The organism is Brevibacterium renqingii, assembly GCF_017808105.1.
Taxonomy (GTDB): domain Bacteria; phylum Actinomycetota; class Actinomycetes; order Actinomycetales; family Brevibacteriaceae; genus Brevibacterium; species Brevibacterium renqingii.
Genome location: NZ_JADBHF010000003.1, coordinates 1 through 115,343, shown reverse-complemented (window position 1 = coordinate 115,343; position 115,343 = coordinate 1). Strand labels below are relative to the sequence as shown.

At 66.1% G+C, this 115,343-nt stretch carries 102 protein-coding genes (1 of these 102 running past the window's edge); 83 read left to right on the top strand and 19 right to left on the bottom strand.

What is annotated here, in order from left to right:
* Positions 1 to 1,014, bottom strand: partial view of a D-alanyl-D-alanine carboxypeptidase family protein gene (locus IHE57_RS04510; protein WP_253719906.1) — the 5' portion only. The gene continues 75 nt to the left of window position 1, outside the view; the window shows 1,014 of its 1,089 coding nt (coding positions 1–1,014); its start codon is at positions 1,012 to 1,014; the stop codon falls past the left edge of the window.
* A gap of 566 nt (positions 1,015 to 1,580) precedes the next feature.
* On the opposite strand from IHE57_RS04510, the gene rpsB reads away from it, so the two are divergent.
* The 9 genes from rpsB (at position 1,581) to IHE57_RS04465 (ending at position 9,887) form a co-directional block, all read left to right on the top strand.
* Complete coding sequence (gene rpsB, locus IHE57_RS04505) at positions 1,581 to 2,486, top strand: 30S ribosomal protein S2 (RefSeq protein WP_209371136.1); 906 nt, start codon at positions 1,581 to 1,583, stop codon at positions 2,484 to 2,486.
* A gap of 33 nt (positions 2,487 to 2,519) precedes the next feature.
* The gene (gene tsf / locus IHE57_RS04500) at positions 2,520 to 3,347 is read left to right on the top strand and encodes a translation elongation factor Ts (RefSeq protein ID WP_209371135.1); all 828 of its coding nucleotides are present in this window, start codon (positions 2,520 to 2,522) and stop codon (positions 3,345 to 3,347) included.
* A gap of 183 nt (positions 3,348 to 3,530) precedes the next feature.
* Entirely contained in the window at positions 3,531 to 4,283 is a 753-nt protein-coding gene (pyrH, locus tag IHE57_RS04495) for a UMP kinase (RefSeq protein ID WP_209323291.1), read from the top strand.
* Between the two features lie 166 nt (positions 4,284 to 4,449).
* Entirely contained in the window at positions 4,450 to 5,007 is a 558-nt protein-coding gene (gene frr, locus IHE57_RS04490) for a ribosome recycling factor (protein WP_209323290.1), read from the top strand.
* On the top strand, positions 5,007 to 6,029 hold the full coding sequence (locus tag IHE57_RS04485) for a phosphatidate cytidylyltransferase (RefSeq protein ID WP_209371134.1): 1,023 nt from the start codon (positions 5,007 to 5,009) through the stop codon (positions 6,027 to 6,029). Before frr ends, IHE57_RS04485 begins: the two co-directional genes overlap by 1 nt.
* A gap of 190 nt (positions 6,030 to 6,219) precedes the next feature.
* Positions 6,220 to 7,521 (top strand): 23S rRNA (adenine(2503)-C(2))-methyltransferase RlmN, encoded by a 1,302-nt coding sequence (gene rlmN / locus IHE57_RS04480; protein WP_209371133.1) that lies wholly within the window; start codon positions 6,220 to 6,222, stop codon positions 7,519 to 7,521.
* 150 nt (positions 7,522 to 7,671) lie between these two features.
* Complete coding sequence (locus IHE57_RS04475) at positions 7,672 to 8,232, top strand: DivIVA domain-containing protein (RefSeq protein ID WP_209323287.1); 561 nt, start codon at positions 7,672 to 7,674, stop codon at positions 8,230 to 8,232.
* On the top strand, positions 8,225 to 8,893 hold the full coding sequence (locus IHE57_RS04470; RefSeq protein WP_209371132.1) for a hypothetical protein: 669 nt from the start codon (positions 8,225 to 8,227) through the stop codon (positions 8,891 to 8,893). Before IHE57_RS04475 ends, IHE57_RS04470 begins: the two co-directional genes overlap by 8 nt.
* A 133-nt stretch (positions 8,894 to 9,026) precedes the next feature.
* Complete coding sequence (locus IHE57_RS04465) at positions 9,027 to 9,887, top strand: N5-glutamine methyltransferase family protein (protein WP_366933851.1); 861 nt, start codon at positions 9,027 to 9,029, stop codon at positions 9,885 to 9,887.
* A 99-nt stretch (positions 9,888 to 9,986) separates the two neighbouring features.
* On the opposite strand, the gene IHE57_RS04460 is transcribed toward IHE57_RS04465, so the two are convergent.
* Entirely contained in the window at positions 9,987 to 11,186 is a 1,200-nt protein-coding gene (locus IHE57_RS04460; RefSeq protein ID WP_209371324.1) for an acyl-CoA dehydrogenase family protein, read from the bottom strand.
* A gap of 147 nt (positions 11,187 to 11,333) precedes the next feature.
* On the opposite strand from IHE57_RS04460, the gene dxr reads away from it, so the two are divergent.
* Both dxr and IHE57_RS04450 read left to right on the top strand, forming a co-directional pair.
* A complete protein-coding gene (gene dxr / locus IHE57_RS04455; protein WP_209371128.1) occupies positions 11,334 to 12,605 on the top strand; it encodes a 1-deoxy-D-xylulose-5-phosphate reductoisomerase in 1,272 nt (423 codons plus the stop codon).
* On the top strand, positions 12,602 to 14,107 hold the full coding sequence (locus IHE57_RS04450) for a M50 family metallopeptidase (protein ID WP_216629898.1): 1,506 nt from the start codon (positions 12,602 to 12,604) through the stop codon (positions 14,105 to 14,107). Before dxr ends, IHE57_RS04450 begins: the two co-directional genes overlap by 4 nt.
* Before the next feature lie 65 nt (positions 14,108 to 14,172).
* Here the strand turns inward: IHE57_RS04450 and IHE57_RS04445 are convergent, their stop codons facing one another.
* Positions 14,173 to 15,582, bottom strand: a complete 1,410-nt coding sequence (locus tag IHE57_RS04445; protein WP_209371126.1) for a serine hydrolase domain-containing protein — start codon at positions 15,580 to 15,582, stop codon at positions 14,173 to 14,175.
* 189 nt (positions 15,583 to 15,771) lie between these two features.
* Here IHE57_RS04445 and ispG point away from each other — a divergent pair, with 189 nt between their 5' ends.
* Together ispG and IHE57_RS04435 are read left to right on the top strand one after the other, a co-directional pair.
* A complete protein-coding gene (gene ispG / locus IHE57_RS04440) occupies positions 15,772 to 16,932 on the top strand; it encodes a flavodoxin-dependent (E)-4-hydroxy-3-methylbut-2-enyl-diphosphate synthase (RefSeq protein WP_209323281.1) in 1,161 nt (386 codons plus the stop codon).
* 54 nt (positions 16,933 to 16,986) lie between these two features.
* Positions 16,987 to 17,865 (top strand): GNAT family N-acetyltransferase, encoded by an 879-nt coding sequence (locus IHE57_RS04435; RefSeq protein WP_209323280.1) that lies wholly within the window; start codon positions 16,987 to 16,989, stop codon positions 17,863 to 17,865.
* 10 nt (positions 17,866 to 17,875) lie between these two features.
* Here IHE57_RS04435 and IHE57_RS04430 read toward each other — a convergent pair whose 3' ends face one another.
* Both IHE57_RS04430 and IHE57_RS04425 read right to left on the bottom strand, forming a co-directional pair.
* Positions 17,876 to 18,295: an RNA-binding S4 domain-containing protein gene (locus IHE57_RS04430; protein ID WP_209371124.1), complete on the bottom strand. Its 420-nt coding sequence runs from the start codon at positions 18,293 to 18,295 to the stop codon at positions 17,876 to 17,878.
* Positions 18,292 to 19,065 carry an NUDIX hydrolase gene (locus IHE57_RS04425; RefSeq protein WP_209371122.1) on the bottom strand — a complete coding sequence of 258 codons (774 nt, stop codon included), beginning with the start codon at positions 19,063 to 19,065 and terminating at the stop codon, positions 18,292 to 18,294. The genes IHE57_RS04430 and IHE57_RS04425 overlap by 4 nt, the downstream gene beginning before the upstream one ends.
* A 245-nt stretch (positions 19,066 to 19,310) precedes the next feature.
* On the opposite strand from IHE57_RS04425, the gene IHE57_RS04420 reads away from it, so the two are divergent.
* Positions 19,311 to 21,167 (top strand): proline--tRNA ligase, encoded by a 1,857-nt coding sequence (locus tag IHE57_RS04420; RefSeq protein ID WP_209371120.1) that lies wholly within the window; start codon positions 19,311 to 19,313, stop codon positions 21,165 to 21,167.
* An 8-nt stretch (positions 21,168 to 21,175) separates the two neighbouring features.
* Positions 21,176 to 21,985 carry a TSUP family transporter gene (locus tag IHE57_RS04415; RefSeq protein ID WP_436627480.1) on the top strand — a complete coding sequence of 270 codons (810 nt, stop codon included), beginning with the start codon at positions 21,176 to 21,178 and terminating at the stop codon, positions 21,983 to 21,985.
* Between the two features lie 42 nt (positions 21,986 to 22,027).
* On the opposite strand, the gene IHE57_RS04410 is transcribed toward IHE57_RS04415, so the two are convergent.
* A complete protein-coding gene (locus tag IHE57_RS04410; protein WP_209371118.1) occupies positions 22,028 to 23,047 on the bottom strand; it encodes an aminoglycoside phosphotransferase family protein in 1,020 nt (339 codons plus the stop codon).
* Positions 23,044 to 24,042, bottom strand: coding sequence for a hypothetical protein (locus tag IHE57_RS04405; protein ID WP_209371116.1), 999 nt, complete (start codon positions 24,040 to 24,042; stop codon positions 23,044 to 23,046). Before IHE57_RS04405 ends, IHE57_RS04410 begins: the two co-directional genes overlap by 4 nt.
* Positions 24,043 to 24,184: 142 nt before the next feature.
* On the opposite strand from IHE57_RS04405, the gene rimP reads away from it, so the two are divergent.
* The 22 genes from rimP (at position 24,185) to IHE57_RS04295 (ending at position 47,944) form a co-directional block, all read left to right on the top strand.
* Positions 24,185 to 24,649: a ribosome maturation factor RimP gene (rimP, locus tag IHE57_RS04400; RefSeq protein ID WP_209371114.1), complete on the top strand. Its 465-nt coding sequence runs from the start codon at positions 24,185 to 24,187 to the stop codon at positions 24,647 to 24,649.
* Positions 24,650 to 24,828: 179 nt separating this feature from the next.
* Entirely contained in the window at positions 24,829 to 25,791 is a 963-nt protein-coding gene (gene nusA, locus IHE57_RS04395; protein WP_209323273.1) for a transcription termination factor NusA, read from the top strand.
* Positions 25,792 to 25,955: 164 nt separating this feature from the next.
* On the top strand, positions 25,956 to 26,231 hold the full coding sequence (locus IHE57_RS16655) for a YlxR family protein (RefSeq protein WP_209371112.1): 276 nt from the start codon (positions 25,956 to 25,958) through the stop codon (positions 26,229 to 26,231).
* A gap of 132 nt (positions 26,232 to 26,363) precedes the next feature.
* Positions 26,364 to 29,282: a translation initiation factor IF-2 gene (infB, locus tag IHE57_RS04385; protein ID WP_209371111.1), complete on the top strand. Its 2,919-nt coding sequence runs from the start codon at positions 26,364 to 26,366 to the stop codon at positions 29,280 to 29,282.
* Between the two features lie 185 nt (positions 29,283 to 29,467).
* Positions 29,468 to 29,905, top strand: coding sequence for a 30S ribosome-binding factor RbfA (rbfA, locus tag IHE57_RS04380; protein ID WP_209371102.1), 438 nt, complete (start codon positions 29,468 to 29,470; stop codon positions 29,903 to 29,905).
* Between the two features lie 214 nt (positions 29,906 to 30,119).
* A complete protein-coding gene (locus tag IHE57_RS04375) occupies positions 30,120 to 30,908 on the top strand; it encodes a VldE C-terminal domain-containing protein (RefSeq protein ID WP_343071746.1) in 789 nt (262 codons plus the stop codon).
* Between the two features lie 11 nt (positions 30,909 to 30,919).
* Entirely contained in the window at positions 30,920 to 31,837 is a 918-nt protein-coding gene (gene truB / locus IHE57_RS04370) for a tRNA pseudouridine(55) synthase TruB (RefSeq protein ID WP_209371100.1), read from the top strand.
* A gap of 75 nt (positions 31,838 to 31,912) precedes the next feature.
* Complete coding sequence (locus tag IHE57_RS04365) at positions 31,913 to 32,527, top strand: MarR family transcriptional regulator (RefSeq protein ID WP_209371098.1); 615 nt, start codon at positions 31,913 to 31,915, stop codon at positions 32,525 to 32,527.
* Positions 32,517 to 32,888 (top strand): hypothetical protein, encoded by a 372-nt coding sequence (locus tag IHE57_RS04360; protein WP_209323266.1) that lies wholly within the window; start codon positions 32,517 to 32,519, stop codon positions 32,886 to 32,888. Before IHE57_RS04365 ends, IHE57_RS04360 begins: the two co-directional genes overlap by 11 nt.
* Positions 32,889 to 32,980: 92 nt before the next feature.
* Positions 32,981 to 33,919: a bifunctional riboflavin kinase/FAD synthetase gene (locus tag IHE57_RS04355; protein WP_209371096.1), complete on the top strand. Its 939-nt coding sequence runs from the start codon at positions 32,981 to 32,983 to the stop codon at positions 33,917 to 33,919.
* 92 nt (positions 33,920 to 34,011) lie between these two features.
* On the top strand, positions 34,012 to 34,281 hold the full coding sequence (rpsO, locus tag IHE57_RS04350; protein WP_209323264.1) for a 30S ribosomal protein S15: 270 nt from the start codon (positions 34,012 to 34,014) through the stop codon (positions 34,279 to 34,281).
* Between the two features lie 402 nt (positions 34,282 to 34,683).
* Positions 34,684 to 36,903, top strand: coding sequence for a polyribonucleotide nucleotidyltransferase (locus IHE57_RS04345; protein WP_209371093.1), 2,220 nt, complete (start codon positions 34,684 to 34,686; stop codon positions 36,901 to 36,903).
* 62 nt (positions 36,904 to 36,965) lie between these two features.
* Positions 36,966 to 38,219 carry a M16 family metallopeptidase gene (locus IHE57_RS04340; RefSeq protein ID WP_253719905.1) on the top strand — a complete coding sequence of 418 codons (1,254 nt, stop codon included), beginning with the start codon at positions 36,966 to 36,968 and terminating at the stop codon, positions 38,217 to 38,219.
* A 55-nt stretch (positions 38,220 to 38,274) separates the two neighbouring features.
* Positions 38,275 to 38,889, top strand: a complete 615-nt coding sequence (locus IHE57_RS04335) for a TetR/AcrR family transcriptional regulator (protein WP_209323262.1) — start codon at positions 38,275 to 38,277, stop codon at positions 38,887 to 38,889.
* A gap of 278 nt (positions 38,890 to 39,167) precedes the next feature.
* Positions 39,168 to 40,358, top strand: coding sequence for a Glu/Leu/Phe/Val dehydrogenase dimerization domain-containing protein (locus IHE57_RS04330; protein WP_253719904.1), 1,191 nt, complete (start codon positions 39,168 to 39,170; stop codon positions 40,356 to 40,358).
* Between the two features lie 4 nt (positions 40,359 to 40,362).
* Entirely contained in the window at positions 40,363 to 42,402 is a 2,040-nt protein-coding gene (locus IHE57_RS04325) for an acetate--CoA ligase family protein (RefSeq protein WP_209371089.1), read from the top strand.
* Between the two features lie 2 nt (positions 42,403 to 42,404).
* On the top strand, positions 42,405 to 44,042 hold the full coding sequence (locus IHE57_RS04320; protein WP_209371087.1) for a thiamine pyrophosphate-binding protein: 1,638 nt from the start codon (positions 42,405 to 42,407) through the stop codon (positions 44,040 to 44,042).
* A 67-nt stretch (positions 44,043 to 44,109) separates the two neighbouring features.
* Positions 44,110 to 45,276 (top strand): acyl-CoA dehydrogenase family protein, encoded by a 1,167-nt coding sequence (locus IHE57_RS04315; protein ID WP_209323258.1) that lies wholly within the window; start codon positions 44,110 to 44,112, stop codon positions 45,274 to 45,276.
* Between the two features lie 122 nt (positions 45,277 to 45,398).
* On the top strand, positions 45,399 to 46,025 hold the full coding sequence (locus IHE57_RS04310) for a superoxide dismutase (RefSeq protein WP_152348256.1): 627 nt from the start codon (positions 45,399 to 45,401) through the stop codon (positions 46,023 to 46,025).
* Between the two features lie 100 nt (positions 46,026 to 46,125).
* On the top strand, positions 46,126 to 46,743 hold the full coding sequence (locus IHE57_RS04305) for a GNAT family N-acetyltransferase (RefSeq protein WP_209371085.1): 618 nt from the start codon (positions 46,126 to 46,128) through the stop codon (positions 46,741 to 46,743).
* On the top strand, positions 46,740 to 47,486 hold the full coding sequence (gene dapB / locus IHE57_RS04300; RefSeq protein WP_209371083.1) for a 4-hydroxy-tetrahydrodipicolinate reductase: 747 nt from the start codon (positions 46,740 to 46,742) through the stop codon (positions 47,484 to 47,486). Before IHE57_RS04305 ends, dapB begins: the two co-directional genes overlap by 4 nt.
* Positions 47,486 to 47,944 (top strand): tetratricopeptide repeat protein, encoded by a 459-nt coding sequence (locus IHE57_RS04295; protein WP_209371081.1) that lies wholly within the window; start codon positions 47,486 to 47,488, stop codon positions 47,942 to 47,944. Before dapB ends, IHE57_RS04295 begins: the two co-directional genes overlap by 1 nt.
* On the opposite strand, the gene IHE57_RS04290 is transcribed toward IHE57_RS04295, so the two are convergent.
* Positions 47,941 to 49,230: a heparan-alpha-glucosaminide N-acetyltransferase domain-containing protein gene (locus IHE57_RS04290; RefSeq protein ID WP_209371080.1), complete on the bottom strand. Its 1,290-nt coding sequence runs from the start codon at positions 49,228 to 49,230 to the stop codon at positions 47,941 to 47,943. The genes IHE57_RS04295 and IHE57_RS04290 overlap by 4 nt on opposite strands.
* A 135-nt stretch (positions 49,231 to 49,365) precedes the next feature.
* Between IHE57_RS04290 and IHE57_RS04285 the strand changes: the two genes are divergently transcribed.
* The 4 genes from IHE57_RS04285 (at position 49,366) to IHE57_RS04270 (ending at position 54,755) form a co-directional block, all read left to right on the top strand.
* Entirely contained in the window at positions 49,366 to 51,372 is a 2,007-nt protein-coding gene (locus IHE57_RS04285) for an oxidoreductase (protein WP_209371077.1), read from the top strand.
* On the top strand, positions 51,369 to 51,992 hold the full coding sequence (locus tag IHE57_RS04280) for a TetR/AcrR family transcriptional regulator (protein ID WP_209323251.1): 624 nt from the start codon (positions 51,369 to 51,371) through the stop codon (positions 51,990 to 51,992). The genes IHE57_RS04285 and IHE57_RS04280 overlap by 4 nt, the downstream gene beginning before the upstream one ends.
* A 158-nt stretch (positions 51,993 to 52,150) precedes the next feature.
* Complete coding sequence (dapA, locus tag IHE57_RS04275; RefSeq protein WP_209323250.1) at positions 52,151 to 53,074, top strand: 4-hydroxy-tetrahydrodipicolinate synthase; 924 nt, start codon at positions 52,151 to 52,153, stop codon at positions 53,072 to 53,074.
* A gap of 34 nt (positions 53,075 to 53,108) precedes the next feature.
* The gene (locus IHE57_RS04270) at positions 53,109 to 54,755 is read left to right on the top strand and encodes a ribonuclease J (RefSeq protein WP_209324076.1); all 1,647 of its coding nucleotides are present in this window, start codon (positions 53,109 to 53,111) and stop codon (positions 54,753 to 54,755) included.
* A 414-nt stretch (positions 54,756 to 55,169) separates the two neighbouring features.
* Here the strand turns inward: IHE57_RS04270 and IHE57_RS04265 are convergent, their stop codons facing one another.
* On the bottom strand, positions 55,170 to 57,080 hold the full coding sequence (locus IHE57_RS04265) for an L-lactate permease (RefSeq protein WP_366933850.1): 1,911 nt from the start codon (positions 57,078 to 57,080) through the stop codon (positions 55,170 to 55,172).
* Between the two features lie 285 nt (positions 57,081 to 57,365).
* On the opposite strand from IHE57_RS04265, the gene aceB reads away from it, so the two are divergent.
* Positions 57,366 to 58,970, top strand: coding sequence for a malate synthase A (gene aceB / locus IHE57_RS04260; protein ID WP_209371076.1), 1,605 nt, complete (start codon positions 57,366 to 57,368; stop codon positions 58,968 to 58,970).
* Positions 58,971 to 59,230: 260 nt separating this feature from the next.
* Complete coding sequence (locus IHE57_RS04255) at positions 59,231 to 60,388, top strand: FAD-binding oxidoreductase (protein WP_209371074.1); 1,158 nt, start codon at positions 59,231 to 59,233, stop codon at positions 60,386 to 60,388.
* 3 nt (positions 60,389 to 60,391) lie between these two features.
* On the opposite strand, the gene IHE57_RS04250 is transcribed toward IHE57_RS04255, so the two are convergent.
* Both IHE57_RS04250 and IHE57_RS04245 read right to left on the bottom strand, forming a co-directional pair.
* Positions 60,392 to 60,853: a universal stress protein gene (locus IHE57_RS04250; RefSeq protein WP_209371072.1), complete on the bottom strand. Its 462-nt coding sequence runs from the start codon at positions 60,851 to 60,853 to the stop codon at positions 60,392 to 60,394.
* A 6-nt stretch (positions 60,854 to 60,859) separates the two neighbouring features.
* Positions 60,860 to 62,392, bottom strand: a complete 1,533-nt coding sequence (locus tag IHE57_RS04245; RefSeq protein WP_209371070.1) for a CitMHS family transporter — start codon at positions 62,390 to 62,392, stop codon at positions 60,860 to 60,862.
* Positions 62,393 to 62,535: 143 nt separating this feature from the next.
* Between IHE57_RS04245 and IHE57_RS04240 the strand changes: the two genes are divergently transcribed.
* Both IHE57_RS04240 and IHE57_RS04235 read left to right on the top strand, forming a co-directional pair.
* Positions 62,536 to 64,239, top strand: a complete 1,704-nt coding sequence (locus tag IHE57_RS04240) for an ATP-binding protein (protein ID WP_209371069.1) — start codon at positions 62,536 to 62,538, stop codon at positions 64,237 to 64,239.
* Positions 64,239 to 64,895: a response regulator gene (locus IHE57_RS04235; protein WP_209371064.1), complete on the top strand. Its 657-nt coding sequence runs from the start codon at positions 64,239 to 64,241 to the stop codon at positions 64,893 to 64,895. Before IHE57_RS04240 ends, IHE57_RS04235 begins: the two co-directional genes overlap by 1 nt.
* Positions 64,896 to 65,412: 517 nt before the next feature.
* On the opposite strand, the gene IHE57_RS04230 is transcribed toward IHE57_RS04235, so the two are convergent.
* Positions 65,413 to 66,246, bottom strand: a complete 834-nt coding sequence (locus IHE57_RS04230; RefSeq protein WP_209371062.1) for a hypothetical protein — start codon at positions 66,244 to 66,246, stop codon at positions 65,413 to 65,415.
* 733 nt (positions 66,247 to 66,979) lie between these two features.
* On the opposite strand from IHE57_RS04230, the gene IHE57_RS04225 reads away from it, so the two are divergent.
* The 10 genes from IHE57_RS04225 (at position 66,980) to miaA (ending at position 77,170) form a co-directional block, all read left to right on the top strand.
* Positions 66,980 to 69,739, top strand: coding sequence for a DNA translocase FtsK (locus IHE57_RS04225; RefSeq protein ID WP_209371061.1), 2,760 nt, complete (start codon positions 66,980 to 66,982; stop codon positions 69,737 to 69,739).
* A gap of 147 nt (positions 69,740 to 69,886) precedes the next feature.
* Positions 69,887 to 70,546, top strand: a complete 660-nt coding sequence (pgsA, locus tag IHE57_RS04220) for a CDP-diacylglycerol--glycerol-3-phosphate 3-phosphatidyltransferase (protein ID WP_209371060.1) — start codon at positions 69,887 to 69,889, stop codon at positions 70,544 to 70,546.
* Positions 70,539 to 71,105 carry a CinA family protein gene (locus tag IHE57_RS04215; protein ID WP_209371059.1) on the top strand — a complete coding sequence of 189 codons (567 nt, stop codon included), beginning with the start codon at positions 70,539 to 70,541 and terminating at the stop codon, positions 71,103 to 71,105. Before pgsA ends, IHE57_RS04215 begins: the two co-directional genes overlap by 8 nt.
* A 184-nt stretch (positions 71,106 to 71,289) precedes the next feature.
* Positions 71,290 to 71,619, top strand: a complete 330-nt coding sequence (locus IHE57_RS04210) for a helix-turn-helix domain-containing protein (RefSeq protein ID WP_209323240.1) — start codon at positions 71,290 to 71,292, stop codon at positions 71,617 to 71,619.
* Positions 71,619 to 71,846, top strand: a complete 228-nt coding sequence (locus IHE57_RS04205) for a DUF3046 domain-containing protein (RefSeq protein WP_209323239.1) — start codon at positions 71,619 to 71,621, stop codon at positions 71,844 to 71,846. The genes IHE57_RS04210 and IHE57_RS04205 overlap by 1 nt, the downstream gene beginning before the upstream one ends.
* Positions 71,847 to 72,071: 225 nt before the next feature.
* Positions 72,072 to 73,175 (top strand): recombinase RecA, encoded by a 1,104-nt coding sequence (gene recA, locus IHE57_RS04200; RefSeq protein WP_209371058.1) that lies wholly within the window; start codon positions 72,072 to 72,074, stop codon positions 73,173 to 73,175.
* Positions 73,129 to 73,968 carry a regulatory protein RecX gene (locus IHE57_RS04195; RefSeq protein WP_253719902.1) on the top strand — a complete coding sequence of 280 codons (840 nt, stop codon included), beginning with the start codon at positions 73,129 to 73,131 and terminating at the stop codon, positions 73,966 to 73,968. The genes recA and IHE57_RS04195 overlap by 47 nt, the downstream gene beginning before the upstream one ends.
* A gap of 71 nt (positions 73,969 to 74,039) precedes the next feature.
* Positions 74,040 to 75,536, top strand: a complete 1,497-nt coding sequence (gene miaB, locus IHE57_RS04190; protein WP_209371057.1) for a tRNA (N6-isopentenyl adenosine(37)-C2)-methylthiotransferase MiaB — start codon at positions 74,040 to 74,042, stop codon at positions 75,534 to 75,536.
* Positions 75,537 to 75,609: 73 nt separating this feature from the next.
* On the top strand, positions 75,610 to 76,203 hold the full coding sequence (locus IHE57_RS04185; protein ID WP_209371056.1) for a hypothetical protein: 594 nt from the start codon (positions 75,610 to 75,612) through the stop codon (positions 76,201 to 76,203).
* A 28-nt stretch (positions 76,204 to 76,231) separates the two neighbouring features.
* Positions 76,232 to 77,170, top strand: a complete 939-nt coding sequence (miaA, locus tag IHE57_RS04180; RefSeq protein WP_209371055.1) for a tRNA (adenosine(37)-N6)-dimethylallyltransferase MiaA — start codon at positions 76,232 to 76,234, stop codon at positions 77,168 to 77,170.
* 38 nt (positions 77,171 to 77,208) lie between these two features.
* Here miaA and IHE57_RS04175 read toward each other — a convergent pair whose 3' ends face one another.
* Positions 77,209 to 78,567, bottom strand: coding sequence for an MFS transporter (locus IHE57_RS04175; protein WP_209371053.1), 1,359 nt, complete (start codon positions 78,565 to 78,567; stop codon positions 77,209 to 77,211).
* 293 nt (positions 78,568 to 78,860) lie between these two features.
* Here IHE57_RS04175 and IHE57_RS04170 point away from each other — a divergent pair, with 293 nt between their 5' ends.
* From IHE57_RS04170 to dapF, 4 genes are all read left to right on the top strand, one after another.
* Complete coding sequence (locus tag IHE57_RS04170) at positions 78,861 to 79,712, top strand: methylenetetrahydrofolate reductase (protein ID WP_366933849.1); 852 nt, start codon at positions 78,861 to 78,863, stop codon at positions 79,710 to 79,712.
* 72 nt (positions 79,713 to 79,784) lie between these two features.
* A complete protein-coding gene (gene ligM / locus IHE57_RS04165; RefSeq protein ID WP_209371050.1) occupies positions 79,785 to 81,188 on the top strand; it encodes a vanillate/3-O-methylgallate O-demethylase in 1,404 nt (467 codons plus the stop codon).
* Between the two features lie 75 nt (positions 81,189 to 81,263).
* Positions 81,264 to 81,845: a PadR family transcriptional regulator gene (locus IHE57_RS04160; RefSeq protein ID WP_209371048.1), complete on the top strand. Its 582-nt coding sequence runs from the start codon at positions 81,264 to 81,266 to the stop codon at positions 81,843 to 81,845.
* A 77-nt stretch (positions 81,846 to 81,922) separates the two neighbouring features.
* Positions 81,923 to 82,912, top strand: coding sequence for a diaminopimelate epimerase (dapF, locus tag IHE57_RS04155; protein WP_209371046.1), 990 nt, complete (start codon positions 81,923 to 81,925; stop codon positions 82,910 to 82,912).
* 83 nt (positions 82,913 to 82,995) lie between these two features.
* Here dapF and IHE57_RS04150 read toward each other — a convergent pair whose 3' ends face one another.
* Complete coding sequence (locus IHE57_RS04150; RefSeq protein ID WP_209371045.1) at positions 82,996 to 83,610, bottom strand: class I SAM-dependent methyltransferase; 615 nt, start codon at positions 83,608 to 83,610, stop codon at positions 82,996 to 82,998.
* Positions 83,611 to 83,720: 110 nt separating this feature from the next.
* Between IHE57_RS04150 and hflX the strand changes: the two genes are divergently transcribed.
* Together hflX and IHE57_RS04140 are read left to right on the top strand one after the other, a co-directional pair.
* Positions 83,721 to 85,193, top strand: a complete 1,473-nt coding sequence (gene hflX, locus IHE57_RS04145; protein ID WP_209371044.1) for a GTPase HflX — start codon at positions 83,721 to 83,723, stop codon at positions 85,191 to 85,193.
* The gene (locus IHE57_RS04140; RefSeq protein WP_366933848.1) at positions 85,190 to 87,157 is read left to right on the top strand and encodes an ATP-dependent DNA helicase; all 1,968 of its coding nucleotides are present in this window, start codon (positions 85,190 to 85,192) and stop codon (positions 87,155 to 87,157) included. Before hflX ends, IHE57_RS04140 begins: the two co-directional genes overlap by 4 nt.
* A 146-nt stretch (positions 87,158 to 87,303) precedes the next feature.
* Here IHE57_RS04140 and lexA read toward each other — a convergent pair whose 3' ends face one another.
* Positions 87,304 to 88,059, bottom strand: a complete 756-nt coding sequence (lexA, locus tag IHE57_RS04135; protein WP_209323231.1) for a transcriptional repressor LexA — start codon at positions 88,057 to 88,059, stop codon at positions 87,304 to 87,306.
* A gap of 234 nt (positions 88,060 to 88,293) precedes the next feature.
* On the opposite strand from lexA, the gene IHE57_RS04130 reads away from it, so the two are divergent.
* From IHE57_RS04130 to IHE57_RS04095, 8 genes are all read left to right on the top strand, one after another.
* Entirely contained in the window at positions 88,294 to 88,632 is a 339-nt protein-coding gene (locus IHE57_RS04130) for a LysM peptidoglycan-binding domain-containing protein (protein ID WP_209371043.1), read from the top strand.
* 123 nt (positions 88,633 to 88,755) lie between these two features.
* Positions 88,756 to 89,985 carry a histidinol-phosphate transaminase gene (locus IHE57_RS04125; RefSeq protein WP_209371042.1) on the top strand — a complete coding sequence of 410 codons (1,230 nt, stop codon included), beginning with the start codon at positions 88,756 to 88,758 and terminating at the stop codon, positions 89,983 to 89,985.
* A complete protein-coding gene (gene hisB, locus IHE57_RS04120; RefSeq protein ID WP_209371041.1) occupies positions 89,982 to 90,578 on the top strand; it encodes an imidazoleglycerol-phosphate dehydratase HisB in 597 nt (198 codons plus the stop codon). The genes IHE57_RS04125 and hisB overlap by 4 nt, the downstream gene beginning before the upstream one ends.
* Positions 90,575 to 91,177 carry a hypothetical protein gene (locus tag IHE57_RS04115; protein ID WP_209323227.1) on the top strand — a complete coding sequence of 201 codons (603 nt, stop codon included), beginning with the start codon at positions 90,575 to 90,577 and terminating at the stop codon, positions 91,175 to 91,177. Before hisB ends, IHE57_RS04115 begins: the two co-directional genes overlap by 4 nt.
* Positions 91,174 to 91,800 carry an imidazole glycerol phosphate synthase subunit HisH gene (hisH, locus tag IHE57_RS04110; RefSeq protein ID WP_209371040.1) on the top strand — a complete coding sequence of 209 codons (627 nt, stop codon included), beginning with the start codon at positions 91,174 to 91,176 and terminating at the stop codon, positions 91,798 to 91,800. The genes IHE57_RS04115 and hisH overlap by 4 nt, the downstream gene beginning before the upstream one ends.
* Before the next feature lie 58 nt (positions 91,801 to 91,858).
* Positions 91,859 to 92,596, top strand: coding sequence for a bifunctional 1-(5-phosphoribosyl)-5-((5-phosphoribosylamino)methylideneamino)imidazole-4-carboxamide isomerase/phosphoribosylanthranilate isomerase PriA (priA, locus tag IHE57_RS04105; RefSeq protein WP_209371037.1), 738 nt, complete (start codon positions 91,859 to 91,861; stop codon positions 92,594 to 92,596).
* A gap of 4 nt (positions 92,597 to 92,600) precedes the next feature.
* On the top strand, positions 92,601 to 93,437 hold the full coding sequence (locus tag IHE57_RS04100) for an SseB family protein (protein WP_209371036.1): 837 nt from the start codon (positions 92,601 to 92,603) through the stop codon (positions 93,435 to 93,437).
* A gap of 226 nt (positions 93,438 to 93,663) precedes the next feature.
* On the top strand, positions 93,664 to 94,989 hold the full coding sequence (locus IHE57_RS04095) for a dicarboxylate/amino acid:cation symporter (protein ID WP_209371035.1): 1,326 nt from the start codon (positions 93,664 to 93,666) through the stop codon (positions 94,987 to 94,989).
* Between the two features lie 19 nt (positions 94,990 to 95,008).
* Here the strand turns inward: IHE57_RS04095 and IHE57_RS04090 are convergent, their stop codons facing one another.
* Complete coding sequence (locus tag IHE57_RS04090; RefSeq protein WP_209371034.1) at positions 95,009 to 95,980, bottom strand: Rossmann-fold NAD(P)-binding domain-containing protein; 972 nt, start codon at positions 95,978 to 95,980, stop codon at positions 95,009 to 95,011.
* A 157-nt stretch (positions 95,981 to 96,137) separates the two neighbouring features.
* On the opposite strand from IHE57_RS04090, the gene IHE57_RS04085 reads away from it, so the two are divergent.
* Complete coding sequence (locus IHE57_RS04085; protein WP_209371033.1) at positions 96,138 to 96,797, top strand: TetR/AcrR family transcriptional regulator; 660 nt, start codon at positions 96,138 to 96,140, stop codon at positions 96,795 to 96,797.
* 93 nt (positions 96,798 to 96,890) lie between these two features.
* Here IHE57_RS04085 and IHE57_RS04080 read toward each other — a convergent pair whose 3' ends face one another.
* Positions 96,891 to 97,262, bottom strand: a complete 372-nt coding sequence (locus IHE57_RS04080; protein ID WP_209371032.1) for a DUF1844 domain-containing protein — start codon at positions 97,260 to 97,262, stop codon at positions 96,891 to 96,893.
* Between the two features lie 355 nt (positions 97,263 to 97,617).
* Between IHE57_RS04080 and infC the strand changes: the two genes are divergently transcribed.
* The 6 genes from infC (at position 97,618) to IHE57_RS04050 (ending at position 101,220) form a co-directional block, all read left to right on the top strand.
* On the top strand, positions 97,618 to 98,199 hold the full coding sequence (infC, locus tag IHE57_RS04075) for a translation initiation factor IF-3 (protein WP_216629483.1): 582 nt from the start codon (positions 97,618 to 97,620) through the stop codon (positions 98,197 to 98,199).
* Positions 98,200 to 98,299: 100 nt separating this feature from the next.
* A complete protein-coding gene (rpmI, locus tag IHE57_RS04070) occupies positions 98,300 to 98,506 on the top strand; it encodes a 50S ribosomal protein L35 (protein WP_209323219.1) in 207 nt (68 codons plus the stop codon).
* Positions 98,507 to 98,635: 129 nt separating this feature from the next.
* On the top strand, positions 98,636 to 99,025 hold the full coding sequence (gene rplT, locus IHE57_RS04065) for a 50S ribosomal protein L20 (protein WP_025779787.1): 390 nt from the start codon (positions 98,636 to 98,638) through the stop codon (positions 99,023 to 99,025).
* Between the two features lie 140 nt (positions 99,026 to 99,165).
* Entirely contained in the window at positions 99,166 to 99,987 is an 822-nt protein-coding gene (locus tag IHE57_RS04060; protein ID WP_209371031.1) for a TrmH family RNA methyltransferase, read from the top strand.
* A 157-nt stretch (positions 99,988 to 100,144) separates the two neighbouring features.
* Positions 100,145 to 100,414 (top strand): hypothetical protein, encoded by a 270-nt coding sequence (locus tag IHE57_RS04055; protein ID WP_209371029.1) that lies wholly within the window; start codon positions 100,145 to 100,147, stop codon positions 100,412 to 100,414.
* A 146-nt stretch (positions 100,415 to 100,560) separates the two neighbouring features.
* Positions 100,561 to 101,220 (top strand): pentapeptide repeat-containing protein, encoded by a 660-nt coding sequence (locus IHE57_RS04050; protein ID WP_209371027.1) that lies wholly within the window; start codon positions 100,561 to 100,563, stop codon positions 101,218 to 101,220.
* A gap of 28 nt (positions 101,221 to 101,248) precedes the next feature.
* Here IHE57_RS04050 and IHE57_RS16535 read toward each other — a convergent pair whose 3' ends face one another.
* Positions 101,249 to 102,163: a LysR family transcriptional regulator gene (locus tag IHE57_RS16535; RefSeq protein WP_209371025.1), complete on the bottom strand. Its 915-nt coding sequence runs from the start codon at positions 102,161 to 102,163 to the stop codon at positions 101,249 to 101,251.
* Positions 102,164 to 102,291: 128 nt separating this feature from the next.
* Here IHE57_RS16535 and IHE57_RS16285 point away from each other — a divergent pair, with 128 nt between their 5' ends.
* From IHE57_RS16285 to IHE57_RS04035, 3 genes are all read left to right on the top strand, one after another.
* Positions 102,292 to 103,686 carry a cytochrome P450 gene (locus tag IHE57_RS16285; protein WP_253719901.1) on the top strand — a complete coding sequence of 465 codons (1,395 nt, stop codon included), beginning with the start codon at positions 102,292 to 102,294 and terminating at the stop codon, positions 103,684 to 103,686.
* Positions 103,586 to 105,379 (top strand): flavodoxin domain-containing protein, encoded by a 1,794-nt coding sequence (locus IHE57_RS16280; RefSeq protein WP_253719900.1) that lies wholly within the window; start codon positions 103,586 to 103,588, stop codon positions 105,377 to 105,379. Before IHE57_RS16285 ends, IHE57_RS16280 begins: the two co-directional genes overlap by 101 nt.
* A 79-nt stretch (positions 105,380 to 105,458) precedes the next feature.
* Entirely contained in the window at positions 105,459 to 106,817 is a 1,359-nt protein-coding gene (locus IHE57_RS04035; protein WP_209371017.1) for an MFS transporter, read from the top strand.
* Positions 106,818 to 106,897: 80 nt separating this feature from the next.
* On the opposite strand, the gene IHE57_RS04030 is transcribed toward IHE57_RS04035, so the two are convergent.
* Positions 106,898 to 108,529, bottom strand: a complete 1,632-nt coding sequence (locus IHE57_RS04030) for an acetolactate synthase large subunit (RefSeq protein WP_209371015.1) — start codon at positions 108,527 to 108,529, stop codon at positions 106,898 to 106,900.
* 223 nt (positions 108,530 to 108,752) lie between these two features.
* Here IHE57_RS04030 and pheS point away from each other — a divergent pair, with 223 nt between their 5' ends.
* The 4 genes from pheS (at position 108,753) to IHE57_RS04010 (ending at position 114,758) form a co-directional block, all read left to right on the top strand.
* On the top strand, positions 108,753 to 109,796 hold the full coding sequence (gene pheS, locus IHE57_RS04025) for a phenylalanine--tRNA ligase subunit alpha (protein WP_209371012.1): 1,044 nt from the start codon (positions 108,753 to 108,755) through the stop codon (positions 109,794 to 109,796).
* Position 109,797: 1 nt separating this feature from the next.
* Positions 109,798 to 112,371: a phenylalanine--tRNA ligase subunit beta gene (gene pheT, locus IHE57_RS04020; RefSeq protein WP_209371010.1), complete on the top strand. Its 2,574-nt coding sequence runs from the start codon at positions 109,798 to 109,800 to the stop codon at positions 112,369 to 112,371.
* Between the two features lie 148 nt (positions 112,372 to 112,519).
* Entirely contained in the window at positions 112,520 to 113,398 is an 879-nt protein-coding gene (locus tag IHE57_RS04015) for an SDR family NAD(P)-dependent oxidoreductase (RefSeq protein WP_209371008.1), read from the top strand.
* A 97-nt stretch (positions 113,399 to 113,495) separates the two neighbouring features.
* Positions 113,496 to 114,758 carry a hypothetical protein gene (locus IHE57_RS04010; protein WP_209371006.1) on the top strand — a complete coding sequence of 421 codons (1,263 nt, stop codon included), beginning with the start codon at positions 113,496 to 113,498 and terminating at the stop codon, positions 114,756 to 114,758.
* Positions 114,759 to 115,343 lie beyond the last annotated feature (585 nt).

The window sequence follows — 115,343 nt, the reverse complement described above, 5'->3', positions numbered from 1 at the left end:
GAACCTCGGCGCATTGGCCCGCATCCACCGATGCTGGGCGCTGCCGAAGGAATTGATGCCGCTGCCGAGATCGACGGCCAGAGCCCACCCATGGTTCGACGTCCCCGGCGTCGCGGCCATCCGGCCCTTGCGGCGTTTGAGGATCACCTGCGTGGCATAGTCACGGTAGGCATCGGTGACGGAGATCGGGGAACCGAACCGCGCCTCGAAAGCACGGGAGAGCCGGTCGAACGCGGCCTGCGCGTCGCAGCGCAGCATCTGACCGGCAGCACTGGCAAGCTCACACATGGCGGATGCGGGAATCCGTCCGTTGCTGTGTCCGCCCCAGGCCCCGGCCCCCGACGTCGTGGCATCGCCGCCGCCAGTGGGTTCCTCGGCTGGTTTGCGAGAGAGTGGGAGCAGAACGGACTGCTCCTGTCCGAAGAGCTTGCCGGGATCGACGTAGCGCTGATCGGTCTCGGCCGGCCAGGCTCCGATGTGCAGGCATGAACGTTCGCAGTGGCCCCCGGCGCCGACCGTGCCGATCCGCTCTCCGGCCGAGAACTCCTCGCCCTTCCTCATCGACGTCGAAGCCGGTTGGAAGGACAGCACATGCCCGGACTCGGTGAGGATGCTCAGCGTGTCCATACCCGCGACGCTCCCGGCGAAGCGGATGGTGCCCGCCGTCGGCGCCCGCAGCGGTTCGTCCTCGACCGCGAGCACATCGATTCCCCGATGGCCTTTCAGCCACGGTTCGTCCGGCAGATCGAAGGCCCCGATGATCTCCATCGCCGGAATCGGAGTGGTCCAATTCCGTGCGCCGGAACCCGTCGAGGCCTGCGATGTCTGGGACGACTCTCCAGCTGGCGGTGTTGCGCCCGGGGCCGGGGGAGCGATCGTCAGCATGAGCGCCGAGGTGAGAAGCGAGGCCAGGACGGCGAGGATGAGGGACCGACCGGGCCCGTTGTCGTCAGCTCGCCGGTGCCTGCGATGTCGCTGCCGGCGCGGAGGCGGGTCGTGTGCGAAGGGGTTCATACGAGACATGGAAGTCGGCGGCTGTCCGGATGTCATCCCCGCAGCAGCGGTCTGTGGACAGGGCAGAACGATCCACAGGGCGGGGGCGGCCGAGTCGGCCCGCTGTCCGCAGACAGTGACGCACGAGTCGGCAGGCGACGATGCGCAAGCCGCCGAGGTGAGACGGACGGATGCGGCGAGCCGGCCGACCGGAATCGGCGCAGCGCGCGGCCCGTTGCACCGGGGCCGACCCGACTGTCCACACGCTCTGACGCGCAAGTCGATGCGTCCACGGTGACCGGTGGGCCGCCTCGGCGAGGGAGCTGTCGATTGGAAATGGATTGGCCGACCGGGATAGACTGAACCCAGCAGAAGCGTGTCTTCTGACTACGCGTATTCGAATTCTTCTCCGTCCCGTGGTGCAGGCCACTGCCAGGTGTGTCTGTGGGGCGGATGAACCGGATACCAGGCATCAACCGAAAACAGTCATCGACGCTTCAGTCGCTCGCCTCGATCCGAGATCGCAGCGACTGACGCGCGCGTGACGCAAAGGCACCTCAAGGGTGCACAGAAAGGAGGGCGTCGGCATGGCCGTCGTCACCATCCGCCAGCTGCTCGACAGCGGCGTTCACTTCGGACACCAGACCCGTCGTTGGAACCCGAAGATGAAGCGCTTCATCTTCACCGAGCGCAACGGCATCTACATCATCGACCTGCAGAAGTCGCTGGGCTACATCGACAACGCCTTCGAGTTCGTCAAGGAGACCGTGGCCCACGGCGGCTCGATCCTTTTCGTCGGCACCAAGAAGCAGGCCCAGGAATCCATCGCCGAACAGGCCAAGCGCGTGGGCCAGCCCTACGTCAACCAGCGTTGGCTCGGCGGTATGCTCACGAACTTCCAGACCATCTCGATGCGTCTGCGCCGCCTCAAGGAACTCGAAGAGATCGACTTCGACGACGTTGCAGGTTCCTCGCACACCAAGAAGGAACTGCTCATCCTGCGTCGCGAGAAGGACAAGCTCGAGAAGACCCTCGGCGGAATCCGCGACATGCAGCGCACCCCGTCGGCCGTCTGGATCGTCGACACCAAGAAGGAACACCTCGCCGTCGACGAAGCCAAGAAGCTCGGGATCCCGGTCATCGGCATCCTCGACACCAACTGCGATCCCGACGACGTCACCTACCCGATCCCGGGCAACGACGACGCCATCCGCTCGGTCTCGCTGCTCACCCGCGTGGTCGCCGATGCCGTGGCCGAGGGCCTCATCGCCCGTCACTCCTCGGACGAGCAGGCCGGTGAGAAGAACGTCTCAGCCGTCGAGCCCATGCCCGAATGGGAACGCGAACTGCTCGAAGGCAAGACGGACGAGGAGACGCCTGCCGAAGCTGCCGCTCAGGCCGCCGAAGACACTCCGGCTGCTGAAGCTGAGGCCGCCGCAGCTGCTCCGGCCGCTGAAGCCGCTGCCGACTCCACCGAGTCGACAGAGTCCTGATTTCCTTTAACTCCACCATCCTGAGGAGAGAGAATGGCAAACTACACTGCCGCTGACATCAAGGCACTGCGCGAGAAGACCGGCGCGGGAATGATGGACGTCAAGAAGGCTCTTGACGAGTCCGACGGCGACCAGGCCAAGGCCATGGAGGCACTCCGTGTGAAGGGCCTCAAGGGTGCTACCAAGCGCGAGGGTCGCTCGACCTCCGACGGCCTCGTCGCCACCTCTGTGGACGGCGGCGTCGGCACCATGATCGAACTCAACTCGGAGACCGACTTCGTCGCGAAGTCCGAGCCCTTCGTCAAGCTCGCCGACCAGGTCCTCGAGCTGGCCGTGGCCAACCAGGCCGATTCGGCCGAGACGCTGCTGGCCGCCGAGACCGACGGCAAGCCGGTCTCGCAGTTCATCACCGAATCCGGTGCTTCCCTGGGCGAGAAGGTCGACCTGCGTCGCGTGGGTCGCATCGAGGGCCAGAAGGTCGAGTCCTACCTGCACCGCACCAACAAGGACCTGCCTCCGCAGGTCGGTGTGCTGCTGGCCTTCGAAGGCGACGACGAGACCGTGGCACACGATGTCGCCGTGCACATCGCCGCCATGAGCCCGAAGTACTTCTCCCGCGATGAGGTTCCGGCCGACATCGTCGAGAACGAGCGCCGCATCGCCGAGGACACCGCGAAGAACGAAGGCAAGCCCGAACAGGCCATGCCGAAGATCATCGAAGGACGCGTCAACGGCTTCTTCAAGGAGAACTGCCTGCTCGACCAGGGATTCGCCAAGGATCCCAAGCAGTCCGTGGCCAAGGTGCTCGAGGCTGCAGGCGTCAAGGCGACCGGCTTCCTGCGCTACCGCGTCGGAGCCTGAAGCACACTGACCGCTGAGCAGACCGACGTCTGCTTCGCAGGTTCCTCGGATGAGTGAGAACTCACCCGGGCAACGGGGTCGGACCGATGGGTCCGACCCCGTTTTTCGCTAGACTGGCTCCGACGACCAACCCGAGTGAACATCTGCCCGGGTATCGACCTGCCCGCACGGAAGAAGGACTCAATGACAAGCACCCCGGTTCACGAATCCAGCCACGTCAGCCGCCCCGTCCGCACCCACCGCAGGCGAGTCCTGCTCAAGCTCTCCGGTGAGGTCTTCGGCGGCGGCAGGATCGGAGTCGATCCCGATGTCGTGGCCGCAGTCGCCCGCGAGGTCGCGCCCACGGTCGAGGACGTCGAAGTGAGCATCGTCGTCGGCGGCGGCAACTTCTTCCGCGGAGCCGAACTGTCGCAGCGCGGCATGGATCGCACCCGCGCCGACTACATGGGCATGCTCGGCACCGTGATGAACTGCCTGGCGCTGCAGGACTTCCTCGAACAGACGGGAGTCGACACTCGAGTGCAGACCGCGATCCCGATGTCGCAGGTGGCCGAGACCTACATTCCGCGCCGCGCCATGCGCCATATGGAGAAGAACCGCGTCGTCATCTTCGGCGCCGGAGCCGGCCTGCCCTACTTCTCCACCGACACCGTGGCCGCCCAGCGTGCCCTCGAGATCCACGCCGATGAGGTGCTCATCGCGAAGAACGGCGTCGACGGCGTCTACACCGCCGATCCGAAGGTCAACCCGGACGCCGAGAAGCTCTCCCAGATCACCTACCAGGAAGCGCTGCAGCGCGGCCTCAAGGTCGTCGACGCCACCGCGTTCTCCCTGTGCATGGACAACCGGCTGCCGATGCACGTCTTCGGGATGGAGGGAGAAGGCAACCTGCGCAAGGCCATCATCGGCGACAAGATCGGCACCGTCGTCCACTGACGAATCGCCCGACGGCCTCAGGCACGGGCGCGAGGAACCCCGGTTCCTCAACGATGCGGCCGGCATCCACGCAGGTGAGGACACTCCTGCGTGGATTCGGTGCGGCATTTTTCAGCCATGACCCATAGAATGAACCCAAAGCTTACAGAGATGGAAAGAGTGAACCGTGATTGAAGAGACACTGGCCGAGGCCAGAGAGAAGATGGACAAAGCCGTCGAATTCACGCAGGACGACTTCGGGTCGATCCGCACCGGCCGCGCCAACCCCGCACTGTTCGCCGACATCGAGATCGAGTACTACGGTGCCCCGACCCCGCTCCAGCAGCTGGCGTCGTTCCAGACTCCCGAGGCCCGCACGATCCTCGTGACCCCCTACGACAAGGGCACGCTGAGCGATATCGAGAACGCCCTGCGCAATTCCGACATCGGAGCGAACCCGGCCAACGACGGCAACGTCATCCGCGTCGTCCTGCCGGAGCTGACCGAGGAGCGCCGCAAGGAATACGTCAAGATCGTCAAGGGCAAGGCCGAGGACGGCAAGGTCTCCATCCGCAACATCCGCCGCCATGCGAAGGATGTGCTCGAACGCATCAAGAAGGACGGTGAGGCCGGTGAGGACGAAGTCACCCGCGGCATCTCCGAGCTCGACGACCTGACGAAGAGCAAGGTCGACAACATCGACCAGCTGCTCTCGCAGAAGGAAGCCGAGCTCCTCGAGGTCTGATGATTGCCGTGACCGGGTCCGACAGTCCCGCAGCGAATCCGGCTCCCTTCGGGGAGCCGGATCCGTCACGCGATGCCGCGCACGCCGAGACGCCCTTCCCGCGACGTCGGGATCTGCGCAACACGGATAAGCTGTACTCGCCCGACGACCCCGACTTCGATCCCAACCCCGAGGCAGCCGAGACCGAGGAGGAACCGCCGGAGAAGGACTACGGACGGGCCGGGCGCAATCTGCCGGCAGCCATCGGCATGGGGTTGCTCATCGGCGGCGTCGTGCTCTCCTCCCTGATCTTCCTGCCGATCTCCTTCCTCTTCATCATCCTCATCGGCATCGTCGCGGCGATGTGGGAACTCGCGAACGCGCTGTCGCGTTCCGGGTCCCTGGTCTCGCGCGTGCCCACCATGGTCTCCGCCGCCTGTATGGTCGTGGCGACCTACATCGGCGGTCGTGAGGCCCTGTGGGTGACATTCGCGGCCAGCGCCGGCGCGGTCATGCTCTTCACGATGGTCGAGCGCCGCAAGAACGCGGTCAAGGACGTCTCCCTCTCCCTCTTCGCACTCACCTACGTCGGCCTCATGGCCTGCTTCGTCGTCTACCTGCTGACCCAGCCCGACGGCAACCTCTACGTCATCATGTTCCTCGCCGCAGTCGTCGCCTCCGACACCGGCGGCTACGTCTTCGGCGTGCTGTGGGGCAGGCACCCCATCGCCCCGCGGATCTCACCGAAGAAATCCTGGGAGGGCTACCTCGGCTCGACCGTCTTCGCCGCGGCCGTGGCCACGATCCTCGCCGTCACTGTGATCGACGCCCCGTTCTGGACCGGACTGGTCTTCGGTGCAGTGATCCCCGCCTTCGCCACTCTCGGCGACTTCAGCGAATCGATGATCAAGCGCGATCTCGAGCTCAAGGACATGGGCACTCTGCTGCCGGGGCACGGAGGCGTGATGGACCGGCTCGATTCGATTCTGCCGACCGCACCCGTCGCGCTCGTCCTCTTCTCCGTTCTGCCCGGCTACCTCTGACGGGTTCTGGCCGGTTGCCTCTGGCCGCCGTGCACCGGGCTGGCCGCCGTGCACCGGGCTGGCCGCCGTGCACCGGGCACGGGCCGCCGTGCACCGGGCACGGGCCGCCGTGCACCGGGCACGGCCGCCCTACGCCCGGCGTGGCGGCGCACACACGACAGCCGCTTGCCCGCCATGAGACAATGGGCATGTGAGATCTCAAGCAGGCAGAAGGCAGACCAGGCCCGTCGTCGAACACGCCGACGGCACCACCTCGAAGACGCCCACACGCGATGGCCGTCCCCTTCTCAACTTCAAATCCGCGCGGGTCAAGCAGCCGCCCCAGCACTTGGCCGATATGAGCATGGACGAACGCCTCGACGCGGTCAGGGAGATGGGTCTGCCCGCCTTCCGCGCCAAGCAGATCTCGACCCACTACTTCAGCCACTACGTCACCGACACCGAGGCGATGACGGACCTGCCGAAGGACAGGCGGGAAGAGATCCAGGAGCGCTTCTTCCCCCACCTGCTCACCGAGGTGCGCCGCCTGCGCACCGAGAACGGTGACACGATCAAGTTCCTCTGGCGCCTCTTCGACGGCGCCCTGGTCGAATCCGTCCTCATGCGCTACCGCAACCGCGTCACCCTGTGCGTATCCAGCCAGTGCGGCTGCGGCATGAACTGCCCCTTCTGCGCCACCGGCCAGCAGGGTCTGACCCGCAACATGTCCACTGCCGAGATCGTCGAGCAGGTCGTCCGCGCCAATCAGGTCATCGCCGCCGGAGAGCTCGCCGAAGCGCCGTCGGCGGACATGCCCGGGGCGGGGGAGACCGCCCTCGGCGCCGAGGCCGACGGTCCGGGCGACGGCGAGCCCGGATTCGACGGTCGGGACACGGCCGCCTCGGCGAACGGACCCGAACGGGTGTCGAATATCGTCTTCATGGGCATGGGCGAACCCCTGGCCAACTACAAGCGAGTGATGAATGCGGTCCGCCGCTTCGTCGGGCCCGCACCCGAGGGATTGGGCATGTCGCCGCGACGGATCACGATCTCGACGGTCGGGCTGGTCCCGGGCATCAACAAGCTCGCCGCCGAGGACATCCCGGTGACGTTCGCGCTCAGCCTCCACGCTCCCGATGACGAGCTGCGCGACGAGATGATCCCGGTCAACACACGGTGGAAGGCCGATGAGGCCATCGACGCCGCATACAATTACTTCCAGGTCACCGGCCGCCGCGTGAGCATCGAATACGCGCTGATCAAGGACATGAACGACCATGCCTGGCGAGCCGAACTGCTGGCGAAGAAGCTCAACGCCCGCGGCCGCGGCTGGGTGCACGTCAATCCGATCCCACTCAATCCGACCCCGGGATCGGTGTGGACGGCCTCGGAACCGGAGGTCGCCGATGAATTCGTCCGCAGGCTGATCGACCACGGCATCCCCACCACCATCCGGGACACCCGCGGGTCCGATATCGACGGCGCCTGCGGTCAGCTCGCCGCCGCCGACTGACACCGACCGCCTGCCGCCGAACGGCGTCGCGCCGACTGACCGGCAACCGACAGCGCCCGCTGTCGTCACCTGTGAGCCGCATGCACGCAATTTCGACGCTGTCCATCTATCATGGTGGAAACACCACAGCCACTCGCTTCTGGAGGAGACATGGCGGACACGACTTTCCCTCGAATGTCCGGTTGGAAGAACGGATACGACCCCAAGCAGGTCGACAGCTTCTTCAAGCGTGCGCGTGAGTCCTTCGAACGGCCGACGCCGCAGCCGGGCGACCTCGACTCCCGAGCGGTGCGCACGGTCGGATTCGACCTCGTCCGCAAGGGCTACCATGTGGCCGTCGTCGACGCGGCCCTCGACCGACTCGAAGACGCCTTCGCCAAACAGGCACGCGACCGCCTCATCGCCCAGTCCGGTCAGGACGCCTGGGTCTCCGAGCTCACCCGTGTCGCCGCATCGCTGCGGGGACGTCTCGTGCGCGAGTCCGGAGAGCGCTTCGACAATCCGGCACCGGGAGTCATCGGCTACGACATCGACCAGGTCGACGACATGTGCGACAAGGTCAACTCCTACTTCACGCAGGGTGTGGCGATGAGCGTCGACCAGGTCCGCCGCGTGCTGTTCAAGACCGCGAAGGGCAAGAAGGCCTACGACGAGGATCAGGTCGACGCCTTCATCGACCGAGTCGTCGAAGTGATGGCCTCCGTTGACTGAGTTCCACTACTTCTCCTCCCCGAACGAGACCGATCCCGGAACGCTGAACCCGGTCTACGAACTGCTCGACTTCCCGATCGCGATGGGACGCGCCGAAGACGTCGTCCTCGTCGGGCCCGCACCTGAGAAACCGCTCGTCGACGGGCGCGAGGTCACCGATCCTCGCCTGGTCTCGGCGCTGTCGGTCCCCGTCGAACTCGACCGCGCGGAGGTGCTCGACCGCAGCGCGAAGCTCGCCGGGGTGCTGCGCACCATGGGAGTCATCCCGGAGTCCGGCGCCGTGCTCACCCTCGCCGAGGATGTCCCACCCCTGGCGCGGGCGCTCGGGCTGCTCGCTGCCGCACGCATCGGTCTGATGGTCGACCTGCGCACCGATGCGGCGACCGCCGACAGCACCATCGTCCTCCACGGCATCGAGGCCGCCGCGGTCGAGCCCGGACGCGCCTCGGTCAAGGTCACCCGTTCCCGGTTCGAAGGCGTTGGTGTGACCATCGACGGGCAGACGGCGAACCTCGACCAGGCGATGCGCGATTCACGTGTCGAATTCGCCGCCGTCGTCCCGCTGTCGCCGGAACAGAAGCTGCTGCTCACCGACGCGGGCACGATCGACGCGCAGACCGGACTCGACTGGTTCCGGCGCGAGGTTCTGTCTGACTCCTGAGGGGAACAGGGTCTCCGGGCCCGCGCGGGAGTCCGAACCTGCACGGGACGTCGAGGGTGTACCCGGACGTGCGAACAGACGGAAGTCCGAACCTGACGCGGTGGTCGCAGACGATTCGCGATACCGTCCACTCGTGAAAGCACTCCGGTCCGCCGGCTGCGTCTTCGCCGAAGACGAAGCGACCATCCTCCTGGAAGCGGCGACGCTCCCGGAAGCAGCCGCACTTCGGCCCGAGGCCGCCGATGCTTCTGCCGGTCCGCTGTTGGACGAACTCGCGGCCCGAAGGATGAGCGGAGAACCGCTCGAACAGATCGTCGGCTGGGTCGACTTCGCAGGTCTCCGACTCCAGGTGTGCCCCGGCGTCTTCGTGCCCAGGCAGAGGACGAGACTGCTCGCTGAAGCCTCCGTGCGCACGCTCAGCGCCCTGCTGCAGCGCCGCGGTGCAGAGGGTCCGGCGCCGGTGGTCCTCGAAGCATTCTGCGGAGTCGGACCGGTCGGAGCGTGCGTGGCCGCCTCGGTGCCGGAAGCGCACCTGTACTTGGGCGATGAGCAGGCCGAGGCCGTGGAGTGTGCCGTGGACAATGCCTGGGCGGCATCCGGAGTGAAGGCGCACGGTCACCGACTCGATTGCCTGCACGGGCTTCCGGACGAGCTGCGCCGCGGCATCGACGTCATCGCGGCCGTTCCGCCCTATGTGCCGCAGACGGCCGCAGACTTCCTGCCGCGCGAAGCCGTGGACTTCGAACCGAGGCGCGCTCTCTTCGGCGGCGCCGACGGCCTCGACCTCGTCCACCGGCTCATCGACGAATCCGCGGACTGGCTGAGCCCCGGCGGCACCCTGCTCATCGAGGTCGGTCGCGAACAGGCCCGGGCCGCGGCCGTCTCTGCCGCTGCACGGGGGATGAGTGCGGACAGCCGCCTCGGCGAGGATGACCAGACCGTCGTGCTGGAACTGCAGCCGGCATCGTCTGCACGCTCAGGTGCGGGCATGTGAATGCGAACCGCCCGCCGAACCCCGGAGGGTCGACGGGCGGTGAGAGGCTCAGCTGCCGCAGCGCCGCACCTGGCGCGGTCCGCTGCCGGCGCTGCCGCCTCAGTTGGCGAAGGCGTTGATCCCGGTCATCGAACGGCCCAGCGTCAGCTGGTGCACTTCGTGCGTGCCTTCGTAGGTGAGCACGGTCTCGAGGTTGACCGCATGACGCAGCGGCGGGTACTCGCTCGTGATGCCCGAACCGCCGAAGAGCGCACGCAGGTCACGGCAGACGTTCATCGCGGTGTCGACGTTGACCATCTTCCCGAGGCTGATCTGTTCGGGACGGACACCCTTCTCCGAGTCCTTGAGCTTGCCCAGATGCGCTGCCAGCAGCGTGATCTGCGAATACTGGCCGAAGGCCTTCGCGAGCTTCTGCTGCGTGATCTGGAACGACGACAGCGGACGGTCGAACTGGACGCGAGTGCCCGTGTACTCCAGGGCCGACAGCAGCGAGTCGCGGGCAGCACCGGTGACACCGAAGACGATGCCGTAGCGGGCCTCGGACAGGCACGACAGCGGCCCCTTGAGGCCCTTGGCCTTCGGCAGCATGGCGTCTTCGGGCAGACGGACGTTGTCGAGGACGATCTCACCGGTGATCGACGCCCGCAGCGAGATCTTCCGATGGATCTCCGGAGTCTGGACTCCCTCGGTGTCCGAGGGGACGACGAAGCCGCGCACGACCGACTTGCCCTTGTCGTCGATCTCCTCGGTCTTGGCCCACACGACCATGACGTCGGAGACCGGCGAGTTCGTGATCCACATCTTCGCACCATTGAGGATCCAGTCGGTGCCGTCCTTCTTCGCAGTCGTCTTCATCCCGGAAGGATCGGAGCCGACGTCGGGTTCGGTCAGGCCGAAGCAGCCGATCGCCTTGCCCGCGGCCATCTTCGGCAGCCACTCCTCCTTCTGCGCCTCCGAGCCGAAGTGGTGGATGGCGAACATCGCCAGCGAACCCTGCACCGATACGAGCGAGCGCAGGCCGGAGTCGACGGCCTCGAGCTCACGGCAGGCCAGACCGTACTGGGTCGCGGTCGAGCCGCCGCAGCCGTAGCCGTCGAGATGCATGCCCAGCAGGCCGAGCTCGCCGAGGCCTTCGGCCAGCTCGCGAGCGGGGATGGTGGCGTCGAGGAAGTAGTCGCCGATCTTCTCGCGGACGTTCTCGTCCAACCACTTCTTCACAATCGTTGCGAATTCGAGGTCATCGGGTTCGAAGATCGAATCCAGTCCGAGGATGTCGTCGGGGCTCAGCGTCTTGCTCATATCCATCTCTTTCGCCATTGATTGTCCTCACTCACAGACCTTGCGGCGCATCTGACGGGGATCGGCCCGCCGAACGACCGACGAACGGCCATCGTTCCCTTTCGATGTCGAGTCATTTCCCAGAGAACTTTGGCATCATCGGTTGGCGTGAGTAAACGTAGAATCATTGTAGTCGGCTCCACCGGTTCGGTCGGCACCCAGGCCCTCGACGTCCTGTCCGAACACCGTGATGAGCACGCGCTCATCGGGTTGGCGGCAGGCTCCCAACTCGACCTCCTGCTCGAGCAGGCTCTCGATTTCTGCGTTCCCGTCATCGGTCTCACCACACCTCCGGCTGGAGGAGAGGCCGAGGTGCGTCGTCGCCTGGCCCGACTCGCCGCCGAACGAGGCGTGAGCGATCCCGTCGAGGCCATCCACCTCGGTGACACCGCCGCCGAGGCGGTCGCCGGTCTGGACGCGGACATGGTCGTCAACGCGATCACCGGGGCCGCGGGCCTCGGAACGACGCTGGCCGCGCTGGCCCGCGGCACCGATGTGGCCCTGGCGAACAAGGAGTCCCTCATCATCGGCGGCTCCATCGTCCTCGACGCCGCCCGCGCCACCGGTGCCCGCCTCATCCCCGTCGACAGTGAGCACTCGGCCATCGCCCAGGCGCTGCGCGCCGGCACCCATGCCGAGGTCAGCAAGCTCGTCATCACCGCCTCCGGCGGTCCCTTCCGCGGGATGACCCGTGATGCCCTGCGGCGTGTGACTCCCGCGCAGGCGCTCAACCATCCCACCTGGTCGATGGGGTCGATGATCACCATCAATTCCGCGACCCTGGTCAACAAGGGCCTCGAGGTCATCGAGGCCCATCTGCTCTTCGACATCGACTTCGACTGCATCGAGGTCGTGGTCCATCCGCAGTCGCACATCCATTCGATGGTCGAGTTCAGCGATGCCTCGACGATCGCGCAGATCTCCCCACCGGACATGCGCCTGCCCATCTCCTATGCGCTCGGGACCCAGGCGGACGGTTCGACGACGAGGTTGGCCTCGGCGGCGGTGCCGCTCAACTGGGGCCAGCCCATGCACTGGTCGTTCGAACCGGTCAACCACCTCGCGTTCCCTGCCCTCGGACTGGCCATCGACGCCGGACGGCGAGGACGCAGCTGCCCGGCAGTGCTCAACGCCGCCAATGAGGTCCTCGTCGCCGCCTTCATCGCCGGAGACATCGCCTTCACCGGCATCGACAAGGGGCTGGCCCGAGCGTTGGCCGCGCATGAGCCGGCCGCCGAACACACCGTGGACACGGTCCTGGCCGCCGATGCCTGGGCCAGGGAATTCGCCTCGAACGACGTCCTCGCGCAGAAGGCCGAGGCTGAGCAGAAGGCCTCCGCGAAACAGTCCGCCGGAGCGCGCAACGGGGGCCGCGGATGACAGCTGTGCTCTACATCGTCGGGATCGTCCTGTTCCTCATCGGCATCTCGATCTCCATCGGTCTGCACGAATTGGGCCATCTCACCCCGGCCAAACGCTTCGGGGTCAAGGTCACGCACTACATGGTCGGATTCGGCCCGACGCTCTTCTCCTTCCGACGAGGCGAGACCGAGTACGGAGTGAAGGCGTTCCCGCTCGGCGGTTTCATCGCGATGCCCGGAATGTACCCGCCCGAACAGGCGACTGCGCAGCGTCTCGAAGGCGAGACGGTCTCCGCCGGAGCGCGGGAGGCCGGCGGCGAGCCGGGAGATGCGGGCCGCATCGGCGAGGGCGCCGCGCAGGAGCACCAGGTTCCGACCCCGAGCGACGAAGCGGACGCCGTACCGCGCCGGCCGCGACGGAAAGGGCGGCTGTTCGAGAACACAATGGCCGACGCCAGGGAGTTCTCGAATCAGGAGATCGAGCCGGGGGAGGAGCACCGGACGTTCTATGCGCTCAGCGTGGCCAAGCGACTGGTCGTCATGTTCTCAGGCCCCTTCGTCAATCTCGTCCTCGGCATCCTCATCATGGCGCTCTCGCTGCTGGGCATCGGTGTGATGACGCCGACGACCACGGTCGAGACCGTCGTCGAATGCGCCGTGCCCGCCTCCGAGGCCGCACAGCGGCCCGCCGCGGATCGGAACACGTGCCGTGACGACGATCAGCTCACCCCCGCCTGGGAGGCGGGCATCGAACCCGGCGATGAGATCACCGCGATCGCCGGCGTCGAGACGGAGGACTGGGACCAGCTGTCGGCGGTGATCAAGGACCATGCCGGTCAGCGCGTCGAGGTCGACTTCATCCGCGACGGCAAGGCCGAATCGGTCAGCGTGCCGATCATCGCCTCCGAACGGCCGAAGCTCGACGAGGCGGACAGGCCGCTGACGAATCCGGACGGCACCCCGCAGACGGTGACCGAGGGCTTCTTCGGCGTCGGCCCAGTGTATGAACGCGCCCCCCTGCCGATCGGCGAATTCCCCGGTGCCGTCTGGGACCAGGTCTCAGGCGTCTTCCACGCCATCGCCACCCTCCCGGTCAAACTTGTCGACATCGGCGAGGTCGCGCTCGGGACGAAGGACCGCGACGCCGAAGGACTCGTCGGCATGGTCGGCGTCGGCCGCATCGCCGGCGAGATCGTGTCCACCGATCGCATCGACGTCCTCGACAAGGCGCAGATGGGACTGGGCATGCTCGGCTCGCTCAACATCTTCCTGTTCGCGTTCAACATGATTCCGCTGCTGCCGCTCGACGGCGGACACATCGCCGTCGGACTCTACGAAGGCGGTCGCCGCCGCATCAACCGGTGGCGCGGGCGCGGACTGGTCGGACCCTTCGACACGGCGAAGCTGCTGCCGCTGACCTACGTCTGCATCGGGCTGATGCTGTGTATGACCGCGCTGCTCATCTACGTCGACCTCGTCAAACCGATCACCCTCGACGCGATCTTCGGCTCCGGAGGGTAGGCGCAACTCCGGCGCGCAGGGAAGCGGGCGCGGTGACCGGCGGCCCGACAGTCGCCGACTCAGTCTCAGCCGCCGAGGGTGATGGCCTGCACCTGACCGAGGTGGTTGAGCCCGACCGTGATCGTGGCCGGGCCCGTCTGCGCCTCATCAGCTGGCACCGTCACCGTCCCGCGCAGCGGGGAGGACATCGTCAGCTCTGCGACCGAGAAGGCTCGGCCCGCCTCCAGACCATGCGCCCGAGCCCACTTCGCGAAGCGCTGCCGCCGCTCGGTGCGCGGTTCGTCGAGATCCATGTTCATCGAGAAGATCTCATCGGCGATCGCCTCGTCGAAGTCGGTGACGAGGTTCGCCGCGGTCAGCACGGTGTCGATCTGTTCTCCTGCTGCCGGCCAGCGCGGCACCGGCGCCGAGGTGGTCACCCGGTGCAGTCTCGTCTCCGCCCTGCCCGTGGCTGCCGCCCATCCGAGGTCGAGAGCATCGCCGACGACACGCTGGGCCGGATAGTAGGTGGTGTTGCCGAGCACGACGATGCTCAGCCCGAGCTCCGGGAGCCACCGCATGTGGGAGCCGTAGCCGGGGTAGCCGCCCGAATGGCAGATGACCCGCCCGAAACGCGTATCGAAGCGGTGGTCGAGCCCGAAGCCGTAATGGAGGGACTCGGTGTGGAACTCACTCGTCTGCACCTCGATGAAGCGATGGGCCTGCTGGTTGTCGGCGAGGACCCGCGACCACGACCCGGGAGCATAGGAATCGATGCGGTCGAGGGCATCGAGGTGCGTGTGCATCCAATCGCCGATGTCACGCACCGTGGAGATGACCCCGCCGATGGGGGAGAAGACGCCCGGTCCGGTGAGCTCTGCCGGGTGCAGGCAGCCGTCCTGGTCGATGCGGAAGCCCGGAGCCAGATCGGGGAAATCACGGTGGTCGAAGCCGGTGCGGCTCAGCCCCAGGGGCGCGAGGATCGCGGCCGAGACGATCTCGGTGAAGGCTCGGCCGGTGACCGCCTCGGCGACCATGCCCAGAAGGGCGAAGCCCAGGTTCGAGTATTCGTAGCCCGTATCGGCCGGTGCGCAGGCGATCGCGCCGCGGCGCAGCCAGGCGACGAGCTCCTCCGGAGCCATCGCCTCCATCCGGTCGGCCCAGGGATCGTCCTTGGTGAACCCGGTGCCCATGGTCAGAGCCTGGCGGCAGGAGCGGTCGGCGACCGCGGTGCCGGCAAGCTCGGGAAGGAGCGTGCCGAAGGGGCGGTCGAGGTCGAGGCCCTCGGCGGCGAGGAGCCCGATGGCTGCGGCGGTGAAGGACTTCGTCATCGACGCGATGCGATACGGCACATCGGCGTTCACGGCCCGCTCGGGACCGCCTCGGCGAAAGATGCCCCAGGCCAGGGACCCGCCCCTGTCGGCAAGCGCTTCGGCCTCCGCGTCCAGAGCCGCGCTCATCACCTCGATATCGGGCTCGACGAATGCGCCATCCAACGTGCTGCTCCTTCCCGCAGATGTCAGGTCACCTTCACAGTACTCGCGATGAATGACACGCGCGGCTCACACGCAGGCGGAGGTCCTACAATGGACGTGGTTCGAACAATCCGGCCGCCACACGGGCCCGCCTCGGCATCGGCACGATCATCGTGGCTGGTCACCAGCCAGACTGAAGGGATCGTCTTCGTGACATCTGTCAATCTCGGAATGCCCGCGCCGCCGCCGCCCGTGCTCGCACCCCGGCGGCAGACGCGGCAGATCAGGGTCGGCAAGGTCGGGGTCGGATCCGATTCCCCCGTCAGCGTGCAGTCGATGACGACGACGCCGACGACCGACATCAACGCGACCCTGCAGCAGATCGCCGAACTCACCGCCTCCGGCTGCGATATCGTCCGCGTGGCCTGCCCGACGTCCGATGACGCCGCAGCCCTGCCGATCATCGCCGGCAAGTCTCAGATCCCCGTCATCGCCGACATCCACTTCCAGCCCAAGTACGTCTTCGCCGCGATCGAGGCCGGCTGCGCCGGAGTGCGCGTCAACCCGGGCAACATCCGCAAGTTCGATGACCAGGTCAAGGAGATCTCGCGGGCGGCGGCCGAGGCGGGAGTGTCCATCCGCATCGGCGTCAACGCGGGCTCCCTGGACAAGCGGCTGATGGAGAAGCACGGCAAGGCCACGCCCGAGGCGCTCGTCGAGTCGGCCCTGTGGGAGGCCTCCCTGTTCGAGGAGCACGGCTTCTATGACTTCAAGATCTCCGTCAAGCACCACGACCCCGTGATCATGGTCCGCGCCTACGAGCTGCTGGCCGAACGCGGAGACTGGCCGCTGCATCTGGGCGTCACCGAGGCGGGGCCGGCCTTCCAGGGCACGATCAAGTCCGCCACCGCCTTCGGGCATCTGCTGGCCGAGGGCATCGGCGACACGATCCGCGTGTCCCTGTCCGCTCCTCCCGCCGAGGAGGTCAAGGTCGGCAACCAGATCCTCGAATCCCTCAACCTCAGACCGCGCCGGCTCGAGATCGTCTCCTGCCCGTCCTGCGGACGGGCGCAGGTCGACGTCTACACGCTCGCCGACAAGGTCACCGCCGGCCTCGAGGGCATGGAGGTGCCCTTGCGGGTGGCCGTGATGGGCTGCGTGGTCAACGGCCCGGGTGAGGCCCGCGATGCCGATCTCGGAGTGGCCAGCGGTAACGGCAAGGGGCAGATCTTCGTCAAAGGCGAGGTCATCAAGACGGTGCCCGAGGCCGAGATCGTCGAGACCCTCATCTATGAGGCCAATCGGATCGCAGACGAGGCCGAATCCCCGTCCTCTCCGCCCTCGGGCCCGCCGGAAGTCGTCGTCGGCTGAGCTGCCGCTTCGTCGTCAGGACTCATTCATGCTGAAGGTGGACGAAGGTTATCCATGCTGAGGATCGCACGCTTGGGACATCAGCACACGCGGTGGCTGTTGGATCTGCTCGCGCGCAATCCCTGCGAGAACGTCTACCTCATCTCCCTGCTCGAGGTCACGGGCACGGCCCGCTTGGGGTCCCCGGCCGGCACGCTCTACGGAGTCTTCGATGGGGACAGGCCCGTGGCCGCCTACTGGGTGGGCGGGAACATCATCCCCGTCGCGGCGACGCCGGCGACGAATCAGGTGCTCGCCGAGAAGCTCAACGCCGACGGTCGTGTCTCGTGCTCCCTCATCGGGAACCGGACGGTGATCCTCGACCTGTGGCGCCGACTCAACTGGGGACGGCCGCGCGGAGTCCGGGAGCGGCAGCCTCTGCTGGCGATCAGCTCCGATCCGCTCGTGACACCCGACGAACACGTCGTCCGAGTGACACTCGATGACCTCGGTGCGGTATTTCCCGCCAGCGTCGACATGTTCACGAAAGAGGTCGGGTTCTCGCCCGTCGAGGACGGCACCGCAGGATACCTCTCGCGAGTGCGCGGCATCATCCGCGGAAAGAACTGCTATGCCCGCATCTCCGATACCCTGCCCCAGGGTGGACCAGTGCCGAGGTGGCCCGCCGCCGAGCAGGACGAACAGGTGCTGTTCAAAGCCGATATCGGTATCCGGGCCCGCCGCATCGTCCAGGTCCAGGGGGTATGGGTCCATCCCGAGGTGAGGAACCAGGGGCTCGGCGCCGCGGGAATGGCCGCGGTCGTCCAACGCACCCGCGACAAGGGCCACACCACGGTGAGCCTGTATGCCAATGACTATAACGAGGCGGCGCTGCGGATGTACTCCCGCGTCGGCTTCGAACAGGTCGGCACCTTCGCCACCGTCATGTACTGAGCCGGACCGATCAGTCGCGACGGCGGTTGCGCGACTGGGGTTTGGCCATGTCGCCGAGGAACTTCTCCATCTCCCGACGGTCCTTCTTCGTCGGACGGCCCAGCCCCTTGTCCCGCCGCGGGACGAATCCGCGCAGCGCCGGATCGGGTGGGGGAGTGAGATCCTCATAGCATCGGACAGCGACGGAGGCCTGCATGCGGGTGGGGATGAAGCCGGTGATCTTCCACGTGAATTCGCCGCCGGCCTTGCGCACCCGCACCTCCTGGCCGATGCTCACCTTCTGCGCGGCCTTGACCCTCTGGCCGTCGACCTGCACGTGGCCGCCGCGGCACGCCTGTGTGGCGAGATTGCGCGTCTTGAACATACGCGTCGCCCACAGCCACACGTCGATGCGCATGTGCTTCGTCGGGGTCCGGTCGATCTCGGTCATCGGCGTGAGTCCTCGACGGCCTGGGAATCGGCGCGCAGGGCGAGTTCCGACCGGCGGGTGAATGTCTGCGCCGGTCGGCCCCTGCCCTGACTGACGGCCTGACCGGTGGGTTCGAGCAGGGGCAGCATGGTCCGGCGGAACGTATCGGCCTGCAGGCTCTCACCGGCGACGATCTCGTGCAGCTCGCGCAGCTGCCGCAGGGAGAACTCGGACTCGAGCAGACCGAAGGGATCGGGCGTGCGCTCGTGGAGGGCGCGCAGACGGTGGACGGCGACGCGGACGATCTCCTGATGTTCGGAGCTGAGCTCGTGCACCTCGTGCACGGGCACGAGTCTGCGGCGGTGGACGGGGGCGTCGGCATGATCGGAATCAGTCGCGACCGCCTCGGCGGGCTCACCATCGGACTCGGCCGTCCCTGACTCGGACACCCCGTCGTCTCCGGTTCGGGCGAGGCCGACGTCGCCGGCGGAGAGCACATCGAGATGGGCCACGGAGATCACCCAGCCGCGGTCGTCGCGGTCGGGCTGATCGAAGACGTGCAGCTGGACCGGGGCGCGGTCGACCAGACGGGCCTTCTCGCGCAGGCACCGGGCGACCGCCTCGGCGAGACGCTCCTGCGGGCGCAGGATCGAACCCGGCAGCTGCCACATCCCGTCGCCGGGATGGGTGAGGAGAACATGCAGGCCGCGACCGGGCACGGGGCAGAGGACCGCGGTGTCGACCGCGACCGACGGCCGCGGGAACTGCGTGAGTTGGCTCGGATCAGGCATGCTCTTCGTATCGCTCGGACTCATCGTGTCGGGGAGGTGCCGGTCTGCGGGCCAGAGGGGCCCGACCGGTGCTGGACTTCGGCGCAGCACCACCAGTCTAATTCTCTTGTCCCTGGTGACGAATCCGGCCCGCCGCCGGGTAGGGGTTCCGGCTCGGGACAGGCCCGCTCCGCTCCGATTCCCTCCGCCTCGCCCGCGTGCGATAGTGTTCGATCTGAGTCCTGACAAGTTGAGGAGAAACACCCATGGCCCTGCGCATGTCGTCCCTGTTCGTGCGAACCCAGAAGGAGGATCCGGTCGGCGCCGAGGTGGCCAGCCACCGACTGCTGCACCGCGCCGGATACATCCGCCGGTCGGCACCGGGGATCTACACGTGGCTGCCTCTGGGACTGGCCGTGCTCGGCAGGATCGAGGCCATCGTGCGCGAGGAGATGGCGCTCGCCGGCTCCCAGGAAGTCCACTTCCCGGGTCTGCTGCCCGCCGACCCCTACAAGAAGTCCGGGCGTTGGGAGGCCTTCGGACCCGACCTCTTCCACCTCAAGGACCGGCGCGAGAACGACTACATCCTCGCCCCCACCCATGAGGAGGTCTTCACCCTCCTGGTCAAGGACCTCTACTCCTCGTACAAGGATCTGCCGCTGTCGATCTACCAGATCCAGACGAAGTACCGCGATGAGGCCCGCCCGCGGGCCGGACTGCTGCGCGGCCGCGAATTCATCATGAAGGACGCCTACTCCTTCGACATCGACGATGCCGGACTCGACGCCTCCTATGAGGCCATGCGCGTGGCCTATCTGCGCGCATTCGCCCGCATGGGACTGCCCTGCCTGCCCGTCAAGGCCACCCCCGGCGCGATGGGCGGCTCCGGGACCGAGGAGTTCATCTACCCCTCCGAGGTCGGCGAGGACACCTTCGTCCGCTCCCCGGGAGGCTACGCCGCCAACGTCGAGGCCGTGACCTCGATCGTGCCCGAGGCTGTCCCGTACGAGAACTCACCGGCCGCCCATGTCGAGGACACCCCCGACACCCCGACGATCGAGACCCTCGTGGCCGCGGCGAATGCGAACCATCCGCGGGCCGATCGCGCCTGGACGGCCGCCGATACGCTGAAGAACGTCGTCTGCGCCGTCACGCATCCGGACGGCACCCGCGAGATCATCGTCATCGGCCTGCCCGGTGACCGGGACGTGGATCTGGACCGGGCCGCCGGCACAGGCATGCTCGGCGCCGGTGAGGTCGACCTCGAGGCCGCGACGGAGGCGGACCTCGCCGCGCATCCCGAGCTCGTCAAGGGCTACATCGGGCCCGGGAACGACCTCGACAACCCGGTCCTCGGCCTCGAATCGGCCTCGAAGGTCCGCTACCTCCTCGACCCCCGCGTCGCCGACGGGACCCGGTGGATCACCGGTGCCAATGAGCCCGGCCGTCACGTCTTCGACCTCGTCGCCGGCCGCGATTTCACCGCCGACGGCACGATCGAGGCCGCCGAGGTGGTCCTCGGCGATCCCGCCCCCGACGGTTCCGGCCCGCTGGAGCTGGCCCGCGGCGTGGAGATCGGCCAGATCTTCAAGCTCGGCCGCAAGTACGCCGAATCACTCGACCTCAAGGTGCTCGACCAGAACGGCAAGGCCACGACAGTGACCATGGGCTCCTACGGCCTCGGCGTCACCCGCGTCATGGCCTGCATCGCCGAGGAGTACCACAGCGAAGACGGGCTGCTCTGGCCCCAGCACCTGGCCCCGGCCGACGTCCACATCATCGTCGCCGGCAAGGGCGCCGAGATCGCCGAGGCGGCCGAGACGATGACCGCCGAGCTCGAGTCCGAGGGCGTCAGCGTGCTGCTCGACGACCGCAACAAGGTCTCGCCCGGCTTCAAGTTCGCCGATGCCGAGCTCATCGGCATCCCCACCGTCATCGTCGTCGGCCGCGGGCTCGCCGACGGCGTCGTCGAGGTGCGCAATCGTCTGAGCGAGGAGAAGGCCGACCTGCCCCTCGCCGAGGTGGTCCCGACCACCGTGGCCGCGATCCGCGAGGCCTATGCGCAAGCCGATGCCGCGGCCGATGCGGCCGTCTCAGCCGACGCGGCTGAGACGAACGTCTGATCGCCGCGGTGCTCGAGGCTCTCACCGGCGGCATCGATGTCACCCTGCCGATGCTCCTGTGGCTGCTGGCCGCGGGAGCACTGGCCGGGTGGATCGACGCGGTCGTCGGCGGGGGCGGACTGATCCAGCTGCCCGCACTGCTGCTCGTGCCGGGCATGAGCCCCGTGCAGGCCGTGGCGACGAACAAGATCGGGTCGATCGCGGGCACGAGCGCCTCGGCGATCACCTATCTGCGCAAGATCACGCCCGACCGGACGGCCACGATCCCGGCCGCGGCGACCGCGTTCCTGGGCGCCGTGGTCGGGGCGAAGCTCGCGACCCTCGTGCCGGCCGAACTGTTCACCCCGATCATCCTCATCGCACTCATCGGCGTCGGACTGTTCACCCTGCTCAACCCCAGCCTCGGCGCGGATGCGAGCCTGCGGTTCGGCGAGTCGTCGAAACGGCATCATACGCTGTCATGGCTGATCGGACTCGTCATCGGCATCTACGACGGAGTGCTGGGACCGGGCACCGGATCGTTCCTGGTCATCGCGTTCGTGACGGTCATCGGCTTCTCCTTCCTGCAGGCCTCGGCCACGGCGAAGGTCATCAACTGGGCGACGAACCTCGGGGCGCTCGTCTACTTCGTCCCCGACGGGCAGGTCGTCTGGGCACTCGGACTCGTCGTCGCGTTCGGCAACGTCGCAGGCGGCATCTTCGGCGCCAGGACCGCTCTGAAGAAGGGCTCGGGGTTCGTCCGCGTCATCTTCGTCATCGTCGTCTCGGCGATGATCCTCAAACTCGGCTTCGACGTCCTGACCTCCCTCATCCGCTGATCCCTTCGCGAGCAGGACGGCTCTGCCGCGAGACGGCTCGGCTCAGCCGATGGGTTTGAGGGCGTGGGCGCTGATGCCGGCGACGTCGGCGCCGGACAGGGCGCGGGCCACCCACAGGGAACGGGCCGCATCGGCCAGACTCGCCGTCGAGCCGCCGGAGGCCGCGCGCAGATACCAGAACATGTTCGTGATCTCCCTCGCCACGGTCGCGCCCATCCCGTACTGCGGTTCGATGCCGGCGCACAGGGCGAGGTCGGTGGCGAAGCCGCGCAGCCACGCCGCCTGCGCCTGCGGGTGCTCCGAGGGGATCTCGGCCAGCCGGTTCCACAGCACCGGCGCCAGGGTGTAGGCGGTCGGCCCGGCCAGCGGCTGCGGGTCGATGGCCTTCCACGTCGAGATGCCCGAGGTGTCCGGGTTGCCGGCGAGGATGTTGTAGTAGTGCAGGTCGGCGTGGATGAGCCAGTTCTCGTCGGAGGCCGCCAGGGTCTGCATCCAATTGCGCGCGAACGACAGCAGCAGGGCGTCATTCGGTCCCGCCTCCGACCAGCCCGAGAGCAGTCCGGCGTCGGCGTCGAAGGTCGACAGCCAGCCGGCGACGATGTCCTGCACGCGCAGGAATCCCGAACTCGCGGGGATCTCCAGGGACCGTTGGAGGGCGCCCCAGACCGCAGGCACATCGGCCAGCGGCAGCACCGAGAGATTGTCCTTCGTCCGCAGCCGCTCCTGCAGGGTGACGCGGAAGCTGCGGTCGTCGCGGATGACCCGCACCGCTCCGTGCCCGTTCCACATCTTCAGTGCCCGCAGCGCCTGCGCATGCGCGGCCGTATGCGCCGAAGTGGGGGCGGCGAATCGCAGCACACCCTGGTAGTTCTCCTGCGTGAGCACCGGGATGACCAGTGATTCGCAGCCGGCCCAGGGGGCGCCGGGCACCTCGTCGAAGCGCAGCTTCCACCGGTCGAGGACCTCATTGGCCATATAGTCCAGGGCCGCGACCCATGCGTCGGTGCGGTATTCGCCGATGATGTCGCGGGTGGAGCGGTAGAGAACCGGAGGCACCTTCATCCGGCCACCCCCGCAGGGGTCGCGGTCGGCGCCGAGGCGCGAGCTTCCGCGCTGCCGGCACGTCCGGAGCCGGAGTAGGTGAAGCGAAGCGGCTGCGGCTGCGAGAAGACGGTGCGGGCGCGAGCGGATTCCCACAGGCGCAGGATCGCCGAGGTCTCGCTTTCCAGCCAGGGCAGAAGCGCTGCGGCCAGCCCGTCCTCGAGCCCCAGCGCCAGTTCCCTCGCCGTCCGGGTGTCCGTCGGAGTGGGGTCGAGCTGCCACGCCGAGGCGTTCGGATCGGCATTGTCCTCGCCGAGGAGTTCGAGCATCTCCCCGGACAGCGAGCCCAGCGATTCGAGGCGGGCCAACGCCCCCGTGCGCTCGGCGGACTTCCTCGCGAAGTTCACGGCCAGGCGCTCATAGCCGTAGGCGGCCGCCCGCGACTGATTGAGGATCGCATTGAACATCGACTGCCGGTCCTCGGGGGCCTTCGGCCGCCTCGAGCCGTGCCCGGCGGATGCCGTCCCCGCAGCGTCGGAGCCCTCTTCGCGTCCGGCGCGGATGAGCTCGTCGGCGGTGCGGATGAGCTCGGGCTCCTTCGTCCCCGCTGTGAGGGTCAGGCCCGTGGCCACGTCGGTGAGCACAGGGATGAGACCCGAACCGAGCTCGGGGGCGGCGTCGAACACGACCCGCGAGACCACCTCGGCGGCCTCGAGGAAGCTGCGTTCGTCCTCACTCGGCGGCGGTTCGGTGGCGAGTTCGGTCGGCGGGTTCCACACGGGTCCGATGGCCGTGACGAAATCGTCCAGGTCCTCACCGGCGGTGTCGGGGTCGCCGGAGCCGGGCGTCGTGGAGGCGAGGATGCGGGCGATGCGGTTGCGCAGCCGCTGCGAGGAGTCGAGGGTGGGAAGCTCGGGGTCCGCGTCGAGCCGCAGGCCGCAGGCCGTGAGCAGAGCCAGACTCGCGCCGCTGACGCCGGTGGTCAGAAGGACGCGGCGACTGACGGGAAAACGCATACGGCAATCCTATCGGATGCTTACTCTTCGCCGAGGCTGTCGCTTAGGGTGGGGGAGAGGCGGTCGGCAGGGCAGACGAGCGGGCCGCCGAACCCGCCCGCCGCACCTCGGCGGGTGGGAGGGCCAGCGAAGAGGAGGAGACATGGACGAGGACGTCGAACGGATCAAGGGCCTGCTCACCCCGCCCCTGCAGACGGCGGGTTACCACCTGGAGAACGTCAAGGCCGTCGCCGCGGGTCCCCGCCGCACACTCACCGTCGTCGTCGACCTCGACGAGTCGAGCACCGAGGCGATGTCGATGGACAGGATCGCCGAATCGACGAAGATCGTCGGCGACGCCCTCGATGAGGTCGAGATCTTCCGGGACAAGCCCTATCAGCTCGAGGTCACGAGTCCCGGGGCGACGCGCAGGCTCGAGACCCCGCGCCACTTCAAGCGCGTGATCGGGCGCCGCCTGGAGATCACGACGAAGAAGGACACGTTCAAACTCGACCTCGCCGAGGTGGGCGAGTCCTCGATCACGGGCACGGACCCGCAGAAGAAGGAGACCAGGCAGGTCCCGCTCGACGACATCCGCAAGGCGCAGGTCGAGCTCAAGTTCCGCTGAGGTGCGCCGCCGGCCGTCACTGACAGGCGGCAGGCACTCGCCGACAGGCCGCAGGCCCTCACCGACATGGCGCAGCCCCTCCCTGACAGGTGCAGGCGCGGACTGGGATAGACTGTGACGCCTGCATAAGTGAACACAGACAATTCAATGCTCGAATGAGCCGGAGAGGAAATTGGCACATGGACATCGACCTCAATGTTCTGCGCGTGATCGAACGAGAGCGTGAGATTCCGCTGGACACCCTCATCGAACTCATCGAACAGGCACTCTACCTCGCCTACCAGAAGACCGAAGGCGCCTGGCCCGACGCCCGCGCCGAACTCGACAAGTCCTCCGGCGAGGTGCGCATCCTCGCCGTGGAATTCGACAACGACGACAATCCGATCGGTGAGTTCGACGATACTCCGACCGGGTTCGGCCGCATCGCCGCCCAGACCGCCCGGCAGGTCATCCACCAGCGGCTGCGCGATGTCGAGGACGAATCCCTGCTCGGCACCTTCAAGGGCCGGGAGGGCGAGATCGCCTCGGGCACCATCCAGCAGGGCAGGGACCCGCAGATGGTCCAGGTCGACCTCGGCGACGTCGAGGCCGTGCTGCCCCCGCACGAACAGGTCCCCGGCGAACAGTACGGTCACGGGACCCGGCTGCGCGTCTACATCGCCGATGTCCACAAGGGCACGAAGGGCACCTCGGTCACCGTCTCCCGCACCCACCCGAACCTCGTGCGTCGGCTCTTCGCCCATGAGGCGCCGGAGATCGCCGACGGCACCGTCGAGATCGTGTCCCTGGCCCGCGAGGCCGGACACCGCACGAAGCTCGCCGTGCGCGCCACGAAGCCCGGCGTGAATGCGAAGGGATCGTGCATCGGCGAACTCGGGTCCCGGGTGCGCGCGGTGATGAATGAGCTCGGCCAGGAGAAGATCGACATCGTCGACTACTCGGACGATCCGGCGAAGTTCATCGCCCACGCGCTCTCACCGGCCAAGGCCAAGCGGGTCGAGATCCTCGACGCGGCGGCCCAGGAGTCGCGCGCCGTGGTGCCCACCGATCAGCTCTCGCTGGCCATCGGCAAGGAGGGGCAGAACGCGCGCCTGGCCGCCAAGCTCACCGGCTGGAAGATCGACATCGTCGCAGCCGACTGAACCCGGCCGTCGCGGGACTCAGGACGCGGCCGTCGAGAGGCTCAGGAGGCGGCCGTCGAAGGACTCAGGACCCGACCGCTCCCGGGGCGCAGCGCCGTCGCGTGACCCGCACCACTGTCCCCCTTGGCGCGAGCCGGGGCGTGCGTGCTGTAGAATCATTCATTGTGAATGCCGGCGATGGACCCCTCAGGACGTGCATCGCCTGCAGGCAGAAGGCCGATCGGAGCGAGCTGACACGTTTCGTGTTCCGCCCCGATCAGCGCCCCGCCGTCGTCCACGACGTGTCAGCGACACTGCCCGGACGTGGTGCCTGGGTGCACCCCGATGAGAAGTGCCTGGCCAAGGCACGGACCACTGCCCCCTTCGCTCGAGCCTTTCGAACGAAGATCACCGCCTCGGATCTGCCGAGGCTGGAGACCGAACCCAAAGAGAACGGGTAGCTGAGAATGGATGACAAGTTGTGAGTGTCGCACGATGACACCCAAACGGAATTCGAGAGAGCAGTGAGATGAGTACTGCTCTTCATTGATGAGGTTCTTTCCTGACCGGGAAAGAACCCGGACAGGAGAACTGTGGCAAAGCCCCGTGTCCATGAGCTCGCGAAAGAGCTCGGCACAACCAGTAAGAACGTCCTCGAGAAGCTCCAGGACATGGGCGAATTCGTTCGCTCGGCCTCGTCGACACTCGAAGCGCCCGTCGTGCGCCGAGTGAAGGAGGCTTTCGCCGATTCCGCTCCCGCCGATGGTGAGAAGTCCGGCGGAGCTGCGAAGAAGTCCGCCGCCAAGCCGGCGGCAAAGCCCGGAGCCCCGAAACCCGGAGCGAAGCCGGCCCCCAAGCCCGGCGCGAAGTCGACGCCCAAGTCGACCCCGGCGAAGCCGTCGAGCCCGGCGAAGCCCAAGCCCGCCGAGGCGACCGAATCCGCGGCGAAGCCCGCACCGAAGCCGGGCGCCAAGCCTGCGGCTCCTGCGGCCCCCAAACCGGCTGAAGCGGCAGAGACCGCAGAGACGGCCGCACCCGAGGCCAAGCCGAGCCGTGGCGCGGCTCCGAAGCCGGGCGCTCCCAAGCCCGGTGCCCCGAAGCCCGGCGCACCCAAGCCCGGCGGCGCAGCCAAGCCCGCGGCCCCGAAACCCGGTGGCCGTTCCGCGCGCCCGGGCAACAACCCCTTCGCCTCGTCGCAGGGCATGCCGAAGCCCGGTGGCCGCGGACCCAAGCCGGGCGGTCGTCCCGGTGGTCAGGGCGGCCAGGGCGGACGCCCCGGCAACAACCCCTTCGCTTCCTCACAGGGCATGCCGAAGCCGGGTCAGAAGCCGCGCGGAACCGGTGAGGAGGCCTCGAGCGCTCCCCGTCCCGGACCGCGCCCGGGCGCACCCCGCCCCAATCCCTCGATGCTGAAGAACTCGGCACTGAACAAGCCCGCTCCCGGTCGTGGCCGCGGCGGCGGTCGCGGCAACGCTCCCGGCGGCGGACCCGGCGCTCCGGCCGGTGCTCCGGGCGGCGGCCCGCGTCGTGGACCCGGCGGTCCCGGCGGACGCGGCTCCGGTCGCGGTCGCGGAAGCACCCAGGGTGCATTCGGTCGCGGCGGAGGTCCCCGTCAGAAGGGACGGAAGTCGAAGCGGGCGAAGCGCGCAGAGCTCGAGCAGATGCAGGCTCCGTCGGTCGGCGGCGTCACCGTTCCCCGCGGAGACGGCAATACGCCGCTGCGTCTGCGTCGCGGCTCCTCGCTCGCGGACTTCGCCGAGAAGATCAACACGGATCCGACGAACCTCGTGACCGTGCTCTTCCACCTCGGTGAGATGGCGACGATCACGCAGTCCCTCGACGAGGCGACCTTCGAGGTCCTCGGCGAGGAGCTCGGCTACAAGATCGAGATCGTCTCGCCCGAGGACGAGGACCGTGAGCTGCTCGAGACCTTCGACATCGACCTCGACGCCGAAGCCGCCGAGGAGGACGACGAGGATCTCGCCGCCCGCCCGCCGGTCATCACCGTCATGGGTCACGTCGACCACGGCAAGACCAAGCTGCTCGATGCGATCCGTTCGGCCAATGTCGCCTCCCGCGAGGCCGGCGGAATCACCCAGCACATCGGTGCCTACCAGGTCGAGGTCGACCATGAGGGTCAGGAGCGCAAGCTCACCTTCCTCGACACCCCGGGCCACGAGGCGTTCACCGCCATGCGTGCCCGCGGTGCGAAGTCGACGGACCTCGCGATCCTCGTGGTCGCCGCCGATGACGGTGTGATGCCGCAGACCGTCGAAGCGCTCAACCACGCCCAGGCGGCCGATGTGCCGATCGTCGTGGCCGTCAACAAGATCGACAAGGAGGGTGCGAACCCCGCCAAGGTCATGCAGCAGCTGACCGAATACAACCTCGTGGCCGAAGAGTACGGCGGCGAGACGATGTTCGTGCCGATCTCCGCGCTCAAGCGCGAGGGCATCGACCAGCTGCTCGAGTCCGTGCTGCTGACGACCGATGCCGCCCTGGACCTGCGGGCGAACCCCGACAAGTCCGCTCGCGGCATCGCGATCGAGGCCAAGCTCGACAAGGGCCGCGGAGCCGTGGCTACCGTGCTCGTCGAGTCCGGCACCCTGCGCCAGGGCGATGCCATCGTCTGCGGCACCGCCTATGGCCGTGTGCGTGCGATGTTCGACGAGAACGGCAACCAGGTCGAGGCGGCCGGTCCGTCCCGTCCGGTGCAGGTGCTCGGTCTGTCCTCCGTGCCGCGTGCCGGTGATTCGTTCATCTCCACCGATGACGATCGCACCGCGCGCCAGATCGCCGAGAAGCGCGACGCCATCGAGCGCAACGCCGCTCAGGCCCGCGGTCGCAAGCGGATCAGCCTCGAGGACTTCACCAAGGCTCTGGCCGAGGGCAAGGTCGACATGCTCAACCTCATCCTCAAGGGCGACGTCTCCGGTGCCGTCGAGGCACTCGAGGATTCGCTGCTCAAGATCGATGTGGGCGACGACGTCGATCTGCGCATCATCCACCGCGGCGTCGGTGCGATCACGGAGAACGACATCAACCTGGCCACGGTCGACAACGCGATCGTCCTCGGCTTCAACGTCCGTCCGGAAGCGAAGGCTCGCGACCTGGCCGACCGCGAAGGCGTCGATGTGCGCTACTACTCGGTCATCTACCAGGCGATCGAGGACATCGAGAGCTCGCTCAAGGGCATGCTCAAGCCCGAGTTCGAAGAGGTCCAGACGGGCACCGCGGAGATCCGCGAGGTCTTCCGGTCCTCGAAGTTCGGCAACATCGCCGGCTCGATCGTCCGCGACGGTCTCATCAAGCGCAACTCGACCGCTCGGGTCACCCGCGACGGAGTCGTCATCGGCGACAACGTCCAGATCGAGTCGCTGCGCCGGTTCAAGGACGATGCCACGGAGGTCCGCGAGGGCTACGAGTGCGGCATCGGCCTCGGCAAGTTCAACGACCTGCGCGTCGGTGACATCATCGAGACTTTCGAGATGCAGGAGAAGCCGCGCGACTGAACCGAGTTCGCGCGACTCGACCCTGACACCACGGGTCGATGCTGACGGCTCCGGTCGGTCCCGGAAGGGATCGGCCGGAGCCGCTTCGACTCTCGGGCCGAGCCTCGTCGATCGCGAGGTGCGGCCCTACCACGGATAAGATGTGGCCGGAGATCAGCTCCGACCCCGAAACAAAGGACAACACCATGGCAGACCCGACTCGGGCCCGCAAGATCGCCGACCAGATCAAGGTCATCGTCGCCAGCACGATCGAGCGTCGGCTCAAGGATCCGCGCCTCGGCTTCGTCACCGTCACCGATGTGCGGGTGACCGGCGATCTGCAGCACGCCACGATCTTCTACACCGTCTTCGGCGACGGTCAGGACCTAGTCTCCACGGGCAAGGCGCTCGAATCTGCGAAGGGCTTCATCCGCTCCGAGGTGGGCAAGGGACTGACGATCCGTCTGACCCCGAGCCTCGAATTCATCGCCGACGCCGTCCCCGAGGCAGCCGCTCGCCTCGACGGACTGCTGGCCGAGGCCGCCGCCGACGATGCGCGTGTGGCGGGACTGGCCGAGAACGCCTCGCCCGCAGGCGAGGCCGATCCGTACAAGAAGAACGAGGACGCCGATGACGAGGACTGAACGTTGATCTTCGTCACGTGCAGAAAAATCTTCTCGTAACAGTTTTGTTATCTTTCCCCGGTGCCGTAGACTTTTTCCGGTAACGAAACGATTACGACTCTGTTAAGGGAATTCTGCATTGGGTAAGCACTCTTCACCGAAGCCGTCGTTTGCGAAGCAGCTCGTCCGGGATCTGACGCCCAGCAAGCGCTCCGCAGGCCGGCACTCAGCGAACGTGCCGTCAACGGCGACCTCCGTGCTGGCGACCGTCAAGCAGCGTCCCGTCGTCGCTGCGATCGCCGTTCCGGCCGCCGCGACCGCCGCCGTGGTCGGCTCGACCGTCGTCATGGGACCGCCCGAGTCCGGAAATGTCACCACCGAGGCCGCGAGCACGACTCCCGAGGAGTCGACGAGTCCCTCGTCGGTGAGTCAGGACGAGATCGACGCGCAGCGCAAGAAGGCCGGCGAGGAGTACCTCGAGAAGGTCAAGGACGATCCGAAGTACAAGAACAAGTCGTCGAAGACCACTCTCGAGGTCAAGGCTCCGAAGCCGAAGCCGACCGCCGAATCCTCATCGTCTGCGCAGTCGAGCAAGAGCAGTGAGGAATCCTCCTCCTCGTCTTCTTCCTCTGACGAGAAGTCCTCCGAGGGCGAAGGCACCTCGAGCGACACCTCGGCGCCGCCGTGCGACGTGTCCTCGTCGATCGAATCCGGACTGCTGCCCAACGCCGTCAACGGCTACCGTGCAGTGTGCGCGAAGTTCCCCGAGGTCAAGACCTTCGGCGGTCGCCGCCCGGGCACCGGTTCGGACCACAACACCGGTGAGGCCGTGGACATCATGATCACCGGTTCGACCGGCGATCGCATCGCCGACTACCTGATCAAGAACCAGGGCAGCCTCAACGTCAAGTACGTCATCTGGAAGCAGCGCATCTGGATGCCCGGTCAGGGCTGGAAGAGCATGGAGGATCGCGGCAGCGCGACCGCCAACCACTTCGACCACGTGCACGCGTCCTTCAACTGATCGCCACGACTGTGAGCGATTCTTCCCCGCAGGGCATCCTCGTCTGCGACAAACCGCAGGGCCTGAGCTCGCACGGCGTGGTCTCACGCATCCGACGCTGGTACGGGACCAAGAAGGTCGGCCACGCCGGAACCCTCGACCCGATGGCCACGGGAGTGCTCGTGCTCGGCCTCGGCCGCGGCACCAAGCTGCTCGGCTACATCACCGGTGTGTCGAAGACCTACCGGGCCACCATCCGTCTGGGGTCCTCGACGCCCACGGACGACGCCGACTCCGAGGCCGACCGCTTCGCGCGGCCAGAAGCTCTTGCCGGCGTCGACGCGGCATCCATCGAAGCCGCGGTCGCCGCCCAGCGCGGCTTGATCGACCAGGTCCCCAGCGCCGTCTCGGCGATCAAGGTCGACGGCAGACGCTCCTACGCCCGGGTGCGGGCCGGTGAGGAGGTCGAACTCAAGGCCCGCCGGGTCGAGGTCTCCTCCTTCGAGGTCTTCGACATCCGGTTCGCCGCCTCCGACGGCCATATCGACGTCGATGTCGAGGTCGACTGCTCCTCGGGCACCTATGTGCGCGCCCTGGCCCGTGACATCGGCGCCGACCTCGGCGTCTTCGGGCATCTCACCGCGCTGCGTCGCACCAGAGTCGGCGCATTCGACCTCGACCGTGCCGTCTCCCTGCCCGAGGACCTCGACGTCCCGGCTCCCGAACTCATATCTCTCGCCGAGGTCGCCCGCACCCTTCTGCCCGTCGTCCGAGTCGGGGGCGAGCAGGCCAAGGCACTCATGCAGGGCAAGACCGTCGCCGTCTGTGACGGCATCGCCGGTTCCTCCGGCGAAGTGGCGGTGATCTGGGAGGAGGCCCTCGTCTCCGTCGCCGAGGTGCGCTCCGGCGGCCTCAAGTCACTCACGGCCTTCGCCATCGACCTCGCCTGACAACGAGATACATTGTAATCCGCATTTACAATCAAATGTTTTGTGCATGGTCGAGGGATCTGCTGTAATTGGGGCATGTTCGTCATGACCGTCGACCAACGGGAATCGCGTCGGGCCGCCGATGCCGTGCCCGCAGTGCTGCAGGCGCTCGAGCCGGTCGACGCTCTCGTTCCGTTCTCCCGCACCATCGGTGACGAGGCCCAGGGCGTCCTTGCGGACCCGTCGGCCGTCGCCGAGGCGGTGCGCCGGCTTGCCGTCGTCTCCGGCTGGCACATCGGCATCGGCATCGGCGAAGTCGAACGGCCGCTGCCCGAGACGACCGTCGAAGCCAGAGGGCAGGCCGTCTACGCCGCCCGGCAGGCCGTCGAGGCTGCGAAGTCCGCGCCCGGCCACCTCGTCGTGCGCTCCGGCATCGAGCAGGACCGCTCGGTCCATCCCGCCTTCGCCGAGGCGGCCCTGCGGCTGCTCGTCAGCGCGCTCGAAGAGCTGCGGAGCCAGTCACGCGGCTACGTCGGCTTCCGCCTCGACCGTCCCGAGGCGACGCAGACCGAGATCGCCGAGCACTTCGATGTCTCCCAGCAGGCCGTGTCCCGGGTGCTCGCACAGGGCACCGCCGAGATCGTCGCCGGCGGCCAGGGACTCGCCGCCCACCACCTAGGACTGGCGGAAGGAGGAGCTCATGTGGACTGAGGTCCTCATCGCCGTCGCGGCCGCGGTCGCCGCCGCGCTCATCGGCTGGCCGCTGGTGCCGCTGTTCCTCCGTCTGACGCATGCGGGCCCGGGCGAGAAGCCCACGCGCACCGGCACCGAGGAGATCGAGGTCCTGCGCGGGGGCCTGTGGGTCGGCATCGTCGAACGCGCACTCATCGCCGGGGCCATCGTCCTCGGGCGCCCCGAGCTCATGGCCGTGGTCATCGCGGTCAAGGGGCTGGGCCGCTTCGCCGAGATCAAATCCTCGGCCGCGGCGGGGGAGAGGTTCATCATCGGCACCTTCGTCTCGATCGCCTTCGCCTGCCTGATCGGCGTCATCGGCTGGGCGGTCATCACCTGAGATCGGGCCCGTCCGCCTCGGCGAGGTGTGGGTTAGGACCGCGATCATCTCTGCGATAATCTGAGTCGGTGCACGGAAGGAGCGAACGTCTGGTGGAGCTGTATCACGGACTGGGTGAAGTGAAGGTCGACGATGTCGGCACCGTCATCACCCTCGGCAACTTCGACGGTGTGCACCGCGGTCACCAGACCGTCCTCAGGACCGTCGCGGCACTCGCCCGGCAGGAAGGCCTGCGGTCGATCGCAATGACCTTCGACCCGCATCCGCGCACGGTCCACCGCCCCGACGACCCGACCGTGAAGATCACGAGCACACGACAGCGGGCCGATCTCATCGCCGAGACCGGGATCGACGCGCTCCTGATCCAGCCCTACGACCTCGACTTCGCCGCACAGTCGGCCGAAGAGTTCGTCCGCACCTGCTTCGTCGAGGCCCTGCGGGTCCGCATCGTCGTCGTCGGCGACGATGTGCGCTTCGGCAAGGACAACGAAGGCACCATCGACACGCTGCGCCGCCTCGGCGAGAGATTCGGGTTCCGGACCGAGACGATCGACGAGGTCGGACGCGGGGGCCGCTACTCCTCTTCGCGCATCCGCGAACAGCTCACCGCCGGCGATGTCGCCGAGGTGGCCGATCAGCTCGGCCGGTACCATGCTCTCCACGGCACAGTCGTCCACGGCGACGCCCGCGGCCGCGATCTCGGCTTCCCTACGGCGAATCTCTCCGACGATCCCGAGGGGCTCGTCCCCGCCGACGGCGTCTATGCCGGATGGGCGACGTTCTCCGGTGAGGCACAGGCGTACCCGGCGGCGATCTCGGTGGGCACGAACCCGACGTTCAAAGGCAGCACCCGTCGCGTCGAGGCCTATGTGCTCGATAAGGAATTCGGCGAATTCGACGTCTACGACCGTGAGATGACCCTCGAATTCGTCTCCCGCATCCGCGGCCAGGTCGCCTTCACCGGCATGGAGGACCTCATCGCGCAGATGCACGAGGACATCGCCGATGTGCGCGAGGTCCTGCACACCTGATAGGCTGATCTCTGCCGTTTTCACCGGCCGCGGTCCCACAGTGCGAAGACTTCAGGTCGTCGCGCCGCGCAACGACACGATAGGAGAACTCCATGGCTCTCGATACTGCCACGAAGCAAGAGATCATCAAGGAATATGCAACTCACGAGGGCGACACCGGTTCTCCCGAGGTCCAGGTTGCGCTGCTGACCCGCCGGATCTCCGGCCTCACCGAGCACTTCAAGGATCACAAGCACGACCATCACTCGCGTCGCGGCCTGCTCCTGCTGGTCGGTCAGCGCCGTCGCCTGCTCAAGTACCTGCAGAAGGTCGACATCGAGCGATACCGTTCGCTCATCAAGCGCCTCGGCCTGCGCCGCTGATTCGCTGAGTTCGCCCGGTCGCCGGTTCGTCCTGGACCGGCGTCGATCGCGGCCTCGCGCAGCAGTCATGGAAGCGTCCCACCTCCGGGTGGGGCGCTTTCGTGCTTCCGGCCGGCTCGGCTGAGGTGAACCATGTGCTTCTGCGGTAGACTTGGCGGTGGACAATCCTGCCATGGACGTTTCGGTCTTCGGTAGTGGCCTCCGGAGGAATGCGCACCCAGCGTGCCGGTTCCGTGGGCCCCGATCGATGACCGGCTTGGATCCATGGGATGTCCGAAGCCAATATTCCCGCCGGTTCGGCGTGGGGCCTCGCACTGCGCAAGGCGGTGCGATCGCTCATGCAACGAGGACACTCCTCGTCCGCTGAGGGCCACCGCGTGCCGGTACAATCTAGGAGACTACGTGGGACTCAACCCTGAATCCGCCGTTGCGCACATCGACAATGGCAGCTTCGGTTCGCACACCATCCGCTTCGAGACCGGACGACTGGCCCAGCAGGCCGCCGGATCCGCCGTCGCCTACCTCGATGACGACACCATGCTGCTCTCGGCCACCTCGGCCGGCAAGCACCCCCGTGAGGGCTTCGACTTCTTCCCCCTGACCGTCGACGTCGAAGAGCGGATGTACGCCGCCGGCCGCATCCCCGGTTCGTTCTTCCGCCGCGAGGGACGCCCCTCGACCGACGCGATCCTCACCTGCCGTCTCATCGACCGTCCGCTGCGCCCGTCCTTCGTCAAGGGCCTGCGCAACGAGGTCCAGGTCGTCGTCACCGTGATGTCGGTCAACCCCGATCACCTCTACGATGCCCTGGCCATCAACGCCGCATCGATGTCGACCCAGCTGTCGGGCCTGCCCTTCTCCGGCCCCATCGGCGGTGTGCGCATCGCCCTCATCGACGGCCAGTGGGTCGCCTTCCCGAACCACTCGCAGCTCGAGGACGCCGTGTTCAACATGGTCGTCGCCGGTCGCGTGGTCGGTGACGACGTCGCCATCATGATGGTCGAGGCCGAGGCCACCGACAACGCCATCGACAAGATCAAGACCGGCGCCCAGGCCCCCACCGAGGAGGTCGTGGCCGAGGGCATCGACGCCGCCAAGCCCTTCATCGCCGAACTCTGCCGCGCGCAGTCCGAACTCGCCGACAGCGCCGCCAAGCCGACCGTCGAGTTCCCCGTCTTCCGCGAATACGAGGACGACGTCTTCGAGGCCGTGAAGGAACTGGCCGAGGAGAAGCAGACCGAGAACTTCCGGATCGCCGACAAGCAGGAGCGCGAGGCCGCCGGTGAGAAGCTGCTGGGCGAGCTCTTCGACAAGCTCGGAGAGCGCTTCGAAGGCCGTGAGAAGGAGATCGCGAACGCTCTCAACGCCCTGACCAAGCAGGTCGTGCGCAAGCGCATCCTCACCGACCAGGTCCGCATCGACGGCCGCGGGCTCAAGGACATCCGTCCGCTCACCGCCGAGACGAACGTCGTTCCGCGCGTGCACGGTTCGGCGCTGTTCGAACGCGGTGAGACGCAGATCCTGGGCATCACGACGCTCAACATGCTCAAGCTCGAGCAGCAGATCGACTCGCTGTCGCCGGTGACCTCGAAGCGCTACATCCACCACTACAACTTCCCGCCCTACTCGACCGGCGAGACCGGCCGTGTGGGCAGCCCGAAGCGCCGCGAGATCGGCCACGGCGCCCTGGCCGAGCGGGCCCTCGTGCCCGTCCTGCCCAAGCGCGAGGACTTCCCGTACGCCATCCGTGAGGTCTCCGAGGCCCTCGGCTCGAACGGTTCGACCTCGATGGGTTCGGTCTGCGCCTCGACCCTGGCCATGCTCTCCGCCGGCGTGCCGCTGGCCGCGCCCGTCGCCGGCATCGCCATGGGCCTGGTGTCCGACGTCATCTCCACCGACCAGGGTGAGCAGACCGCCTATGCGGCTCTGACCGACATCCTCGGTGCCGAGGACGCCTTCGGCGATATGGACTTCAAGGTCGCCGGCACCCGGGAGTTCGTCACCGCGATCCAGCTCGACACCAAGCTCGACGGTCTGCCCGCCTCGGTGCTGGCCGCAGCGCTGAAGCAGGCCCGCGAGGCCCGCATGGTCATCCTCGACGTCATCGCCGATGCCATCGACGCACCCGCCGAGATGGCCCCGACCGCACCGCGGATCATCTCCGTGAACATCCCCGTCGACAAGATCGGCGAGGTCATCGGGCCCAAGGGCAAGATGATCAACCAGATCCAGGAGGACACGGGCGCGGAGATCAGCATCGAAGACGACGGAACCGTCCTCATCGGCGCCACCGACGGACCGGCCGCCGAGGCCGCCCGTTCGATGATCAACGCGATCGCGAACCCGCAGGTGCCCGAGGTCGGCGAACGCTACCTCGGAACCGTGGTCAAGACGATGAGCTTCGGAGCCTTCGTCTCCCTGACCCCGGGCAAGGACGGCCTGCTGCACATCTCCGAGCTGCGCAAGCTCAATGACGGCAAGCGCGTCGAGGACGTCGAGGACGTCGTCGGCGTGGGCCAGAAGGTCCAGGTCGAGATCACGAAGATCGACGACCGCGGCAAGCTGTCGCTGGCCCCGGTCGGCGACGAGGACGCCGAGAGCGAAGAGGGATCGGACAACTGATACTCGAGAGTTCGCACACCGGGGAGGGCAGCCGAATCGATCGGTCTGTCCTCCCCGGTGGTTTGACACTGACCACCGAGCACATGCCGGGCCTGGCCTCGGAGACGATCGGCATCTGGGTCGCCGCGGGTTCGCGGGACGAATCCGCGACGACCGCCGGTTCGACGCATTTCCTCGAGCACATGCTGTTCAAGGGCACCGAGACGAAGGACGCGAAGTCCATCGCCGCGGCCTTCGACCGCACCGGCGGTGATTCGAACGCGATCACCGCAAAGGAGCTCACCTGCTATTACTCGCGGTGCTTGGTCACCGACCTGCCGAACATCACGGGCCTGCTGCTCGACATGGTCTCGAATTCCCAGCTCGACGTCGACGAATTCGAGCGTGAGCGCGGCGTCATCATCGAAGAGCTCGCGATGTCGGCTGATGACCCCACCGATGTCCTCTTCGACGACTTCGACGCACTCGTCTTCGGCTCTCATCCGCTGGCCCGACCGGTCGGGGCGACGAAGGAGCAGATCCGCGCCCTCGGCCACCACACGGTCATCGACCACTACTCCTCGACCTACATCCCGCCGCGTCTGGTCATTGCCGCCGCCGGAGGCGCCACCCACGAAGAGGTGCTGAGGATGGTCGAAGACGCCCTCGCCGAGGCGGGGCTCGGCTCCCGAGCGGAAGCCTGGTCCGCCGACGGGGTTGCGGTAGGAGCCCACCTGGCGGGTGCGAGCCGTGAGCGCCCGGTCTTCCGGCCGGGGACCTCCCACACCGTCAAGGACACGGAACAGCTGGGCCTCCTGCTGGGCTGCGAAGGCCTCGAAGAAGGCCACGACGATCGGTTCGTCTACTCCGTGCTGCTGACGATGCTCGGCGGCGGAATGTCCTCGCGGCTGTTCCAGAGCGTGCGCGAGGAACGCGGTCTCGCCTACGCCGTCAACTGTGTGGCCAGCCAGTTCACGGACACCGGCACCTTCGGCATCTACGCCGGCTGCACGGCAGAGAACGCTCAGGCGGTCATCGACCTGGCCCTGACCGAATGGGGCCGGCTGGCCCAGGAAGCGCCGAGCCGATTCGAACTCGACGAGATCGTCTCCCAGCTATCCGGGTCGATGGTCCTCGGCCTCGAGTCGTCGGCGGCCCGGATGAATCGTCTGGCGAGGTCGGAGATCTTCGGTCTGCCGCTCGAGGCGCCGCTCGACCTCATCGAGCGCATCCGCTCGGTCACCGCTGACGAGGTCAGCGCCATGGCCGGTTCGCTCCTGGAGAAGCCGAAGGCCCTGGCCATGGTCGGTCCTGCCGCCGAGGTCCGGCTGCCCTGAGGCAGTGAGGAGGCTGTACGCTCGAGAAGGGCCGTACAGCAACGACAGGGGAGTCATGGCGAGGAAGAGTGCCGAAGTCCGTCGCGAGGAGATCCTCGCCGCTACGGTCGAGGAGATCGAAGCGACGGGTCTGCGGACCCTGCGTGTGGCCGATGTCGCCGAGCGACTGGGGCTGAGCGCAAGTCTGGTCATCTATCACTTCGCGACGAAGGAAGCACTCGTCGCCGCGGCCTTCGACCATGCCGGACGCAACGATCTCGACCACGCCAGGAACCTCGCAGCCGGAACCGGATCCGCTCGGGAGCGGCTGAGCGAGGTCATCGGCTGGTACATGCCGGCCGGCTCGACGCGCAGCTGGAAGATCTGGATCGACGGCTGGTCCGCAGGGCTGTTCGACGAGGATCTGAAATCGACCTTCTCGGCCCTCGACCGTGATTGGAAGACGATCCTCGCCGACCTCATCGTCGAAGGCATCGGATCCGGGGAAGTCGCCTCACGAGGCGATGAAGCCGGTGCGCAGTCGGCGGACGGATTCGCCGAGGCCTGTGCCACCCGGATCCTCGCCTACCTGGACGGCCTCGCCGTGCAGCTGCTGTTCAACTCGGACTCCGTATCCCAGGAGAAGCTGCGCGCCTGGGTCGGCGAGTTCCTCACCAGCGAGCTCGACTGACTCGAGCACTGCTCAGAGACCGATCATTCAGCGATCGGCGGCCCGCGGCTCGGGGGCCCGAACGCTCTGTCAGCTGCTGTGCCCAGGCATCCTGCTGCTCGGGCCACCACCAGGGGTGTGCATAGGCGAAGCCTGACATCATGCCCAGAGCCTATCGAACCGGGTACGAGAGCCCTGCCGAACAGCCCTCTTGACGCGCCCGCGGTTTCACGTCAGACTGAGGGAGAACGCGTTACTGAATGGCGATTCAGTTAAATTCTTTGGGGAGCACTATGTTCATGGACATCACTTGGCAGGATCCTGCCACCGGAGCCCGCGGCTTCGTCGTCATCGACACCCTCGTCCGCGAAACCGCCTCGGGCGGTCTGCGCATGCGCAAGGGCTGCACCCTCGAGGAGGTGCGCGGCCTGGCTCAGGGGATGACCCGCAAGGAGGCGATCCATCTTCGCGAGGGCCGGCACTACGTCCCCGTCGGCGGTGCCAAGGGCGGCATCGACTTCGATCCCCGCGCGCCGGGAGCCAAGGGGGTCCTCGAACGGTTCCTCGTTGCGATGGCTCCGATCATGCACACCTATTGGGCCCTCGGCGAGGACCTCGGAGTCCGTCAGGGCGACATCGACGAGATCATCGCCCGCCGCGGGCTGGGCTCCGGTCTCGCCGCCGTGGACAAACTCATCACCGACCCCGAGGTCTCAGCGGTCCGGGCGAAGACAGCTTTCGCGACCGTCGTCGACGGCGTGGCCCAGGACGAACTCGTCGGAGGACTCGGCGTGGCCGCCTCGGCGATCGCCGCGCTCAGGGCCGAAGGACAGGATCCGGCGGCCTGCCGTGCCGTCATCCAGGGATTCGGATCGATGGGAGGCGCGAGCGCCCGATTCCTCGCCGAGGCGGGAGTGCGGATCGTCGGCATCGCCGACGCCGACGGGTTCGTCTCGAACCCCGAGGGCCTCGACGTCGAGGCCCTGCTCGCCACCCGTGACCCCTTCGGCGGCATCGACCGAGCGGCCCTGCGCGCCGAAGACCACGACGGCGACCGCGACGACTGGCTGGCCGCCGAGGCCGAGGTGCTCATCCCGGCCGCCGTCAGCTATGCGATCACCGCGGACAACTGCGAGCGCATCCGGGCCGGACTCATCGTCGAAGCCGCGAACATGCCCGTGCTGCCCGAGGCCGAGGAGAAGCTGCGTGCACGCGGAGTCACCGTCGTCCCCGACTTCCTCGCGAACTCCGCGACCAACGCCTGGTGGTGGTGGGTGACCTTCGGCGACGTCGACGGCAGCTGGACCGACAGCCGCGAGCTCGTGACGACGACTCTGCGCGAACTCACCACCGAGGTGCTCGCCACGGCCGCAGAGCAGGGGATCAGCCCGCGCGCGGCCGCACAGGCCACGGTCGATGCGAACCTCGCCCGCCTCCACGCCGTCGACGCGGCACCTCGCGTCGACGCGCCCGCCGCGAGCGGTCGCTAGCGCCATGGATGCGTTCTTCGATCCCGGCAGCGTCGCCGTCCTCGGAGCATCGAACGATCCCAGCAAATGGGGATTCTGGCTCTCGGCCGGCGCGCTCACCGGTGCGCACCGGCGCAGCGTCCACCTCATCAACTCCCGGGCCGCCTCGATCCAGGGACAGCCGACCTTCGCGCACCTGTCCGAGCTGCCCGAGGTCCCTGAGCTGCTCGTCATCTCCATCCCCGGGCCTGCGGTCTCCGGTGCCGTCGACGAAGCCCTGGCCGCCGGCGTGCGCGCCTTCCTCATCATCTCCGCGCGCGTGCCGAACGCCGCGGAGCTCGCGGAGCGGATCGTCGCCGCCGGTGCCCGCCTCATCGGACCGAACTCATTGGGCCTCGTCGACTCGGCCAATGAGCTGCTGCTCGCCTGGGGCCACTTCACCCCGGGGTCTCTGGCCGTAGGCACCCAGAGCGGGCAGCTCGGCACCGAGATCGCCACGCTCTCGGCCCGCAGCGGCCTCGGCATCTCCCGGTTCGCCTCGATCGGCGGCCAGTCCGATGTCCGCGCCGCGGAGATCCTGCGCTCTCTCGTCGATGATCCCGACACCGCGCAGGTCGTCATCTACCTCGAATCCTTCACCGGCGGCAGCGCACTCGTGCAGGCGATGCAGGCGCTGCGGGCGGCGGGCAAGCCGACGATGATCCTGACCACCGGCTCGTCGAATGCCGGTGCGCGCATGGCGAAGTCGCACACCGGTTCGCTCACCTCGGCGATCGACACCGTCGATGCGGCCTGCCGCGCCGCCGGCGCCATCCGGCTCTCGACGCCCGGCGAGGTCGTCGAACTCGCCGGGTTCTTCGCCTCCTCCTGGCTGCCTGCGGCCCGGCGGGTCGCGGTCATCTCCGACTCCGGAGGCCAGGGCGCCATCGCCGCGGACACCGCCGAGGGATTCGGCCTCAGCGTCGAGGTCCTCGACCCGGCCACCGCTGAGAAAGCGGCTGACCTTCTGCCCGAGGCCGGAGGCATCGACAATCCGATCGACCTCGACGGCGCGGGCGAGAAGGACCTGTCGGTGTATTCGAGCCTCGTCGACGTGCTGCTGGCCGATGAGACGATCGACGCCGTCGTCCTCAGCGGCTACTTCGGCTGCTACGGCGAGGACATCCCCGAGCTGCTCGAGGCCGAACTCGCCGAGGTCGAGCGTCTCGGGAACATCGTCAGCGGTCACCGCAAACCGCTCATCGTCCACTCGATGAGCGCCGATTCCCAGGCCGTGGCGGGTCTGTGGGAACGCGGCATCCCGTCCTATGCCTCGATCGAAGCCGCGATGCGCGTGCTCGCCCGCGCCGGGTTCTACGCCTCCCACTCCGGTCGCATCACCGAGACCCACGACCTCTCCGGGACCATCACGCCGTGGGGAGCCGGCTATACGGCCGCCCGGGACGCCATGGCCGCAGCCGGAGTGCCCGTGCCCGCAGCCGTGACCCTCGGTCGTGGTGACGACCTCGCCGAGGCGATCGCCGCAGCAGAGCTGACTCCGCCGTTCGCCCTCAAAGCCGGATGGCTCGCGCACAAGACCGAGGTGGGCGGCATCGTCCTGGGCCTCGAGGATACGAGCGCCGTCGCCCGCGCGCATGCGGACATGGTCGCCCGCCTCGGCGAGGGAGAGTACGTTCTCGAGGAGATGGATACCCGCGACGGCGTCGTCGAGATCCTCGTCGGCGGACGGCAGGACGAGAACTTCGGGCCCATCGTCATGGTCGGAGCCGGCGGCACCGAGACCGAGCTCTACGGCGATACGTGGCTCGAACTCGCTCCCGTCTCCCATACCGAAGCGCTCGAGATGATCTCCCGGCTGACCTGCTACCGCCTGCTCACCGGCTGGCGCGGCAGGCCGGCAGCCGACCTCGACGGGCTCGCCGAGGTCATCGTCGCCGTCTCCCGACTCATCGCCTCGAACAATGAGATCGCCGAGATCGAGATCAACCCGGTCCGCGTCGCCACATCCGGCGCGCTGGCCGTCGACGCACTCGTCGTCACCGACACCGAAACCAGCAAGGAGTGACCATGGAACAGGCAGACATCACCGGAGGTGCACATCTGGCCCGGGCGCTGAAGGCCGAAGGCATCACGCGGGTGTTCGGGATCCCCGGGACCCACAATCTCGAGATCTTCGCCCAGCTGTCGGCCGAGGGCATCGACATCGTCTCGCCCCGTCACGAACAGGGTGCGGGATACATGGCCGACGGCGCCGCACGTGCGACCGGCGAGGTCAACGTCGTCGTCACCACCACCGGACCGGCCGTCCTCAACGCGCTGACGGCCCTGCTCCAGTCCTTCACCGACTCCGTGCCCGTGCTCCTCATCTGCCCCGGCATGCCGCTGACCCATCCCGGCCGCGGCAACGGCCTCCTCCACGAGGTCCGCAACCAGGCGGGCGCACTCGAAGCCGTGCTCACCGAGGTCCACCGGGTCACGAGCCCCGGCGAGGTCTCCCTGGCAGTGGGGCAGACGCTGTCGGCGATGCGCTCGGGCCGGACCCGGCCCGCGGCGATCGAGATACCCCTCGACCTCATCGAGGCGACGGGACCTGGCCGATCGCACCCGTCCGTGACCCGACCGCTGCCGAGCGCGGATGCAAACCGCATCGACACCGCCGCCGAGGCTCTCGCCGGCGCCCGCCGTCCGCTCATCATCGCCGGCGCCGGTTCGCACGGGGCGGGCCGGGAGATCGAAACACTGGCGCAGGCTCTGGGCGCCGGCATCATCGTGTCCTCGAACGCCAAGGGCGTCATCGACGACGACGGCGAGCACAGTCTCGGCGCCATCGGCTTCCTCGAACTGCTGCCGGAGCTGACCGCAGATGCCGACGCCGTCATCGCGATCGGCACCGAACTGGCCTCCAGCGACTTCTGGCCCGAACCCCTGCCGCTGCCCGAGACCGTGGTGCGCATCGACATCGACGAGGTGCAGATGCTCACGAACGCATCGGTGTCCCACCCCATCCTCGCTGATGCGAAGTCGGCGACCGGCCAGCTGGCTGCGGCGTTGCAAGGGCGGCGCTCGGCAGAGGACACGGCGGCGGCCGCGGACTGGCGGCGAGGCTGGAAGGACACGGCCGCCTCGGCGATGGAGCAGGACGGTGCACCGTGGGCCGAGCTCACGGACGCGCTCAACGCCTTCACCGCCTCGGCGGCGGGACCGGTCGTCCTCGCCGCGGACTCGACGATGGCCTGCTACTACGGCGTCCAGACGGGATGGACGGCTCGCCGCGGCGACCGCTTCCTCTACCCGGCAGGCGCGGGAACCCTCGGCTACGGCCTGCCCGCGGGCATCGGCGCCAAGCTCGCCGCACCCGAGGCCCGAGTCGTCGCGGTCGAAGGCGACGGCGGTTCGATGTTCACGATCGCCGAACTCGCCGCCGCCGTCCAGGCGCGAGTGAAACTGACCCTCATCATCGTCGACAACGGCGGCTACGGGGAGATCCGCAACGAGATGGCCGACCGCGGCGACGCACCCTCGGGCGTGGCACTGACCGGGCCGGACTTTCCGGCCCTGGCGACGGCGATGGGCGCCTACGGCATCCACGCCGAGGGCGCGGGCGAACTCCTCGCCGCCCTCAACGAGGCCGACGGCCGCGACGGCCCCACCCTCATCCACATCACCGAGCACTCGCGGGCAAGCGAGGACATGCTCGGTCGCTGAGCCAGACGCGGGCGCAAGGACGTGCCCGCAGACGACCAGCACCTCTTCGAATCGAAAGGCACCCACCATGAGCTACACCCCCTGGCCGCTGTCCGACGAGCAGCGCGACATCCTCGACCTGTGCCGGAACTTCGCCGCGGACACGATCCGGCCCGCCGGCCGCCGCGTCGACGAGGCCGACACCGAATCGCCCGTCGACATCTTCCGCGCCGCCGCCCAGGTCGGCATCACGGACTTCATGATCCCCGAGGAGTTCGGCGGAGGCGGTTTCACCGACGTGTTCACCCAATGCCTGGTCCAGGAGCAGCTGTGCTTCGGGGACCCGGGCATCGGCAACTTCGTCTGCTCGAACGGCTTCTTCGCCGACCCGATCCTCGCACTCGGCACCGCCGAGCAGAAGGAGGCCTGGCTGCGGCCGCTGACCGGCGCCGACCCGAAGATCACGTCGCTGGCCACGACCGAACCGAGCTCCGGATCCGACTCGGCCTCGATCATCACAAAGGCCACGGCCGTCGACGGGGGATACCTGCTCAACGGGCAGAAGGCATGGATCTCGAACGCAGGCCTGGCCGACTACTACGTCGTGTTCGCCAAGACCGACCCCTCGCAGCGCTCACGCGGAGTCTCGGCCTTCCTCCTGCCGCGCGAGACCGAGGGGATGGAATTCGGGGCGCCGATGAAGAAGATGGGCCAGCGTGCCATCGTCTGCCGGGAGATCTTCTTCTCCGATGCCTTCGTGCCCGAACAGAACCGCCTCGGCGAGGAGGGGCAGGGCTTCTACGGGCTCATGCGCACCTTCGACATCTCCCGCGTCGTGCTCGGCGCCGCCGCACTCGGCACGGCCCGGGCGGCCTTCGAATACGCCCGCGACTATGCGAAGGAGCGCACGCAGTTCGGGAAGACGATCATCGACCACCAGGCCGTGGCCTTCCGCCTGGCCGATATGTCCTCGCGCATCGACGCCGCCTGGCTGCAGGTGCTCAATGCCGCGCGGATGATCGACGCCGGGGAGGCGGTCAGCCGTCAGGAGGTGACCTCGGCGGCGGCGATGGCGAAGCTGAACGCCTCGGAGACCGCGATGTTCTGCACCTGGGCAGGCGTGCAGACCCTGGGCGGGTGGGGCTATTCGCGCGAGCATCCTCTCGAGCAGTGGATGCGCGATGCCAAACTCGAGGAGATCGAGGAAGGCACCTCGGACATCATGCGGCTGCTGATTTCCCGCAACCTCGGCTGAGTCACTCCGCGTCATCCGGAATAGCCGGGAACCGAACCGTGTTGTCCGAGATGAGACCCTGGGATAGGGTCGAAACGAAGCCACCGATGTGGTGGTCATCAAATCTGATCAGGAGGAATCTCATGGCTGAGCAGTACACCCTTCCGGAACTGCCCTACGACTACTCCGCTCTTGAGCCGCATATCTCGGCTCGCATCATGGAGCTGCACCACGACAAGCACCACGCCACCTACGTCAAGGGCGCGAACACCGCCATTGAGCAGCTGGCAGAGGCCCGCGAGTCCGGCAACCTCGCCAATGTGCCGAAGCTGACCCGCGATCTCGCGTTCAACCTCGGCGGACACGTCAACCACTCGATCTTCTGGAACAACATGTCCCCGGACGGTGGAGACAAGCCGGTCGGCGAACTCGCCGCAGCCATCGATGACCAGTTCGGCTCCTTCGACAAGTTCCGTGAGCACTTCACCACCGCAGCCACCACGATCCAGGGCTCCGGCTGGGCCGTGCTCGTCTACGATCAGCTCGGCGGGAACCTCTTCATCGAGCAGCTCAAGGACCAGCAGTCCGACATCCAGCTCGGCGGCACCCCCGTTCTGCAGCTCGACATGTGGGAGCACGCCTTCTACCTCGACTACCAGAACGTCAAGCCCGACTACGTCAAGGCCTGGTGGAACATCGTCAACTGGGCAGACGCCGGCGCACGCTTCGACCGTGCCGTGGCTCAGACCAAGGGTCTCCTGCTCGGCTGAGCGGTCCTTCCCTCAGCACTGAAACTGGCGGCGCCCAGATCCCTCACACACGGGATCTGGGCGCCGTCATTCTGCCTGGGCGCGCCGGTAGAGTGGGAGGATGAACGCCTTACTGCGATCGTGGCGGGCCGAGGACACCGACGCCCTGGCTGAGGTCTATGCGAATGCCGATGTGGACCTGACCGGCAATATCCCCGATGACCGCAGCCTCGACGGCGCCAGAGCCTGGATCGAGCAGATCCACCGCGCCGAGGCGGCAGGGACCGCAAGCACCTTCGCCATCGTCGTCGAGCCTGATCGGCGCATCGTCGGCAATGTCATGGCCTCGGGCATCGAACGTCGGCACTCGAGCGCGTGGGTCTCCTACTGGGTCGTCGCTGCCGCACGCGGCGCGGGACTGACATCAGCGGCCCTGCGGAGCTTCGTGGACCATCTGCACGATGGCCTCGGCATCCACCGGCTCGAGTTGGGCTACCGCACGAACAACCCCGCCTCGGCGAAGGTGGCCAAGAACGCGGGCTTCCTCGTCGAAGGCCGTGAGCGGGAGAAGCTGCTCTACGACGGCATCCGCTTCGACACCGAGGTCTGCGCCCGGCTCAGCACAGACCCGCGCATCTCGGGTCCGCGCTTGCCGAATGCCGACCGCTCCGGAACCGGTGGGTGGGCAGTCGCTAGACTGTCCTGCGGAGAACGTCGAGCAAGGAGTCAGAGCACATGAGCATTCGCACAGCCGTCATCGGAGCCAAGGGCCGCATGGGATCCCATGCCGTCGCTGCGATCAACGAGGCAGAGGGACTCGAGCTCGTCGCCACACTCGGCAGCAATGATCCGCTCGAGACCCTGCTCGATGAGAACATCGACGTCGCCGTCGAACTCACCGTCCCGAAGTCGACCGAGGACAATGTCAGCTTCCTCGTCGAGCACGGCATCGACACGGTCGTGGGCACCACCGGCTGGGACAACGACCGTCTGGCCCGCCTCGAGGACAAGCTCAGAGATCACCCGAAGACCGCGGTCCTCATCGCCCCGAACTTCTCGATCGGCGCGGTGCTGGCCATGCGATTCGCCGAACTCGCCGCCCCCTACTTCGACTCCGCCGAGGTCGTCGAGATCCATCACACACGCAAACTCGACGCCCCCTCGGGAACGGCGAACCACACCGCCCAGCGCATCGCGGCCGCCCGCACCTCCGCCGGCCTGCCGCCGGTGCCCGACTCCACGGAATCCGATCCGCACGGCGCCAGGGGGGCGGTCATCGAGGGCATCCACGTCCACGCCATCCGCCAGCAGGGGATGAATGCCCACGAGGAGATCCACTTCGGATCCGACGGCGAGGCCCTGACCATCCGCACGGACTCCCACTCCACCTCGGCGTTCATGCCGGGAATCGTCACCGCAGTGCGCTCGATCGCTGATTGCACGGGGCTCATCCACGGCCTCGAGAACATGCTCGACCTCTGATGTCGAAGGCCAAGATCGGGGCGATCATCGTCTCCGTCGTCCTCGTCTTCTACTTCGTCCTCATGGGGCAGCGGGCGTGGATCCTCGTGCGGGAACCCGACTTCGTCCCGCGCCTGATGGGCATCGCCCTGTTCGTCCTGCCGCTGATCGGCGCCTGGACGCTCGTCGTCGAGCTTCTCTTCGGAGCGCGGACGGAGAAGCTCGCCCGCATCCTCGGCGCCGAGGGCGGGCTGCCCGTCGACGATCTGCCGCGCACCCCGGGCGGGAAGATCATCCGCGAGGCCGCCGATCAGGAATTCGTGAAGTATCAGGCCGAAGCCGAAGCCGCCCCTGAGGACTGGCGATCCTGGTTCCGGCTCTCGTGTGCCTATGACGCCAGCGGCGATCGCAGACGCGCCCGAGCGTCGATGCGCAAGTCGATCAGCCTGTACCGCGACGGTCAGAAGCAGGGCGCTTAGACGCCGCTTCCCGGTCGCCTCGGTGTCGGAGAGCCGGGAGATCCCGGGGCGGTCGAGGGTGCCGGCGATGCCGAGCGGATGACGGCGGCGATGCCGGCCTCGAGCGGACCGCGCACGTTGACGAACAGCTTCCATACGAGCGGGATGAGCACGAAGGTCAGGGCGTGGATGGCGAACTCGGTCGACTGCTCGGCCGCGGTGCCCGTTCCCTCCGTGGGATCCCCGACGATCGCCGCCCGAGTGATCTCGAGGAAGATCACATGCGCCGAGTACACGCTCAGCGGCATCGACCCCGGCGCCGACAGCGGTCCGAGCACCCAAGACCGGCGGCCCAGCAGCACCGCTGCGGCCTGACACACGGCGATCGTCATCAGCGCCGTACCCGCAGTGGAGAGCAGATCGAACGGCGTCCCCGAATGCGGGCCGGCGATCGCGAGCCACCACCAGGAGCTCGCCGAGGTGACCCCGTAGCTGCCCGTGAACAGTGCCGCGAAGAGGTCGATGCCCAGGCGCTGCGAGTTCTCCACCAGAGCGCCATATCCGCCGGCGACATTGAGCAGAAGCCAGGAGGCACCGCGACCGAGGACGAAGAGCCCGAGACCGGAGACCAGCAGGGCCATGAGGTGCCTGCTGATGTCGATCTTGGCCACGGCTATGCCCAGCAGGATGTAGGACAGCCACTGCAGAATCGGATAGTAGCCGGTGAGGAACAGGTCGGTGAGCATCGACACCGGAGTTGCGAGATCGAACCACGACATCGGCAGGTACCCGGGCTCGAGGCCGAACTCGGCACGCACGATCATCGATACCACGGGGGAGAGGACCATCCATGCCCCGGCGAGGACGAACAGGGCTCTCGCCCGCAGGCGGAGGAAGAACAGCGCGAGGGCGAACATGACACCGTAGTTGACGAGGATGACCGCGAGCAGTCCCGAGATCGAACCGAGGCACAGTCCGATGAGCACGATCGCCGCGGCCCGGATGAGCACGCCCGGCGCGGCATCGCGCAACCGTCCCGAGGTCTGCAGACGGGTCCGCGTCGACAGGACCAGCGAGCATCCGGCCAGCACCGCGAACAGCGCCGAGGCGCGACCGGCGAAGATCGCCGCCCCGGTCGGAAGGCTCGCCTCGTCGGAGAGGGCGAAGATGTGAGTGATCATCATCGCGAACAGAGCGACTCCGCGCGCGACATCGAGACCGAGGAGCCGACCGCTGGGGCTGAGTCGGTCGAGAACGGTCGCCGAGGTGGTCGCGGAGCCGGATCCGTGCGCCTGGTGAGAGCTCATGGAACGATTCTCACACGACTTCACCGCGTTCACCTGAACCGCTGCGCGCCCCCGGCGAACGCCCTTGCCTCAGTTAACAATACGGTGATATGAATAACAGGGTCAGCTCGATTCCCGCATGCATCAAGGACGATCATGTCTCACCTGTTCCCGCATCTCTTCGCGCCCATCACGCTCGGCCCGGTCACGATCCGCAACCGCATCGTCTCCTCCGGCCACGACACCGTGCTCGACGATCACGGCCGCATCGGCGATGACCTCGTCGCCTACCACGAGGCCCGCGCGAAGGGCGGCTGCGGACTCATCGTCCTCCAGGTCTCCGGAGTCCATGAGACCGCGAGGTACACCAACCATGTGCTCATGGCCACCGACGAGTCCTCGGTGCCCGGATACACCGCCGTCGCCGAGGCGGTCCACCGGCACGGCGCGACGATCTTCGCCCAGCTCTTCCACCCCGGCCGGGAGGTCATGGACGGCGAGCGCGGAATGGCGCCGCGGGCCGTGGCCCCCAGCGACGAGCCGCAGGAGCGATTCAAGGTCGTGCCCGAGGCGCTGAGCACGGCCACGATCAAGGACATCATCGCCGGGTACGCGGCAGCGGCGAAGCGCATCGCCGACTCCGGCATCGACGGCGTCGAGATCGTCGCCAGCCATGGCTACCTGCCCATCCAGTTCTTCAATCCCCGCATCAACACCCGCACCGACGAATACGGGGGGAGTCCGGAGAACCGCCGTCGGTTCCTCGCCGAGGTGGTCGAAGGCGTGCGCGCGGCCGTCGGTCCCGAGGTCGTGGTGGGTCTCAGGATCTCCGGGGAGGAGAAGACCGAGGACGGACTCGTCTCCGCGGAGGTCCTCGAACTCATCGGCGCCCTCGACGCCATGGAGTGCGACGGCGTCGACTGTCTCGACTACTTCTCGATCACAGCCGGCGACTCCTCGACCCTGCAGGGGGCCGTCCACATCGTGCCCTCGATGCAGGTCGAGGCCGCCTATGCGACGAACCTGTCCGAACAGGTCAAGAAGATCACCGACAAGACGGTCATGGTCGCCGGCCGGATCAACCAGCCCCACGAAGCGGAGGCCGCCATCGCCGAGGGCCGGACGGACATGGCGATCATGACTCGCGCGATGATCTGCGATCCGGGCATCGCCGGCAAGGCCGAACGCGATGCCGTCGACGAGATCCGCGCCTGCATCGGCTGCAATCAGGCATGCATCGGACACTTCCAGCTCGGGGTGCCGATCTCCTGCATCCAATACCCCGAGTCCGGACGCGAGCTCGCCTTCCTGCCCCGGCCGCGAGTGCGCACCCGACGCCGGGTGCTCGTCATCGGCGGGGGCCCGGCCGGTCTCAAGGCGGCCGCCGTGGCTGCCGAACAGGGAGACGAGGTCACCCTCTGTGAGGCCAGGCCCCACCTCGGCGGGGCCGTGCTCCTGGCACAGGAGCTGCCGTACCGATCCGAGTTCGGGGGAGCGGCGACGAACCTGTCCGCCGAGGCCCGGCGGGCCGGAGCCGAACTGCGCACCTCGACGCCGGTGACGCAGGCGGTCGTCGACGAGATCGCCGCCGACCACGTCATCGCCGCCACCGGAGCCCGGCAGCGGATGCCGCATCTCGAGATCGCCGATGATGCTCTCGTGATCGGAGCCCGCGAGTTCCTCGAGACCGAGCCCGTGCTGCCCGACGGACGCGTCCTCGTCACCGACTGGAAGGGCGACTGGATCGGCTTGGGCATCGCCCTGCGACTGGCCGAAGCACGAGTGCCCGTGACCCTGGCGACGGCCGCGAACTTCGCCGGGGCCGCGATCCAGCAGTACACGCGCACTCTGCTCATGTCGCAGGCGCTGCGGACCGGACGGATCGACTTCTTGGACGATGTGCGACCGGTCGGTCTGGACGCCGACACCGGCTACCTGCAGTCGACGCTGTGCGAGGTCGTCCACGAGGTCGAGGGCGTGGCCGCCACGATCGTCTCGGCGGCACCGCAGTCGGTGCGGCCCGAACTCGACTTCGGCCCCGCCTCGGTGCAGGTCATCGGCGATGCGCTGGCGCCGCGGACCGTGGAAGAGGCGGTATTCGAGGGACTGACGGCAGCCACGGAGCTCGCGGCCGCGGGTGCGGATCAGACGGTGCCGGCATGAGCCCGCGCCCGCAGCAGCCGCCCGAGCAGGCCGAGGCGAAGAAGTTCGCGATCATCCAGGCCACTCTTGACGCCATAGTCGCCCGGGGTCCTGCCGGCGTGCGGCTCGGGGATGTGGCCAAGGCCGTCGGAATGTCGATCGGGACCGTGCAGTACTACTTCGAATCGCGTGACGAACTGCTCGCGCAGGCGTTTTCGATCCATACGGCCACCGTCCTCATGGGCATCGAGGAGATCGCGAAGCCGCGCGATGACGGCCGCGGCCGAATGGCCCGGCACCGTCTGCACGATGCCTTCGCCGCCGTTCACGGAGTCGGCATCCACGATCAGCGATCCCGGATCTGGCTCGAACTCGTCACCGCCGCCCGCACCGATGCGGGTCTGCAGAACTGCGTTGATGCGGTCTTCGACGGCTGGCGCAGGCTCTTCCGGCGGATCGTCGACGACGGGGTGGAGAGGGGTGAGTTCGAACTCTTCGAACTCACCGCCGCCGAGGCGGTCGATACGTTCATCGCCGTCATCGACGGTTTCGACCTCGCCACCGTCGCCGGCCACGGACCGAACCCGCAGACGATGACGCGAGTCCTGATCGAGACCGCAGACAGGCTGCTCGAAGGCTAGGCGGCTGCCCGTCTGTGATCTGCCTCTCGTCTCGGCGGTGCGCTCGGTCGTTCGATGGATGCGGCCGGCCGCCTCGGCGGGGTTGCGGTGGAGAACTGGTCTCGCAACGCGGGTGGACCTCTGCGCGTGTGGAACCACGTGGGCGGTATCCTTGAATCATGGCGATTCTCGGTGACAGCGCAGCGGCCGCTGCAATTGACGCATTCGGTACCGTCGGCACTGCAATGGTGACCCCGTTCAAGGCCGACGGCAGCATCGACTATCCGGCCGTTGAGAAGGTGGCCGAGCACCTCGTCGCACTCGGCAACGACATGCTCGTCGTCTCCGGCACCACCGGAGAGTCACCGACGACGACCGACGACGAGAAGATCGAACTCCTCCACGTCGTGCGCGGCGTCATCGGCAGCCGGGCGAAGATCATCGCCGGCACCGGCAACAACGTCACCGCCCACACCATCGACCTCTCTCGCCGCTCCGCTGCGGCCGGAGCCGATGGCATCCTCATCGTCACCCCGTACTATTCGAAGCCGACGCAGCCGGCGATCGAGGCGCATATGCGTGCCGCCGCCGACTCGACCGACCTGCCAGTCATGCTCTACGACATCCCCGGTCGCGCGGGCGCCCCGATCATCACGGACACCCTGCTGCGGCTGTCCGACCACCCGAACATCCTCGCGGTCAAGGATGCGAAGGGCGACCTCTTCGCCTCCTCGTTCGTGATGAACAACTCCTCGCTGGTCTACTACTCCGGCGAGGACGCTCTCAACCTGCCGCTGCTGTCCCTCGGGGCCCTCGGGCTCGTGTCCGTGGCCGGGCACGTCTGCTCGGACCGCTTCGCCTCGATGGTGCGGGCAGTGGCGAACAACGATCTGCACACAGCACGCGTCCTCAGCCGCGAGACCGCGGACGTGGTGGATGCGCTCATGAACCATATGCCGGGCGTGATCTCGGCGAAGGCCGCTCTGCAGGCCCAAGGAATACTCGACAACCGCGATGTGCGGATGCCGCTGCTCCCAGCAGATGAGGAGCAGGTGGCGTTCGTCACCGCCCAATTGACCAGGAGTGGTTACCTCAGTGAATAATGCATTGACCCAAGAACTGTCCCGCCCGCCGAAGATGGACCGCGAGGCCGTCCGCATCGTCGCACTCGGCGGCCTCGGCGAGGTCGGGCGCAATATGACCGTGTTCGAATACCACGGCAAGCTCCTCATCGTCGACTGCGGCGTGCTCTTCCCTGAAGAGGACCAGCCCGGCGTCGACCTCATCCTCCCCGATTTCTCCTACCTCGATGACCGCCTCGACGACATCGTCGGGCTCGTGCTCACCCACGGCCACGAGGACCACATCGGTGCGGTGCCCTACCTGCTGCGCCGCAAGGGTGATATCCCCATCCTCGGCTCGAAGCTGACGATCGCGCTCATCGAGGCCAAGCTCAAGGAACACCGGATCAAGCCGATCACCCGCGTGGTGGCCGAGGACGACCTCGATCAGCTCGGTCCCTTCGACCTCGAGTTCGTCGCCGTCAACCATTCGATCCCCGACGCCCTGGCCGTGTTCATCCGCACCGGTGCCGGCAACATCCTCCACACCGGCGACTTCAAGATGGACCAGCTGCCGCTCGACGGCCGCATCACCGATCTGCGCGCCTTCGCCCGCCTCGGCGAGGAGGGCGTCGACCTGTTCATGACGGACTCGACGAATGCCGAGGTCCCCGGCTTCACCGCCCTGGAGAAGGACATCGGGCCCGTGCTCGAGAACCTCTTCGGCACCGCCGAGCGCCGCATCATCGTCGCCTCCTTCTCCTCCCACGTCCACCGCGTCCAGCAGGTGCTCAACGCCGCCACGGCCCACGGCCGCAAAGTGGCGCTCGTCGGCCGGTCGATGGTGCGCAATATGAAGATCGCCGCCGACCTCGGCTACCTCGACGTGCCGCAGGGCACGCTCATCGACATCAAGAAGGTCGACGACTACCCGGAGGACCAGATCGTCCTCATGTGCACCGGGTCCCAAGGTGAGCCGATGGCCGCGCTGTCGCGCATGGCCAACCGCAACCACCGCGTCGACGTGGGCGACGGCGACACCGTCATCCTCGCCTCCTCGCTGATCCCGGGCAACGAGAACTCCGTGTTCAAGGTCATCAACGGTCTGATGAAGCTCGGCGCCCGCGTGATCTCGAAGGCCGATGCGAAGATCCACGTGTCCGGGCACGCCTCCGGCGGCGAGCTGCTCTACTGCTACAACATCGTCAAGCCCCGTGGCGTCATGCCCGTCCACGGTGAGTGGCGCCACCTGCTGGCCAATGCCCGCCACGCCGAGGCGACCGGCGTCGATCCCGACAACATCGTCCTGGCCGATGACGGCTGGGTCGTCGACCTCAAGGACGGCCGCGCCGAAGTCGTCGGCGCCGTGGACTGCAACTACGTCTTCGTCGACGGATCCTCGGTGGGCGAGATCACCGAGGCCGACCTCAAGGACCGTCTGGTCCTGTCCGGTGAGGGCTTCGTGACGATCTTCATGGCCGTGAACTCGCAGACGAAGTCGCTCATCGCCGGACCCGAGATCCACGCCCGCGGTGTGGCCGAGTCCGATGACGTCTTCGACACGATCGTGCCGAAGGTCAGCAAGGCCGTCGAAGATGCGCTGCGCGACGGGACCGTCGACCAGTACCAGCTCCAGCAGGTCGTGCGCCGCACCATCGGCCGCTGGGTGTCCTCGAAGCTGCGCCGCAAGCCGATGATCGTCCCCATGGTCGTCATCGTCTGAGCGACCCGGGCCCCGAGCCGCCACAGGCGTCCCGATGGGGCGAGGCGTGGCAGTGGAGCGAGAAAGCGCCTGTGTGCGCCTCTGCGTGAGGTGCACACAGGCGCTTCCGCGTGAGGTGCACACAGGCGCTTCCGCGTGGCGCGCACAGGCGCTTCCGCTTGGCGCGCACAGGCGCTTCCGCGTGGCGTCGGATGACCGAGCTGTTGTCGTCTTAGGGCCAGGAGTTCTGTGAGTGCGGCGGTCGCTTCGCGAATTTGCGTCTCCTGCGGGTCGATCCACCGCGAAAACCGACCGATAATCGCGATGGATCCACCCGCAGGAGACTTCCGCAGCTCGCGTGAGCCGTGCGGGCACTGCGCGCGGTGCGGCCGTTGCACGGCTCGCCGCCGACAAGGCGGTGCCTCGGGGCCGGCCTCAGGCGCGGGCGGTGGGCTCCGGCTCGTCGTCGCCGGCAGATGCGCCTTCGTCCTCAGCCGCGCCGCGGGAGGACACGGCTCCGGCTCCGACCTCGAGCGGCTTGCCCGGAGATCGCCGGGCCAGGACGATCGCGACGCCGAAGCCCACGATGAGCGCGGTGAGGATCACCGTGCCGGCGTTCATGCCCAGACCGTTGAGACCGACGAAGGCGATCGCGCCCGCGGCCAGCGAGTAGACGAGCATCGGGATGGCGGTGCGGCGGATGAGCTCGCCCTCGCGACCGACCAGCCCCACCGTCGCCGAGGCGGCCACGACATTGTGCACGGCGACCATATTGCCCGCCGCGCCGCCGACGGCCTGCGCGGCCACGACGGTCTCCGGGCTGGCCGCCCCGATGGCGGTGCCGGTGGAGAACTGGAACTGGGCGAACATCGTGTTCGAGACGGTGTTCGATCCTGCGATGAACGCGCCGAGGGCGCCGACGAAGGGGGCCAGCAGCGGCCAGGCGTCTCCGACGGTGCTCGCGGCCGCCTCGGCGAGGGTGACCGGCATCGACTCGAGTCCGGCACCGTTGTAGTCGGCACCGGAGTTGATGAACACCCGCACCAGCGGCAGCGAGCAGAGCAGAGCCACGGCGGCGCCGGCGATCTGGGAACCCGCGATCGTCCAGGAGCTCGAGATCTGGTCCTTCGTCATGCGGTGGATGAAGTAGGTGATGCCGCAGGCGAGGACGAAGATCGCACCGGGCGACCACAGCAGGTCCATGTTCTGGTTGATCGGGGTACCGAAGATGCCGTCGACCTTGATGACCGCCGGACCGTTGAGGAACTCCTTGATCGCCGGCACATTGCGGGTGATGAGCAGCAGAGCGACGACGATGAGATAGGGCGACCAGGCGCGGACCAGCGACATCCGCCGCGTCAGCTGCGCCTTCTCCTCGTTCGGGTCGACGGTGCCCATCCAGAAGGCCGGCCACTGCTCACGCGGGGCGAAGTCCCAGGTCTTCTTCGGCATGAGGAAGCCGAACCTGCTCGTCGTCACGACGATGGCCAGTCCGATGAGTCCGCCGAGCAGCGAAGGGAACTCGGGACCGAGGAACTTCGCCACGACGAGGTAGGGCACGATCATCGCGAGCGCGGAGTATACGGCGAAGGGAGTGACGGCCAGACCGTCGGCGAAGCGCCGGTTCGCACCGAAGAAACCGGTCATCATGCACGCCAGCAGCAGCGGGATGAAGATCCCGCAGATGCCGTGGATGAGGGCGACCTGGGTGGCCGTGTGGGCGACGAACTCCGTCTGGTCGAGACCGAGCTCGGCGGCCCGGGCCGCGACATCGGTCGACATCGAACCGTCCTCCTGGGCCAGGCCGGTGCCGATGCCGACGACCATCGGGGTGCCCACGGCTCCGAAGCTCACGGGAGTGGACTGGATGATCAGCCCGCCGAGCACCGCAGCGACGGCGGGGAACCCGAGGGCGAGCATGAGCGGGGCGACCACGGCCGCCGGGGTGCCGAATCCGGCCGCACCTTCGATGAAGGAGCCGAACAGCCAGGCGACGATGATGACCTGGACCCGGCGGTCGGGGGAGATCGAGACGAATCCGGCGCGGATGGTCTCGATGGCTCCCGAGCGGGTGATCGTGGCCAGGAACAGGAGGGCCCCGAAGACGATCCACAGCAGGCCGATCGCCACGAGCAGGCCTTGGACGACCGAAGCGCCGATCGTCACCCATTCGATCTTCCAGGCGAAGTTCGCCACCAGGGCAGCGGCGACGAGCCCGATGGGCATGGCGTATTTGGCCGGCCAGCGGAAGCCGATGAGGAGGATTCCGGCCAGGAGGATCGGGGAGAGCGCCAGAAGAGCTGCAACAGCGAGGTTGTCCATCGTGTGTCCGATCTGCGGCGTCATTGCCGCGTGGTCGCAGAAGCCCGCATCCGGTCGCCGGAAGCGGACCCACGAGAGGTTCGTCCATTCATCGTGCCAGTTCGCCCGCCGGAGTCAACAGACACCCCGTCTCGAAGCGCGATAAGGTTTGACGAGACGTGCATCACCTCATATTCTTTCGGTGTGTGAACAAAAATTTTCACGATGTGAAAGTTTCGCAGGCCAAACCCCGTTGCCAGCGAACAGAGACGCACCTGATGGTGCCGATAAGGACGCAGCACCTCGTGTGCTGACTAAGGAGAACCACCGATGACCGCTCATATCGAGAACCTGGACATCCCCGCCGGGATGGAGATCACCGGCGAACTGCCGGATGGCGCAGAGAAGGTCCTCACCCCGAAGGCACTCGAGCTCATCGTCGAACTGCACCGCAAGTTCAACGGCGACCGCCTCGACCGCCTCGAAGCACGCAAGGTCCGTCAGGCCGAGATCGCCTCCGGCCAGGACCTCGACTTCCTCGAGGAGACCGCCGAGATCCGCAATGATCCGAGCTGGCAGGTCGCGCCCCCGGCTCCGGGTCTCGAAGACCGTCGCGTCGAGGTCACCGGTCCGACCTACAAGAAGATGACGATCAACGCGCTCAACTCCGGAGCCAAGGTGTGGCTGGCCGACCAGGAAGACGCGAACACCCCGCAGTGGGACTCGGTCATCCAGGGCCAGATCAACCTGCTCGACTCCCTCAACCGTGAGATCGACTTCACCTCGCCCGAGGGCAAGGAGTACAAGCTCGCCCCCGACGAGCAGCTGCCGACCATCGTCGTACGCCCCCGCGGCTGGCACATGCCCGAGAAGCACATCCTCATCGACGGTGAGGAGACCTCCGGTTCGCTCGTCGACTTCGCCCTCTACTTCGCCACGGCCGGTCAGGTCCAGATCGAGAAGGGCAAGGGCCCCTACTTCTACCTCGCGAAGATGGAATCCCACCTCGAGGCTCGCCTGTGGAACCAGGTCTTCGAGCACGCCGAGGACGCCTTCGGGCTGGCCCGCGGCACCATCCGCGCCACCGTGCTCATCGAGACCTACACCGCGGCCTTCGAGATGGAGGAGATCCTCTACGAACTGCGCGAGCACTCCGCCGGCCTCAACGCCGGTCGCTGGGACTACATCTTCTCCGTGATCAAGAACTTCCGCTCCCGCGGCTCGGACTACCTGCTGCCGGACCGTTCGGACGTGACGATGACCGTGCCGTTCATGCGCGCCTACACCGAACTGCTCGTGCGCACCTGCCACAAGCGCGGCGCCCACGCCATCGGCGGCATGTCCGCATTCGTCCCCTCGAAGGACGAGGCTGCGAACAAGGCCGCCTTCGACAAGGTGCGCGAGGACAAGTCCCGTGAGGCCGGCAACGGCTTCGACGGCTCCTGGGTCGCCCACCCGGGCATGGTCTCCCTGTGCAAGGAGGTCTTCACTGAGACCCTCGGCGACAAGCCCAACCAGATCGACAACAAGCGCGAAGACGTCGACGTCACGGCCGCCGACCTCCTCGACGTGAAGTCGACCCCGGGATCGATGACCGAGCAGGGACTGCGCACGAACGTCTCCGTCGGCATCCAGTACCTGCGCGCCTGGCTCGAGGGCAACGGCGCCGTCGCCATCAACGGGCTCATGGAGGACGCCGCCACCGCGGAGATCTCCCGCTCCCAGGTGTGGCAGTGGCTCGATGCCGGAGTCACTCTCGACTCCGGTGAGAAGGTGACGAAGGACCTCGTCGAGCGCATCGTCTCCGAGGAGGTCGCGAAGCTGCCCGGTGACGACGCCGCTTGGAAAGACGCCACCGACACCTTCGTCTCGGTCGCGATCGCTCCCGACTACGTCGACTTCCTCACGCTGCCGGCCTACGCCCGCATGCCCTGAGCCGAAGGCGCCGGGTCCGCGGCCGCAGGCCTTGAGCCAAGGCTCGCAGCCGCGCACCCGCACTGGTGATCCCGCCTCCGATCGACGCTTGCGATGCAGGGTCCGACGACGTCGAACGCCTCCGAAATCTGTGCCCAGCGCACCGATTCCGGAGGCGTTCTTCGCTACACTCTGAACACACGGTCACGGAAACAGCGACAAGGCCCGAGACAGCAGAGACAGAGACAGCAGAGTCCGACACAGCAGAGACAGAGGTGGGGATGAGCCGGACCACAGAACTGCCCCGACTGGCCAGTCCCGGCAGCATCGCCGAACTCTCCGAGCTCATGGCCCGCGCCCACGCCGAGTCCCGCACGGTCACCGTCTTCGGCGGCGGCACCGCCTTCGACGACCATCCGCCCGCGACCACCCCCGGGCTGCTCATCGACATGACCGGACTCGCCGAGGCGGCCGACCGTTCCGTCGCGGACGCCACCGTCCGTGCCGGGGCCGGAGCGAAGATCTCGGCACTGAACGACCTCGCCGGCCGGACCGGGCAGGAGATCCTCGCCGATCTGCCGGACGGCCGCATCGCAGCCGGGTCCAGCCTCGGCGGAATGATCGCCACGGCCGCCACCGGACCGCGGCACCTCCACCGTCCCCGACTCGCCGAGACGCTGGTGTCCGTGACGACCGTCGGCGCCGACGGGACCATCGCCCGCACCGCCGGAGGACTCTGTCCGAGCCTGACCGGCAGGGGCCTCGCACAGCTCGTGGCCGGATCCTGGGGCACCCGCGCCATCATCGTCGAGGCCGAGATCCGACTGAGTGCGCGACCGGCGGCTCAGGAGTTCGTATGGATTCCCGGCGTCGTGGCCGCCCCGGAACTCCTCGCCGCCCGGCAGCGACCGGCCGCCGTCGTCATCGGCCGACCGCCCGGTTCGCCCGCCGCCACCGTGGTCCTGGTCGAAGGCGGCGAGGACCTCGTCGAAACCGAGATCTCTCGCATCCTCGACCGAGTTCCCGGAGCCACCCGCTGCAGGCGACCCGGATGGTGGGGCAGGCGGACACAGGCGCCCGTGACGATCGGCCTGTCGGTGACTCCGGACTTCGTTCCGACACTTCTCGAGACGATGACGCGGCTCGAAGACGCCATCGGCTATCCGCTTCAGCTGCAGGGCAGTGCGGCCGGGCTCTTCGAACTCGGGGTCGGAGCTCCCGAGACCGAGCCGGGAATCGCCACCCGCGTGGTGCTCGAGCACCTGCGCTCATTCGGCCTGCACCGGATCTGCGCCCGACTGCTCCACGCCCCGGCCTCGGTGTGGGAGAGCGTCGATGCGTGGGGGCCGCTGCCGGGCCGCAGAGGACTGCAGGAGCTCAAGGATCTGCTCGACCCGCGCGGACTGCTGGCGCCCGGCCGCGGCCTCGGCGGGATCTGAGCCTCACTTCACCAGCAGCACGGGGCATTCGGCCTCGAGGATGACTTGCTGCGCGCTCGAGCCCAGCAGCAGCTTGACCACGGGGGACCGGCGCTTGGCTGCCATGACGATGAGCACCGCAGCATGCTCTTCGGCGAGGTCGAGGACCTGCTCGGCGAGATCGGAACCGGCGCGCTGCACCTCGTACGCAAGTCCCGCCTCGGCGAGGGAGGCGCCCAACCGGGCGCATTCGGCCAGGGGAGACGTGGACGGGGCCGTGGTCGTGTCCGTGCCGAACACGATCGCCCGCAGAGCCGCCCGTTCGCGCCGGGCGGCGGCGATCGCCTGGTCGAGCACCGCCGGGGAGGAGTCGGTCCGCAGCGCGAGGACGACGGTCGCCTCGGCGGCATCGACGTCCGGTGATGCGGTCACGCGAAGGGACGGGGCGGGGAAGCGGCGAGGCGATGTCGAATACAGATCTGTCATCGCCGCTCAGCCGATCCCGATGACGCCGAGCGCGACACCCACAGCGAGCATGACGAGGGCGACGATGAGCGCCCGCCACAGCACCTTCTTGTGGTGGTCGCCGAGCTCGACTCCCGACAGCGAGACCAGCAGCAGGATCGCCGGCACCAGCGGGGACTGCATATGCACGGGCTGACCGGTGATCGAGGCGCGGGCCATGTCCGCGGCCGAGATGCCGAAATGCGCGGCGGTCTCGCTGAGCACGGGCAGGATGCCGAAGTAGAAGGCGTCGTTGCTCATGAAGAAGGTCATCGGGATCGACAGCAGACCGGTGATCACGGCCATGTAGGGACCCATCGAATCAGGAATCACGTCGACGAGCCACGCGGCCATCGCATCGACCATGCCGGTGCCGGACATGATGCCGGTGAGCACACCGGCGGCCATGACCATGGCGACGACGGAGATGATCGCGGAGGCGTGGCTGGCCAGCTCCTCCTGCTGCTCCTTCATCTTCGGGAAGTTGACCATGAGTGCGATGACGGTGGCGATCATGAACAGGTACGGAAGCGGGAGGATGTCCGCGATGAGCAGGACCATCACGGCCACGGTCAGGCCCAGGTTGAACCAGAACAGCTTCGGGCGCAGGGTCGCCCTGTACGGGTCGAGCGCGGTGTTCGACAGGGCCGAACCGGAACCGGCGGACCCGGCTCCGGCGTCTGCGGAGCCGGCCCCCGCCTCGGCGCCGGATGCGTCGCCGCCATCGGATGATCCCCTCGCCGAGGCGGCCGTGCCGTTCCCGGCACCGTGACCGGCCGTGGTCGCACCGGCTGGGGTCATGGCCGCGCCGGCCGCGGTCGCGCCCTTGCCGCTCGACCCGGCGACGGCGCCGACGAGGTCCTTGCGACGGTTCGACCCGCGCTCCTCGACCCAGGCCACACCGTTCTTGGCCAGGCGACGACGCTCGGAGAGACCGAGCAGGTAGGCGAAGACGAGGCATACGAGCAGACCCGCGACCAGCGACGGCACCATCGGGGCGAAGATATCGTTCGCATCGATCTGCAGCGCCGAGGACGCGCGTGCGGTCGGCCCGCCCCAGGGCACGATGTTGAGCGTGCCGTTGATGAGACCGGCCACGCAGGTGAGCACCACCGGCGACATCTCGAGCCGCTGATAGATCGGCAGCATGGCCGCGGTGACGACGATGAACGTCGTCGAACCGTCACCGTCGAGCGAGACGGCCCCGGTGAGCAGGGCTGTGCCGAGGACGACCTTGACCGGATCGTGTCCGGCGACTCTGAGGATGAACTCGACGAGCTTGTCGAAGAGGCCGACGTCGATCATGATGCCGAAGTAGATGATCGCGAAGAGCAGCAGAGCCGCCGTCGACGACATCGAGGCGATCGCGTCCATGACCATCTCCCCGATGCCCAGGCCGGCCCCGGCGAAGAGGCCGAAGACGGTGGGGACGAGGATGAGCGCCAGGATCGGCGAGAGGCGCTTGGTCATGATCAGCGTCATGAAGACGCCGATCATGGCGAAACCGAGAATGACAAGCACGGGCTTCTCCTTCGAAGGCGGATGTGAGGCTCAGAACACCGTAGGGTCCAGATCACGTGCCGCGCGCGTTTGTGTGCACTGATGGCGTTCTGATCGTTGACCACCTTTTGCGCATTGCGCTCATTCGTGCGTACAGTGAGCGCGTGCCCCGGCCCCGCCAGTCGTTCTCCCGCCGTGTGCTGATCTCTCAGCTCGCGCTCGTCGTCGTCACCCTCGCCTTGGTGACGGGCGTGTTCGCGTGGATGGGCGCGCGCACCGTCACCGAGGTGACCGAGACGAAGGCCCTGGCCACCGCCCGCACGTTGGCGATCGACCCGGACGTCCGAGCCGCCTCGACCGCGGCCTCGGCAGAGCATGCCGTGGATCCCGATGGACACCTCGTGGCCTCGATGTTGGACATCACCGATGACCTGCGGGATCGGTCGGGCATCAGCTTCGCCGTCATCACCGACGACAGGGGGATGCGGCTGACGCACCCCGACCGGTCGAAGATCGGCCACAAGGTCTCGACCTCCCCGGACGAGGCTCTGGCCGGACGTGAGAACGTCTCCCACGAATCGGGCACGCTGGGGGAGACGGTGCGGGCAAAGGTGCCGATCTACTCGAGCGAGGACGGCAAGACCGTCGTCGGCGAGGTCTCCGTCGGCATCTATGCCTCAGTGCTCGATGCGGACGTGCGCCGCGAGCTGCTCCTGCTCGGCACAGTGGCGGTGCTGGCGCTGGCCCTCGGCGGAATCGTCTCGGTCATGCTCGGGCGCCGGCTGCGGCGGGAGACTCTCGGGGTGGGGCCCGAAGAACTCGCCGAGATGGCCCGCGATCAGGGCGCAGTGCTGCGCGGACTCGACGACGGCGTCCTCGGCTTCAGCTCCGCCGGCGAGCTGACCGTGAGCAATTCGAATGCCGAGGAGCTGCTCGGCGTCGCCCCGAGCTCGGACACCGTGCCCGCGGACATCACCGCGATGATGGCCGACGCCCCCGCCGAAGGTGCGCTGCGCCGGCGGATCACGATCGGTGAGCGGATCCTCCTGGCCACCGCCGTGCGGGTCCAACGCGACGGAGTCTCCGTCGGCGGGGTCGTGACGCTGCGCGATGAGACCCAGATGCTCACGATGGCCCGCCAGCTCGAATCCGTCACCGCCATGGCCCGAGCCCTGCGCGCGCAGCGCCACGAGTTCGCCAACCGCCTGCACACCGTGCTCGGCCTCGTCGACACCGGCGCCACCGATGAGGCCCACACCTACCTCGCCTCGCTGCTGGGCACAGGGCCGATCACGACCCCGGTCGAGGACATCGAGCTCATCTCCGACGCCTATCTGCGCGCCGTGCTGGAGGCGAAGGGGACCACCGCCGCCGAGGCGGGGGTGACTCTGGCCGTGACCCCGGATTCCCTGACCATGGGCACGGTCCGCGACCCCGAGGCCGTCACGCTCATCCTCGGCAACCTCATCGACAACGCCGTCCGCGCCGCCGTCGCCGCTCGCCGCCCGCCGGACGGAACGAGCCGGGTCGAGGTGCAGCTGCTCAGCTCGGGGGCCGAGCTCCATGCGGTCGTCACCGACACCGGCGACGGCGTCGATGCGGAACTGGGCGAGACGATCTTCAACGAGGGATTCTCGACCGCCGCGCCCGCCTCGGCGCAGGACTTCGGGATCGGGCTGGCGACGGGGACGGGAACCGGCGACGGCCACGGACTGGGCATCGGGCTCGCGCTCAGCCGCCGGGTGGCCGAACGCGGCGGCGGCCGGGTGTGGCTCATCGACGGCCACGATCCCGAGCTCGGCGGGGCGAGCTTCGGCATGTGGCTGCCCGAGGCCCTTGAGGAATTTCAGCACTCCGAGGAGAGATGATGGTCAATGTTCTCGTGCTCGACGACGACTTCTTCGTCGGGCAGATCCACTGCCGCTACGTCGACGAGGTGCCCGGCTTCACGGCGCTCGAACCGGTGCGGGACCTCGCCACGGCGCGCGAGGTCATCGCCGAACAGGACGTCGACCTGCTGCTCGTCGACTATGTGCTGCCCGAGGGCACCGGAGTCGATCTCATCCGCGAGACCGACATCGATGCGATCGTGCTCTCGGCGGTCACGGATCCGCAGGTCGTGCGTTCGGCGCTGCGGGCCGGGTCGATGACCTATATCGTCAAACCCTTCGCCGCCGAGGTCCTCCACAGCTTCCTGCGCCGCTATGCCCGCTTCCTCCGGTACTGGGAGCGCGACAAGGTCGACCAGGCCGACCTCGAGCGTCAGCTGCGCAACCTCCACGATGCTTCCGCCGTCGGCGGTACGGGGGCGAGCCGGGCCGGATCGTCGACGACGAGTCGGATTCTCAACGCGCTCGAGGAGGCGAGTGGTCCGATGACGGCCCTCGAAGTCGCGGAGGCGGTCGGTGCCTCCCGCGCGACCGCGCAGCGACACCTGGCAAAACTCGCCGAGGCTCGCACCATCACCGTCTCCCTCCAATACGGCAGCACCGGCCGCCCCGAGCACCTCTACGCAACCCGCTGAGCGGCGCCGGCGATCGCTGACCCCGCGTGAGTGGATTCTGCCGTTCGCGCACCCCGCTGCGGTCGCGCACCTCTCACGCGGGTCGCCCTCGTCCCGGTCGTGTGCCCAGTTCTCGCCGCGCGGCCCTCTGGTGGCGTTCACTCGCGCTAGGTGGTCGAAATGGGCGGAAGAAACCGCAGGAAAATCCGCCTAGAACGACCTCCTAAGGGCACCAGTTCCGCCTGAAACGATGTTGTAGACGACGTTCGTCCAGGTGACGAGGAACCACCCCATGAGGAGCGTCGGGAGGGTAAGCAAGATCGAGGCGAGGTGCACGCCGAAAAAGCACAGTTCGCCGACGGTCGCAGACACGGCGACCGCGTTGGCCGTGGTCACGGTGACCGCACTGGCCGCGAGCTCGTCTTCGTCGCACGGAAAGAGGGATGCGCGGCGCTCCGAAGTGACTGCAGCCCGGGGCAATCGGATCGGAGCACATGTATGCGGGCGGGCCGCGACTGTGATCTGCTGATCGCCGAGGTCAGGACTTCGCCATATCGGCCTTCTTGAGGGCCTTCGGCAGGAGGTCGTCAGTCATATGGTCAGTGACTCCTTGAACGGCGTCTCGATCGACCTGGGAAGCGACGCCGGCCTCGAATGCCATGTTATGAATCGTCATCAGCTCACCGGCCCACGCGACGTAGCACTCGGACATGACGATCTTTCCCTGGCCTATGAACGAGCCGTCATATGCGGTCGTGCAGAATCCTTCGCCCTTGTTGCCGCTGGGCTCAAAGATATCCACCGATTCGGCTGATTGTGCATCGATGGTCCGCTGACATTCATCCACCGTCTTTCGGAGGTCTTTCAGCATCTCCTTCGCTCCCTTCTCCGGTCTGGACAGCGAGGTCATGATGAAAGTGCCGGCGCTGTCGTTGGAGTTGTCGAAGTTCCGGGCGGCGGAGACTCCGTTCAAGTCCGACGAATGGGTCTTCATGGCGCCGACGATGCATGCGGTTTGAGTCGAATCAGCTTTCGAAGAGCTGTCATCGGCGTCAAAGGGATTGTCCGCTTGTTCCTCGGTCTCTCCGAATTCGACCTCGTCCTCAACTGTGAAACCTCCCGGCAGATCGTCGAGGGAGAGGATGCGTTCATTGAAGTCCTCTGGACTCATCGCAGCACGTTCTTCGGACTCCTGTGATTCGACCTCGGTCTGGCTAGGCGCCGCCTCTTCATCTGTCGAGTCCTGAGTGTCCTGATTTCCGGAATCGGCACTGCAGGCTGCCAATGCAAGAGCGCTGCCAGCGGCCATGAGTCCAAACGTGAAGCGATTCAACAACGTACCCTTTCGTATCCCGAGTTTCACCAGGAGCATACAGTAGATGTTGTGACGGCGATTGCATTCGCATGCATTGGCCGAGCCCCGCGCGGGCTAGTGTCTGAAACGTCGCGCGATCATCACCTTGTGCGTCCAGTCGGCGGGTTGACCGTCCGGCAAGCAAGGAAGCGCCTGCGTTACGTGGTCGAAATGGGCGGAAGAAACCGCAGGAGAATCCGCCTGGAACGACCTCCTAAGGGCACCAGATCCGCCTGAAATGACCACTTAAGGCTGCGAATTGGCCGAAGGTCATCCCGGTCGTCTCGGCGCAGATTCGTCAGCGCTTCCAGCGCTTCGGACCCAGGATCGCCCGCGTCGGGCCCGGGACCGTCGGTGTCGGACCCAGGATCGACGAGGCGGAGCGAATCCCGGGATCGCCCGAGTCGGAGCGAATCCCCGGAATGCCCGCGGCGGAGAGAATCGTCGGAGCAGGCTGCGTCGGAGCGACTCGGGCGGACAGACTGCGGTCGAATAAGCGCGGACGGGACAGGCATTCTGACGTGGCAATTCACCCGTTCGCAGCACCCTCATGGCACGCCGAAACCTGCGGATTTGCTGGGCAGGAGTGCAATATCGTCCTAAGATGAGAGACATGGCGACCAGAACGACTTCCCCCGCTTCTGGTTCCGGGAAACGCACAGCACGCAAAAACGCTGGTCGGTCCGGTCAAGCGGGGACCGAAGAACCCGGGACAAACGTTGTCACCGGTGCATGGAGGGGAGTGGCCCACATGGCCGGAAACCGTGCGCGAAAGACTCTCAGCGACGAACCGATCGACCAGTCTCCGACGAAGCGAGACGGCACCGCCTTCTTCCTCATCGGACTCTCGATCGTCATCGCCGCCTTCGAATGGTGGAACATTCCGGGTGCGATCAGCGACGGAGTCCGCGGAATCGTCGAAGGCACCTTCGGGCGTGTGGCACTCGCCCTGCCCGTGATCTTCACCTGCTATTCCATCCGCCTGTTCCTGCGCGGCGACGACAACCGCGGCAACAACCGCATCCTCATCGGGATGATCTTCGGCCTGCTCGCGGCCTCCGGACTGGCGCACATCGCCGCCGGCAATCCCACCTTCACGAACTCCCGTGAGGCCATGGCCAACGGGGGAGGGGCGCTCGGCTTCGTCGTCTCCTCGCCCCTGGTCATCGCGACAACTGTGTATGTCGCCGTGCCGCTGCTCGTCCTCCTCGGGCTGTTCTCCCTGCTCGTCGTCACGGCCACCCCGGTGCGCGCGATCCCCAAGCGCCTCACCGACCTCTACTGGCGTCTGACCGGGGGCACCCGTCCGGAGACCGCGGCCGAGGCCGAAGAGGCACAGACCGACCTCGTGGCCGAGAACGCCCGCACCTCGAGTCTCAAACCCGTCATGGGTGCCAAGCGCCGGAGCCGGAAGAAGAAGACCGACACTCCGGACCCCGACGCCGCCTCCGACGACGACACTGCGACGAAGGCCTACGACAAGGCCTATATCCACGAGAACGACGTCAGTGACGAAGAGGCCGACACCACGGTCATCGAGACCGACCCCGAGCCGAAGCTCAAGCCCGGTCAGCGCCGTCCGACGAAGGCCGAACGCGAGATGGCCGCGCTCAAGAAGACCATCGGCATGGACGAGGACAAGGGGGCCTCGGGACAGAAGACGGACGAGGCGGCCGCCTCGGCGCCGGTCCCGGTCACCAATGCCCCCGCAGCGCCTCCCACGGAGCAGCTGCCCGAACGCGTCGAGCAGCTCACCCTGGCCGGCGACGTCACCTACACGCTTCCCGCCTCGGACAATCTCCAGCCCGGACCTCCCGCGAAGGAGCGCTCCGAGGCCAACGACCGTGTCGTCGAAGCGCTGCGCGATGTGCTCGAGCAGTTCAAGATCGACGCCCAGGTCACCGGATTCTCCCGCGGACCGACGGTCACCCGCTACGAGGTCGAACTCGGTGCGGGTACGAAGGTCGAGAAGGTCACGGCGCTGTCGAAGAACATCTCGTATGCGGTCGCCAGCGCCGATGTGCGCATCCTCTCGCCGATCCCCGGCAAGAAGGCCATCGGCATCGAGATCCCGAACTCCGATCGTGAGAACGTCGCCCTCGGCGATGTGCTGCGGTCGAAGGCCGCCCGCAAATCCGACCACCCGATGGTCATGGGCGTGGGCAAGGACGTCGAGGGCGGATTCGTCGTCGCGGACCTGTCGAAGATGCCCCACCTGCTGGTCGCCGGTGCCACCGGTGCCGGTAAGTCGAGCTTCGTGAACTCGATGATCACCTCGATCATGATGCGTGCGACCCCCGACGAGGTGCGGATGATCCTCGTCGATCCCAAGCGCGTGGAGCTGACGATCTACGAAGGCATCCCGCACCTCATCACGCCCATCATCACGAACCCGAAGAAGGCCGCTGAGGCGCTCGAATGGGTCGTGCGCGAAATGGACGCCCGCTACGACGACCTGGCGACCTACGGCTTCAAACACGTCAAGGAGTTCAACAAGGCCGTCCGTGAGGGGCGCATCTCGCCCCCGGCCGGTTCCGAGCGCGTGCTCCAGCCCTACCCGTACCTGCTCGTGGTCGTCGACGAGCTCGCCGACCTCATGATGGTCGCCCCGCGCGACGTCGAAGCCTCGATCCAGCGCATCACGCAGCTCGCGCGTGCCGCCGGCATCCACCTGGTGCTCGCCACCCAGCGACCCAGCGTCGACGTCGTCACCGGCCTCATCAAGGCCAATGTGCCCTCGCGTCTGGCGTTCGCGACCTCGTCGCTGGCCGACTCGAGGGTCGTGCTCGACCAGCCCGGAGCCGAGAAGCTCATCGGCCAGGGTGACGCCCTGTTCCTGCCGATGGGCGCGGCCAAACCGATGCGCGTCCAGGGCGCCTGGGTCAACGAGTCCGAGATCGAGAAGGTCGTCGACCACGTCAAGGGCCAGCTCAAACCGAATTATCGCGAGGACGTCGCCGTCGAGGCGCCGAAGAAGCAGATCGACGAGGAGATCGGCGACGATCTCGAACTCCTGCTCCAGGCCGTCGAACAGGTCGTCACCACGCAGTTCGGTTCGACCTCGATGCTTCAGCGCAAGCTGCGCGTCGGGTTCGCCAAGGCAGGTCGCCTCATGGACCTCATGGAGTCCCGCGGCATCGTGGGACCGTCCGAGGGATCGAAGGCCCGCGATGTGCTCGTCCGGCCCGATGACCTGCCAGGCACGCTGGCGATCATCAAGGGCGAGACCCCGCCCGATGAGGACTCCGGAGGCGGAGCCGAGCCCGCCAGGGGCGGAGGCCAGGCTCATGGGAACTCGGGGCACGCCTCGGCGGCGGGTGACTTCGACGAGGAGTTCGAAGACTTCGGACAGTCCTCGGGCGGCTCCGCAGCGAACGGCCACGGTTCCGGACGCTACGGTCACGGAGTCGGTCACGCCGAGGACCTCAGCGTCGGCGATGTCGACCCGGAGACCGGGCTCGAGGTCGTCGAGGCCAGCGGTGAGGACGCCTGGCAGCTCACCGGCCGCTGAGCCCTCCGCCACCGCTGTCTCCGCAGTCGCACCCCGTCGTCGACCATGACGACGCCACTCGCCGAGGCGGGTGTCCGAATATCGGGCACCCGCCTCGGCGTCGGTGATTGCGATGTTCTCCTCAGCTCACTCCGATAGGGTGGTCACGTGAACGATCGAGTCGAGGCCGGGGCCTCTCAGCAACCCGCAGCAGAACCGAGTCCGTGGAACATTCCGAACGCGCTCACCGTGCTGCGCATCCTCATGGTGCCCGTCTTCCTGGTGCTGCTGTTGGCGCACGGGGGCGACGACGTCACGACCCGGTGGTGGGCGCTCGTCGTGTTCCTCCTGGCCATGCTCACCGACAAGATCGACGGCGACCTGGCGCGCAAGTACAACCTCGTGACGAACTTCGGCAAGATCGCCGACCCCATAGCAGACAAGTCGCTCATGGCCGCGGCCCTCATCGGCCTGGCCGTCATCATGGAACTGCCCTGGTGGGTGCCGGTGATCATCCTCGTGCGCGAGTTCGGCATCACCGCGCTGCGCTTCTTCATGATCCGCATCGCCGTCATGCCCGCCTCACGGGGCGGGAAGATCAAGACCGTGCTGCAGACCGTGGCCATCGGGCTCTTCCTGCTGATCTTCCCCTTGGCCGACATCATTCCCTCGGTCGTGTACTCCATCCTGCTCGTCTTCGCCTGGATCGTCATGACCGCGGCGATCATCGTCACCCTCGTGACCGGCATCGACTACTGCGTGCAGGCCGTGAAGCTCTACCGCGAGTCGAAGTCGGGCGGCACAGACGGAGACGGTTCCCGTGCCTGAGGCCGAGGCCGCGCTGCTCGAGACCAATCGCCGCATCATCGCCAACTGCACTCGGCTCGGGCTCTCGCTGGCCGGGGCGGAATCCCTGACCGGCGGCCGATTCGTCGCTTCGCTCGTCGACGTTCCCGGCGCCTCGGCAGTCATGCGCGGGGGACTGATCACCTATGCCACCGACCTCAAGTCGAGCCTGGCCGCCGTCGACGCCGACCACCTCGAGGAGACCGGCCCGGTCGATCCCGTCGTCGCCGCGCAGATGGCCGTGGGCACGGCCGTGAAGTGCGTGGCCGACATCGGCATCTCCTGCACCGGCGTGGCCGGGCCCGATCCGCAGGACGGCAAGCCCGTCGGTCTCGTCTACACGGCGATCGCCTTCGGCGGCAAGGCCAAGGTCTTCGAACACGAATTCACCGGCGACCGCGACGCCATACGCAACCAGACGGTGCGGGCCATGTCGACGAACCTCGACGAGTTCGTCACCGAGCTCGCATTCGGACCGGCCGAAGGGAACGAAGCAGCCGAAGGGAACGAGGCGGCCGAGGATGACGGGAACGCCGGCTGAGGAATAAGTTCGGCCCCCTCGGGGTTGACCGAGTAATGACTATCGGACGAATTTTCTCCAAAGTCTTCGAATGGACTGGCAATACCATCCGCTCGAGGCACCAGGTTGGTGCTGTGTCACGGCCAGGCTGTAAGGTTGTGGGAACCACGACGACGGGACGCGCTGACAAAGGGAGGGCCGCGCAATGTTACTGAGAGTCGAAATCGGCGACGCGCTTCGTTCCGCCCGCCGCCGTCAAGGACGCACCCTTCGCGACGTCTCGACCGGAGCCAGCGTGTCGCTGGGCTACCTCAGCGAGATCGAACGCGGACAGAAGGAAGCCTCCTCTGAGCTGCTGTCCGCGATCTGCGAGGCACTCGATCTGCCGCTGTCGGCCCTGCTGTCATCGGTGTCGGATCGCTTCGCGCTCGAAGAGGGAGTGCAGATCCCGGACACCATTCCGCAGGAGCTGTCGGACAAGATCCTCGGCCATCCCGACGGATACTCTGCGCCGCGCCTGGCCGCTAAGCCCTGATGCGCCACACTCTCTACTGGACGCTCATGAACGAGGAGTTCGGTGAGGCCCGCGCGGCATCCCTGCACACCGACCTGACTCTGAGTTCGCTGGGATCGCGCACCGCCGAAGAGGCGTTCGCCGCAGGGGTCGAACCTCGTGACATCTGGATCGCCGTCTGCGATTCCATGAGCGTGCCCGAATCGCGTCGTCTCGGCAAGGAGAAGCCGCGCTCCCGGCCGTTCTGATCCTCCGACGTTCGGCCGAACCGGATCCGACGTTCCGTTAAAGGCCGTAGCGACACACCCGAATATATCGAACACCTGTTCCCATGTGGGCTATGCTGGTGGGGAATCACGGGACCTGTGACCATGAGTGGCTGGTTATCCACGGGGGAGATCGCTCCTCTGTCGTTATGTCAGTGCCATCTTCTAGCCTTGGTCTCAAAGGAAAAGCAACGAAGAGGAGACGTCATGGCACGTACACCCAAGAACCTCCAGGTCCCCAGCGGCGGCGATAAGTCGAAGGCTCTCGACGCTGCACTGGGGCAGATCGATCGCAACTACGGCAAGGGCGCGATCATGCGTCTGGGTGAGGGTGTTCGCGAACCGATCGCCTCGATCCCGACCGGCTCGGTCGCCCTCGATATCGCTCTGGGCATCGGCGGTCTTCCGCGCGGCCGTGTCGTCGAGATCTACGGTCCGGAATCCTCCGGTAAGACGACCGTGGCCTTGCATGCGGTGGCGAATGCCCAGAAGGGCGGCGGCATCGCGGCGTTCATCGACGCCGAGCACGCCCTGGACCCCGAATATGCGAAGAAGCTCGGTGTCGACACCGACCAGCTGCTCGTCTCCCAGCCGGACACCGGTGAGCAGGCGCTCGAGATCGCCGATATGCTCATCCGCTCCGGGGCCCTCGACATCATCGTCATCGACTCCGTTGCCGCGCTTGTGCCCAAGGCCGAGATCGAGGGCGAGATGGGCGACAGCCACGTCGGTCTGCAGGCCCGCCTGATGTCCCAGGCGCTGCGCAAGATCACGGGTGCCCTCGCCCAGTCGAAGACCACCGCGATCTTCATCAACCAGCTGCGTGAGAAGGTCGGAGTCTTCTTCGGTTCGCCGGAGACCACCTCGGGCGGTAAGGCTCTGAAGTTCTACGCCTCTGTGCGCATCGACGTGCGCCGCATCGAAACCCTCAAGGAGGGCCAGGACGCGGTCGGCAACCGGACACGTGCGAAGATCGTGAAGAACAAGGTCGCCCCGCCGTTCAAGCAGGCAGAGTTCGACATCCTCTACGGACACGGGATCTCCCGTGAGGGCAGCCTCATCGATATGGGCGTCGACAACGGCATCATCCGCAAGTCCGGATCCTGGTTCACCTATGACGGTGACCAGCTGGGTCAGGGCAAGGAGAACGTGCGCAACTTCCTTCGTGACAATCCCGGCCTGGCCGAGGAGATCGAGCTGAAGATCAAGCACAAGCTGGGTCTCATCAAGGCCGACGAGCCCGAGGAAGGCGCCGAGGGTGCCGATGATTCCGCAGCGACCGCGCAGACGGATGACGTCGAAGTCTCCTGACAAGCAGTCTCCGGACGACGAGTCTGCCCTCGCACCGTCCCAGCAGGACGGTGCGGGGGAGGCGGATCAGACGGAGACGCTCTCGCAGCTGCGCGACGCGATCTCGGAGATCGATCAGCGCCATGCCGAAGGGGAATCCGGCTTCTTCGCCGGCCTGTCCGAACCGGGCGAGACCGTCCGTACCGGTGCCGGCCAGCCCGGTGTGTCGAAACCAGGCAGGGCTGTCGAAGCCGCCGGCAGCGGCTGGACCGAAGGCGACGCCGGGGCAGCTCCTGATTTCGCCGATGCGCTGAGCTTCGCCGATGACGACGACAGTGACGATGCCCCCGACTTCGACGCCGACTATGCGAAGGCGAAGAAGACGGCGATGAACATGCTCGCTATGCGCGACCACTCGAGCGATGAGCTGCGCAAGAAACTGATCAAGCGCGAGCTGATGCCTGAAGCCATCGACACTCTCATCGACAAGCTCGAGAAGTCTCGACTGCTCAACGACGAAGAGTTCGCCCACCGCTTCGTCCGTGCGCAGCGGGAGAGCCGCAAGCTCTCGCGCTCCGTGCTCAAACGCGAACTGGCCAAGAAGGGCATCAGCCCCGAGCTCGCCTCCGAGGCCGTCGCCGAAGTCGACGGGGAAGAAGAACTCGCACGGGAAGTCGCCGCGAAGAAGGCTGCCTCCACTCGTCGCTTGGACTATGAGGTGCGGGAGCGACGGATCCTCGGCATGCTCGCCCGACGCGGTTTCCCCTCGGCCATCTGCATCAAGGTCACTCGGGAAGTGCTCGCCGAAGACTGAACGCTCGCCGCAGCGTCGGCACGATCTGCGTGTGCGGCCTGGGCGGAGGGAACGGCTAGAATGGGTGCGCCATGACTGAACTGATTGACTCCCCGACGACATCCGAGACCACACCTCGCAGCTACGAGGTGAAGACCTACGGATGTCAGATGAACGTGCACGACTCCGAGCGTCTCTCCGGACTCCTCGACGACGCCGGGTACGTTCAGGCGAACACCGACGACCAGGCCGATGTCGTCGTCTTCAACACCTGCGCTGTGCGGGAGAACGCCGACAACCGTCTCTACGGCAACCTCGGCCAGCTCGCGAAGGTCAAGGAGCGCCACCCCGGTCTGCAGATCGCCGTCGGCGGATGCATGGCGCAGAAGGACCGGGACACGATCGTCAAGAAGGCTCCGTGGGTCGACGTCGTCTTCGGCACCCACAACATGGGTTCGCTGCCGGCGCTGCTCGAGCGCGCCCGCCACAATGAGGAAGCTCAGGTCGAGATCCTCGAAAGCCTCGACGTCTTCCCCTCCACCCTGCCCAGCCGCCGCGAATCCCAGCACTCCGGGTGGGTGTCGATCTCCGTCGGCTGCAACAACACCTGCACCTTCTGCATCGTGCCCAGCCTGCGCGGCAAGGAGAAGGATCGACGCCCCGGCGACATCCTCGCCGAGGTCGAAGCACTCGTGGCCGACGGCGTCGTCGAAGTCACCCTGCTCGGCCAGAACGTCAACTCCTACGGCGCGGAATTCCGTGACAAGGGCGCCTTCGCCAAGCTGCTGCGAGCGGTCGGCAATGTCGAGGGCATCGAACGCGTCCGCTTCACCAGTCCGCACCCCGCGGCTTTCTCCGAGGATGTCATCGATGCGATGGCCGAGACTCCCACGGTCATGCCTCAGCTGCATATGCCGCTGCAGTCCGGTTCGGACGCGATCCTCAAGTCCATGCGTCGCTCGTACCGGACGAAGCGATTCATGAACATCCTCGACACCGTGCGCGAACGCATCCCGAACGCGGCGATCACCACCGACATCATCGTCGGCTTCCCCGGCGAGTCCGAAGAGGACTTCCAGGGCACCATGGACATCGTCCGCCGCGCTCGGTTCTCCCAGGCCTTCACCTTCCAGTACTCGATCCGCCCGGGAACCCCGGCGGCGACGATGGACGACCAAGTGCCCAAGGACGTCGTCCAGGAACGCTTCGAACGGCTCACAGCCCTGCAGGACGAGATCGCCTGGGAAGAGAACAGGGCCCAGATCGGCCAGACCGTCGAGGTGCTCGTGACCAAACTGCCCCACGGCGATTCTCCTCGTCTGAGCGGTCGCGCCGCGGACAACCGGCTCGTCCACGTGGGCATCCCCGAAGGGTCCCAGCTGCCCCGCCCGGGTGATTTCGTCACCGCCACCGTCACCGAGGCGAAGCCGTACTTCCTCCTCGCCGACTCCGGATACTCGGTGCGTCCTTCCGCTGCCGGTGACGCCTACGACCGGGCGCAGGCTGACAGCTGCGGGGCCCCGAATCCCGGCCAGGGGTCCGGAGCGACGACGAACCTCGGCATGCCGACTCTCCGCACCCGCGCCTGAGATGGGTGCCTTCGCCATCATCCCGGCGGCCCCAGTGCTGCTCGAGGACATCGATCGTGTCGAAACGGCACGGGTGGCTGAATTGCGCGCCCTCATCAGGGAGACCCTGCGCACACAGACATGCTGGTCGCTGCCGGTCGGGTCCCTGCCGCCCCTGGTCGGACTCGGAGGATGGGGCATCGACCGCGGCGTCGACACCCGCACCGGCCGTACGCTGACCGGCCACGACTGGGTGGAAGCGGTCGAGTCCCTGACTCCAGCCGAACGCACAGGCGCCGAGGCTGTCGATCCGTCCGTCATCGTCGGTCAGCTTCACGCACATGCTGCCGGCGTCGAGGTCGGCCCGCTGGGCAGCAGTCCGAATCTGCTGCTGCCCATCGACCTGTCGGCAGCCGCAACCGAGGACGCGCCCCTGGCACCCGTCGACGGTGCCGCGGACTTCGACGCAGAAGTCGTGGACGCGCTCACCGCCTCTGCTGGCGTCGATGTCGACAGGGTGTTCGACATCTGTGCCCGGTCTGCCGACGTCCACGCGAACCTCGCCGGACTGGAGGTCGGCCTCCGACACATCCTCGAGCGCGGAGGAACCATCTCGGCGGCGACCCTCAGCGTCGACGAACGCGTGCACGAAGTCCGCTCCCTGTGCGCAACCGGAGCCTGGGCGTGAGCACGGGCATGATCGTGAGGAGGCGCGCATGAGCGGGGACCTCGGTCGGTCGCCGATCATCACCGTCGTCGGCGCCACCGCCACCGGCAAATCCGATCTCGCACTCGATCTGGCCGAACACCTCGGCGGGGAGATCATCAACACGGACTCGATGCAGTTCTACCGGGGCATGGACATCGGCACCGCAAAACTCCCGGTCGAGGAGCGGCGCGGCGTCCCGCACCATCTCATCGACATCCTCGACGTCACCGCCGAGGCGAACGTGCAGGACTTCCAGGCACGCGCCCGAGCCGCCATCGCGGACATCCGCGACCGCGGGCAGCGCCCGATCCTGGTCGGCGGATCCGGGCTGTATGTGCGTGCCGCCGTCGACCATATGGAGTTCCCCGGCACCGACCCAGAAGCTCGCGCCCGGCTGGAGGCCGAGGCCGCAGCCGACCGGTGGGGACTGCACCGGAGGCTGCGCGAACTCGACCCGGCGGCTGCGGAGAAGATCACGGTCAACGACCAGCGGCGCATCGCCCGCGCACTCGAGGTCATCGAACTCACCGGGCGGCCCTTCAGCGCCCAGCTGCCCGACTATCAGGAGCTCGAACCGACCATTCACCTGGGCCTGAGCATGGACCGAAGCATCCTTCACGAGCGCATCGCCGCTCGCGTCGAAATGATGTGGGAACACGGGTGGGTCGATGAGGTGCGCCGTCTGCTCGCGGCCGGACTGGCCGAGGGCAAGACCGCCTCACGGGCCATCGGCTACGCCCAGATCCAGCGTCATCTGAACGGGGAGATCACCACCGCCGAGGCGAAGGAGGAGACGGTCATCAGAACCCGCCAGTTCGCCCGCCGGCAGGACACCTGGTTCCGCCGCGACCCCCGTATCCATTGGATCGACGGCACCGCCGCCGACGCCCGGCGCAATTTTTCGCAAGCTCGTGCTCTCCTCTCGACGGCCGACGACGGGAGCTGACGAGCCCGAAGGGCGCCGCCCGTAGGAACGATGCGGGGTCAGGCCGCGACCGCGCCGGCACCGTGACGAACTTGGGGACGTCTGTTCGCCTCAACATCGACTCCGCGCATTCCCAGGAGGACGAGCGAGGCCAGCAGCAGTACAGCTCCGACGAACATGTAGATCGCTTGGGGGGTCCATCCGCCGTCCAACAGGGCACCGGTGGCTGTGGGCGCGATGATGGCTCCGAACCGTCCGATTCCGATGCCCCAGCCGGCCCCGGTCGACCGCAGTGCCGAGGAATAGGACTGCGGGGTCAGGACATAGAGTCCCGCGATGCATCCGTTGATCGACATGCCGACCAGCACACCGAAGACGATGACCACCGCTGTCCACTGCGCCGTGAAGATGAAGATCCCCATCAATACCGCAGCGACGATCGAGAACGTCATGAGCACCGAACGTGTCGACCAGCGGGCGGTGAAAAGACCGAACACCACCGAACCGATGGCGCCTCCGAGAGTGAGGCCGACGGTGACGATCATCGACAGGGTATCGGTCAATCCGGTTTCGTGCATGAGGCGAGGGGTCCAAGAATTGACGAAGTAGAAACCGAACATGATGATGAAGAACGTTGTCCAGACGACGAAGGTGACGCGACGATTGCGTCGATTGAATAGCGCCAAGACGCCGGTTCCGGAATCAGGTCCAGTCGCGGACGTTCCATCTCCTGCGGACAGATCGAGGGGTTCATCGAAGCCGAGTCGTCTAGCGATCGACTCCAGTTTGGACTGCGCGTTGTTCGGCTTCCTGGTGTAGAGGAATGCCGCTGACTCCGGAACGAGGAAGACGACCAGCGCAAGCGAGAAGACGGCCAGCGCGCCGCCGAGGACGAAGACCGAACGCCATCCGAAAGCAGCGATGAGCGAGACCATCACAGTCCCGCCGACAGCGGCACCGATTCCGTAGCCGGCGGCATAGATGCTGATGACCAGCCCACGGCGCCGACGGGACGAATACTCGGCGGAGATGACATTGGTGGCAACGAGGATTCCGCCGATGCCCAGCCCAGTGACGACGCGCCACGCTCCGAGTTGGCCCGCCGATGTCGCTGTGGCCGATAGGAAGAGCCCGATGGCGTTGACGACGATGGCGAGCATCACCATGTTTCTTCGTCCGATGCGATCGGCGACCGGCCCGAGTACCAGCGCACCCGCAGCCATGCCGAGCAGCGCGGCGCTCATGACCAGCCCGAGGGTTGTTCCCGAGAGTCGGAACTCTTCGGTCACCTGGTTGGACGCGAAAGAGATTGCGAGCACGTCGTACCCATCCAGCGCGTTGAGGAACGTGCAGATGCCGACGACCAGCCATTGGTAGAAGGTCATCGGAGAGTTGTTGATTCGGTCGCGCAGATCCACGAGAAGTCTCCGTCTTTGAGAAGTTCGGCAGAAGGGCGGGGTGTCGCGCCATTGCGACTTCCCTATCGAGATTACCTATGCAATGAGGTAAATGAGATTTGCATCACGATAGCATCGACCTGCCCGCGGAACAATACCTGCCGCGAGACGGGCTGCGGGTGGTGGTACATAGTCGCCGGTGAGTGTGTGCACGAGGAGGAACCGATTACTGACAATTGCCTATAGACATAGGTAAATTCCTACCTCTATAGTGATCTCACGAACCCACAGCAGTGTTCACGAAAGGCGGCCCCGTGGTCACGTCAACCGGAATCCAGCTCGTCGAAGATTTCTCTCTGGAGATGACGGGAAAAGATGTCGAGAAGCTTCGCGAAGCGGCACCCGCAATTCCTCACGGCACTCGAATCAACGTCACATTCCTCGGAAACGAAGACCTGCGGATGCGCGTCGAAGCGGCGCAGGCTGTCCGCGAACTGGGATTCACCCCGGCACCGCACATCTCGGCCCGCAGGCTGAGATCACAGAACGAGCTCGAAGAATTCCTCGGCGAGCTCCAAAGGGTGGGTGCTTCCGAACACGTCTTCGTCGTCGGGGGCGACCCGAAGACTCCCGAAGGTCCCTACTCCGACTCCCTGGCGCTCATTGACACCGGATTGCTGTCGGAATATGGCGTGAAAGAAGTCGGTATTTCGGGATACCCGGAGGGCCACCCCGAGATCGCCACGAGCGACTTGTGGTACCACATGGTGGAAAAGACGCAGTCGCTGAAAGAGCAGGGGCTCGACCGGGTCGTTCTCACGCAGTTCGCCTTCGACGCCGAGCGGGTAAACACATGGATCCACGAGACCCGCGATCGTGGAGTCGAATCGCCCATCCGCATCGGTACCCCTGGACCGGCAGGCATCAAACGACTGCTCGGATACGCACGCCGATTCGGGGTCGGAACCAGCGCATCAATTGTGAAGAAGTACGGTTTCTCGCTGACCAATCTCATCGGAACCGCGGGTCCGGACAGGTTCCTGTCCGAGCTGGCTACCACCATCGAGGCGGATTTCCCGCAGGACGACGTCAAAGTGCACTTCTACACGTTCGGTGGCCTGCAGGCCACCGCCGAGTGGGTCAACGAATTCTCGGGCGAACGTTGACGACGCCTCTCCATGCAGTCCACACCAATCACCAGGGCACATCAACTATCAGAACAGAGAGGTTCATTTCCCATGTCTGACAATCTCCAACGGGTTCTCGAATCGACGAATCCTGTCGACTTGCTCCGCAATTCGCAGATCGGCTCCTACATTTACCCCGTCGTTCCGGCGGATTTCAGCAACTGGATCAAGGAACAGAGCGCCTGGCGCGAGACAGCGGTCCTCTACGATCAGTCGCATCACATGGACAACGTCTTCTTACGCGGCTCGGATGCCATCAAGCTCATCTCCGACACAGCCATCAACTCGACGGCGAAGTTTGCGGTCGACAAGGCCAAGCAGTATGTGCCGACGACAGCTGCAGGCCACGTCATCGGTGACGGTATCCTCTTCCACGAGGCCGAGGAGGAATACGTATACGTTGGCCGCGCCCCGGCATCGAACTGGCTGCTCTACCACGGTGAAACCGGCGGCTATCCGAACCTCGACATCGAAGTGGATCGTCGTTCACCCTCACGACCTTATGGTGACGCGGTCTCCCGCCGTTATTATCGCTTCCAGATTCAGGGACCGAATGCGTGGAGCATCATCGAGAAGCTCAATGGCGGGCCGCTCGAGAAGCTCGGCTTCTTCAATATGTCCACGATGACTATAGCGGGGAAGCAGGTGCGGACCCTGCGCCACGGCATGGCAGGGGCACCCGGGCTGGAGATCTGGGGACCCTACGAGGACCACCACGAGATCCGTGACGCCATCATCGAAGCTGGCTCGGAATTCGGCCTGCTGCCGGTCGGCTCGAGAGCCTACCCGTCCAACACCCTGGAATCGGGGTGGATCCCGTCGCCGCTGCCAGCGATCTACACCGGAGAGGCGGAGCGGGGCTTCCGAGAATGGCTGGGAGCCGACAGCTATGAGGCTACGGGAACGCTGGCCGGATCGTTCGTGTCGCAGAACATCGAAGATTACTACCTGACCCCGTGGGAGCTCGGCTATGGTTCGTTCGTCAAGTTCGATCACGATTTCATTGGCCGCAGCGCGCTGGAGAAGATGGATCCGGCTCAGCAGCGCAAGAAGGTCACTCTCGCCTGGGACGCCGAGGATCTCGGGGAGGTGCTGTCCTCACCGCTGAACGTGGACGGACCGAACTACAAATACTTCGACCTTCCACTGGCGAACTACGGATCGGCGAACTACGACTCGGTCATCGACGCTGACGGGAACATCGTCGGATTCTCCATGTTCACCGGATACTCAGCCAACGAGCGACGCGGGCTCTCATTGGCCGTCGTCGATCCGGATGTGCCCGAGGGCGCAGAACTCAAGGTCGTCTGGGGCGAGCCTGATGGCGGAACAGCGAAGGCCTCGGTAGAACCGCATGAACAGACCGAGATCCGTACGGTCGTCAGTCCGGTGCCGTACTCGAGCGTCGCTCGTCAGAGCTATAAGGGCGGCTGGAGAACCGGCTACAAGAGCTGAGAACGTTATCCTGAGAGGGTCCGAACCACGGTTCGGACCCTCTCGGCGTCCCCCTACAGGAAGACTCGGAACCTAATGAGCCTACGAAGCGCACTCCTCGTGCTGTTGCGGATCGCCCCGATGTCCGGCTACGAGCTGCAGAAGCTGTTCTCGCAGTCGGTCGGGTACGTCTGGCACGCACCGGATTCTCAGATCTATCCCGAGCTGCGCAAAATGGCTGAGAAGGGGCTCATCGAAGCAGAAGAACAGACGCGCGGGAACGTGGCCACACGCCGGGTGTACCACGTGACTGACAGCGGTGAGGAGAGCTTCGCAGAGTGGATGCACACCCCGCTGAAGTATCAGCGCACACGAGACGCTGCGCACCTCAAAGCCGCTTATCTCGAATCGGTCGACCACGAATCGAGACTTGCGTTTCTCAACGACCACATCGCGCATTGGGCCTCGGAACTGCAGTGTTGGGAGGACGAGATCGCTAAGATCGATGCGCTCACCACTCCCATGCTCAATCGCCGCCTCGAGGTGACCGACGACGAAGACCGAGAGAAGACGATCGCATTCAAGCGGTTCGCCTATGAGGGACTGGCCGAAAGGGCGAGGACCGAGATCTCATGGGCGAAGAGGGGGCTCGAGCTGGCGGATCGGTTCGCTCGCTGAACGCCCGCCGCCGACGCCGGGCAGAACCGCACACGGGCACTCGACATCCTCGCCGAATCCCCCGATAGGATGGAGCCATGAGCACTCCGGATACCCCGTTCGCCGCTTTGGCCGATGTCGCCTTCGTCAAGGGGCACGGCACCCAGAACGACTTCGTCCTCCTCTCCGACGATGACAGTCGGCTGGAGATGCATTCTGAAACCATCGCCACCCTCGCCGACCGGCGTGCCGGACTCGGAGCCGACGGGATCATCCGCATCGTGCGCTCGGCCGCCAGCGGGATCCCCGGAGCCGCCGAGCAGGCCGAGGCCGGAGCCGAATGGTTCATGGACTACTACAACCACGACGGCAGCCTGTCGGAGATGTGCGGCAACGGGGTCCGTGTCTTCGCCCACGCCCTCGTCACCAGCGGACGCATCCCGGCCGATGCCCGGGACATCCTCGTCGGCACCCGTGACGGCATCAAGACCGTGCGCACGACTCTCAACCCGGCCCTCGGCGTCCAGACCGGCGATGACATCGTCTCCGCCGCAGCGTCCGGGCCCGGTTCGTCCAGCGACGCCTGGTACACGGTCGACATGGGCGAATGGTCGCTCGACCCGACGAACTCCTCGCTCGTGACCACAGGAGGCATCGAAGTGGCCCGGCCCGGCCTGCGCGTGAGCACCGGCAACCCGCACACTGTCGTCGCGCTGGCCGAGACCGCCGAGCTCGAGGCCGCCGACCTCCGTGACGCACCTGTCGTCGACCCGGTGCCCGCCCAGGGCTCGAACGTCGAATACATCGTCATGGAACCGGCCCGCTCCGATGTGGCCGGGGGAGAGGGCGCCCTGCGGATGCGTGTGTTCGAACGCGGCGTCGGCGAAACCCGCTCCTGCGGCACCGGTGCCTGCGCCGCGGCGATCGCCGCCCACCACTGGGCGGGCGAGAAATCACCCCTGCAGTGGCGTGTGGACGTGCCCGGCGGTCAGCTGCGCATCGAGATCGACCCGAACGCCGAAGGCACGAGCGGGCGAGTCAGCCTCGCCGGCCCCGCCGTCCTCGTCGCCGGCGGTACCATCAGCTGAGAGCCGAACCCGGCCGAGGCGGCACCTGCGGCCGAAGGGACAGCTCCAGCCCCGGTTGGCCCGATCCGGTCCCGCAGCCCGAACTAGTCGCGGTGGACGGTGAGGACCCGGAAGCCCTTGGACGATCCCGTGCGCACGACCTCGAACCCGTCCCCGAGCATCCCGGCGATCCACTTCTGCAGGGAGTCGGCGCCGAGGTTCTTCGACACCACGAGATCCGCGCGGCCGCCGGGAGCCAGACGCGGCAGCCAGGTTTCGAGCAGTTCGTGGAGTGCCTCCTTGCCGATCCGGATCGGGGGATTGGACCGGATTGCGGTGAACTCAACCTCGGCGGGGATCTCCTCGGCGGTGACGGTGCGGATCGACTCGAGTCCCAATCGGCGGGCATTCGCCGCGGTGGTCTCCAGGGACCGGGAGTTGACGTCGAGTGCCCACACTCGCAGGTCCACCTCGGCGTCTCTGGCCTCCAATGCCGTGTGCAGCGCGATCGGCCCCCAACCGCAGCCGAGGTCGAGCACATCACCGGGCGGCGGCTCGGGCAGGTGCCGCAGCAGCACGGCCGTGCCGAGGTCGAGGCGGGTGGGGGAGAAGGTGCCTGATACGGTTTCGACGGTGACCTCGTGGCCGGCCAATTCGAGGTGCAGCTCACGGGTTCTCGCCTCGCTGCTCGGCGATTCGGTGAAATAGTGCTCTGACACCACTTCAGTCTAGACGGCTGTGGGAGAATTGATGGACACCACTGTCGGTGCGAAGGATGACGACGCCCGAACGAGCAGCACCGTGAGGGCGGCAGAGAACTAAGGAATGAATGACGTCTGAAGACAATGAGCGTCGGAAAGCGATGCTCGACCGTGTGCTCTCCCGAGGTGCCCAAGCACTCGGCGATCACGACACCACCGGCGAGGACGACCAGTTCGATCTCGCCGAGCGTTCCGCACTCACGCGTGTGGCCGGCCTCTCGACCGAACTCGAGGACATCACCGAGGTCGAATACCGTCAGGTCAGACTCGAACGAGTTGTCCTGGCCGGGATCTGGAACACCACCCAGGCCGAAGCCGAGAACTCGATCCGCGAGCTCGCGGCACTCGCCGAGACCGCCGGCTCCGAGGTGCTCGACGCGCTCATCCAGCGCCGCGAGAAACCAGACCCGGGCACGTACCTCGGCAAGGGCAAGGCGGCCGAACTCGCCGAGATCGTCACCTCCGTCGGCGCCGACACCGTGATCATCGACTCCGAACTCGCGCCCAGCCAGAGGCGCGGGCTCGAGGACGTCATCAAGGTCAAGGTCATCGACCGCGTGGCCCTCATCCTCGACATCTTCGCCCAGCATGCGAAGTCTCGCGAAGGCAAGGCCCAGGTCGAACTCGCCCAACTCGAATACCTGCTCCCGCGCCTGCGCGGCTGGGGCGAGTCCCTGTCGCGCCAGGCCGGTGGTCGCGTCGCCGGCGGTGCCGGCATCGGTTCGCGCGGGCCGGGTGAGACGAAGATCGAACTCGATCGCCGCCGCATCCGCACCCGTATGTCGAAGCTGCGGCGTGAGATCGCCGGGATGGCCCCCTCCCGAGAGACCAAACGCAAGAACCGCGCCCGCCACCACGTGCCGTCGGTGGCGATCGTCGGGTACACGAACGCCGGCAAATCCTCCCTGCTCAACCTGCTCACCGACGCCGAGGTGATGGTGCAGAACGCCCTGTTCGCCACCCTCGACCCGACCGTCCGGCAGGCACAGACTGCCGACGGGATCACGTTCACCTACTCCGACACCGTCGGCTTCGTCCGCAATCTGCCCCACCAGCTCGTCGAGGCATTCCGCTCGACGCTGGAGGAGGCCGCCGGGTCCGACCTGCTGCTCCACGTCGTCGACGCCTCGCACCCGGACCCGCACGGACAGATCCACGCCGTGCGGGATGTCCTCAAAGACGTCGAGACCGGGGAGATCCCCGAACTGCTCGTGTTCAACAAGTCCGATATCGCCGAGGAGGCCGTGCTCGCCGGTCTGCGTGCGGAGTATCCGCAGGCCCAGTTCGTCTCCGCCGCGACGAAGGACGGAATCGACGAGCTCATCGAGGCCATCGAATCCCGGCTGCCGGCACCCGATATCGACATCACCGTGCTCATTCCCTATGAGCGCGGCGACCTCGTGTCGAAGATCTACGCCCTGGGCACGGTCGAGCACGAAGAACATGGCTCCGAGGGCACGAGCCTGCAGGCCAAGGTGCCGGCCGAGCTCGTCGACGAACTGCGCGAATTCCAGCGTCCGGACCTGGTCATCGATCAGTGACCGTCGAAGAACTCCTCGAGTCGGCCGTCGGGGCCATCGGCGGCTCGACCCGGAGCGGTCAGCAGGAGATGGCTCAAGCGGTCGCCTCGGCGGTGGACAAGGGGATCCACCTGCTCGTCCAGGCCGGAACCGGGACGGGTAAGTCCCTGGCCTACCTCGTGCCCGCGGCCGAATACGTCACCCGCACCGGCGGCAAGGTCGTCGTGTCCACGGCGACGCTGGCGCTGCAGACTCAGATCATCCACCGCGATCTGCCGCGGCTGTTCAAGGCCGTGAAGAAAGACCTCGATCCGCTGCCGAGGGCCGCTCTGCTCAAGGGGCGGCGGAACTACGTGTGCAAGCACAAGCTCGCCGGCGGGTACCCGGACGAGGAGGAGGGCATGCTCTTCGACCTCGGGGCCGACGCCGAGGCGGGACGCAAACCCTCCGAACTCTCGGGTCTGGGTGAGGAGATCCAACGGATCCGCACCTGGGAGAAGATCACCGAGACCGGTGACCGCGACGATCTCATGCCCGGAGTCAGCGACCGCGCCTGGTCGCAGGTGTCGGTCAACGCCTTCGACTGCCTCGGGGCGAACTGCCCTCTGGTCACCGAATGCTTCGCCGAGATCGCCAGGAACAAGGCCGCCGAGGCGGACATCGTCGTCACCAACCACGCCCTGCTGGCCATCGACGCCTTCGGCGAATCGGCTGTGCTGCCCGACCACGACGTCATCATCATCGACGAGGCGCACGAGCTCAAGGACCGGGTGACGAACGCGCTGTCCGGGCAGATCAACACGAGCATGCTGTCGGCGGCGACGAGCTCCGTGCGCAAGCACACCGCCGTCCAGGACGGGGTCGTGTCCCTGCTCGACTCGGCCGCGGCGGCACTCGAACGCGCCCAGTCCTCCGTGCCCGAAGGGCTCATCCTCAATATGAGCGAGGCGCTCGGACTGGCGCTGGCACAGATCCGCGACTCCGCGCGCCAGATCATCAATGACATCGGCGGCAAGTCCGAGGACGCCGATGCCGGTCGGCAGATGGCCAAGGCCCGGTGCCAGGAGATCTTCGAACTGGCCGAACGCTTCTGTGAACCGGGCAAGAACGACGTCATCTGGCTGTCCCGATCGACGTTCCGGGAGAAGGAGACGACGAACCTCGTCGTCGCACCGCTGAGCGTGGCCGGAACGATGCGCTCGGGCATCTTCGAGGAATCCACGGTCGTGGCCACCTCGGCGACGTTGTCCCTGGGCGGGAACTTCGACGCGGTCGCAGCCTCACTGGGGCTCTTCGGACCCGACGCCCCGAAATGGGACAGCCTCGATGTCGGCTCACCCTTCGACTACGGACGACAGGGCATCCTCTATGTCGCCTCCCACCTGCCCAAGCCCGGCCGCAGCGGTTTGAGCTCCGAGGCGCTGACCGAACTCGAGGAACTCGTGCGAGCCTCGAACGGCGGGGCGCTGGGACTGTTCTCCTCCCGGGCGGCCGCCAACGCTGCGGCCGAACACCTGCGGGAGAAGTTCGACTTCCCGATCCTGCTCCAGGGCGACGACGGGCTGCCCGCGCTCGTCTCCCAATTCACCGCCGATGACCAGACCTGCCTGTTCGGCACCATGTCGCTGTGGCAGGGAGTCGATGTGCCGGGGCGGACGAACCGACTCGTCGTCATCGACCGGCTGCCTTTCCCCCGACCTGACGACCCGCTCATGCAGGCCCGGGCGCGCGATGCCGACCAGCGCGGCGTCAACGGATTCATGGCCGTGTCCGCCACTCATGCCGCACTGCGTCTGGCCCAGGGCGCCGGCCGCCTCATCCGCTCGACCGAGGACAGAGGAGTCGTGGCCGTGCTCGACTCGCGGCTGCGGTCGGCCAGGTACGCCGGCTTCCTCGTCAATTCGATGCCGCGGATGTGGCCGACGACGAATTCGCAGCTCGTGCGCACGAGCCTCGGACGGCTGGCCGAAACACACGACGAATGAGAGAACGCCCGCGAACGGACTGTTCGCGGGCGTTCTGTTCCCCGGCTGCGGAGACCTTCCCGGGTCTCAGCGCCGGCGCAGGCTTTCGGAGAAGTCAGCGCGGACGGAGGCTCTCCGAGGCCTGAGAGGCGACGGACGACGAGACCTCAGAGGCGACGGATGACCGCGACGACGAGCCCCATGATCTGGGCGAAATTGCCGTCGATGGGCTCGTAGTTCTCGTTCTGCGGCAGCAGCCACTGCTGTCCGGCCTTGCGCTTGAGCGTCTTCACCGTGGCCTCGCCGTCGAGCAGGGCCGCGACGATCTGACCGTTGTCGGCGGTGTGCTGCTTGCGCACGACCACCCAGTCGTCGTGGCAGATGGCGGCGTCGATCATCGAGTCGCCGACGACCTTGAGCAGGAACATGTCGCCGGAGCCGACGACCTGGGTCGGCAGGGAGAAGACGTCGTCGACCTCCTGCTCGGCCAGGATCGGGCCACCGGCGGCGATGCGCCCGACGACGGGCACCTGGACGGTGTTGTTCGACAGCTCCTCGAACTTCGCGCGCTCGGCCTCTTCCTCTTCGAAGGGATTGACGACCTCGATGGCGCGGGGACGCTTCGGATCACGGCGGACATAGCCGAGGCGTTCGAGCTGCGAGAGCTGGTGGGCGACGCTCGAGAGCGAGGCGAGCCCGGCGGCCTTGCCGATCTCGCGCATGCTCGGCGGATAGCCGTTGGTCACGACGGCGCGTTCGATGGTCTCGAGGACGAGGCGCTGCCGGGGAGTGAGGCGGAAATCGCCCTCTCCGGACGATCCCTCTGGGATCTCGACGACCTCGTCATCGCTGCGGGCGGCAGCGATCTCACTGGCAACATCCTCGTTGCGCGGGCGGCCTCTGCCTCGCTTGTTCTGAACCATTGCTCGTTCCCCTTCGTTCTATTCCCTGCCGCCGAACCCTGCGATCCCCGCTTCGGGGATTCTCGTGTCAGTGCCGACTGAGATGGTTCTGACAGATCGATCAACAACGCTGGTTCCCTCTCATTGTCGCATAGATGTTCGAGTTGGACTGGACATTTGTTCGATTGGCATGTTGAATAGAACAGACGTTCTACCGATTGCTGGTGGAATCGTACGAATGAAAGAGGTAATGCGATGTCTGCACAGAACACCGGGCTGCGCCTGACCACGCGTGGACGCCAGGCCGTGCGCCTTCTCCGGACCCTGCTCATTGCTCTCGTCGTCATCGGCGGAGCGCTCCTCCTCGCCACTCAGTCGTTCTCGGCCGCTGCTGTCGCCGAATCGGAGACCGAGAGCATCGGCATCGACGCCGATGCGGTCGTCGTCGGCGAGGGCGAATCGCTGTGGACCGTGGCGTCGAACCTCGGTCTCGACCGTGACACCCGTGATGTCGTGGCCGATATCGCCGAGATCAACCATCTGACGACCCCGACCGTCCACCCCGGCCAGACCCTCGACGTCCCTGTCCGCTGAGTCTGCGCCCAACTGAGGAGGCCGCAGATCCTTCCGGGATCCGTTGAGGAAGGGGAGTCGTCACCGAGTCTCGCGCCCCGACCCGCCGCCCGGGCGGCGGGGGTCTCTCGGTAGAATGATCGCGTGGGAAACTTCGAATCTCTGCCAGTGCGTTCCGACCTCGCCGGCCTCAAGCCCTACGGGGCTCCGCACCTCGACGTGCCGGTCCAGCTCAACGTCAATGAGAACGCCTATCCGCTCCCGGACGTCGTCGTCGACAGCATGCGTGCCGCCGTCAACGATCACTTCTCCGGACTCAACCGTTACCCCGATCGTGAGTTCACCGCACTGCGTGAACACCTCGTCACCTATCTCACCGGCATCAACGAACGTGCCGGGGACAGCGTCGAGCTCGACCCCGCAATGATCTGGGCCGCGAACGGTTCGAACGAGGTCCTCAGCCATATCGTCCAGGCCTTCGGCGGACCCGGCCGCACCGTGCTCGGCTTCACGCCGTCCTATTCGATGCATCCGCTGATCACAACCGGAACGGGAGCCAGCTGGCTCAGCGTCGACCGCAAGGACGACTTCACGCTCGACGCCGACACCGTCGCCGCCGAGGTCGCACGGATCGACCCCGACATCGTCTTCCTCTGCACCCCGAACAACCCGACCGGCACCTCGATCGGGCTCGACGTCATCGAAGCGGCCTACGACAACTGCTCGGGGATCGTCATCGTCGATGAGGCCTACGCGGAGTTCTCCCGCCCGGCCAAACCCTCGGCCATGACTCTGCTCGAGGGCCGTCCCCGCCTCGTCGTCTCCCGCACTATGAGCAAAGCCTTCGCCTGTGCGGGGCTGCGTCTGGGCTACGCGATCGCCGATCCCGATCTCATCGACGTCCTGCGCCTCGTCCGCCTGCCCTATCACCTGTCCGAGGTCACACAGGTGCTCGCCTGCACCGCACTCGAACACGCTGACGTGCTGCTGGGCAACGTCGACCGACTCATCGATTCCCGCAACCGGATGTCGGCCCACCTCGCGAAGGTCGGCTTCAGCGTCCACGACAGCGATTCGAACTTCGTGCTCTTCGGCAATATCTCCTCACCGGCCGAGCTGTGGCAGAAGCTGCTCGACCGCGGAGTGCTCATCCGCGACATCGGCATCGACGGCCACGCCCGCGTCAACGCCGGCACCGAGGACGAGACCGAGGCGTTCCTGACCGCGATCGACGAGATCCTCGCCGAATCCCCGGACATCCTCGCCGCACCACCGGCCGGAGATGTGCATCCGATCGACGGCCCACACTCGTCCGAAGACGCGCCCCACAGCTCCACTCCGTCACCCGCCGCCCCGACGAAAGGCACTCCATGAGGCAGGCCCAGAACTCACGCACCACCTCCGAGTCCACGGTGTCCGTGTCCGTCGACCTCGACGGCACCGGAGCCTCGACCATCTCCACGAGCGTGCCGTTCTTCGACCATATGCTCACGGCCCTGGCGAAGCATTCGATGATCGACCTCGACATCACTGCCACCGGTGACACCCACATCGACGTCCACCACACCGTCGAGGACACCTCGATCGTGCTCGGCCAGACCCTGCGCGAGGCCCTCGGCGACAAGATCGGAATCCGCCGCTACGGCTTCGCCGCCGTCCCGCTCGACGAAGCGCTGGCCCAGTGCGTCGTCGACGTCTCCGGCCGTCCCTACTTCGTCCATGAGGGCGAACCGGAAGGGCAGCAGTACCACCTCATCGGCGGTCACTTCACCGGATCGATGACCTCCCACTCGCTCGAGTCGATCGCCTTCCACGGCGGACTGACCGTCCACCTCGACCTCGTGCGCGGTCGCGACCCGCACCACATCGTCGAGGCCCAGTACAAGGCCTTCGCCCGTGCCCTGCGCGCGGCCGTGGAGGAAGATCCCCGCAGCAATTCCGTCCCCAGCACCAAGGGAGTCCTGTGAGCACCACCGTCGTCGTGACCCCATTCGGGGTCGCCCAGCAGCTTGCCGCGGCCTGTGTGCTGTCGAACATCTCCGGGACCATCGTGCCGATCGGGGAGTTCAGCGGAATCGTCCTCAACGACACGGACGTGGCCTCCGGCAACGAGGCGGCCGCGGCGATCTCGAAGCTCGCCGGCAAACACGAAGTCCTCCTGCTCGTCCGCAGCGAGGAGCAGATCGACGCCGGACACTACCGCCACGGCACCCGCGAATCCGATGTGCCGGCCGGTCTGGCGCTGAAGAACCTGCCCGATGTGCTCGAACAGCTCCTGCTCGAAACCGTCTCGGCCGACGACGTCGAGGGCAGCATCCGAACCGATTCGATGACGAAGCTGCAGGCCAGCGCCGCGACCATGACACCGGGACGGGCCGCCGTGGCGCGCACCGCTCTGCTGTGGATCATCGCCGCAGTCCTCGCCGGACTCGTCACCGCCTTCGGGATCGCGCTGGGTCTCGGCGGCAACAACGTCGCCTGGGTCATCGCGGTCTTCGGCGTCATCGTCCTCGGCTTCTCCCTGTGGCGGATCTGGTCCGTGCTGAGCAAGGGAGCCAAACGATGACGAGCGTCGCGGTCCTCGACTACGGAGCCGGCAACGTCCGTTCGGCCGTGCGAGCGGTCGCCGCCGCCGGTGCCGAGGTGACGCTGACCGCCGACCACGATGTCATCAACGACTCCGACGGCCTCCTCGTCCCCGGCGTCGGAGCCTTCTCCGCCGTCATGGCCGGACTCGAGAACGTCGGGGGAGTTGAACTCATCCGCACCCGCCACGAACAGGGCCGCCCGCTGCTGGGCATCTGCGTCGGCCTCCAGGTGTTCTTCGCCCGCGGGCATGAGCACGGAGTCGAGACCGAGGGCATCGGACTGTGGCCCGGAGCGGTCACCGCCCTGGCCGCCACTGTCGTACCGCACATGGGATGGTCGCAGGTCAGCGCCCCGGAGGACTCGGAGATGTTCGCCGGCATCCGTGACGAGCGCTTCTACTTCGTCCACTCCTACGCCGCCGGCGACCCGCCTGCCGGCACCACGGTGACCACCGCCCGCCACGGCGGCGAGTTCATCGCCGCCGTCGAGGACGGCACCACCTGGGCCGCCCAGTTCCATCCCGAGAAATCCGCCGAGGCCGGAGCCAGGCTGCTGCGCAACTGGCTCGGATCCTTCGCGGCGCAGACACCCGGCTCCTGAGCGAGCCCACCCACTACCATTGGCCGAAACCCGTGGCACCCCGTGCAGAAAGGTCACAATGACAGACACTTCGAACAAGCTCGTCCTCCTTCCCGCGGTCGACGTCGCCGACGGCAAAGCCGTCCGCCTCGTCCAGGGCGAAGCCGGCACCGAGACCGACTACGGCTCACCCATCGACGCGGCTCAGGACTTCGAGAACAGGGGAGCCGAATGGATCCACCTCGTCGACCTCGACGCGGCATTCGGACGCGGTTCGAACTCCGACCTGCTCAACCAGGTCGTCAAGGCCGTGGGCATCAAGGTCGAACTCTCCGGCGGGATCCGTGACACCGAGAGCCTGGAGCGCGCGCTCGACACCGGCGCCGAGCGCGTGAACATCGGCACCGCAGCACTTGAGAACCCTGAGTGGACGGCCGAGATGATCACCCGCTTCGGCGACCAGGTCGCCATCGGGCTCGACGTCCGCGGCACCACCCTTGCAGCGCGCGGCTGGACGCAGGACGGCGGCGACCTCTACGAGGTGCTCGAAACGCTCGAGGCCGCCGGCTGTGCCCGTTATGTCGTCACCGATGTGCGCAAGGACGGGACCCTGCAGGGACCGAACGTCGAACTGCTGAAGTCCCTGGCCGAGAAGACCGACGCCCCGATCGTGGCCTCGGGCGGAGTCTCGAGCCTCGACGATCTGCGCGCCCTGCGCGAACTCGTGCGCTTCGGCGTCGACTCCGCGATTGTGGGCAAGGCGCTCTACGCCGGCAAGTTCACTCTGGAAGAAGCCCTCGACGTCGCGGGGCGGTGATCGTTTGAGCACGCACTCACACGGTTCCGAAGGCGGAGAGAACCCGGCGGAGTCGCAGGATCCGGCGAAGTCGCAGGATGCCGCCCGACCGAACGGGCCCACGGACTCGGCCGGGCAGGCCTGGGCCGGGCGGGACCTCAGGCCCAACCCGTTCTCCGGCGACAGCGGCTTGGCCGATGCCGCCCTCCTCGAAGCGATGCAGCAGGTCGCGGCCTCGCCGCTGGATCCCGAGGCGCACCAGCTGGTCGTCTCCGCATTGTCCGAGACCAGGCTGTACGCTCCGATCGTGCCCATGGTCGTCGACCAGGAGGTCGGGGAGAACGGGCTGATGTCCGACAATTCCTCGGAGATGGCGATGGTCCGACTGCAGGCCGAAGACGGACGTGAGTGCACTCCGGGCTTCTCCGGAATCCCGCCGCTGACGGCCTGGCATCCGGATGCCCGGCCGGTGCCGATCGAATCCGAACGGCTCGTGCTCGGAGCGATCGAGGCCGAGTCCCAGCTCGTCGTCCTCGACCCGGGCGCAGAGTTCTCGTTCCTGCTGCGCCGCCCGGCCATGTTCGCCTTCGTCCAGTCCCAGCCGTGGACCCCGGCCTGGGCCGACGCCGAGGTGGCCCACCGTCTGCGTGCCATCGCCGAGTCGTTTCCCTGGTTGGCACGGCTGGCCGTCAGCCCCGGCAGCAACAGCGTCCACCTCGGCGGGCCGGAGCTCGGCATCACCCTCGGCGTCGAATCCGAAGTCCCGCAGGACGAAGTGCGCCGGTTCCAGGAAGCCGTGGCCGGCGATGAGGAACTCGTATCGAAGATCGACTCGCTGGCCATCCGCCTCGTCGAGTCCTGACCCGTTTCGTCACCCGAGGCGATGAGGCTGAGCCGCTTGCTCGGGCCCTGAACTGAGCGACGCGAGTGTGCCCGGGCGACACGCCTATGCTTATCAGTCATGGGCGACAGTCGCGACCACAGTCACTCCGGCGTCGCCAGCCCGGTCGAGATCAATGACTCACCGTGTTCTCCCCTCACAACGAGGTGTGGAGAATTCGAACACGAACCTGTAGGAGAGATGACTCATGGCAGACGTGAAACCAGCTTCACCGGAACGCAGAACCCCATGGCAACGGTATTTGGCATTTCCACTGATCTGGAAGTTCGCTATAGCGTTGGTGCTCGGCTTGATTGTGGGACTGATCGTGGGTCCGCCGATCGCCGTAGTGCAGCCATTAGGCGATCTGTTCTTGCGTCTGCTGCAGATGCTTGTGATCCCCCTGGTATTTTTGACGCTGCTCTCGGGTGCCGCGTCCGTCTCCCCAGCCAATCTCGGCCGAGTCGGTGGAAAAGTCTTCGGGTACTATCTGGTCACTTCGGCCGTTGCCATCGCCCTGGGCCTCGGGCTCGCTCTGATCATCAGCCCGGGCAAGGGACTCGACATGCCGGGCACCGGAGAGGAACCTGAGCAAGCCCCTTCGCTTGTCGACACATTTCTGAACATCGTTCCGGAGAACATCGTCAGCGCGATGGCCGAAGGCAACGTACTCGCTGTCATTTTCGTTTCTGTCATCGCCGGTCTCGCGTTGGGATCCATGCTGTACAGCGATAGCGAATGGATGCGCAGCCTGGCGGAACCGGTGAAGAAGCTGTCTGACGCAGGGTCGGAGATCATGTTCAAGATCGTGCGGGGCGTGCTCGAGTACGGGCCGATCGGTGTCTTCGCCCTGATCGCGGTTGTCGTCGGCGAGACCGGAGCCGACTCACTGCTGCCCATGCTCCAACTGACGGTCAACGTGTATTTGGGTGTTGCGCTGATGATCGGCGTGTATGTTCTGATCCTGCTCGCTTTCAGGCTCAACGTCCGACGGTTCTTCGGCGCCGCGAAGGAGCCGATGCTGACTGCGTACGTGACGCGCTCTTCGAGCGGAAGCCTGCCGGTGAGTATGCGCGCCGCGGAGAAGCTCGGCATCTCAGAGAGCACCTACGGATTCAGCCTTCCGTTAGGCGCGACGATCAACATGGACGGCACTGCCTTGTACGTCGGCGTCTCAGCGATGTTCGTCGCCAATGTCTCCGGAGTTGATCTGTCCTTGGTGCAGATGCTCGAGATCGTGGCCGTCGGTGTGCTGGCCTCGATCGGCACCGCCGGCGTCCCCGGTGCCGGTCTCATCATGTTGTCGCTTGTCATCTCCCAGGCTGGTCTGCCCTTCGCCGCTGTCGCTCTCGTGGCCGGGGTGGATGCGCTGCTCGACATGGTCCGCACCATGTGCAACGTGACGGGCGATCTCACCGGAACCTATATCGTCGCGCGATCCGAAGGTCAGATCGACGATCCCGCCGCAAAGGGGAAGCAGCGACGTGGCGCCGAAAGCCGCGCTGCAAGTTCCGAAATCGAAGGGGGTCGGTGAGCTTCTCGAGCGGACAGCCTCAGAGCATCTGCCGCACGCCTTCACGCCAATCGGTGGTGCCGACCTCGGCCGCGAGCTTGCCAGGGGAGATGACGCAGGGGGAGTACCAGATCGGGGCTAGGCGGTTGAGCTCGAAGAAGGAGCGTTCGGCGACGCCTGCCGCCCGTGTCACCCAGCGCGGGACCGAGACGGGACGCTTGGGCTTCTGACCGAGAGAGTTCGAGGTGAACTCGGCGATCTCGCCGAGAGTCGGATTCGACGCCGGGGCGATGAACAGCCGGTGCGTCCCCGCGGGGGCATCCTCGAGCAGCTGCGCGGAGCGGATCATCGCGGCTGCATGATCGGCGATGACGGTGATGCCGTGAGCGACGTCGGTGCGAGCGGGAACCACGGCCCGGCGACCCTTGGAGATGGGCTCGGTGATGCACATCCGCACGACCGAGGACCAGGGTTCGGCGCTGCGTCCCAGCAGATCGCCGGCGACGACGCTGGCGCTGACGGCAGAATGCGCGGCGCGGGCCTCGAGTAGGCGCTTGCGGATCCGTCCCTTGTCCTCGACCGGAGCGAAGGGGGAGGTCTCGGTGATCGGCGCACCGAGGCCGGCGAAGGCGTACACGGATTCGGGGAAGACGACAGGGATGCCCAGCTCGTCAGCGGTATCGAGGACGACCGAGTCCAACCCCGGCAGTATCTGCTCCCACTTCCGACTGTCATAGGGCGCATGAGCGCAGGCGAAGATCGCATCGACGCCCTCGGCAGCCCGGGCCAGCTGATCCCGATCGCTGGCATCGGACTTGATGTGCACGGGAGCGGGAGCAGAAGCAGAAGAGTGTGCGAGAGATGATGCCGAACCGGCAGCGCTCACACCGACTGGTGCCTGCTTGCCGGCACCTGTGCGGGTGGCGATTCGCGCCGAGACGCCGAGTGCCGCGAGTTGAGCGGAGATCTCGGAACCGATCTGCCCGTTGCCGATGACGAGTGCGCTTTTCATGAGGTCCTCCCTGACAGTGGTGCCTAACAAACTTGGCAGTGATGCCGAACAAAACAAGAGCGGTGCTCTCTGAAATTCAGCGTAGCTCCCTCATCCGCCCAAAGCAAGAGCACTGCTCACTGTTGTTGTGCCTGATCTCTGAAAGTAGGGTGAAGTCATGACGGACACGACCCCGCGGCAGCGCGCACGCCTCGAAACAGAAGCGCAGATCACAGCGATCGGTAATAGGATGGTCGACGAGGACGGGATTGAGGGGGTCTCGCTGCGTGCGATCGCCCGCGAGCTCGGCGTCGTCTCGAGCGCGGTCTACCGCTACGTGAGGAACCGCGATGAACTGCTGACGATCCTCATCCGCGATGCCTTCGATCAGATCGCAGACTTCGTCGACGAGGCCCTGGCGAAGGAGCGGAGCGTGGCAGTTCTGGCGCTGGCGATGCTCGAGTGGTCGCGGGCCCACCCGAATCGGTGGGCACTCATCTACGGAACGCCGATCGCCGACTATGAGGCACCCCGCGAGGAGACCGTCGTGCCCGGAACGCGGATCATGATCGCTCTTGCGCGGCTGGTCGCCGACAGCGCCGGCGACGAGGGGCCCACCCCTGAGCCGCTCCCGTCTGCAGCGGCACTGCAGCCGCTGCGTGAGGGTCTGGCGGAACTCGGCCTCGAGCACGAGGACGCGGTGATCATGTCCACCGTGACGATCTGGGTCGCCGCCATCGGACTGATCAACGCTCTGCGCTTCGGTCAGTTCGGCCCGGGGCTCGACGGCGTCGAAGACGAACTCATGCGCGGGGTCATCAGCAGCCTCGGCGAGTGAGGGCATGACTGCGGCCCCCGACCGAATGTTCGGGGGCCGCAGTCTGACAGACGGTCAGGCGACACCGCGAGGGTGCCGACGGGGGAGAGCGCGTCAGCGGACGGGGCCGGTGAACTTCTCTCCGGGGCCTTCGCCCGGGGCGTCGGGGAGCTCGGAGGCCTCGCGGAAGGCCAGCTGCAGGCTGCGCAGTCCATCGCGCAGCGGGCGGGCGTGGTGATCGCCGATCACCGTGGCCGCGCCGGTGACGAATCCGGCCAGAGCGGTGATGAGTTTGCGGGCCTCGTCGAGGTCCTTGAGGTCGGAGCCGGGACCCTCGGGGGTGTCCTCGGCCAGGCCGCACTTGATGGCGGCGGCGGACATGAGATGGACGGCGCTGGAGGTGATGACCTCGACGGCGGGCACCTCGGCGATGTCGCGGGTGACTTCGGCGATCGCCTCGGCGGGAACGGAATCTTCAGAACTCATGCCATAAGCTTGACATATAAATCAATCTGCCGGTCACCTCAGGGTCTCGATGTGCGAAGAGTCATGATGCGTAGTACACTGGAGGCTGGTGCGAAGCGGAGTCTGACTCCCACCTTGATCGCGAAGAGCGATCGGGTCCAAAGATCTGGCCTGAAGGGCACGTGTCCGTACGGGTTCCGGATCGAGGTGTATCACCGAAGTTGTACGGTTCTCCGTGCTGCTCGAGTGTGCAGGCTCCCTTGGCATGTGTGTCAACGGGAGCCTTTTTCGTTGTCACGACCACATTTGAGCAAAAAGGAGTGAACACATCAGCGAGACGCGCATCAATGACCGGATTCGGGTTCCCGAGGTTCGGTTGGTCGGACCCAATGGTGAACAGGTCGGTATCGTTGCCATTCGCAAGGCACTCGATCTCGCCCGCGAGGCGGATCTCGATCTCGTCGAGGTAGCACCGCAGGCGAAGCCACCCGTAGCCAAGCTCATGGACTACGGAAAGTTCAAGTACGAATCTGCTCAGAAGGCCAGGGAAGCCCGGAAGAATCAGGCGAACACTGCGCTCAAGGAGATTCGTTTCCGTCTCAAGATCGACGAACACGATTATGAGACGAAGAAGGGCCACGTCACCCGCTTCCTCGAAGGCGGCGACAAGGTCAAGGTCATGATCATGTTCCGTGGCCGTGAGCAGTCCCGCCCCGAGATGGGCATCAAGCTGCTCAACCGCCTCGCCGAAGATGTGTCGGACCTCGGCACCGTCGAGTCCTCCCCGCGAGTCGACGGACGCAACATGGTGATGGTCATCGCCCCACTCAAGTCAAAGTCTGACGCCAAGGCGGAGGCCCGGAAGGCATCAGCAGGTGCCAAGGGCAAGACCGCTGAGGTGAAGTCCCGTCGCGATCGGGTCGCTGCAGAGAAGAACGCAGCCAACCCGGACGCGTGAGAAGTTAGGTAACGTCGCGTTCGAGGCCCGACGGGTCTGTGCGTGTGAAGTAGTTGCCGGCGGTCACCGCCTGCAACGAATTGCAAAGGAGAACGGCACCATGCCGAAGCAGAAGACGAACAGCAGCGCCAAGAAGCGCATGCGCGTGACTGGCACTGGCAAGATCATGCGCGAAGGCGTGAACAACCAGCACAAGTTCGAGGGCAAGACCTCGGCGCGTAAGCGTCGCGTGGCCACCGACCAGGAGATCACCGGCGGAGATCGCGCCAAGGCCCGCAAGCTTCTGGGCAAGCTCAAGGGCAGGTGAGACCCTTTCACGGGTCTTCGTTCCGGGCAGATTCCGGGACACATCCCCGGGCAGCCGGTCATCGGCTCCCACAGCTTGAACCAGAGTCCGGCACCGCCGGCAGATAAGAATTCTTCGAAGGAGTAACACGTGGCACGTGTGAAGAGAGCGGTCAACGCTCACAAGAAGCGCCGGGTCATCCTCGACCGGGCAAGCGGCTACCGCGGACAGCGCTCGCGCCTGTACCGCAAGGCCAAGGAACAGGTCATCCATTCGCTGGTCTACAGCTACCGTGACCGTCGCAAGCGCAAGGGTGACTTCCGTCGCCTCTGGATCCAGCGCATCAATGCCGGCGCCCGCGCCAACGGCATGACTTACAACCGTTTCATCCAGGGCCTCAAGGCCGCTGGCGTCGAGGTCGACCGTCGCATGCTCGCCGAGCTCGCTGTCAACGACTCGGCCACCTTCGCGCACCTGGTCAAGGTCGCCAAGGACGCTCTTCCTGCTGACGTCAACGCAGCGAAGACCGACGCCGCCTGAGCAGCGTCATCTTAAGACTCCGGTCACCTCGGTGACTGCCAACGGCCCCGAACTGACATGGTTCGGGGCCGTTGAGTCTGTTCGGGCAGAGTTCGTCTCTGCCTTACATTCGCTCCCTCAATTCTTAGGACCACGCACGCATGAAGCTCCCAGACGTCATCTCCTCGCCCCAGTCGAAGCGGATCAAGAATGCCGCAAAGCTGCTCAAGCGTCGTGACCGCAAGGCGACCGGGCAGTTCCTCGTCGAGGGGCCACAGGCCGTGCGCGAGGCTCTGGCTCGTAAGGGGTCTGTTGTAGAGCTCTTCATCACCGAGGAAGCCGCCGAGAACCATCCGGAGTTCCTGGCCGCGGCCAAGCACGGACGCCTCCAGGCGAGCATCGTCACTCCCGAGGTGCTCACGGAGCTCGCGACGACAGTGCACTCTCAGGGCGTGGTGGCCGTGTGCAAGGCCCTGGATGTGGAGCTGACCTCGGTGGTGAACAAGGAAGCACAGCTCGTCGTCGTGCTCTCGCAGGTTCGTGACCCCGGCAATGCGGGCACGATCATCCGTCTGGCCGATGCTGCCGGCGCCGATGCTGTCGTGCTCACCTCGTCGTCGGTGGATGTCTACAACGACAAGACCGTCCGCTCTACCGTGGGTTCGCTCTTCCACATCCCCGTCGTCATCGGAGTCGGACTCTCAGAGGTGACCGAACTCGCACGCGCTCGTGGCCTGCAGGTCCTCGCCGCCGACGCAAACGATGAAGCTCACGACCTTCACCACCCGTGGGACACCGGGCTCGATCTGACCGTCCGAACCGCATGGGTGTTCGGCAATGAGGCTTGGGGGATGAGCGTCGACGATCTGGAACTGTGCGATGCATCCGTGGCTGTGCCGATCTACGGCTCGGCGGAAAGTCTCAACCTCGGTACCGCTGCGGGCGTGTGCATCTACGAGAGCGCGCGGAACCAGCGGATGTGAGACGGCCGCGCCCTCGATTCGGAATCCGTGAGGTTTCCGTTTGGAGCGCAGCAGCGTCGTTGCGTGTTTACGTATGATTTCATGTCATCGCGACTTCCGTTATCCTGAAAACAAGGGACCTGTTCGTTAAACGGTGAGCGCAGGACGGAGCGAGGCAATGACCGGCACGAATCTTCAGCCGCAGACGCTTTCGGGAATGCGCGCGACATGCCTCAACGATGTGCTGACCTCCGTCACCGCATGTATTGCTGTCGCAGCGTTGTTCTGGGCCATCGGCTTCGGGACCGAAGCCTCCCCCTCGGTCCCACGTTTCCTCGTCACAATAACGCTGCCTGCCCTGGTTTTCGGAGATTACTTCCGATACCGCCTGGCGGCGAGAAAGTTCGACTTCGTGCGGCAGATTCCGACCAGGGAGTCAGCGGCTTAACCTACTCGGCGATCAGCTCCTCGGTCTGCGAACTGTCCGCAGCAGCCCGTGCGGGGATGTTCCTTGCAGTTTAATGACAAGGGAACTGGATCTCCTACGAAAGGGCGCGGACCTGCTGTGTCGGGCATACCCGATACCGTGAGGCTATGACGACCGAATCTCCTCGCAGTCCCAAGGTCAGCCTGGGCTCACTGGTCTCCGGCTATCTCGGTGACCTCGGGCCCGAAGAGTTCCTTGAAAGCATGGACTTCACCGATCTCGACCTCACAGAGATCGATTCCACCCAGGCCACGTTCCTCGACTGCTCATTGAGTCGGGTCAACTTCGGCGAGGCAGAGTCGCCAGTCAACCTGACAGGTGCCCGCTTCTCAGGGACGCGCATCGAGGAATCCCGGGCCGATACGTGGATGATGCCCCGAGGCGGCCTCAACCGCACCGAGATCACCGGAACACGGATCGGCGCCGGGGTCGTCCACGATAACGTGTGGGAGAAAGTCCGGTTCGAGAACTGCCGCATCACCTATCTCAACCTGCGTGGGGCGAAACTCACCGACGTTGAGTTCCGAGACTGCGTCATCGACGAGATCGACCTCGACCGTGCCAAGGTCAGCCGAGTGGCCTTCTCAGGCAGCAACGTGGGTGCGTTCCAATGTGAGGGAGCGATCTTGGGCAACGTCGATCTTCGAGGACTGCAGCCGCACAAGATTTCCGGCGTCCACTCACTGCGCGGAGCCACGATCGACGAGATGCAGTTGATGCTCTTCGCTGAACTCTTCGCCCAGGAGCTCGGGATCACGGTGGAGTGACCGCCGTGATTCGTTCGACGCGGCCTTATCAGATCCACTGATGGTTCCTCGCGAACTGGACCAACGCTTGTGACCGCATCGGCGCAGCGTGATCGGATGGCCAGATCATGTCGACGCCGACGGGTTCAACTGCCGGCTCGATCTCTTTGACGACCAGGGGATACCCCTCATAACTGGCAGTGTTCGTCAGCCTCTGCACCAGGATTCCGTAGCCGAGTCCGCGACCGACAAGCGTTCTCACGACCTCGTAGCTGGTCGTTCGGTGACGGATCCTTGGCACCAAATCACGCTCGTGGAACATGCCCAGCGTGTGTTGGCTCGAAGGAGGGGAGTCGAGGAGGATCATGTCCCGTTCGACGAGATCCTCCAGGCGAACAGTCTCTCGCGCGGCGAAGGGATCATCTGCTGCCAGGATGACATGGGCAGGCTGCGCGAAGAGCCTTGCGTGGTTCGGGGTCCCCGGAATGAGCGTCTCGTAGACGAAAGCGACGTCGATCTCTCCGGACTCCAGAGTTCCGGTCAATCGGTCCTGCGTAGTCTCGACGATCTCGAGACTCACTTTGGGGTGCTGCTGGCCGAACTCATCAAGCAGAACGGGAAGGATCATCGGGGCCAGAGTCGGATAGCAGCCGATTGTGATCGGTCCGGCCAGTTCTCCGTCTCTCGTTCTGAGCTCACGCTCGAGTTCGTTCGCCTCAGAAATGAGGCTGGTCGCCCGAGCGGCCAATTGCCTCCCAGCCGCGGTGAGTACCAACCCCTGTGCTTTTCTCCGGATGCAGAGCTGCGCATCCATCTGATGTTCGAGAGCTGTAATCGAATCTGAGATCGCTGAGGAGGAGACATGCAGCTCTGCTGCCGCAGCTGAGATCGTTCCCATCTTGGCAGCCGTGAGCAGATAGGAAAGTTGTCGCAAGGTGAAGTTCGGAGTGTGGTCAGAGTGCATATTCGTTTTTCCGGATTAGTAATCAGAATAATTCCGCTTTTCCTTTCATAGTAGTCGTCGCAGACTGGGCTGTGAAGGCGATCACATGATCGCGCTGATAGTACGTTCTCAACGATGAGGAGATGATGATGACTGCCGGGCTACACACGGACACTCGCAGAGTAGGCACCTCGGCGCCGGTGGCGGACTGGGTGAAAATCCCGGAACTCTATGAGAACCCGTTTCCGATCTATGAACGGCTTCGTGCCGAAGGCGGAGTGCATTGGGTTCCCGCGGTCAATCGCTATCTCATCACCAGCTATGAGGCTGTCAGCGCTACCGAACATGACCAGGACATCTTCTCCGCGAACGAAGAGGGCTCCCTGCAGATCCGCGCAATGGGGCATTCCATGCTCCGCCGCGACGATCCCGAACACTATGAGCAGCGCCGAGCCTGGCAGCCGGTGCTCAAACCCGGCTACGTCAAACGTGTATGGATGTCGATGTACCGTGAGGTCGCCGAGGATCTCTTGGACCAACTCATCGAAAAGGGCACCGACGCCGACCTCATCTGGGACTTCGCCGCGCCCTATGCTGCGGAAACCCTGCGTCGCATGCTCGGGCTGTACAACGCCGACCAGCTTGACCTGCAGCGCTGGTCGCAGACGATGATCGACGCGACCGGCAACTACGCTGACGACCCCGAAGTCTGGGCCAAAGGGGAGCGTTCGTTCAACGAGGTCGACGCGGCACTCGACGAGATGCTCGAATACCACCTCATCCACCGCGACGATTCGCTCATCTCGGGCCTCCTGTCGATGCCCGGTGAAACCATGCCGGTCGAGCAGATCCGAGCGAACATCAAGATGACAATCGGCGGAGGACTCAACGAGCCCCGCGACGCGCTCGGGGTCGCCGCGCTCGCCCTGTTCAACCACCCCGAGCAGCGTAAGTCCGTGATGGCCAATCCACAGCTGTGGCCGACCGTGTTCGAGGAGACCATCCGGTGGATCGCCCCCATCGGCATGTACTCCCGCCAGACCACGCAGGACACCGTCCTCGCCGGCACGTACCTGCCGGCAGGAGCGAAGCTGGGCATCTGCGTGCTCTCGGCCAACCGTGACGAAACCGTGTGGGAGCACGCCGACCGGTTCGACATCCACCGCGAAGCGAAACCGCACCTGGCCTTCAGCAAAGGCGTGCACGTGTGCCTGGGCAACTGGGCCGCTCGAGCCGAGATCGCCGAGGTGGCTCTTCCCCTGCTCTTCAACAGCCTCGAGGGACTGCGCATTGACGAGACCCGCGACACGGCGATCGGCGGCTGGGTCTTCCGCGGCATGCTCAAGCTCCCCATCACCTGGTCGTCAGCGCGGAAGGAGCCCGACTACGGAAAGCCCACCACCGGCGACGCCGCTTCGGCGGGTGTGCGCGGCCGGAGAGTCATTGGGCCCCAGGGTCGCGATCATCGGTGCCGGACCCGCCGGGTGCTTCAGCGCGAAGGAGATCCTGCGGCAGGTCCCCGGATCCCATGTCGATGTCTTTGATAGGCTGCCCGTGCCCTTCGGGCTGCTGCGCTACGGAGTCGCGGCCGATCACCAGGGAACCAAATCCGTGACGGGCCAGTTCGACCGACTCTTCGCCGATCCCCGAGCGCGGTTCATCGGCAACACCGAACTGGGCACAGACGTGTCGATGGATGAGCTCAAAGCCCATTACGACAGCGTGGTCCTCGCCAGCGGCCTCTCCCACGACCGCACCCTCGATATCCCCGGAAGCGAACTGCCCCAGGTGCACCGGGCAGGCAGAGTCACGCGTCTGCTCAACGGGCATCCCGATGAGGAACAGACCATGATCGATCTGGGCCGGAATGTCGCAGTAGTCGGACAGGGCAATGTCGCCATCGACATCGTTCGGCTGCTCACCTGTGCACCCGACTCCTTGACCGGCAGCGACATCGACGATGGCATCCACGGGCCGATGCGCGAATCGCTCGCTCGCATTGACATCATCGGCCGCTCGGCCGGCCGGGAAGCGAAATTCGATCCTGTCATGATCCGCGAAATGGCTCGGGTTCCGGGACTGACGCACACACTCCATGGCGTTGACCTGTCGACGGTCACAGCCGGCAAGGACGCGAAGCTCGACGCCCTCTGCGACCTCGTCGAACCTGCCGAAAGCACAGCTGTGGCTCAGCACTTGGCCGGGGAGGCAGACGCGATCGAGGTGCACTGGTGGTTCTCGACCACTCCGGATGAGGTCACTGGTTCGGACTCGGCAGGCCGGGTCGATGGGCTCGACATCACTCATGACGGTGCGTCCGTCCACCTCGACGTGGACTCGGTCATCACCGCCATCGGTTTTGTCAGGGATCCGATGTCGATTGCGAAGCAGGGCATCTGCCCTGTTACGCCGATCCCCGCAGACGGCAAGATCGACAAGGGACTCTTCGCCATCGGCTGGCTCAAGGGCGCCGGCCGCGGAACCATTCCCGATCAGCGTACCGACGCCAGGACCCTGGCCGCGACCATCGCCGCCGAGGTGAATGCCGGAACGATCGCCACCGGTGCACCGGGGCTCGCCCCGGGGGCTACCGCCACCGATTTCGACGGCTGGCGACGGATCGATCACAAGGAGCGCCTCGGCGCCGGTGCAGGTCGCTGCCGGACGAAGATCACATCGCGTGAGGACCTGTTGGCCACCGCCGGGGACACCGACCTGGACGAGCAACTGGCGGTGACTGCGGCGGGAGAGGTCGAGGACCTGGTCCCAGGGATGCCGGTGACCATCCTCTTCGGCACGGAATCGGGCAATGCCGAACTCGTCGCCGAGGAACTCGGCACGGTCCTGGGACAGCTTCCGGACGTGGAGGTCTCGGATCTGTCCTCGGTGTCACCGTCGGACCTGCGCCCGGAGAGGTTCTACCTGCTCGTGTGTTCGACGTACGGCGACGGCGACGTCCCAAGCTCAGCCACGCGGTTCTATAACGATCTGCGCGACCAGCCCGTCGACCTCAGCGGAGTTCGGTTCGCCGTATTCGGAATGGGCGACGCCAGCTACACGAAGACCTATTCGCGGGGCAGCGAACTGATCACCGAAGCCCTCGAGGTCCAAGGTGCGACCAGAGTGGGCGAATACGGTCGCCACGACGCCGGGGGGCCGGTGCCTGCCACCGAAGCGGCGAGCGAATGGGCCGAAGGCGTTCTGCGGAGCTTGTCCGAGGCATTCTCACCGGTGTGAGACCGCAAGTGTCCGAGAGGCACAATCCGTTGATTCCCATCGTTTACGACAGAAAACACACTAGAACAAGGACGTTCTCATGACCGCCACACATGAACTGACGCCGCCTCGGCAGAAGAAGAACCAGCGCAGGGTCGCGTTCGCTTCCATCATCGGAACCACGATCGAATGGTACGACTACTTCACGTATTCGACCGCGGCTGCTCTCGTCTTCGCCCACCTGTATTTCGCTCCCGCAGGGGAAGGAGTCGGGCAGCTGCTGTCGTTCGCGACGATCGGCATCTCATTCCTCTTCCGTCCGCTCGGAGCCTTCCTATCCGGCCACTTCGGCGACAAGCTGGGGCGACGATTCATCCTCGTCGTCACGCTGGTCACGATGGGCGTGGCCACGGCACTCATCGGACTCATTCCCACCTACGAGACGATCGGCGTGACCGCCCCGATCCTGCTCATCCTCCTGCGCATCGTCCAAGGGCTGTCGGCCGGAGGCGAATGGGGCGGGGCAGCACTGCTGGCCGTCGAACACGCCGATGTCGACAGGCGTGGACTGGCCGGGTCCTATCCGCAGTTGGGTGTGCCCTTGGGCATGCTGCTGTCCTCGGGCGTCATCGCGCTGATGACCGGCCTGATCTCTCCGGGTGAGGCGTTCATGGAGTGGGGCTGGAGGGTGCCGTTCCTGCTTTCGGTCGTGCTCATCGGCGTCGGCTACTGGGTGCGACGGACCGTCGAGGACACCCCGGTGTTCAAGGAGATGCAGGACGAGTCGGCCAAACGCAAGGCCCCGATCCTGGTGCTGCTGAAGAAGCACTTGCCGTTGGTCGTCGTTGCCGCACTCATTTTCGCGGGCAACAACGCAAGCGGGTACATGACGACCGGCGGGTTCGTCACAAAATATGCGACGACCGATACGGTGGGCTTCTCCCAGACCGATGTGCTGCTGGCGATCACGTTCGGTTCGTTCGTGTGGCTGATCTCGACCGCGCTGTCGGGGTATCTGGCAGACATGATCGGACGTGTCCGCACCTATGTCATCGGCTTCGTGATTCTCATCGTCACCGCCTTCCCGCTGTTCTGGCTCATCGACACCGGATCATTGGGACTGCTCTACCTGTCGCTGGGTGTATTCTCCATCGGCTTGGGCCTGTCTTACGGGCCGCAGGCTGCACTCTACGTCGAACTCTTCCCGGCCTCGATCCGGTTCAGCGGAGTCGCGATCTCGTATGCCCTGGGGGCAGTCATCGGCGGTGCCTTCGCTCCCACGATCGCCCAGGCGTTGTTGCAGGCGACGGGCACGACCGCTTCCGTTTCGCTGTACCTGGTGATCATGGCGGCGATCTCGCTGACAGCAGTGTCGCTGGTCAAGGACAGGAAGGGAATCGATCTGTCCGTGGGCAACGAGGATGAGCAGAAGGCCGGGGTGTGGCGACTGACCAAATAGTCCGCCGGACGGTGACGGCACTGCGGAGCGAACGCGTCACCGCCGGGCGACGGCACGCACCACGTTGTCGGCCCCGGCCGTCACCGCTGCCCCAGTTCATCGATGAGTACCCGCTTGTTCTCCGAATAGTCCACGGGGGCGACCACGACGTGCACTCCACCGGCCTCGAACGCCGATGACAGCACCGAATTCATCTCGGACACGTCCTCCAGACGGTGCCCGGTGGCCCCATACGATTCCGCGTACTTCACGAAGTCCGGGTTGCCGAAGGTCAGGCCGAAGTCGGGCATGCCGTCGCACTCCTGCTTCCATCGGATCATGCCGTAGGCGCTGTCCTCGAGGATGAGCACGACGAGGTCGAGGTCCAACCGCACCGCGGTCTCCATCTCCTGGCTGTTCATCATGAACCCGCCGTCACCGACGACGGCCATGACCCGACGTTCCGGGTAGGTCAGCTTCGCCCCGATCGCCGAGGGCAGCCCGGCACCCATCGTCGCCAGGGCGTTGTCGAGCAGCAGGGTGTTGGCCCTGGTGGTGCGGTAGTTGCGGGCGAACCATATCTTGTACATGCCGTTGTCCAAGGTGACGATCCCGTCGACGGGCATGACGTCGCGGACCTCGTGGACGATGCGCTGCGGGATGAACCGGTCCTCACCGGATCCTTCGGCGGTGTGCGCGATGATGCTCTCACGCATCGGCAGCAGCGCCTCGGCGGTGGGCACCGGACCTCCGAGCACCTCGGCGAGCCTGTCGAGGGACGGGCCCAGGGAGCCGATGACCTCGAACTGCGGGAAGTACACCTGCTCGACGACAGCGGAGCGGTAGCCGATGTGGACGACGGTGGGGCCGTTCCCGTCCATGGTGAACGGCGGCTTCTCCGTCGTGTCGTGGCCGATGGTGACGATGACATCGGCTTCCTCGATCGCGTCGTGGACGTAGTCGCGGTCGGTCAGCGCCGCCGTGCCCAGGTAGAGGTCCGAGGACCCGGACACCGACCCCTTGCCCATCTGCGTGGTGAAGTAGGGGATGCGCATCCCGGCGACGAAGCGCGACAGGCATTCGCTGCACTCGGATCGCGACGCATCCGCACCGAGCATGAGCAGCGGCTTCTTCGCCTCCCGGATGACATTGGCCGCATTCGCGATCGCCGTTTCTGCGGCGACGGGCCGACCGTTCGTGTGCGGTTCGATGAGTTCGAACCCTTCGACGGGCAGACCGGCGATGTCCTCGGGCAGTTCGAGGTGGACCGGGCCGGGTCGTTCGGCCTGGGCGACGCGGAAGGCGTCCCTGACCATGGTCGGGATCATCGCCGCGGAGGTGATCTGCTTGCTCTCCTTCGTCAGCGGATCCATCGTCGCGACCGTGTTGACCATCTGGAACGCCGCCTGCTCGGCCGTGCGGATGCCCTTCTGCCCGGTGATCATGATCACCGGCATCCCGCCGAGGTGGGCGTACGCGGCCCCGGTCGCGAGGTTGAGCGCGCCGGGCCCGAGCGTCGTCAGGCACACTCCGGGCTTGCCGGTCAGCCGCCCGTAGGTGGCGGCCATGAACGCCGCGGCCTGCTCGTGCCGGGTGAGGACGAACTCGATCGACGATTGGCGGAGGGAGTCGATGAAATCGATGTTCTCCTCGCCGGGAATGCCGAAGATCCGTTCGACGCCCTCGTTCTCCAAAGCTTTGACCATGACATCGGATGCTCGTTGAGTCGTCATACGCACGACACTACCGCGCATAGCCCGCAGGAAATATGACCTCGCCCACACCGAGGCGACCCCACCGATCCAGCCGGACCCGCCCCATCGTTTCGGCCCCCGCTCACCCCGCCGATTCCGCTCCACCCACCCCGCGGACACCGCCGCAAGGGCCCCCATCGGAGACGATAGACTGAGAACGAAGAGACATTCGGTCCAATTCGACACGGACAGAAGGACATTGATGACAGATCAGCTCGACCCCTTGGACGAGTCCGCCGTGAAGCAGGCCGTCGACGCGGCCCTGAGCGCTTTCGCGGACGCCCACAGCCTCGACGAACTCAAACAGGCGAAGATCGACCACACGGGGGACAAGTCCCCGCTGGCGCTCGCCAACAGGGCCATCGGAGGACTCGACAAAGCCGATAAGGCCGCCGCCGGAAAGATCGTCGGCAAGTCCAGGGGACAGGTCAAGCAGGCCCATGACGCTCGCCTGGCCGAACTCGAAGCCGAACGCGACGCCGCCGTCCTCATCGAAGAGGCCATCGACGTCACCCTGCCCAGCAACCGGAGGCAGCTCGGCGCTCGCCACCCGCTGAGCCTCATCCAGGAACAGGCCGCCGACTACTTCATCGGCCTCGGCTGGGAGGTCGCCGAAGGCCCGGAGATCGAATCCGAGTGGTTGAACTTCGACGCGCTGAACTTCGGCCCCGACCATCCGGCCCGGCAGATGCAGGATACCTTCTTCGTCGACCCTCCTGAGGCCGGACTCGTCCTGCGCACCCACACCTCCCCGGTGCAGTCGCGCTCGCTGCTCGAACGTGGTGTGCCGCTCTACGTCGTGTGTCCGGGCAAGACCTTCCGCACCGATGAGCTCGATGCCACCCACACCCCGGTCTTCCACCAGATCGAAGGCATCGCCATCGACAAGGGCCTGACCATGGCCAACCTGCAGGGCACCCTCGATGGCTTCGCCCGCGAGATGTTCGGCCCCGAGTCGAAGACCCGCCTGCGTCCGAGCTTCTTCCCGTTCACCGAACCGAGCGCGGAGATGGACTTCTGGTTCCCCAACAAGGTCGGCGGCCCCGGCTGGATCGAATGGGGCGGCTGCGGCATGGTCCACCCCAACGTGCTGCGCGCCGCCGGCATCGACCCCGATGTCTACCAGGGCTTCGCCTTCGGCATGGGCATCGAGCGCACCCTGATGCTGCGCGAAGGAATCAACGATATGCACGACATGGTCGAAGGCGATGTGCGCTTCTCGGCCCGTTTCGGAATGAAGGCTTGATATGCGCGTCCCACTGAACTGGCTGGCCGACTACGTCGATCTCCCGGCTAATACGGATCCCCATGCCCTGGCCGCCGAATTCGCCGGCATCGGACTCGAGGAAGAGGACTTCTTCGGCCCCGAGACCACCGGACCCCTCGTCGTCGGCCGCGTGCTCGACCTCGTCAAGGAAGAGCACTCGAACGGCAAGACCATCAACTGGTGCCGCGTCGACGTCGGGCCGGAGCACAACGAAGCTCTCGACGACCCGAAGGACCCGCAGCCCGGCCCCGAGGTGCCCAGCCGCGGCATCATCTGCGGAGCCCACAACTTCGTGCCCGGTGACCTCATCGTCGCCTGCCTGCCCGGAGCCGTCCTGCCCGGCGACTTCGCCATCGCCGCGCGCAAGACCTACGGGCACACCTCCGACGGCATGATCTGCTCGGCCAAGGAGCTCGGCCTCGGCGAAGATCACGACGGCATCATCGTGCTCAGTGATCTGGATCTGACCGGTGAGCCCGGTGACGATGCGATCGCCCTGCTCGGCCTCGACCAGGTCACCCTCGACGTCAACGTCACCCCCGACCGCGGCTACCAGCTGTCCATGCGCGGCATCGCCCGCGAATACGCACAGATGAAGGGCCAGACCTTCACCGACATCGGCAGCCCCACCACCGCCGAGGTCAACGCCCCCACCGATGACGGCTTCCCCGTCGTCATCGACGACGCCAACCCCATCCACGAGGTTCCCGGCTGCGACCAATTCACCGCCCTGCAGGTCACCGGGCTGGACCCGACAGCGAAGACCCCGTTCTGGATGCAGCGTCGCCTGCAGCAGGCGGGCATGCGCCCGATCAGCCTGACCGTCGACGTGACGAACTACGTCATGCTCGAACTCGGCCAGCCCCTGCACGCCTATGACACCGCACTGCTCGGCGACGAGATCGTCGTCCGCCGTGCTCAAGCCGGGGAGAAGTTCACGACCCTCGACGACATCGAACGCACACTCGATGCCGAGGACCTCCTCATCACCGACCGCGGCGGCAAGGGCGGACAGATCATCGGCTTGGCAGGAGTCATGGGAGGCGCCGCCGTCGAAGTGGGCGACGAGACCACCGACGTCGTCATCGAGGCCGCCCACTTCGACCCGATCTCGATCGCTCGGACCTCCCGTCGGCACAGGCTGTCCTCGGAGGCATCGCGTCGCTTCGAGCGCGGTGTGGACCCGAAGCTCGGCCCCGTGGCGGCGCGTCGGTGTGCTGATCTGCTCGTCGAGCTCGGCGGCGGAACGCTCAGCCCGGCGACCACGCAGATCGGGCAGGCTCCCGAGCCGACCGTCATCGAACTTCCGGTCGAGCGCGTGTCCTCGCTCGTCGGCGTCGACTACTCCACCGCCGAGGTGACCGGACTGCTCGAGAGCATCGGCGCCACAGTCGAGATCGTCGCCCAGGGCCGGCTGGCCGTGACCGTGCCGAGCTGGCGCACGGATATCACCGACAACGTCGACCTCATCGAGGAAGTCGCCCGCACCGGCGGGTACGACCGGATTCCCTCCGTCCAGCCCGCAGCTCGGGCCGGCAGCGGTCTGACACTCGCGCAGAGGACGCGCCGCCGGGTGTCGAACCTGTTGGCCGCCGACGGGTTCACCGAGGTGCTGTCGTACCCGTTCACGAACGACAAACGGGATGACCAGCTGCGGCTCGAAACCGACGATGTGCGCCGCAAGCACGTGCGTCTGGCCAATCCGATGTCCGAAGACCTGCCGCTCATGCGCACCAACCTGCTGTCGACGCTCGTCGACCTCGTGGTGCGCAACCTCGGTCGCGGGGCGAAGGATGTCGCGCTGTTCGAGGCCGGACTCGTGTCCACCTCGGCGGGCCTGCCTGACGGGCCCGGACCGCGTCACCTGCCCGGATACCATCCGAGCGATGAGGAGCTCGAGGCCATCTACGCCTCGGTGCCGCATCAGCCGTACCACTACGCGGGCATCATCGCCGGCAATGTGGAGCTGCCCGGCGTCTGGGGCAAGGGCCGCAGGGCCGAGGCCGCCGATGTCATCGACACGGTCCGCCGGATCGCGAAGACGAACGGACTCGACGTCACGGTCGAGGCCGACCAGATCTCCCCCTGGCATCCGGGCCGTGCCGCGAAGTTCGTCCTCGCCGATGGGCAGAATCTCGGTCACGCCGGTGAGTTGCACCCGAAGGTGTGCGAGAACCTCGCCCTGCCATCCCGGACGGTCGCCTTCGAGATCGACCTCGACGCGCTGCTGGCCCAGCAGGACCTGCGTTCCTGGGGCGGTGCCCTGTCGACGTTCCCGGTGTCGCGTCAGGATGTTGCGCTGGTCGTCGACGCCGAACTGCCCACGCAGACTCTGGCCGCGACCCTGCGCGAGGGTGCGGGGGAGGAACTCGAACTGCTCGAGACCTTCGACCTCTACACCGGCGACCAGCTGCCCGAGGGCAAGAAGTCGCTGGCGTTCCGCCTGACCTTCCGCGCTCCCGATCGTACGCTCAAGGCCGATGAGGCCTCGGCGATGCGTGAGGCGGCGACCGCGTTGGCCGCTGAGCGTCACGGCGCTGAAGTCCGCAGCTGAGAACAGTGCGTCACAGAGCCCGGTCGACCGCTACAGTGGTTCGACCGGGCTCTGTCGTATCCGTGCCGAGCATCGCGGCAGAGCGCACCCAGACAGTAAGCACCACCACCGACCACCTGCACCCCCATCGCTCACGAGGAGATCTGACATGACCGAGAAGCTGCCTTACGGAACGAACCTGCCTGTCGGCGATTCTGCAACAGAAGCGACTGCGGTCCCATCAGAGACGATCGCCCTCATCACCGGCGGTGCCCGCGGAATTGGACGCCACCTCTCAGAGGCGATCGCAAAGGCCGGCTACGACGTGATCGTGACGGCCACCTCGGCGGAAAAGGCGGAGGCTGCGGCAGATGAGATCGCTGAGGCGACCGGGGGAGTGGTGACCGGTGTCGGTCTGCGCACGGATGACATCACTGCGGTGAATCAGTTGCGTGACTCTGTCGCTGAGCTCGAGAAATCGACGGGGAAGCGTCTGCAGGTGCTCATCAATAATGCCGGTCGAATCGAGTCGACCGAGGGTCCTCTGTGGGACGCGGATCCGGAGAGCCTCAAGGGCGTCGTCAACGCGAACGTGCTCGGCGTCGCGCTCATGATCAATGTCTTCGCGCCAGTGCTGATGGCGGGAGCCGAGGTGACCGGTCGACCGAGCCGCATCATCGACCTCAACTCCGGATCAGGAGCGAAGGGAACGCCGGCGTATGCCGTGTACTCGGCGTCGAAGGCAGCACTGTTCCGCATCGCTGATTCGGTCGTTCACTTCGGTCACGACAAAGGACTGCGCATCTTCGAGATGGCACCCGGCGTCGTCGAGACCGCTATGACGAAGTCGATGCCCGTCCATGATTTCCGCACCGGAGATGACTGGACCTCACCCGAGCAGGTCACTGACCTCGCGCTGGCTCTCGCATCGGGAACGCTGGATGCGTTCACCGGCCGGTATGTTCGTGCTGGCGCGGATTCGGAAGAGACCCTGCTCGCCGAGGCGGCCGGCCTAGAGGATTCGACCCGCCGAATTGTGCTTGGGTGAGGAGCCGACCTGACGCTATTCATAATAGCCAGCGCTCGCTGAAAGTAGTGCGAACTCTTTCCGCTTACATCCAGAAGGAGTGACGAGAGGTGGGTGAGTGGTAATTCCATTATTTTTCTTGGTGTGTGCAGCTCTGATATTTGCTCTTAACTTCAAGAATTTTGAGCACCCGAGAAAATGGCAGTTCTGGCGCTCAATGCTTTATATATGTTCAGGGTTTTTCATCTTGACAACCAATCCTGAGCCAGCCTCTCTGATTTCATTCACGGCATATTTAGGTTGGGCAGCTGTCGACAGCTCTCTCGGGTATTTAGCAAAGGTTGCTGGTGCAGGGGATGAGGGTGCACCAGCAGCAATTGTTAAACTGGCGTGTAGCGCCCCAAAGTTACTATTCAGCAGGTTCTGGGACAGTTTTTCACGCAATTTGTCTCGAATGAATTGGACACTTCAGATTCGGTCGGAATCTAGAATAGTCCGCTTCCTGAATCGGCTTTTCAATCTCGAAAATCAAAACCTTCTGTCATTTTCTCTTATTATTTATGCTGCCTCCATCGGCGTTGCTGCGGTCATTGTACTATTATTTGGATCCGTGCAATTGGCGTCGGTGATTTCTAGCGAGAGTGTCCAGACAGCTTCGATTCGAAAATTCGCTGTTTTGCAGTTAATGATTCAGGGCCCGCAGTTCCTTCTTTTCTGGATAGGTGCGGGAACGCTGTTATGTATCGTCAACTCTATACTTATTCTCAAAGGAAGTTTACTTAACACTGCAAAGGAAATACTTGTTCAGTTTGCTGGCTCGACAGGTGTTGGTGCCGCGTTGGGACTTGTCTTAGGAATTGTCGCTCCCGGCATATGGGTCCAAATGAGCGATTTGGGCATGGTTACCGAATCCTCAGTGTTTGAAGCCCCGATCGACGGAAACCTTGCAGTTAAAATGTCTAGCGTCGGTCTGATACTGGGAGCCCTGATTGGAACGTACACTTCGCTGCGCAAAGGCGCTGAGAATTTTTCGAATGAAATATATAAAGAATTGTTTGTTTTCTTGTCAATTGGAGTTTCTGTTGCTTTAATCAATTACTATAAGATTGCTTCGCCCGAATCTTTGGCGAAATTGATTTCCGATGGTTCCAATTTTGAATTTGCAGGCAGCGAAGTTCAGAAATTGAACGACGAGCAGCTGGACAAATTGCTCATTTCAATGCCGCCAGAGGATTTCGCCAAGATGCTGTTTCAGCTTGATCAGCAAAATTTTTTGTTCCAATTCGACATGATCCCAGTAGTTCTATGTCTGGCTGGTGGATTTGGACTGGCGTTCATCGTCAGGGCAGTCTTTCGTGGTTTCAAGAGAACAGAATGGTGATGTGAGGTTGAAGGCGCACTAGGCCTTAGGCCGCCATGTCGAAGTCGATGACAATCCTTGATCACTGCGGTGAGGGGGACTGGATGACCTCAGCGACTGACAGAGCCCTGGGGCAGCCGCGGGCGTCAGGAGTATTGGACGCGTGTACCGGGCGGCACGTTCGTGCCGGTGCGGAGCCGGAAGGGCTGTTGTTTGGAGAGGCGGCAGATGGACTGTCCAGTGAGGCCCATCGACTCGTGCTCGGCTGAGGCGGGCACAGTTGCCGTTCGTTAGTAGATACCTAGCCTGAAAGTGGATTTCAGGCTAGGTGGAGATTCGGTTTCAATTACTGGGAGTTTTCTGAGCCAAGGGTTAAACAGTTTCGGGGAGTCGTAACGTCGAATTGTCAATGAAGATTTCGCGACTAAGTGTGCTGTCATGTCCCAACTCAAGAATCCTGCACCTTCTGATCACGAACACCATGTCCAGGTCAGACGCGCAGCCATCGCAAGTACCATCGGCACCACGATCGAATGGTACGACTACTTTCTCTACGGAACCGCCGCGGCATTGGTATTTCCGCATCTCTTCTTCCCCGACGTCTCG

Bases quoted from the DNA above. Each gene is read 5' to 3' on its own strand.
- rpsB (WP_209371136.1), top strand. From the start codon at position 1,581: ATGGCCGTCGTCACCATCCGCCAGCTGCTCGACAGCGGCGTTCACTTC.
- tsf (WP_209371135.1), top strand. From the start codon at position 2,520: ATGGCAAACTACACTGCCGCTGACATCAAGGCACTGCGCGAGAAGACC.
- pyrH (WP_209323291.1), top strand. From the start codon at position 3,531: ATGACAAGCACCCCGGTTCACGAATCCAGCCACGTCAGCCGCCCCGTC.
- IHE57_RS04485 (WP_209371134.1), top strand. From the start codon at position 5,007: ATGATTGCCGTGACCGGGTCCGACAGTCCCGCAGCGAATCCGGCTCCC.
- IHE57_RS04475 (WP_209323287.1), top strand. From the start codon at position 7,672: ATGGCGGACACGACTTTCCCTCGAATGTCCGGTTGGAAGAACGGATAC.
- IHE57_RS04460 (WP_209371324.1), bottom strand. From the start codon at position 11,186: ATGAGCAAGACGCTGAGCCCCGACGACATCCTCGGACTGGATTCGATC.
- IHE57_RS04450 (WP_216629898.1), top strand. From the start codon at position 12,602: ATGACAGCTGTGCTCTACATCGTCGGGATCGTCCTGTTCCTCATCGGC.
- IHE57_RS04435 (WP_209323280.1), top strand. From the start codon at position 16,987: ATGCTGAGGATCGCACGCTTGGGACATCAGCACACGCGGTGGCTGTTG.
- IHE57_RS04430 (WP_209371124.1), bottom strand. From the start codon at position 18,295: ATGACCGAGATCGACCGGACCCCGACGAAGCACATGCGCATCGACGTG.
- IHE57_RS04425 (WP_209371122.1), bottom strand. From the start codon at position 19,065: ATGCCTGATCCGAGCCAACTCACGCAGTTCCCGCGGCCGTCGGTCGCG.
- IHE57_RS04420 (WP_209371120.1), top strand. From the start codon at position 19,311: ATGGCCCTGCGCATGTCGTCCCTGTTCGTGCGAACCCAGAAGGAGGAT.
- IHE57_RS04410 (WP_209371118.1), bottom strand. From the start codon at position 23,047: ATGAAGGTGCCTCCGGTTCTCTACCGCTCCACCCGCGACATCATCGGC.
- IHE57_RS04405 (WP_209371116.1), bottom strand. From the start codon at position 24,042: ATGCGTTTTCCCGTCAGTCGCCGCGTCCTTCTGACCACCGGCGTCAGC.
- rimP (WP_209371114.1), top strand. From the start codon at position 24,185: ATGGACGAGGACGTCGAACGGATCAAGGGCCTGCTCACCCCGCCCCTG.
- nusA (WP_209323273.1), top strand. From the start codon at position 24,829: ATGGACATCGACCTCAATGTTCTGCGCGTGATCGAACGAGAGCGTGAG.
- rbfA (WP_209371102.1), top strand. From the start codon at position 29,468: ATGGCAGACCCGACTCGGGCCCGCAAGATCGCCGACCAGATCAAGGTC.
- IHE57_RS04365 (WP_209371098.1), top strand. From the start codon at position 31,913: ATGTTCGTCATGACCGTCGACCAACGGGAATCGCGTCGGGCCGCCGAT.
- IHE57_RS04360 (WP_209323266.1), top strand. From the start codon at position 32,517: ATGTGGACTGAGGTCCTCATCGCCGTCGCGGCCGCGGTCGCCGCCGCG.
- rpsO (WP_209323264.1), top strand. From the start codon at position 34,012: ATGGCTCTCGATACTGCCACGAAGCAAGAGATCATCAAGGAATATGCA.
- IHE57_RS04335 (WP_209323262.1), top strand. From the start codon at position 38,275: ATGGCGAGGAAGAGTGCCGAAGTCCGTCGCGAGGAGATCCTCGCCGCT.
- IHE57_RS04330 (WP_253719904.1), top strand. From the start codon at position 39,168: ATGGACATCACTTGGCAGGATCCTGCCACCGGAGCCCGCGGCTTCGTC.
- IHE57_RS04325 (WP_209371089.1), top strand. From the start codon at position 40,363: ATGGATGCGTTCTTCGATCCCGGCAGCGTCGCCGTCCTCGGAGCATCG.
- IHE57_RS04320 (WP_209371087.1), top strand. From the start codon at position 42,405: ATGGAACAGGCAGACATCACCGGAGGTGCACATCTGGCCCGGGCGCTG.
- IHE57_RS04315 (WP_209323258.1), top strand. From the start codon at position 44,110: ATGAGCTACACCCCCTGGCCGCTGTCCGACGAGCAGCGCGACATCCTC.
- IHE57_RS04310 (WP_152348256.1), top strand. From the start codon at position 45,399: ATGGCTGAGCAGTACACCCTTCCGGAACTGCCCTACGACTACTCCGCT.
- IHE57_RS04305 (WP_209371085.1), top strand. From the start codon at position 46,126: ATGAACGCCTTACTGCGATCGTGGCGGGCCGAGGACACCGACGCCCTG.
- dapB (WP_209371083.1), top strand. From the start codon at position 46,740: ATGAGCATTCGCACAGCCGTCATCGGAGCCAAGGGCCGCATGGGATCC.
- IHE57_RS04295 (WP_209371081.1), top strand. From the start codon at position 47,486: ATGTCGAAGGCCAAGATCGGGGCGATCATCGTCTCCGTCGTCCTCGTC.
- IHE57_RS04290 (WP_209371080.1), bottom strand. From the start codon at position 49,230: ATGAGCTCTCACCAGGCGCACGGATCCGGCTCCGCGACCACCTCGGCG.
- IHE57_RS04285 (WP_209371077.1), top strand. From the start codon at position 49,366: ATGTCTCACCTGTTCCCGCATCTCTTCGCGCCCATCACGCTCGGCCCG.
- IHE57_RS04280 (WP_209323251.1), top strand. From the start codon at position 51,369: ATGAGCCCGCGCCCGCAGCAGCCGCCCGAGCAGGCCGAGGCGAAGAAG.
- dapA (WP_209323250.1), top strand. From the start codon at position 52,151: ATGGCGATTCTCGGTGACAGCGCAGCGGCCGCTGCAATTGACGCATTC.
- IHE57_RS04270 (WP_209324076.1), top strand. From the start codon at position 53,109: ATGGACCGCGAGGCCGTCCGCATCGTCGCACTCGGCGGCCTCGGCGAG.
- IHE57_RS04265 (WP_366933850.1), bottom strand. From the start codon at position 57,080: ATGACGCCGCAGATCGGACACACGATGGACAACCTCGCTGTTGCAGCT.
- aceB (WP_209371076.1), top strand. From the start codon at position 57,366: ATGACCGCTCATATCGAGAACCTGGACATCCCCGCCGGGATGGAGATC.
- IHE57_RS04255 (WP_209371074.1), top strand. From the start codon at position 59,231: ATGAGCCGGACCACAGAACTGCCCCGACTGGCCAGTCCCGGCAGCATC.
- IHE57_RS04250 (WP_209371072.1), bottom strand. From the start codon at position 60,853: ATGACAGATCTGTATTCGACATCGCCTCGCCGCTTCCCCGCCCCGTCC.
- IHE57_RS04235 (WP_209371064.1), top strand. From the start codon at position 64,239: ATGGTCAATGTTCTCGTGCTCGACGACGACTTCTTCGTCGGGCAGATC.
- IHE57_RS04230 (WP_209371062.1), bottom strand. From the start codon at position 66,246: ATGCTCCTGGTGAAACTCGGGATACGAAAGGGTACGTTGTTGAATCGC.
- IHE57_RS04225 (WP_209371061.1), top strand. From the start codon at position 66,980: ATGGCCGGAAACCGTGCGCGAAAGACTCTCAGCGACGAACCGATCGAC.
- IHE57_RS04210 (WP_209323240.1), top strand. From the start codon at position 71,290: ATGTTACTGAGAGTCGAAATCGGCGACGCGCTTCGTTCCGCCCGCCGC.
- IHE57_RS04205 (WP_209323239.1), top strand. From the start codon at position 71,619: ATGCGCCACACTCTCTACTGGACGCTCATGAACGAGGAGTTCGGTGAG.
- recA (WP_209371058.1), top strand. From the start codon at position 72,072: ATGGCACGTACACCCAAGAACCTCCAGGTCCCCAGCGGCGGCGATAAG.
- IHE57_RS04195 (WP_253719902.1), top strand. From the start codon at position 73,129: ATGATTCCGCAGCGACCGCGCAGACGGATGACGTCGAAGTCTCCTGAC.
- miaB (WP_209371057.1), top strand. From the start codon at position 74,040: ATGACTGAACTGATTGACTCCCCGACGACATCCGAGACCACACCTCGC.
- miaA (WP_209371055.1), top strand. From the start codon at position 76,232: ATGAGCGGGGACCTCGGTCGGTCGCCGATCATCACCGTCGTCGGCGCC.
- ligM (WP_209371050.1), top strand. From the start codon at position 79,785: ATGTCTGACAATCTCCAACGGGTTCTCGAATCGACGAATCCTGTCGAC.
- IHE57_RS04160 (WP_209371048.1), top strand. From the start codon at position 81,264: ATGAGCCTACGAAGCGCACTCCTCGTGCTGTTGCGGATCGCCCCGATG.
- dapF (WP_209371046.1), top strand. From the start codon at position 81,923: ATGAGCACTCCGGATACCCCGTTCGCCGCTTTGGCCGATGTCGCCTTC.
- hflX (WP_209371044.1), top strand. From the start codon at position 83,721: ATGACGTCTGAAGACAATGAGCGTCGGAAAGCGATGCTCGACCGTGTG.
- lexA (WP_209323231.1), bottom strand. From the start codon at position 88,059: ATGGTTCAGAACAAGCGAGGCAGAGGCCGCCCGCGCAACGAGGATGTT.
- IHE57_RS04130 (WP_209371043.1), top strand. From the start codon at position 88,294: ATGTCTGCACAGAACACCGGGCTGCGCCTGACCACGCGTGGACGCCAG.
- hisB (WP_209371041.1), top strand. From the start codon at position 89,982: ATGAGGCAGGCCCAGAACTCACGCACCACCTCCGAGTCCACGGTGTCC.
- hisH (WP_209371040.1), top strand. From the start codon at position 91,174: ATGACGAGCGTCGCGGTCCTCGACTACGGAGCCGGCAACGTCCGTTCG.
- priA (WP_209371037.1), top strand. From the start codon at position 91,859: ATGACAGACACTTCGAACAAGCTCGTCCTCCTTCCCGCGGTCGACGTC.
- IHE57_RS04095 (WP_209371035.1), top strand. From the start codon at position 93,664: ATGGCAGACGTGAAACCAGCTTCACCGGAACGCAGAACCCCATGGCAA.
- IHE57_RS04090 (WP_209371034.1), bottom strand. From the start codon at position 95,980: ATGAAAAGCGCACTCGTCATCGGCAACGGGCAGATCGGTTCCGAGATC.
- IHE57_RS04085 (WP_209371033.1), top strand. From the start codon at position 96,138: ATGACGGACACGACCCCGCGGCAGCGCGCACGCCTCGAAACAGAAGCG.
- IHE57_RS04080 (WP_209371032.1), bottom strand. From the start codon at position 97,262: ATGAGTTCTGAAGATTCCGTTCCCGCCGAGGCGATCGCCGAAGTCACC.
- rpmI (WP_209323219.1), top strand. From the start codon at position 98,300: ATGCCGAAGCAGAAGACGAACAGCAGCGCCAAGAAGCGCATGCGCGTG.
- IHE57_RS04060 (WP_209371031.1), top strand. From the start codon at position 99,166: ATGAAGCTCCCAGACGTCATCTCCTCGCCCCAGTCGAAGCGGATCAAG.
- IHE57_RS04055 (WP_209371029.1), top strand. From the start codon at position 100,145: ATGACCGGCACGAATCTTCAGCCGCAGACGCTTTCGGGAATGCGCGCG.
- IHE57_RS04050 (WP_209371027.1), top strand. From the start codon at position 100,561: ATGACGACCGAATCTCCTCGCAGTCCCAAGGTCAGCCTGGGCTCACTG.
- IHE57_RS16535 (WP_209371025.1), bottom strand. From the start codon at position 102,163: ATGCACTCTGACCACACTCCGAACTTCACCTTGCGACAACTTTCCTAT.
- IHE57_RS16285 (WP_253719901.1), top strand. From the start codon at position 102,292: ATGACTGCCGGGCTACACACGGACACTCGCAGAGTAGGCACCTCGGCG.
- IHE57_RS04035 (WP_209371017.1), top strand. From the start codon at position 105,459: ATGACCGCCACACATGAACTGACGCCGCCTCGGCAGAAGAAGAACCAG.
- IHE57_RS04030 (WP_209371015.1), bottom strand. From the start codon at position 108,529: ATGACGACTCAACGAGCATCCGATGTCATGGTCAAAGCTTTGGAGAAC.
- pheS (WP_209371012.1), top strand. From the start codon at position 108,753: ATGACAGATCAGCTCGACCCCTTGGACGAGTCCGCCGTGAAGCAGGCC.
- pheT (WP_209371010.1), top strand. From the start codon at position 109,798: ATGCGCGTCCCACTGAACTGGCTGGCCGACTACGTCGATCTCCCGGCT.
- IHE57_RS04015 (WP_209371008.1), top strand. From the start codon at position 112,520: ATGACCGAGAAGCTGCCTTACGGAACGAACCTGCCTGTCGGCGATTCT.